This is a genomic window from Methylobacillus sp. DLP286 (assembly GCF_056636515.1).
The window spans coordinates 286,238-397,612 of sequence record NZ_CM153145.1 but is presented as its reverse complement, the minus strand read 5'-3'; the positions used below and the strand labels follow the sequence as shown (position 1 = coordinate 397,612).

Genomic DNA, 111,375 nt, shown 5'->3' with positions numbered 1-111,375 from the left:
AACATGCTATTCATTATCCTGTCCGTGGGTATCGCTTTTAGCCAAGAGGCAGAAGCTCATGGCCTTGCCGATATCCAGCCTTTGCCTTGGGTATGGACATTCGAGCCGTGGGTGCTTGCGTGCCTGCTGGCAAGCGCCTACGGTTACGGAAAAGGTGTTTTACGGCTGTGGCGCAAGGCCGGCATCGGCCATGGCGTCAGCCGCAGCCAGGCTGCCTGCTTTTCTTTCGGCTGGCTGGCCTTGGGCGTGGCGCTCTGCTCCCCGATCGATACGCTCAGCGGCTGGCTGTTTTCCGCGCATATGCTGCAGCATGAAATCCTCATGATTATTGCCGCCCCGCTGATAGTGGCGGGCCGCCCGCTCGGCGCATGGGCTTGGGCCTTGCCCGAGTCCTGCCGCCATCGGCTGCATTTTGCAACGCATATGCGCTGGCTCCGCCTCGGCTGGCGGGGGCTGACAGCCCCTTTGTCCGCCTGGTGGCTACATGCCTTGGCGCTCTGGCTATGGCATATCCCCGCGCTGTTCCAGGCGGCGCTCCGCAATGAAGGCATCCATGTGCTGCAACATGCCAGTTTCTTTCTATCCGCACTGTTGTTCTGGTGGGCAGTGATCAATGGGATGCATACTGCCCAGCGCGGATGGAGCATGTTGCTGGTATTTACCACCATGCTGCATACCGCAGCGCTTGGCACCCTGCTAACGCTCTCCACGGCGATATGGTATTCGGCCTATCTAAGGCCGACGACGGCATTGGGTTTGGACCTATTGGAAGATCAACAGCTTGGAGGCCTGATCATGTGGGTTCCAGCAAGCTTGGCTTATTTGCTGGTGGCGCTCTTTATCAGCTTGCGGTGGCTGCTTCCCCAGCCCGGAACCGACCGGTAGGCCGGATTGCCGCTTTATTTGTAAAACACTTTTGTCGACTAACTTTTTGGGACTCTTTCATGAATATCTCGCAAGCGCAAACCGTCCTATCGCCAGAATTGATTGAGGCATATCAGGATGCCGACTATGTGGTGAACCATGAGCAACAGGCCTTCGTAATGCGAATCGGCCTTGGCAGCCCGGAAATGAACATAATCCTAGAGCAGCATGCGGATACCGCCGCGGCCATCATTTCCGCGTTCAACCCGCTCAGCAAGCCAGCGGATGAGGCCATCAACATCCAAAACACCGAGAAACTGGGCAAGGAGCTCAGGAGCCGTCATCTTGAATTCAGGAAAGGCTTGGCAAGATCAAGGTCCAACCAGTGGCCTGAGGAAAATTTCGCAGTGATCGGCATAACCCTGGATTCTGCAATGGAGCTAGGCAGGCAGTATCACCAGAACGCCATTGTGTTTTACGAGAAATCCGGCATCGCACAATTAATTCTTCTGCGATAGAAAACTGCCCGCTATTGAAGCTTTTTTATTAAGAGCCCAAACATACCGATGCTTCCAGATAAAGCTGGTACTCGAATTGCGATATGCGTTTTGCGCGAAACAGCCAAGCAGCCGGTCCGTTGCGGAAATCTGACAAACCTATCAGCCAATGACGGATGAAGTGGTAAGCGCGAACGGCATAAAGTGGAATCACGTTGCTTTTAACCAATGATCCTCGCTCCAGATGAATTACATTTTCAGCAACGTACCGTCTGGACAAGGACCCAAAGGAGATAAACCATGGCAAATACTACACAAAACAAACAAGGCGGTACCCATGAGCAGCACGTCAAGGCTGGCAGCCAAAGCCACAAAAACCAGCCGCAGTCGGCAGGCAGCAATACCCGCGGCGGTAGCCGGGAGCAGCATGCCAAGGCAGGTAGCCAAAGCCATAAAAACCGCTAAGCAAGTGTAGGCATACATCAGCGAATGGGTCCACCCTTTGCTGATGCTCGCATGCAAAAGGAAAGCCCGCGATACGCGGGTTTTCTACTAAGAGGTTCATATGGACGCCGATAATATCCTTTCCCAGATCGTCTCCTCCAACCTGAGAATGCAAGACTTGTTGATCAGTGCATTGGAAGTAGTGCCAACGAATTGCGACCTGCATGAGAAAATTCATGAAGCAGTACAAGGCAACATAGCCTTGGTAGATAGCCTGTCGAAAGATCCTGAATAATCAAGGCAGTGCTAATAATGCCGTGTTTGAAAACTACACTCCAGACGCGGCCGCGCCGTGCTTAATTGACGCCCGGTTGTTGTGCATCCTTGCCTGATTCACGAAATCATCCCAGGGGCGATCTTTTTCAAGCGGGCGGGAACGCCGTTACTTAATGTAGTTTTCAACGCATCGACCATTCCCACGTCGGCCAATTTCACCTCTATAAGGAATTTCTGGCCACTAGCGGTTTCCATGGATCGGAAACCTACCGAGTGGAAGTCGCCAAATACTGCATCATGGAAGTTTGTGGGATATTTTCAGATGTTTCGACCACAGAGTATTTCCCTGAGGAATAGGCTTTTAAAGTAAACAGCCTTTTAGCGTTATCCGTGGCGATCACTATCCATTTCATGGAGAAACTCCATCTGATCCATTGCAAAATTTGATCAAAAGATTTGATCAATCAATTTAATGGCATATTGACGAGCCTGAAGTTTTGCCTCTTCCCAAGATGACAGGGGCTTAACCCAAGGATGATGCTCTATGCGGTCAATCAAGACGGAATAAGTGAACCCTGCATCAACAAAATTAGACCCTTTGATTTGCACATCGAAATCTTTGTACTTAAATGACTCTATCATTTTAGCCCCTATTATTGACTTTCTACGACCGAATTTAAGCAGCTCTCCTGAAAAATACATATCAGCGGACATCTATGTCGTTTGTCAGCAAAACCCTAGCAACTTGTAAGAATTAATAACTTAAAAATAAGCGCCATAATCTTGTTTATAAATTGACAATCTCAAAAAACCCCAGGAATTAAGCAGCATAAAAAAGGTCTTATTTGTTCAACAAATGACACTGCAAGGAAATCATCATGCCGACAGATAATCTTGAACTTAACAACAATACCGACCGGGTCCGCAATGCTACGTCCGATACCGTCAACGATGAGATTGACCGTCAAACCGATCGCAATATTGAAACGTTTTCCGCGCTCAGCGAAGAGGAAATAAAAGCGCGTATCCAGCAATTGGATAAGGAGTGGGATATTGAGAGGGTATTGGAAGTGAATGCCTCTACCCTATCCCTCGCAGGGTTGGCGCTTGGGGTATTCGTCAATAAGAGATGGCTTCTGTTGCCTGCCGGTGTATTAACTTTTTTGTTGCAGCATGGCCTTCAGGGGTGGTGCCCTCCACTGCCCATCTTGCGAAGGCTGGGAGTTCGAACCAGAAGCGAAATCGATCGGGAAAAGTACGCCCTGCTTGAATCGATCAGAGGCGCTCGATAAGAGGTGCTTGAACTAAATTAGTTTTAAGCCTGTCGCCATCAAAAGGATGAACAATACGACTACTGCGATGACAAACCAAAAGAAAAAATCGGGCTCCTTCATAATCAATAAATAATGCTTTGATAGGGTCTATACGCCTTTCAAATAGCATGAATTATTCGTGCTCAATGGCTGATCAGCCCAATCTCTTATTGTCCGTATATAAGCGAGCCTCGCCGGAAAGCTAGCTCGACCTGAGCCAATCAGCGGGATAATAATAGGAATATTGCTGCAAAGCCTCTATAGGATGAGGCTGATTTTCTTGCAGGAGAATTCTGACAGGCTGAGCCGGCAGCCCGTTACAAGAACGCACGCTGGCTCGCAAGACTCTAGGCCAGCTTACCGGCAAGAGAGTTGAAAGCAAGCCTTAGTGTTTTGGCTTTGATAAAGTTTGCTTTACAGTAGGCTTACAGCACCAAAAAATTGTATGTCAGCCAAGACATGGCAATAAACAAGATCGTAATTTCAGTCAGGCTAAATTTGAACATGATGCTTTTCCTTGTCGTCATGGTTAAGAGCATCATACCGCCGGCTGCCCAATGACTTGAAGGAGATGGCGTCCGATTTGCATGTCAGTCGTTTCTGAGTCATTACAGTCATGTTCGTGTTGCTTTTTATATATGCGAATTACATAACATCCATACGATTCTGTAGCGGTGCATAGTGGCCAGATTGAGAAATCCGGTAAAGACAGCCCTTCAAAGTATGATCAATCAGGATGGCCCCTCATACTCTCCTCTTTAATTTTTGCGTTACCGGCGTTATCAACTTCCAACAGCGGCACAATGCTTCCGCCTCCTCTTGTTCTGCTAAGCAATTCCTCTGCTTCAATCAGACGCTTTCTTACAGTACCCCTCACCTCACCGTGCTAGCTTGCCCTTTTTGAACCGGAGGTCGCCATGTCCAGCACTCGTTGCCAAAAATGCGGTAAGCAGACCGGTGCACTGAGCCTGTGGTGCCCATCTTGCGGATATAAAAAGGAAAGGCAAATAAAATGGTTTTGGGTGCTGGCGATTATATTGTCCACGCTGCTGTTTTTCGCCTATAAGAAAGCGCACACCTTTTCCGGCATGGCAATCCAGTATGACGACTCGGCAATCGCTGCATGTTGGGAAGACTACAACAGCAAGGCGCATGAAGACCCGATGAAGTCCTCAATCAAGATGTTCTGCAACAAGCTCGAAAACAGGAAAGCGGCATAAGCCAAGACTTGGCAATACTGAATACGCTTTATTTCTAGCGGCGCACCTACACGATCAGTTTGCCTTCGTAGACATAGATGGAGCGCGGCTCCAACTCCAACTCTTCCCCTTGCTGGTTGGGAATCGGCTTGAGCGGCGTATCCAGCAACAGCTTCCAATCATAACTATCGCAGTAGGGAATACGGGCAGGCACTGTCACATGCGAAGCATTGATCATGACCAATATCGCACGCCCTGTTTTGTCAGGAGGCACGAACTTGACTGTCATGGCTTTATTGCACGGATCATTCCAGTCCTCGTTGCTCATGGGTTCCCCGTTGACGTTGAACCAGGCCACGTCTGAGTTGCCATGCTCGTTCAGCTTGCCCGTGACAAATTCGGCACGCGAAATGGCGCTGTGCTTTTTGCGCAGTTGCGCCAGCTCCCCGACGAAATCGATCAAGGCGTCGTCGGCATTGTCCCAATTCACCCAGCCGATCTCGTTATCCTGGCAATAGGTATTGTTGTTGCCTTGCTGGCTATTGTTGAGCTCATCGCCCGCCAGCAACATGGGAATGCCTTGCGATAAAAACAGCGTAGTGAGGAAATTACGCTTTTGCTGGGCGCGAAGCGCCAATATCTCTTCCTGGTCGGTGTCCCCCTCGTGACCGCAGTTCCAGCTGTGGTTGTCATTGGCGCCGTCCTGGTTGTCCTCGCCATTCGCCTCGTTGTGCTTTTCGTTATAGGAAACGAGGTCGTGCAGGGTAAAACCGTCGTGCGCCGTGATGAAGTTCACACTGGACCATGGCCGCCGATGCTGGTCGTTGAACAAATCGCTCGAAGCGGCGAAACGGCTCGCAAAGCGGGACAACATGCTCTCCTTGCCCGCCCAGAAATCGCGGGTGACATCGCGATAGTCGCCGTTCCACTCGGAGAAGCCGGGCGGGAACGAGCCAAGCTGGAAGCCTCCCGGACCGACATCCCAAGGCTCGGCAATAAGCTTGCAGCGGGTCAATATCGGGTCTTGCAACATGGCATGGAACAATGCATGGTCCCGGCTGAAGCCGTTGTCGTTTCTGCCCAGTGTCAATGCCAGGTCGAAACGGAAGCCGTCGATACCGTAGACGGAAGCCCAAAGCCGCAGGCTGTCCATGATCATCTGCATCACTTTGGGATGAGAGGTGTTGAGCGCATTGCCACAGCCGGTGAGGTTGTCGTAATAGCGCGGATTGCCTGGCAGTTCCCTGTAATAACTCAGGTTGTCTATACCCTTCCAGCACAAGGTCGGGCCCAGGTGGTTGCCTTCGCAGGTATGGTTGTAGACCACGTCGAGTATCACCTCTATCCCGGCGTCGTGCAGGGCATCTACCGTCTTGGCGATCTCCTCAAGCGCGCCCGAGCCCAGGTAGGACGGCTCGGGAGCGAAATACGCCAAGGTGTTGTAGCCCCAGTAATTGGACAGGTTGCGGTCGAGGAGATGGCGGTCCTGCGCGAACGCATGAATAGGCATCAATTCGATGGCGGTGACGCCTATGCGCTGCAAATGGCTGATGATGGCGGAATCGCTGAGGGCGGCGAATGTCCCGCGGATATCGCCCGGGATGAGCGGGTGCTGCATCGTCAGGCCGCGCACATGGGCTTCGTATATGACGGTCTTGGGCCAGCGGATATCGGGCTTGGGAGACTTGACCAGGACATCGGGCTTGACCACGATGGCCTTGGGCATGAACTTGGCACTGTCGCGCTCGTCCATATGCAGGTCGGCATCCGGATCGTCGCTGATGGTGTAGCCAAACAGCGCATTGTCCCACTGGATCTCGCCTGAGAGTTTGCGTGCATAAGGATCAAGCAACAGCTTGTTGTGATTGAAGCGCAAACCTTCTGCCGGCGCCCAAACGCCATCTACCCTGTAGCCGTAGAGCTGCCCCGGTTTTACGCCCTCCAGGTAGCCATGCCAGACGCCATTCGTGCATTCCCGGAGGTTGATACGTTCGGTTTCCGATTCGCCATGCTCATCAAACAGGCACAACGTGACGCTGGCAGCATTATCGGAAAACAATGCGAAGTTTGTGCCCTTGCCATCGAAATAGGCACCACGAGGATAAGGTCTGCCTTCTTTGAGATTGCTCATGACATCATGGCCGGATTAATATAGCTCGACTGTAATAGGAGCAACTTAATACTGCCTATCGGAGGCTAGGCCGCAGCCATGTAGGAAATGATTACTTAATTTCCTTGGAAATCTCTATCGAGCCCTATAAGCGCTGCCCGTAAAAATGCCCGGACATGCCGGGCACTTGATGAACCGCATTGGAAATGCACAGGCATTCCAATAGTTCATTATTTTATATCAAGCACTATTCAGGCTTGATGTTGCTGGCTTGCTTGCCTTTAGGACCATCCGTCACGTCAAAGCTGACGCGCTGGTTTTCTGTCAGGCTCTTGTAGCCGCCTTCGTTCACAATAGCGGAGAAATGCGCAAACAAATCGCTGCCGCCTTCATCCGGCGTAATGAACCCAAAGCCCTTGCTATCGTTAAACCACTTAACTACACCTGTTGCCATAATTTATTCCATTCATTTCATTGTGGGGAAGGCGCCCCAAAAGTTTGTATTTCAAATTCTGTAAAAAAATCAAAGTTCAAACACCTTAGATTAGGTTTTACGTGCTTATTCCCGGTATGTCAATCAATAGTTGATGAATACATGTGAAATTCTCATTCACTGTTAAGATCGCGCGCAAAATAATATAGATCAGCACCGCCCGTCAGGACGATGGATTCACCATCCGCCTGACTTGGCACACCAGGCCTGCAATGGTCCTGGCATCTTCATCATGTTGAAGGGATTGGAATTCGCTGGTGCCTGTCGTCTGGCTCAACAACTTGCCTTTAGCGTCGAACGACGCCGTCGCAAGCGTGCGGTATGTCTGCTTGCTACAATCGAACTCCAGCTTCATCTGCTTGGCAACGGCCTGCTTGCCATATACCTCACGCTTGGCAAGTATTGAAGAATAAGCCCCTTTCTCGTCATAAGAATCCAGGTCCACCGACAACTCGGCCCCAGCTTTCTTGACCAACGACTCCCATTCCGTGGCCAGGGCGCTGGTTGGAGACAGGAACAAGGCTGCAGATAACAAGATGTATGGATACATATGCGTTAACTCCTGACAGTGAGCACGATGTTGCTATACATAAACGACCATGCATATCAGTCAAATGACGCATATAAAATAAAAAAGCGAACCCGAAGATTCGCTTTTTCTGGCGGAGCGGACGGGGCTCGAACCCGCGACCCCCGGCGTGACAGGCCGGTATTCTAACCAACTGAACTACCGCTCCATAACTCTGCACCAGGTTGTCACGCCTGATGGCTTTCCTGCTTTTTTCACCAGGCAAGGATGGTGGGTGATGACGGGGTCGAACCGCCGACATTCGCCTTGTAAGGGCGACGCTCTACCAACTGAGCTAATCACCCGTGCCTGACTGAGGAGCGGCATTCTACAGCATTTTTTTGATTTGGGAAGAGGCCGAATTAATTTTTTTGCACAAACCCCAACCTCAGTAAACAGGGGCTCAATCATTTCGCCCCGGCGCGTTATACTGATGTCATTCTATTTCAATTACTTGCCAGGCCGCTTGCCTGTATAGGCCGCCTTGCTTGCATACTCTTCCGGAGAAAACATGCTGAAAATTTTTTCTATCGTTATCGTGTTGGGCTTGGCGGCCCTCCTCATCTTCCGTTCCGCCCATGCCGCGCCCGTTCCCAAACCGGGATCGCCGGCGCCCAGCTTCACACTGCCGGATGCCAAGAAAGCACAGCACAGGCTCACGGATTATGCCGGCCAATGGCTGGTGCTGTACTTTTACCCCAAGGACGATACCCCGGGCTGCACCAAAGAAGCGTGCAGCTTCAGGGACGACCTGTTTCAATTGGAAAAACTCGGCGCAAAGGTGGTCGGCATCAGCGTAGACGACTCGGATTCGCATGCCAAGTTCGCCGAGAAATACAGCCTGCCCTTTCCCCTGCTCTCCGATGTGGACGGCAAAGTGGCGGACAGTTACGGCGCGTTGACCAACCTGGGCATCATCAAGATTGCAAAGCGCTATACCTTCCTGATCGACCCCAAGGGGAATATAGCCAAGACCTACCTGAGCGTGGACACTTCCCGCCATTCCCAAGAGATCATAGACGACCTGAAACAGCTCAAGACAACGCAGTGACAATAAAAAATGCCGGGCTATCCCGGCATTTTTATTGCGTATTTCCTAGCCTATGCCGACGCCTTTTCATTGAAGTGGCGATTGACTTCAGTCACATCGAAGGCGGCCCAGGCCTGGATCGCATTCTCCAGCTCGGCACGGCTCATTTCCCCGACTTGCGCATCCACCACGATCTGGTCGCGGATCGGCATCACTGCAGGAATCTGCTTCACGTTGAAATAATTGCTGATTTCCGGGTCCTCATCGACATTGACCATGGCGAACACCACATCAGGATGCGCCTCGGATGCAGCTTCGAAGACAGGCGTGAATGACACGCAGGGCTCGCACCACGGCGCCCAGAAATCGACGATCACAAACGCATTACTTTCTATCGCTTGCTTGAAGTTACTCTTGTTCAAATGCTGCACGGCCATGATCACTCCTCGGTTCTATCTCATCATTATCGTTACTTGGCGACTCTCATCGCCGCACCAGTCTAGAGGCAGGCAACCGTGCTTGCAATGTCAAAAACTCCCGCCATTGCCAGAGTGTTTTGACCAATCGATAGACCATACCTCGTTTCATGTCGATGCCATAAAAGGCCGTACAATGAAAAACCAGCTGGATCGGCTAAATAAAAGGCTTCCAAAGCCGTTATTGACTGAAGCGCCGAGATCCGTACGCAAAAAAGTATTAACTATCTTGAAATGCAATGTTAAAGTACTTTCTTAAGAAATATTAAAAGCGATTTATTGATAAACCTAAAATCAATCTTTAATGGCACAAGGCCCCTCACGCTATAACGCCGTCCACGCGGCTCGCACATCGAATAAAGTTCGGCACAATACTTATTACTCAAGCCGACAATAAGTGACTGGCCTACTATGCAAGACACCTAATGGGGAACGTTTAGAGAATGTGCAGTGCAGCAGGAGCCCAAATTGTTCTGAATAATGCCACAATCAGCGCATTACCTTCCGTTCCGCAAATCCTGACCAAGCTACTGGAAACGCTGCAGGACGAGAACTCTGGCCTGGAGCAACTGGCCAACCTGATTGAAATGGACGTCGTCATCAGCGCACGCGTGCTGGAGGTCGCCAATTCGGCGGCCTACCGCCGCGACCGCCATGCCGTGCTTTCGATCCGCAGCGGCATCATCATCCTCGGCTGGGACATGGTCAAGATGCTGACGCTCAGCATCATCTGCCAACGCATGTTCAACGACTACTATGAACAGAGCAACCAGGACATCGAGCATTATTGGTACCACTCCCTGCGTTGCGCCGTGATAGCCAAATCGCTTGCCACGCGCACCGGAGCCGCCTCCGCCGACGAAGCCTATGTCGCCGGGCTGCTGCACAACATCGGCAGGCTTGGCCTGCTCGCAGGATTCAAGAACAAATACCCGCCATTCTTCGCGATCGACGACTCATTGCCCGGCTACCTGGAAAGCGAGGTCGCCCATTTCGGCATCGACCATTGCGAACTCGGCGCCTGGATCATCCGCAACTGGAACATCAAATCCTTCCTTGAAGACGCGGTGGCGTACCATCATCTCCCTGCTGCGCAGGTGGAACACACGCCTGCCCTGGTCAAGATCGTCTACCTTGCCAACCTGCTGCTGACCGAACGCAGGTCGGAACGCCAATCGGCGCTGATCCTCGCCAACAAATGGTTCCAGCTCGACAGTACAGTCATCAACGACATCATGAGCCAGGGAATCTCCCAGGTGCACATCCTTTCCGACTCGCTTGGCATCAATATCGGCAATGCCCATACCAGCCAGCACAACTGGGACAAGCAGGAGCCGGACATCGAGGCTTTGGTACAGGCCCTAGGCAAGAACTTCAGCCCGACCCACGCTTCCTCATCCTCCAGCAAGAACAAGCTGGTCAAAGGCGTGATGGACACCGCCCTGATCAACCACCTCGAGTCCACCTGCGGCCAGGCAGAACAGCAAGACGGCTTTTTTGAGCTATTGTCCAAACTCTCCAAGCTGCTGTGCAATGCGCGGGAGGTGCTGTTGTTCGTGCCAGACGAGGCCAGGCAGCATCTCTCCGGCAAAGCCATTTCAGCCGACCAGGACTGGATCGAAAGCTTCCACCTTCCCATCAAGCCCGCCACCAGCATCATCACCGCGGCCTGGATCAAGAGGTCGCATTGCCATAGCTTCCAGGCTTTTGACGGGTTCAAGCCGTCGCTGCCGGACCAACAGATCATGCGGCTGTGCGGAGTGGGCGGCATCCTTTGCTTCCCGATGTTTGCAAAAGACACAATCGTCGGCGTCATGGTATTCGCGCTGGACCAGGCGGAATTCTTGATTGCAAAACAACAGCTGAATGTGCAATCCGCCCTAGCAAGAATCGTCGCTTCCCGCCTGGCGCCAGACCAAAATCCGGCAGAACCCGAGCTTGAGGCCGCCGTGCATGAGGAGCGCCTCAAGCGCTTCGTGCATGAAACCAGCACGCCTCTATCCACGATCAAGAACTACCTCGCCATCCTCGAGCAAAAGATGCTGCTGAACGGCATGCCCAATCGCGACATCGCGATCGTGAACGAAGAAATCGACCGGGTCGGCTCGCTAATCGGCAACCTCTACTCCAAGGAGCAGGATCATATTGCCGCCAGCACGGATATCAACGAATTGATCCAGGACATCGTCGCCCTGCATCGCCAGACCTACCTGCAGCCCGCTGGGGTAGAAGTTGCGCTGAACCTGCACCCCGGCCTGCCCAAGATTACGACCATCCCCTACCAATTACGGCAAGTGCTCGTCAACCTGATCCGCAATGCGGCGGAAGCCATGCACAACGGCGGCAAGCTCAGCATTTCCACCTTCGTGGAAAACCAGTCAGGCTCGGGCCAAGGCATCCTGATCCAGGTCAGCGACACCGGGCCCGGCATTCCCGAAAGCGTGCTCAGCAAGCTGTTCACGCCCGTAGAGACCACCAAGGGTGGGAAACACAGCGGCATCGGGCTGTCCATCAGCCACGATCTCGTCAAAGGGTTGTGCGGCAGCATTGCCTGCCGCACCTCCAGCGCGGGAACCAGCTTTGATATCCGCCTGCCCATCCAAGCCAGCCCGCAACCTGAGCTGATCAAATAAGGCAAACCCGATGGCCGCTTCCACCCCTTCGCAAGTCGTGAACAAACTGATGTCTAGGCCCAATGTATTGATTGTCGACGACAATGAGCGCCTGGCGCAAAGCCTGCAGCAATTGCTGCAATTACACGGTTACAACGCCGAAATGTGCTCATCTGGCGAGGACGCGCTGCAACTGGTCATGGACATCAAGTTCGACCTCATGCTGCTCGACCTCTCCATGCCCGATATGAACGGCTTCGACGTCCTGACCGAGCTCGCTACCCACACGGCCCCTCCTCCCGTCATTGTCATCAGCGGCACGAAAACCCTCAACGCCGCCATCGAAGCCATGCGCCTGGGAGCTTACGATTTCCTGCGCAAGCCATACCAGCCGGAAGAATTGCTGCATACGATTGAAAACGCGATCGAGAAATCGCGCCTGGAAACCCAGAATCGCAGCATCCACGCCAGGCTCGAGGAATCCGAAAACCTCTACCGCTACCTGGTCAACAGCTCGCCCGACATCATCTACACCCTGGATGACAGCGGACGCTTCACCTTCATCAACCACCGGGTAGAAACCCTGCTCGGCTACAGGCGCGAATCCCTGATCGGCAAGCACTACACGGAAATCATCTATAGCGATGATTTCGACCGCGCCTCCTATGCCTTCAATGAGCGCCGTACCGGCAACCGCGCCACACGCAACATCGAGCTGCGCTTGAAATGCAAGGACCGCGAAACTGAAGTGCGGCATTTTGAAATCAACTTCATCACCGTCGTCCTCAATGCGACCGGCACCTACGCCGGCACCCATGAGTCAGGCACCCCCTTCAGCGGCACCTATGGCGTCGCGCGCGACATCAGCGACCGCAAGAAGGTGGAAGAAGTCATCACCCGCCAGGCCTATCACGACACCCTGACAGGCCTGCCCAACCGCGCCCTGTTCAAGGACCGGCTCAATGTGGCCCTGAACCACGCCAAGCGCAACCAGCAGCAACTCGCTATCATGTTCCTTGACCTCGACCGCTTCAAATGGGTCAACGACACGTTGGGCCACTTTTACGGAGACGAGCTGCTCAAGCACGTTGCGCAACGCCTTTCAGGCTGTTTGCGCGCGCAGGACACCCTGGCGCGCATGGGCGGCGACGAGTTCACCCTGCTTTTGCATGACTTGCAGCAGCCCGACGACGCCAGCCTGGTCGCAGCCAAGATTGTGGAGGAACTCAAGCGCCCGTTCCTGCTGGACGAACGCGAAATCTTCATCTCGTCCAGCATCGGCATTGCGCTATACCCGGACCATGGCGACTCTATCGAAACACTGATCAAGAGCGCGGACATCGCCATGTACCACGTCAAGTGGCGTGGCAAGAACGGCTATCAATACTACGAAGCCAGCATGAACGCCATGTTCCACAAAAAGCTTTCCATGGAAAACGAGCTCAGGCGCGCGATCGAGAAAAAGCAAATCATCCTGCACTATCAGCCCCAGGTGGACGTGGAAACCCGCAAGATCATCGGCCTCGAAGCCCTGGCGCGCTGGCACCACCCCGAGCTCGGCATCATATCGCCCACGGAATTCATTCCCTTGGCCGAAGAAACCGGCCTCATCTTCTCGCTCAGCGAGATGCTGCTGGCAGAAGCCTGCCAGCAGATGCAGTCATGGGAGGAAGCAGGCTTGTTGAGCTTCAGGCTCGCCATCAACATCTCGCCCCAGCTGGTGGAGGAGGAAAACTTCGTCGCCAAAACGCTCAACTACATCCAGGCCCAGCACCTCAAACCGGAATTCTTCGAAATCGAGATCACCGAAAACCTGTTGGTCAGGGACCTCGAGAACACCGTCGCAAAACTCAAGGCGCTGGGCAAGCAAGGCATCAAAATCGCCTTGGATGATTTCGGCACCTGTTACTCCTCCCTCTCCTACCTCAGGCAATTCCCCATCCACAATATCAAGATCGATAAATCCTTCGTCGGCGACATCAACACCCATAACGAAAGCGTGCCCATCATCACGGCCATCTCGGGAATCGCCAAAGGCTTCAAACTGGACCTGATCGCAGAAGGCGTGGAAACCTTGCAGCAAATGAGAACCCTGCACAGGATGGGATGCAGCAAAATGCAGGGCTATCTGTTCAGCAAACCCCTGCCCGCTCAAAACATCACCAAATTGCTCAAGCACCAAGCCAACCTGTTCCAGAAGAACGGCGAGCCCAATGAGGCTTTGATCACCCAGCACTAATAAACATCAGCGATTTGGCCCTCGCTCCAGTTAGGAGAAATAAGCATACGGGGTGAGAAGCTCTTTGGTGGTTGCAAACCCAAGCTACCATTCAACTTTTCTTGGTTCCCAGATATGCAAAACGCGCCTTCAAGGCGCGTTTTGGCAACAAGGGCGAGGCCCTGATCAGGAATGGATATAATGGCCCTTATTGGATTCCCAGTCCTCAGCGAACCGACGGGAATCCTCATCGCTGCGGGAGCGGACGCCTATCAGTATCCCGCCCCTGTTCACGCCTTCCTCATATTCTTTGAGCCTGTCCTCAGGAATGGCCCAGCCCACCAAGGCTCCTACGATCCCTGCGGAGACGCCACCCGCGCCGGCGCCAGCCACTGCGGCCGCCAGGGGGCCAGCAATCACCAAGCCGAGCCCAGGCAGCGCCAACACTGTCCCGGTAGCGGCGATTGCGCCCGCAATCGCGCCGACAGAGGCGCCGATAGCCCCTCCTACCGCAGCGCCTTCAGCTGACTTGTTGCCTACCTCGGTAACAAGGGTCGTATCCTTGCCATAAAATCGTTCACGGGTCTCTTCCGACATGACAACATCGATCTCATCAGGCCGGTAACCAGCATTTGTAGCACTTAGATATGCGCGCTCGGCGCTATCCTTATCCTTGAATAATCCAGTTACAGTTCTTGTCATGGTATCTCCTAGATTTATATTTTGTTGATAAAACCCAGCGACATCACTATGAACCATTCGCGCCAAGGATGATGTACGAGAGAAGCTTGAAAAAGGGTAGGAGCTTAAGGAGGCGTGCGTAGGCGAAATGCACATCGCACAGTCTGGCTGGACCTGCGGATTATTCATGGATGAGATTGAGCTTGCCTATACCGGCAATGCGCCTTGATTGCATCACGGCATCTGGAGTACGACTATATTGTTAAATTCCGACATATCAATCAGACACCTTCTTATTAGTGCAATCATTTCAAAGTGATACGTTTCCCCTCTTCATTATCCAAGTGGGAGACCAGAATGAAAACACTGCCTTACGCATTAGCCAAGCCCTGCCTGATATTTGGGCTTGTATCATTGGTATACGCATCGTCCGGGATTGCCGCTGATCTATCCATGGCCGATAAGCACTTCATAGAAAATGCGGCTCAAGCGGACAAGGCGGAAATCGCAGCTAGTGAACTTGCCAAGACCAAGTCCAAGAATCCGGAAGTGCTCAAGTTTGCCAACACCATGATTACCGATCATAAGAAGGCATACAGCGAATTGAGCGACCTTGCCAAGCAGAAAGGCGTTGAAATCCCAACAGAACCAAGCCTAGTACAAAAAGGAAAGGCCAAATTGCTGGAAAGCAAAGACGGCAAGGATTTCGATGAAGCTTATGCAGAGGAAATAGGCGTGGCCGCACATGAAGATGCAGTCAAGCTGTTTGATGAAACCTCGAAAGAAGCGGACGATGCCGACGTCAAGAAATTGGCGTCCAAGACCTTGCCCACCCTGCAGCATCACTTAGCGGAAGCGCGAAACCTGCAGCGCAAGGTAAAGAAATAATCGAATAGCCTCACTCTGTATTAGGAAAGCAGGGTTCGCCCTGCTTTCCGTACATCCTTTCCGAGGTAGCGCGCCGGTAGGCCAATGATAGCCTGAAGAGACCATTGCTGAGCATGAGCAATGGAAACACCGCTCTCCATAGGGAAGCAATTAATTGAAAGCACTCACCATCTCGATTATTGCCATAATAATGCTTTTGCTGGTTAAGTGACGCACTTGGCCTCATGCTTTGAAAACGGCCCTACCTTATGACAGTACAATATCGAGTAATTGTGGAACAACTCCTTAAAACCCCAAGTACGTGGGGCGGCCCCAAATCAGCTTACTGGCCTTTGTTTTTCACGCCTTGGAGTGAAGATGCGCAGTATCATATCCTTGACGGTTTAAGACAGCATTTTCGCGAGCCTGAGTATCGGGTAGTCATTGAGGCATTATCTGAGTTACCGCAGGCTGATTCTGAGAAATCATCAAAATATGAGAATGGATTTTGAATGCTGTTTTTTAATGATGGAATTCGTAGTGCGAACTGATCTTGCCCCAATGTTTTCTTTCCCATAATCTCCTGCGGGAGATCGCTGACCGCTTCAAGACAATAGGCTGCTTTAAAAGCGTTAAACTTATTTGCATCAAATATAAATGGGTAAGTCCTGTTACCCAAAGTTATCTCATAACTCCTTGTTTGAAAGGAAATAAACAAAAACCCCGGAATCACTGGGATTACCGGGGTTTGTGTACCGCTTTGAATTGCGCTGAATTAGTATTTGGTGGAGCCGGGGGGAATCGAACCCCCGTCCGCAAGCCCTCCACAGACAGTTCTACATACTTAGCTGTGTTGTTTGATTTAACCTGATGCCCACCAACGAGCAAGCGAACAGCAGGCGAGTTACCTTGGATTTAATGTTGTATTAAGTAACCCAATACAACACGATCCTCTCTAAATGACGCTGCTGCGGTTACCCGCCCGGCCGAGAGGCCTTCCGGTGCAGCGTCCAGCCGGGATTAAGCGGCTAGAGCGTAAGTTTCGTCGTTTGCGACTATACTTGTTCTAGTTTATTTACGAGGTGACTAGGCCTCGGTATGCCCTGCGCTGCTTTGCAACCCACGTCGAAACCTGGTCGGCCCCTGATGGTTTAAAGCTATCGTATGACTCCCCTTGAGAATGAAAGTTCTCACGAGAGCCGGGATTATAACCTTTCTTCAGATTTCCCGCGCGCGTTTGTCATGTCTTGACGTTTGCCAAATGGGGATTGATATTGGATTATCAAGTAGCCAGGGGCTTTGTAGAGGAGTTGCTGATCGGCTCAACCATGAACCGGGAGCAATGTCTGGGGAGAAGCCATTAATATCCCGCCTGAGCCAACCAGCGCTACCAAGCATAAACGTGACTCTCACTGGCAAACATCGGCTTTTGTCTTACATTGTCCTTCAGGGAACACTGAAGACAGGTTTTGTCGCTTTGCCCGCTTAGTCAACCGGTCAACTGGTCTATCGAAGCCAACAAGGGCCATCCATCATGCAACCAGGAATATTCCAAGGGCGGATCAGAAATGATCACATAGACACGTTCTTCATTGTGCTCTTTAATAATCAACGCCTGGATCGCATGCCCCTGGGGAACCTCAAACCAGAGTGGAGCGTTGTCTTCGTCCTTTTCCATAAAGGCATGCACAGCCAGGCTCACGATCTCTGTGTCTAACTGTTTCCATTCACCTGCATCAAGCAACTCCTTGCGAGCCCATCCTCCTTGCAGGAACTCAGCAAGCTCGGGAGCGGTTTCCTCGTCACGCTTGCCCCACTTCAACCATTCGATTAGGCCCAACTTACGCTGTACGGGCAGATAAGCTTGGGGATCGGGAAAGTAAATCTCTAAATCCTCGCCCTTGGGATTGATGTATTTTACGCCGCCGGGCATAGGCTCACTCTGCGTAGGACATTAATTGGTAAAACACGAATAGCCCCACGCCATTGATCATTAACAGAATGAGCACCCAAATGCTAATTTCGGCGACTTCTTGTCGACTCAGCATACCAACCTCCTACGTAACGACTTAAGGTCAAGTGAGGTAAAACTGATACATCCAACAAATGACACCCATCAACAACGTCCCAATAAAAGCCAATCCCAGCGCAATCCAAGGTTCAAGCTCTGGTCGCATAGTGTCTCCCTTTAGGTTTTCCATTGTTTATCCTTAACTTGTTGAATCATTTTAAGAAGGATCATATAGAGGGAATTTCATTTTCACTATCGGGCGTTGTCTTACATTCTGGCACGCAAAAATCTCTTGGCCGCTTACCGCTATTGAAAAAGAATATGGCATCAATCAATGAAACTGTGAAACGCCAATGAAATGCTGGACGGCACCTTGGCGCATATTGATTGTCGTATGGTTTTACCCCTTACACGAGAGGTCTAAAGATGAGCACACCAGACAAGCGCCGTTTGAGTTCTCTGCAACGGACCCTATTAGGCTTGTTCATTGCAGTGCTGGCCGGCATAGGCATTTATCGCGTTATCGGACCGGAACCACCACTGCCTGAGCCGGCCCGTACCGAACTCGAGACGCAGGCACGCGTTATAGAGCAGCGTGCTGCCGAGGATCAGGCTGATGGAGACAACAACCCCAGCAAATGGATGACAGTTCCATTGGCAGAAGAGCCTGTTGAACCAGAACCGCCGCGGGAGCAACATTGATAAAAGAGGTATTCCGATCCGAAAAGAAATATCTCTACTCTTCAACCGTCAATAATGAGGCCGGCAACTCCATCTGCCGCACTGGTATTTTAAGGCTCTGCTACGAAATAAAAAACCTGTTTTCATCTGTTTTTGAACAGCAGGTTTTTTTATTTTTGGATTTCCTGGCAAGGTCACTTTACCGGTATCGACAAAGAGTAGAACAGGCACAGCCCCAGCCCGCTGAATACGGATAAAAGAATGATAAAAATCAGGATGTTCGACAGGTTCTTCCGAGTCATCGTATCCAATCTCCTCAATAGCTTATAGCTTGGGTTCCCAGCATCCGATGAGGCGCATGGCGTGGAAACCTCCATCTCCGGCCTATCCATAAGGAATAACAATCCGCTTAAGCAATACTATCTTCGGAGCCGTATCGTCACTATCGGACATAGTCCGACATTCCCTTACAGTGGAACAGCTTGAGACAAGCTTGAGGCCGATGTCTACGGAAGAGAACTGCGTATTCGCTCATCAATGATTGTTTGATCAGCCTAACCCCTTGCGTATTGATGCAGTAATTTCATCCACGAAGAGCCTGGTTTTTGTCGGAATGAGCCGCCCTGGCGGCATGACGGCATAAATCCCGCCTTCCCCCGCTCCCTCCCATCCAGGCAGGACTTCGGTCAATGCTCCTTCACGTATTGCTGCAGCAGCTAACCAATCCGCAGTGAGTATGATACCGGCGCCTTGGATAGCAGCCAGGAGCAAGGCTTCTGAGTTATCGGTCACCAGCGGCCCTTCTGGGCGGATCGTCTTTCGTTGAGCGCCGTTCTTCAACCTCCATTCAGGCCAGGTCGACAGGCTGGTGAAACCCAGGCAAGGATAATGCGCCAAATCTTCAGGGCCGGCAGGGAGCCCATGCTCTGCGATGAATTTGGGAGCGGCAAGCAGCACGTAGCGGAATGGCGCAATTTTCTTCGCAGTCAGCGAACTGCTGCTTAAGGAAGAGCCCAGCCTGATCGCGATGTCGTAGCCTTCGGCCACGAGGTCTACCAGGCGGTCGGTGAACCTGACGTCTACCTTGATCCGTGGGTGTTGTGCGATGAAGCCTGGAATAAGCGGAGCTATCCATTGCTTGCCGAATGTGAGCGGCAGCGATATGCGCAGCAGCCCCTGCGGGCTGGAGGCGAAACTGCTGGCTTCAAGGCTGGCGGCATCCAGTTCATCGATAATGGTGCGTATGCGCGGGTAGTAGAAATTGCCCACCTCAGTCAATACCACCCGCCGGGTGGTGCGGGTCAACAGCCGCACGCCGAGGCGGCTTTCCAGCTGGCTCACCCTGCGGGACAGGATGGTGGCATCCCTCCCAATGCGCTTGGCGGCAGCGGAAAAACTACTGGTTTCCGCCACTGCCATAAAGGCGACAAGCTCATCCAGGGAGACACGGCTTAGCAATTCATGCATTTTCTGCAGTTTTCATTTGCTGAAACCATCCATTATCCATTGATTCCACATCTATACAATATCCCTTCAATTTGACATGGAGATGGAGATGAAAACTTTCTTAAGCATTGGCACAGGCCCTGGAATCGGGTTTGAAACCGCAGCGCGTTTTGCCCGGGAAGGCTACCGCGTAGTGCTCAGCGCCCGCAATGCGGACAAGCTTGATGCGCTGGCCAAGGCATTGCGGGAAGCGAATCACCAGGTGGAGGTGCGCACAGTCGACGCCAGCAACCCGGCAAGTGTAATCGCCTTGGTCGATGAGATTGAGAATACCCTTGGGGCCATAGACGTTCTGCACTACAACGCGGCCAATCTTCGCCAGGCAACAGTGGAACAACAGCCTGCCGACAGCTTCGTCAGCGACCTGGCCGTCAACATTGGCGGCGCGCTTGCCGCGGTTCAGGCCATCAAGCCCAGGCAGGAAAATCGAGGGGAAGGCACCATCCTGATTACGGGCGGCGGTTTTGCGCTATATCCGAGCCCGGACTATTTATCCCTGAGCATCGGCAAGGCCGGTACACGCACCATCGCACTGGGGCTGTTCGAGTCGGCCAAGCAGAAGAATGTGCATATTGCCACTGTCACGGTCGCCACCTTCGTCTCGCCAGAGTCGAAAGAGGCAAAAGACATTGCGGAACAATTCTGGCAATTGCATTCGCAACCGCAAGCTTCCTGGACAGCCGAGGTGATGTATCCCGCGTAAGCCCCGAGCGACGTTCTTCATTAAACGCCCGCGCCCTGCGGGCTTTTTTATCAATACTACCGCCACATTCACTGCGGGCTACAGGCTGATCCAATGCCCCTCCGTGACAATTTGCCGCATTCATAAAGCCGGCCCGAAGCCCTATCATTTAAACAATGCCTGGAACATGGTTTTTGCCGCAGGGCATTGCATCAAGGTTTTTCCAACAATATCTGGAGAAAGTGACATATGAAAAAATTCCTATGCGCAGGGTTAATGGCACATGCCCTATTCTGTATATCTGCAAACGCAGCGGATGCCGGCGCAGCGCAAGCATTGGCAAAAAAGAGCGGCTGTTTTGCCTGCCATAACGTGGATAAAAAAGTTCTGGGCCCGTCCTACAAGGAAGTCGCGGCAAAATACAAACACGACAAAGGTGCCGAGGCCAAGCTGGTCGCCAAGGTCAAGGCCGGCGGCAGCGGCAACTGGGGCGACATGCCGATGCCGCCCAATGCCCACGTCAAGGATGAAGATATCAAGACCATCGTCCAGTGGATACTGACTTTATAACCAGACGGCTCCATGCCTGAATCCCTTATCAAATCTGTGGGAATGAGTAGCTGACGCCGCAGGGCATCAGCTACTGCATTGCGATCATCAGGCGGCCGTTCTGGACAATAGGACGCCATGCGCGCAATAATTTATCCATGAAACCCGCCATATTCGATATATCCGCAGCCGGCATGCGCAACACAACATCCAATACAGCCTGCATCTTGCTAAAGGTATTGGCTGGCGCACTGCTTACTTTCAACGCGCATGCCGAAACGCTGACCGGCAAGGTCATCCATATTGCGGACGGCGACACTCTTACCATCATGGTGAACAATACCCAGCACAAGATCAGGTTGCTGGGCATAGACGCCCCCGAAAAAAACCAGGCGTACGGCAAGCAATCGCGCGTGGCGCTCAACCGCGCCATCAATGGCAAACAGGTCACCGTGGACTGGAACAAGCGGGACGATTATGGCCGGATTGTCGGCAAGGTGGTCTACAACGGGCAGGATATCAACCTGCAGCAAATCCAGAAAGGCATGGCCTGGCACTACAAGTATTTCGAGCGGGAACAGGAGCCCGAAGACCGCTCAAGCTACGCCCAGGCAGAATACCAGGCCAAGCGCGACAAGCAGGGATTATGGCAGGACGCCAAACCGGTTCCCCCTTGGGAATACCGGCGCGCCAAGCCATGATGAGCAATTATTGCGCAAGCGCCTCTTCGTAATCACGCAGGTACTTGGTTGAAAGCTGCTGTTTTTCCTGCTGGTTGAGGATCTTGCCCGCCATCTGGAAAAACTTGTGTTCCTCCTCCTCCAGATGATGCAGCACCTTGTGCTGCAACTCCTTGGCATGCACCAGCCATGCCGGGGAGGAAAGTTCGGTCTCGTTCAGCAATTCCAGGATTTCGTCGATCTCGTGATGTTCCGCGATCCCATGCCGGGAAGGGTCAATACCGTTGTCGTCCATCATGATGGGACGGTAGAAATGCCGCTCCTCCGCCCTCTCGTGGGCCTCGATTTCGAGCTGGACGTCCAGGAATAATTGCTTGCGCTCGGGCGTGTCCCCGCTGGTATTGACCAATTGCGCGAGCAGGTCGCGCTGGCGCTCATGGCTTTGCCGCAAGGCTTCGAAGATGTTCATTGTCGTGTCCCCGGTAAATGTACCAGCCACACCATACCAGGGAGCTGAACCATGGACAGTCAGCGCATCGCCATGATGCGTGTCAGATGATTCCGAGATACAGCCGGTCAGGAACCGGCCTGGGTCTTGACGTATTTCTTCATCAGCGAGCTTTGCTCGCGCTTCCAATCTTTTTCCTTCTCGCTGTGGCGCTTGTCGTATTGCTTCTTGCCCTTGGCCAGGCCGATCTGCACTTTGATGCGACCGCGGGTGTAATGCATGTCCAGCGGCACCAGGGTATAGCCGGCGCGCTCGACCTTGCCGATCAGCTTGGCGATCTGCTCGGAATGCAGCAGCAATTTGCGCGTACGGATCGCATCGGGACGCACGTGGGTGGACGCGGAGCCCAACGGCGTCACATGGCAACCGATCAGGTAGATCTCGCCGCGCTGGATGATGACGTAGGCTTCCTTGAGCTGGATGCGGTTTTCACGGATCGCCTTCACTTCCCAGCCTTCCAGCACAATCCCGGCTTCGTATTTTTCCTCGATGAAATAATCGTGAAACGCTTTTTTGTTCTGAGCGATACTCATGGTGTTTGCTGCTTCAATGTGAGGCCGGTGCCCGGGCGTTTTCCCGCCTGGCTTGATATGCGATGGCAGGTCAATTCACGCCATTTTGCTAGCAACCGGAAAATATGACTTAAAATTGGCATTTTACTCTAGATCGCAACACGAATGGCACAGGTTGAAAAAACAGTCCTGGTCGGGCATTCCGCAGAGCGCATGTTTAATCTGGTGGACGATGTGGAATTCTATCCGCGCTTTCTGCCCTGGTGCGGCGGCGTGGACCTGCACCGCCGGGACGAAGCCGTGACCGAGGCCACGCTTCATATCGACTACCACGGCCTCAAGCAGAACTTCACCACGGAAAACCACAAGGTGTTTCCCACCAGCATGGAAATCCGCCTCAAGAGCGGCCCGTTCAAGCACCTCGAAGGATTCTGGCATTTCATCCCGCTGGCAGACGATGCGTGCAAGGTGCAATTCAAGCTGCAATATGAATTCTCGAGCATCATACTGGAAAAACTGATCGCCCCGGTCTTCAGCCATATCGCCAACACCTTCGTCGAAGCCTTCGTGCAGCGGGCAGAAAGCGACAACAAGACGCCATGAGCGCCAAGCTTGCCATCGAGGTCGCCTATGCGTTGCCGGCCAAGCAGCTGATACTGAAGCTGGAAGTGGAGCCCGGCACAACGGCAATCGAGGCCGTAAGGCAATCCGGCATTGCCGGGCACTTTTCCGGACTGGATATCGAAACAAGCAAGCTAGGCATATTTGGCAAGGTGGCGGCGGCCAATACCGTGCTGCAGGCGCAGGATCGAGTGGAGATATACCGGCCGCTGCAGGCAGACCCGAAACTGGCGAGACGCAACCGCGCCAAGCAAAACGCCGCCGCCAGCAAAGTGCGGCGCAAGGCCCCGCCTGTTGCGGTCAGGACGCGTTGAGCGCCCGCGCTCTGGCCATTCATTGGGCATGCCCTACAGAGCACGGGGCATGCTAGATAGCGGACTGTTTAGCTACTCTTCATCCGAGCAATATTGCTTCACTTCCTTGGTGGCCTCTTCCAGGCCGCGCTGTATATCCTCATCCCCCAAGTATTCGCGTTCGCCTTCGGGCGTCATCTTGTAAATCCGCCCGCCCACCTTGAAATTCTGGTAATTCGCCCTGGCGTTCTGGCAATTTGTTTTCCTAGCCTCGTCTTCCGCCCTTTTCTTTTCGTCATTGCGCCGTTCCTGCTCAGCCTCTGCCTGGCGGCGCAAGGCGGCGGCATTGCGCGCAGCCTGGGACTCGGCATTGCCCGAGGGAGTAGCGGCTGTTTTAGGCGCGGACCTGACGTTGTCCACCAGCTCGTAAGGCACATTGCCAGGTGGGGGCGAATCGGAGTACAGCGTGACGCCGTTCTTGTCTTTCCATTTGTATACTTGGGCATGTGCCATCCATGGCAATACCATGATCATGCCGAATGCCAGCCATCGAGCTTTACTCATGAACCCCCCGAATCATCGAAATCCCGCCCACACAGTAAGCAGCTTCATCCCTGCCGTCAATTGAAAAACTCGGCCCCCAAATCATTATCGGCAAAATGTCGGGGAGATTTACCATGACGGCACTACCCGGTATAATTGCCTTTTGCCGGAAAGATATTTTATGCGTCTGTTGCAACAAGCGCTTACCTTCGACGATGTTTTACTGGTACCTGCACACTCCAACGTGCTGCCCCGCGAAGTAAGCCTCGCTACCAAGCTTACCCGTTCCATCACTCTCAACATTCCCTTGATCTCCGCCGCCATGGATACCGTGACGGAAGCGCCGCTGGCGATCGCGCTGGCCCAGGAAGGCGGCATGGGGATCGTGCATAAGAACATGACCATTGCCGACCAGGCAGCGCACGTTTCACGCGTGAAGCGCTTCGAGTCCGGCGTCGTGATCGACCCGGTCACCATCCAGCCCAACCTCACCGTACGCGATGTACTGGCGCTGACCCGCCAGCACAAGATTTCGGGCCTGCCGGTCGTGGACGGCAACAAGGTAGTCGGCATCGTCACCAACCGCGACCTGCGTTTCGAGAACAATCTCGACCAGGCCATTTCCAACATCATGACCCCGCGCGAACGCCTGGTGACGGTGCGTGAAGGCGCCAGCCTGGAAGAAGCCACCGCGCTTCTCCACAAACACCGCCTGGAGCGCGTGCTGGTGGTCAACGACGCGTTCGAGCTCAAGGGCCTGATCACCGTCAAGGACATCCAGAAATCCAGCGACCACCCCAATGCCTGCAAGGACGAAAAGGGCCGCCTGCGCGTCGGCGCCGCCGTCGGCGTCGGTGACGGCACCGAGGACCGCGTTGCCGCATTGGCAGAGGCCGGCGTGGACGTCATCGTGGTGGACACCGCCCACGGCCACTCCCAGGGCGTGCTGGACCGCGTCAACTGGGTCAAGAAGAATTTCCCGCAAGTGCAAGTGATCGGCGGCAACATCGCCACCGCCAGCGCAGCCAAGGCATTGGTCGATGCCGGTGCCGACGGCGTCAAGGTCGGCATCGGCCCCGGCTCCATCTGCACCACCCGCATCGTGGCCGGCGTCGGCGTGCCGCAAATCAGCGCGGTAAGCAACGTGGAAGAAGCCTTGCGCGGCACTGGCGTGCCCTTCATCGCCGATGGCGGCATCCGCTTCTCCGGCGACATTTCCAAGGCGATTGCGGCAGGCGCCTATTCCGTCATGCTGGGCGGCATGTTCGCCGGCACCGAGGAAGCACCTGGCGAAATCGAGCTGTTCCAGGGCCGTTCCTACAAGTCCTACCGCGGCATGGGCTCCATCGGCGCGATGGAAAAAGGCTCCAGCGACCGTTACTTCCAGGACAACAACGGCAACGCCGACAAGCTGGTGCCCGAAGGTATCGAAGGCCGCGTGCCGTACAAGGGCAGCGTGCTCGCGGTGATCCACCAGTTGATGGGCGGCCTACGCGCCTCCATGGGCTATGTCGGCTGCAGCACCATCGAGGAAATGCGCACCCGTGCCGAGTTCGTGCAGATCACGGCGGCAGGCATGCGTGAATCCCACGTGCATGACGTGCAGATCACCAAAGAAGCCCCTAACTACCGCGTCGACTAACCAGCGAGAAGCCATGGCAACCGAAAAGACCGCATCCATCCCTGCTTATGCCATTCTTGGCGTGCTGCTGTTCGCAGGTTTGTGCGGTCTCGGCTATCAGCTTGCGCATAGCGCGCTGCAAATCAAGCAGCTCGAGCGCACGGTGGAAGTCAAAGGCCTGTCCGAACGTGAAGTCAAGGCCGATATCGCGATCTGGCCGATTACGTTCAGTGTCGCGGACAACGACCTCAGCGCCTTGTACCAGAACATCCAGCAAAAAAACGCCAGCGTGCTCGCATTCCTGAAGAGCAACGGCTTCGATGCTGAGGAGGCAAGCGTCTCCGTGCCTTCCGTCGTGGACAAGCAGGCGCGCGAATACGGCGACGCCGGCGCCAATGCCAGGTACCGCTACACCGCCAGCTCCACCATCACGGTGTACTCCGCCCAGGTCGACAAGGTGCGGGACACCATGATCAAGGTCGCCGAACTGGGCCAGCAAGGCATCCCGATTGCGGGCGACAGCTACAATACGCAATTCATCTACAGCAAGCTGAACGAGATCAAGCCCGCCATGATAGAAGAAGCCACCAAGAGCGCGCGCGAATCCGCCAACAAGTTCGCCAAGGATTCCGACAGCACGCTGGGCAAGATCAAGCGCGCCAATCAGGGCACGTTCAGCATAGAGAACCGCGACGCCGGCACCGCGCATATCAAGAAAGTCCGTGTGGTGTCCACGGTAGAGTATTACCTTTCCGACTGATGCCATGCGAGCTGATGTTACTTGGCCGGTCACCCTTCAACCTTATTCCCAGCGCTTGAGCTTCCATGCAACAAAAAATTCTGATTCTCGATTTCGGCTCCCAATACACCCAACTGATCGCCCGCCGCGTGCGCGAAGCCAATGTTTACTGTGAGTTGCATTCGTGGGATGTCAGCGATGACTTCATCCGCGACTTCAACCCTGCTGGCGTCATCCTGTCAGGCGGCCCCAACTCCGTCTACGAGGATGAAACCCCGCGTGCCCCGCAAAGCGTATTCGAGCTGGGCGTGCCCGTATTGGGCATCTGCTACGGCATGCAGACCATGGCGGCACAGCTCGGCGGCTCAGTGGAAAATGCCGCCAAGCGCGAGTTCGGCTATGCCGAGCTCCGCGCCCAGGGACACTCCGCCCTGCTCAAGGACATCCAGGACAAAAGCAACGCCGAGGGCCACGGCCTGCTGGACGTCTGGATGAGCCACGGCGACAAGGTCACGGCCTTGCCCGAAGGCTTCAAGATCATTGCCAGCAATAGCTCTACTCCGATTGCCGGGATGGCGGATGAAAGCCGCCGTTTCTATGCAGTGCAGTTCCACCCCGAAGTCACCCATACCAAACAAGGCAAGGCCCTGCTCAGCCGCTTCGTGCACGGCATCTGCGGCTGCGACCAGAGCTGGAACATGCCTGACTACGTGGAAACCGCCGTGCAGCGTATCCGCGAAGAGGTCGGCAGCGACGAAGTCATCCTTGGCCTTTCCGGCGGCGTAGATTCCTCCGTTGCCGCAGCATTGATCCACCGCGCGATCGGCGACCAGCTGACCTGCGTCTTCGTCGACAACGGCCTGCTGCGCCTCAACGAGGCCGAGCAGGTCATGGAAACCTTCGGCAACAACCTCGGCGTCAAGGTGATCCACGTCGACGCCAGCGCCAAATTCCTCGGCGACCTGGCGGGCGTCAACGACCCGGAAGCCAAGCGCAAGATCATCGGCCGCGAATTCGTGGAAGTATTCCAGGCGGAATCCGCCAAGCTGCCCAACGCCAAATGGCTGGCGCAGGGCACCATCTACCCGGACGTGATCGAGTCCGCCGGCGCCAAGACCAAGAAGGCCCACACCATTAAGAGCCACCACAACGTGGGCGGCCTGCCCGACACCCTGAAGCTGCAATTGCTCGAACCATTGCGCGAACTGTTCAAGGACGAAGTCCGCGAGCTCGGCATTGCCCTCGGCCTGCCGCACGAGATGGTCTACCGCCACCCCTTCCCCGGCCCCGGCCTCGGCGTGCGCATCCTGGGCGAGGTCAAGCGCGAATACGCAGACCTGCTGCGCCAGGCTGACCATATCTTCATCGAGGAGCTACGCAACAACAAGGATGCAGATGGTAAATCATGGTACGACAAGACCTCGCAGGCCTTTGCCGTGTTCCTGCCGGTCAAATCGGTGGGCGTGATGGGCGACGGCCGCACCTATGACTATGTAGTTGCCCTGCGCGCCGTGGTCACCACCGACTTCATGACCGCGCACTGGGCCGAACTGCCCTACGATCTGTTGGGCAAGGTATCCAACCGCATCATCAACGAAGTACGCGGCATCAACCGCGTGGTATACGATATCTCCGGCAAGCCTCCAGCAACGATTGAGTGGGAATAAGTGTAAACAACTACACTCCAGCTCCACTGTGTTTGATTTCAGCTTGTACTAACGGTGCTAGACATGCTGTAGGAGAATGAGTCGGTCTGCTTTTCAAAAGCATTTATACCTGAAGATACCGCTACAATTGTGAATAACGGAGCATTGAGTCGTTATGGTGATAAATCTGGAGAACTGAGATGATTGTTACTCGCTTAAAGCTTACCAACTGGCGTAACTTCCGCGCTGTGGACATTGAGCTATGGCCTCGCACCTATGTAATTGGCGCCAATGCTTCGGGAAAATCTAATCTTCTCGATGTCTTTCGGTTTCTCCGCGCTGTTGCTCAAACCGAAGGTGGAGGTTTGCAAAAAGCCATTAAAGAACGCGGTAGCATGAGCAAATTGCGTAGCCTGCACGCACGTACAAATCCTGAGGTGGGTATTGAAATCGAGATTGCCGAATCCACGGCTCCTGACTCAATCCGCTGGGTTTATGTGCTAGCGTTCAAGTCCGAAGGAAAGGGAGCGCAACGCGTTCTCATCTCACGAGAGTCTGTCATCAAGAATGGAGAAACCATTCTGTCTCGTCCTAATCAAGAAGACAAACAAGATATTGTCAGGTTGACACAGACTCACCTTGAACAAATCAACAACAACTATAAGTTCAGAGAATTAGCCGAATTTCTTTCTTCTACGACCTATCTACATCTAGTGCCACAACTGCTCAAGTTCGGCGATGAAATCAGCGGTCGTATGATTGAAAATGATCCATTTGGTCAAGGATTGTTACAGCGAATAGCAAGTGAATCAGGCAAGACACGCGATGCACGCCTCAGGCGTATTGGCGAAGCATTGAAAGTGGCTGTGCCGCAGTTCTCAGAATTGCGATTTAAACAAGATGACATTAGCGGAAGACCACACCTAGAAGCACGTTTCCAGCATTGGCGCGAGCATGGATCCTGGCAACGCGAGGAACAATTTTCTGATGGTACTTTACGTCTAATTGGCTTACTTTGGGCTCTGCAAGAAGGTGATGGCTTACTGCTGTTAGAAGAGCCAGAACTATCCCTCAATGATGCTATCGTCGAATACATTCCGCTCATGATTGATCGAGTGTTGCGTAGCCGCAAAAAAGCAATGAGGCAAGTTATCAGCACGACCCATAGTGATAACCTGATTGGTGAGGTAAGAGATCCAAACTCGGTCATCATACTTGCTCCTGGAGAAAATGGAACCAAGATACGCCCTCCCAACGAAGAAGAACGTCAAGCCATGGAGCTTGGCCTAAATGCGGCTGAAGTACTACTGCCGAAAACTCGTCCCGATCGTATCGATCAGATGGGGCTATTCTAATGTCTAGAGTTTTTGTTATCGGTGAGGATGTGCTGTGCTGCACATTAGGCACCAAGCTTGTCGAGCAAGTGCTTAAGTGGGAGTTGGCCCAGCCAGCGATCGATACCAAAGGCATTACCAACTTACGAAAAAACTTAGCTCGCTATACTCAAATTGCAAATTTATTCCCTGTCCTTTGCATTGCTGATACTGACGGTCGTTGCGTTCTTGATGCGCATAAGCAAGCTGCGCCAACAGGTGTGCCCGCACAATTCCATTTGCGGTTTGCTATCCCAGAAATTGAAAGTTGGCTCATGGCTGACAAACACGCATTGGCTGAATTCCTTCAAGTATCGGAAACAATCATCCCCGATAACCCAGATGAAATTCAAGATGCGAAACGCGTAATACTCAATGTGGTCTTCCGTTCTAAGCAACGCCACCTTCGTCAGGAAATGATCTCCACCAATGACCGTAGCAAACCAGGCACGGGTTACAACGTACACTTACGTGACTTTGCAGCACACTGTTGGCGACCCTTGATAGCATTAGAACGATCGCCCAGTCTTGCGCGCACGGTAAACCGCCTCAACGAAATGAAGATAGCCAAATAAAACAATTAAATAACTCTTACCCCTTAATAACTTAACAAAGAAAGATGATGAGCACAAAACCCATTATCCTCACGGGCGACCGCCCGACTGGCCCGCTGCATCTCGGGCATTTCGTTGGCAGCCTGCGCAACCGCGTGCATTATCAGCATGAATACAAGCAGTACATCATGCTCGCCGACGCCCAGGCGCTCACCGACAATATGGATGATATCGACAAGGTGCACCGCAACGTGATCGAGGTGGCCCTGGATTACCTGGCGGTCGGCATCGATCCCAAGCTATCCACCATCTTCATCCAATCGCAGGTGCCCGAGCTCACCGAGCTTGCCTTCTACTACCTCAACCTGGTGACGGTCGCCCGGCTCGAACGCAACCCGACGGTGAAGGAAGAAATCCGCCTGCGCGATTTCGAGCGCGACATCCCCGCTGGCTTCCTCACCTATCCCGTAAGCCAGGCTGCCGACATCACCGCCTTCAAGGCAACGCTGGTGCCGGTGGGTGAAGACCAGATCCCGATGATCGAGCAGACCAACGAAATCGTGCGCCGCTTCAACCGCCAGTACAAGAATCCGGCCACCAAGCAGGAAATCCTGGTGGAAACCAAGGCCCTGGTGCCGGAAATCGGCCGTTTGCCAGGCATCGACGGCAAAGCGAAAATGAGCAAGTCCCTGGGCAACGTCATCAACCTCGGCGCCAGCGCGGACGAGGTCAGCAAGGCGGTGAAGAAAGTCTACACCGACCCGCTGCACCTCAAGATCGAAGACCCGGGCCACGTGGAAGGCAACATCGCCTTCACCTACCTGGATGCGTTCGACACCGACAAGGCTGCAGTAGCCGAACTGAAAGCGCACTATACCCGCGGCGGCCTGGCCGACAGCATCGTGAAAAAGCGCCTGGAAGCCGTACTGCAGGAACTGCTGGAACCGATCCGTACCCGCCGTGCCGAGCTGGCTGAAGACAAGGGCTACATCCTGCAATTGCTGCGTGAAGGTACGGAGCAAGCGCGCGAAGTCGCCGCCAAGACCATGGACGAGGTGAAGGCCGCACTGGGTTTGAATTATTTCTGAATATCACATTTCGGTAGTATGGATGGCTCGGCCCACCGAGCTTCACACCAACGCGACCTGCCGGTCGCGTTTTTTATTTTCTGCTTTCCCGGCTTGTAAACATTATGTACTGATGCATATTCATGACATTGTGTTTCCCCGCCCCATCATTTTCGCCATTAAAAATAAACCTTCTGTTCCACGTCAGGAATAAGGCGCTGCGCCTCACTCTACTTGAGTTATAATTCAACGTTTTATAGGTCACGCTATGAGCCGTGGATTTGTAAAAGAGGATGACCTGGAGCATGCCGGCACGGATCTGCCGGAACGCCCGATCAGCCCGCATCCCAATTATGTCACCCCGCATGGCCTCAAGCAGTTACAGCAGCAAGCCAGCGAGTTGGAGCAGGAACGGCTGCCGCTCGCACAGCGCAAGGAGGACCCTGTGGCGCAACAACGGCTGGCCATGATAGACCGCGACCTGCGCTATCTTCAGGCCAGGCTGGAATCGGCCATCCTGGTTGACCCTGCCGCGCAGCCGGCAGATACCGTCCTCTTCGGCGCGACGGTGGATGTCGAGGACGAGGAAGGCGAACCCCATTCGTTCATGATTGTGGGCGAGGATGAAACCGACATTGCCACAAACCGCGTCAGCTGGGTATCGCCGCTAGCCAAGGCGCTGATCGGGCAGAAAGTCGGCGACAGCGTGGTCTGGCATCGCCCGGCGGGCGACCTGGAACTGGAAATTATTGCAATCCACTATTGAGGAATTCGCTACCATGAATGTGATTGAGGCGATTGAAAGCCGCCGCTCGGTAAAAGCCTATGACGCCAGCCATGTGATGCCAGAGGCGGAGATAGAGAAATTGATGTCGCTCGCCGTGCTCTCGCCGACGGCATTCAATATCCAGAACTGGCGCTTCGTGCTGGTGCAGGACCCTGAGCTACGCAAGCAAGTGCGCGCCGCTAGTTGGGACCAGGCTCAAGTCACAGATGCCTCGTTGCTGGTGGTGCTGACGGCGGACCTGAAAGCCTGGGAAAAAGATCCGCACCGCTATTGGCGCAATGCGGAACAGCCCGTGCAGGACTACTTGGTCAACGCCATCGACAACTACTACCGCGGCAAGGAGCAGGTGCAACGCGACGAGGGTATGCGCTCCTGCGGCATGGCGGCCGCCACGCTGATGCTCGCTGCCAAGGAGCTGGGCTATGACTCCTGCCCGATGGATGGCTTTGATTTCGACGCGGTCGCCAAGCTGCTCAACCTGCCTGCCGACCATATCCCGGCGATGTTTGTCGCCATTGGCAAGGGCATCCAGCCCCCTCGCCCGCGCGGCGGCCAGCTGGCACTGGATGAAGTCGTCATCCGCAACAAGTTTTAATTCATTGATCGATAGTTTTACTTTAGGAATACAACCGACGTGTTAATCGCAAACAATATCACCATGCAGTTCGGTGCCAAGCCCTTGTTCGAGAATGTCTCGGTCAAGTTCGGCGACAACAATCGCTACGGCCTGATCGGCGCCAACGGCTGCGGCAAGTCCACCTTCATGAAAATCCTGGCAGGCGTGCTGGAGCCGACCGCCGGCAATGTCGCGCTCGACGTGAACGAGCGCATGGCGTTCCTGCGCCAGGACCAGTTTGCCTATGAAGACCAGCGCGTGCTGGACGTGGTGATGATGGGGCACGAGGAAATGTGGAAGGCCAATGTAGAGAAGAACGAAATCTACATGAACCCGGAAGCCACCGAAGACGACTACATGAAAGCCGCCGAGCTGGAAACCGTGTTCGCCGAATACGACGGCTACACCGCCGAGGCGCGCGCGGGCGAACTGCTGCTGGGCGTGGGCATTCCCACCGACCAGCACAACGGCCTCATGAGTTCCGTGGCGCCGGGCTGGAAGCTGCGCGTGCTGCTCGCGCAGGCGCTGTTCGCCAACCCTGACGTCTTGCTGCTGGACGAACCGACCAACAACCTGGACATCAACACCATCCGCTGGCTGGAGGACGTGCTCAACAACCGCGACTGCACCATGATCATCATCTCGCACGACCGGCACTTCCTGAACCAGGTCTGTACGCATACCTGCGACATGGATTACGGCACGCTCAAGGTCTACCCGGGCAATTACGACGACTACATGGAGGCCTCCACCGCCGCGCGTGCCCAGGCCGCCAAGGACAACGCCCGCGCCAAGGAAAAGGTGGCCGAGCTGCAGGATTTCGTGCGCCGCTTCTCCGCCAACAAGTCCAAGGCCAAGCAGGCCACCAGCCGCCTGAAGATGATCGACAAGATCAAGATCGAGGAATTCAAGCCTTCCAGCCGCCAGTACCCGTTCATCCGCTTCGAGTTCGACGACAGGGAAAAACTGCACCGCCAGGCCGTGGAAATCGAGAAGCTCAGCCATGGCTACGACAAATCCTTGTTCAACGATTTCAACCTCATGGTGGAAGCCGGAGAGCGCATCGCCATCATCGGCGAGAACGGCGTGGGCAAGACCACCCTACTGCGCTGCATCGCGGGCGACATCCAGCCCAACCACGGCAGCGTCAAGTGGGCGGAAAAAGCCAAGATCGGCTACTACGCGCAGGATCACGAATACGAGTTCGAGAACGGCGAATCATTGTTCGACTGGATGACATTGCATACCCAGCCCGGCGACGACGATCAGTCCGTACGCAGCATGCTGGGGCGCTTGCTGTTTTCCGGCGAGGACACCAAGAAATCGGTCAAAGTGCTTTCCGGCGGCGAGAAAGGCCGCATGCTCTACGGCAAGCTGATGCTGGCCCGCACCAACGTGCTGTTGATGGATGAACCGACCAACCACATGGATATGGAGTCCATCGAGGCGCTCAATACCGCGCTGGACAAGTACAAGGGCACGCTGATTTTCGTCAGCCATGACCGCGAGTTCGTCAGCTCCCTCGCCACGCGTATTCTGGAAGTGAAATCGGACGGCATTGTCGACTTCCTCGGCAATTACGAGGATTACCTGGCAAGCCAGGGCGTCGAGTAAGCCCTGCTCGATAAAAAAGGATGGCAGATGCCATCCTTTTTTATTCATGCCTTGCCGGCGTACCGGTCTTGGTATTGCTTCGCGATGCGCCAGAACTCATCCTTGACCGACATGAAGGCATCGACGATATCCGGGTCGAAATGCTTGCCGCGCCCTTCGAGGATGATCTGTACCGCCACTTCATGATCGAACGCCTTTTTGTACACCCGTTCGCTGATCAAGGCATCATAGACGTCGGCAATCGCCATCAAGCGGGCGGAGACCGGGATGTCCTCCCCGCGCAAGCCGTCGGGATAGCCTGAGCCGTCCCAGTGCTCGTGATGCCACATGGCGATCTCGCGGGCATACTGCAGGAAATTGTTGTCGCGGCCGATCACCTTCTCCGCCTCGATCAAGGCATTGGCGCCCAGCCTCGCATGCCTCTTCATCACCTCGTACTCTTCCTCGGTCAGCGGGCCGGGCTTGAGCAATATGCGGTCCGGGATACCCACCTTGCCGATATCGTGCAGGGGCGCGGATTTGTATATCAGGTCGATCACCGGAGTAGTCAATTGCGCGGCAAATCGCGGATGCTCGCGCAGTTTTTCCGCCAGCAGGCGCACGTAGTTCTGCGTGCGGCGGATATGGTTGCCGGTTTCGTTGTCGCGCGCTTCCACAAGGGAAGCCAGCGCGAAGATGGTCGCATTCTGGATCAAGGCGATCTCGCGCGTGCGCTGCTCGACCTGGTATTCAAGGAACCGGCGCTGGTCCTTGAGGAACAAATGCGTCTGGATACGCGCCAATACGATCGGCGGACTGATCGGCTTCACGATGTAGTCGACCGCCCCGACGTCGAACCCGCGCTGCTCGTCCTCCATATGGATCTTGGCGGTGAGGAAAATGACCGGGATGCTCTCCGTGACCGGGTTGGCCTTGAGCTGGCGGCAAACTTCGTAGCCGTCTATGTCCGGCATCATGATGTCCAGCAGGATCAGGTCGGGCTGAGGCAGCATCTGCGCTATATTCAATCCATCGACGCCGCTGGTGGAGACCTTGACCCGGTAGAACTCCTTCAGCAGGGCATTAATGACCGACAGGTTTTCCGGTGTGTCGTCAATGACCAGGATCGTTTGCTTGCTGTTTGTATCCGATATCTTGTCCATCGCCGCTTGTCCTTAGGATAGGTTCTCATGTGAAGCCGTTGCCAATAACGGCTTCACCACGAGCAAAGCCGCATCGAATTGGTAGAAGCCTACAAGCCCCACCAGCTTGTCATATTGTTGCGCTGTCAGCATGGCTCTCAGCGCCTGGGCCTGGTCTGCAAGAAAATCCTGCACGCTGGCATCCCTCGCTTCGAGGTATTGGGTCAATCGCAACAACAATACCTGGCCTTCCTGCTGCGTGACATGAACAGATGATGACCCAGCGCCGGCTGCCTGCTGGCCCAATACGCGCGCCACGGCGGCAACCGCACTGGCAAGGTCCGATTCAAGCCGCGCCAGGGCCGGCCCGGTATCAGCATTTTCCACCAAGGCCTGCTCAAGCCCGGCCGCCGCATCAGACAATGCCTGCGCCCCCAGGTTGGCCGCCACGCCCTTCAGCGTATGGGCCAGCCTGACGGCATCGGGCCGGCGCTCCTCCTGCAAGGCGTTTCTTATCTGATCAGGCATGCCCTGCTGGCTCTGGATGAACTGCCGCAACAGTCTGCGATACAGCTCCTGGTTTCCCGCGACGCGTCGCAACGCTTCCGGGACATTGAACCCTTCAATTTCCAATTCGGCATATCCTCCTATGGCTTGTGCTGCGTCTCCCGGCGCAGCCTCGTGGCCGACATGAATACAGGCAAGGGCCTGATACAGCATATCCGGATTGATGGGCTTGGTGATGTGGGCCGCCATGCCGAGCTCGATGCAGCGCTGGCGCTCCTCGACGGTGGCATGTGCCGTCATCGCCAGCACCGGCAAGTGATCGAACGCGGGATTGGCGCGGATACGGCGTGTCGCCTCATAGCCGTCCATCACCGGCATCTGCAGGTCCATCAGTATCGCATCGTAATGCGCGCCTTGCTCGTTCAGCTTGTCCAGCGCCTCCTGCCCATGCTCGGCAATCTGCACTATCGCCCCTACGGCCTGCAACAGTTCGGAAGCGATCTGCTGGTTGATTTCGTTATCCTCGACCACCAGCAGCCGCATGCCGCTGAGATCGTAATTCGGGCTCTGCGACACATACGACCAGTTTTCCACGGATGCGCTGTAAATGCCCACCAAAGTATCAACCAGGGTGGACTGGCTGACCGGCTTGACCAGGAAGCCCTCCAGCTTCAGGTCATCGCACTCCTTGCGGATTTCCTCGCGACCATACGCGGTCACCATGATGATGGCGGGTATTTTGCCCAAGCTGGCATCGTGCTTGATCAGGCGCGCCGCCTCGAGACCGCTCAACCCCGGCATCTTCCAATCCATCAATACCAGGTCCACCGGCAATACATGCTGCATGTCCCGTACCGTCGCCACGGCCTCCATTCCGGAATTGGCATGGCTGATCTTGCACGGCAGGAAGCCGAGCTGGCTGGCAAGGATACTCCTCGCCGTGAGGTTGTCATCCACCACCAGCACGTGCAGGTCGTTGAGCTCGTTGGTCAGGGTATAAGGCCGGGCCGGATGCCCATTGCCGAACCATGCGGTAAACGTGAACGTAGAGCCCTGCCCGGGGACGCTGGTCACCCAGATATCCCCTTGCATCATGCCCACCAGCCGCTTGCAGATGGTCAGCCCCAGCCCTGTGCCGCCGTATTTGCGCGTAGTGGAGCCGTCGGCCTGAACGAACGGCTGGAACAGGCGCGAACAGGTTTCATCGTCCATGCCGATGCCGGAATCGATCACGAGGAACTGCAACTTGATCTGCTGATCGTTGGAATCCAGCAATTGGCAGCGGATGATGACTTCGCCCTCGTGGGTAAACTTGATGGCGTTGCTGACCAGGTTGAGCAATATCTGCCCCAGCCTCAAGGGGTCGCCGACCAGGTTACTTGGCACATCATCGGCAACGTCGAACAGAAGCTCGAGCCCTGCCTCGGTGGCGGTATACGCCAAGGTATTGGTCACGCTGCTCAGCACCTGGTCCAGCGAGAATTCCACTTGCTCGAGATCCATCCGCCCCGACTCAATCTTGCTGAAATCCAGGATGTCGTTGATGACGGACAACAGGGAAATGCCCGCGCTGTGAATCTTGGTCACGTAATCGCGCTGCTTGGCGTCGAGCTCGGTTTTCAGCGCCAAATGGGCAAGCCCGATCACGGCGTTCATCGGCGTACGGATTTCATGGCTCATGTTGGCCAGGAACATGGATTTGGCAAGCGTCGCCTCTTCCGCCATATCACGCGCCAGGTGCAACTGCTCTTCGGCCGCACGCTTTTCCGTGACATCCTCGAACTGCCAGACACTGTGGTGTTCGGGGTCGTCGATGTCCACCGCGTGGCCGAAGATGCGGCACCAGAACTTGCTTCCATCCTTGCGGGTAAACTGGTGCTCGCCGGTATAAGTCTCGCCTCGGCGCAATACCTCATAGCCCTTGCCTACCGCAGCGAAGTCCTCGTCGTTGCTGAACCATTCCCGGGTGGAATGGCCCAACAGCTCGCCGCTCTGGTATCCCAGCATGGTTTCGAACTTGCGGTTGCATTGCACCACGCGGCGGTTCTTCAGCTCGATGATGCCCAGCGGGGCGGAATCAAACAATGCCTTCTGCTGGTCGATCGCCACGCTGAGCGCCTGCTGCGCCTCGCGCTGGGCGGTGATATCGACGATGGACCCCACCATCCCGCCAACAGAGCCGTCCGGCAACTTGAACCCGCTCACCCAGTACAGCACCTGGTGCATCTTGCCATCGGCAAACCGCAGGGACAGCGCCTTATGCACGGTGGCGCCGGTGGATATCACATGCTCGTCCTCCTCCTGGTAGGCCATGCGGTCTTCGTATGGCAAGTACTCCATCTCCAGCACGGTCTTGCCTATCATGCGGTCGCGGGACACGCCGAACTCATGCTCATAGGCGCGGTTGCAGCCCAGGAAGCGGCTGTCGCTGCCCTTGAAGAACAAGGGGCTGGGAATATTATCGATCAACTGCTGCAGGAAGAGGCTTTGCGACCTGACCTCTTGCTCGATCCGCCTGCGCTCGGTCACGTCTTCGACGAAACCGTTGTACACCAGCTCCCCCAGCATCGTATGCCTAGGAACGGCACGCGCACGAAGCCAGCGCGTATCGGGCCCTACTTGCAGCCTGAATTCTCCGTCCCATACCTGCTTGTTGTCCTTGGCCCGGCGCAGAGCAGCCAACAGTTCCAACCTTTGCTCCGGTACCACGTGGAGGAACGCGTTCTGCCAATCCGCCAGTATCCTTTCCTCCGGCACATCGAGTAGTTGGCAGGCGCTGGCATTGACGAAGGTGAAGCGTGCTGGCGTACCGTTGCCCGCATGCATCTGGAAAACGCCCACAGGCAGATTGCCGGTCAGGCTATCCAACTGCTCCTCGGACAGCTTGACCGCGCGCTGCTCACCCAGCATGCGATAAAGCAAGCCCGCAAGCAGTGCGGAAATCAACATGCCCAATACGACGATCGCCAGTATCGACCCGGCATGCTGATAAGACAGGCTGGCATGGGGATGCACGACCAGCGTACCGGAAAAATCGGCAATGCTGAAAGGCAGGCTGACATCCCATATTTCAGGCTCATAGGGCTGTTGAGAATCCAATTGGCGCAAAGGACTACCAGGAGCCACCACCTGCAATATGGGAAGCCTCATGCCTGCCCGGTCCAGCAGGATGACGTCCATATCCAGTTTCGCCGCTTGCTGCTCCAAGGTATGCAGCAACTGCTGGATAGACAAACGCCCGGCCACATAACCGGCAAGATGCTCAATATCCCGTTCATCACCAGCAAACACTGGCACCATGACCATGAATTGATTCGCATCCATGATGGACATCACCACGCTGTGCTTATTGGCAATGCCCTGCTCTAGCGTCTTGAAGTCCGGCGTGCCGATCAATGTATCCACCCCCAGCAAGGAAGGGTTTGCCGTTTCCTCGAAAGCCATTTCGCTATAAAAGATGGGGAAATACTCGTCACGTGCGCGGGCTGGGATAAACGCGTCACTGCCGGCGTCCTGCTCCAGCAAACGGAAGCCGGTCAGTCCGTCTCTAGCTGCGGCCTCGACCAGGCCCGGCACATCGGCAGCCTTGACCCTTGGCCGCCACTGCAGTTCTTTCAGCAAATGACTATGATGGATTGCGTTAACCGAAAATTCGGTAAACTCGGCGCGGCTGACGGATTCGCTCGCATTGAACAGCCATCCCGTGGCCTGTACAAAATCTACGGCATGCTGTATCTCGGATTGGATGGAGTGGTGCAGTTCCTGCCCGGCCGCCCTCGCCAACTCGAACTGGCGCGACTGCAAGCTACTGTTATAGAACTGGGCGCGGGCGATGATCGCAGTAACCACCATGCCGAGAATGAACACGCCCAGTGCCAACGGCCAGCCATGCTTTTTCTTTCCCATAAGCACTTTCGTCAAGTGTAATTGTTATGAAGTACGCGAGATGCAGCCTGGCTGCCAGTATCTCGTTACCTCTTCGACAATGCTTCTATTGGTGCTTAAACACTACGTGGATGGACACCCCCAATATCCATGCCTGGTCAGGATCGGCTGGAAACAAGAGCTGCGGCCGTATCGTGACGAAAACAAGTATCCACGCGCAACACCAGCCACAATGGCTAAGCCGCTGTTACATGGCAATACTTTATATGATTCAATGGAGTGACAGCAAGGATTAAGAGCCTGTTCAGAATCTTTTCATGAGTGCGTTGCCCGGCTACACTGCTGGGACAACCCACGAGAACATGCTCCAAAACGGGCCTGTTCCGCGCTGCAATCCTTGGCGGGGCAATGCGCATCACCTGCGGAATGCGCCCTGACCGGACACGTTTTAGAATCATGCGTACCCATGAAAAGACGGTGAACAAGCGCTAAGAAAAATGCCGGCTGGCGAACACGCTCAGGCCGCATGCGACGCTGCCATGCATGTTGCCGGAAACGAACGGCACGGCATCGCCCACCACTTCCCGGATCACCTGCTGGATGACGGGAGAGACGGCGGAACCGCCGGTCAGGTAAATCTTGTCGAGCCTAGACTCACTCGCCTGCCGTGCATCGTCGATCACCTGCCGGATTTTTTCTGTAGAACGTGTAATGGCCTCGCGGAAATCCTCGCGTGCCACCTGCACATCTAAACCATCTTCGACATACTCCAGCCCAAGCGTGTGCCGTTGGGTAGTCGACAATTCAATTTTTGCTAGCTCTGCACTGCGCACCAGATGACTGCTGAGCTTATCCTGCCATACCTTGTAAAGCCGTTCGCGCGCAGTATCCGCCTTGGCATGCACCGGCATCTCGAAGCGCGAATAGAATGCCTGCTGGCTGGGAATACTGTTTACGGCAATCGCGTCAAACGCCTTGTTGTGCAGCTCGTCCGTGCCGCGCCCGAACAGCGGCATGATGCTATGCCAGCCGAGGTTGACGTCCAGGTCCACCCCGCCGATGCGGTTGCCGGAATATGCCAGCAGATCGTCACTGCGCTCGCGCTTGTCCCGGTAGGATGGCCCGACCTTCACCACCGAGCAATCCGTGGTGCCGCCACCCACGTCCACCACCAGCAGCACTTCGTCCTGGTCGAGCCCCTGCTCATAATCCAGCGCCGCAGCCAGCGGTTCATACATGAAGACAATCTCTTCCAGCCCTGCCTCGGCGGCGGCATGTTCCATGATCGCCAATGCCTGCTTATCGCCCTGCTCGCCGCGGATGCCGTGATAGCGGATCGGCCTGCCGATGACTGCCTGGCGCAGATCCTTCCCGTAAAAAGCCCTGGCCTGCTCCAAGATGTGCGTCATCATCTTGGCAATGACCACCTCGAAAAAATCCATCTGGTCCTTATTGAGGTCGCTCCCCAAAAACACCTTGGGCGACTTCATGAACAAGCCATCGCCCGGGTTGCGGATATAGGCATCAATCGCCTCGGAACCATACAACAAGCCCTGCGCGTTGCCCAACTGCTGGCGTATGCTGCGCGACTCCATATCCTCGTTGAGCTCATGCTCCGGGAACGCCCGATAGATCGCCGAAGGCAGGTAAACGCTATCCTGCTCCAGTTTGGCCTGAACGACCTTTCCGTCTTTCACGACTCCCAGCGACGAATTGGAAGTCCCGTAATCTATTCCACAATGCATGATCACTACCCATGAGCGCCCGAAAGGCATGGCCGAAAAGTACGGCATTATACGCGCTCACCTGATGGAGGCAGCGAAAGAGGCTTCACAGGGTTTCGTATTGGATATTTGATGTGGAAACTCGCAACGACGTGATTGATGAGCCCGATACATCATTGCATCGATGGCCGTGATACACTCCGCAGCTACAGCATCGAACCATCTGCTGCATTCTTTCAAGTTATCCCGACATGAACCCAACCTTCAAGCATCAGCTGCTCCAAGGCATCCTCTGCATGTGTGGCGCCATTTTTCTGTTTGCAGGCAGCGACGCGCTTTCTAAATACTTGGTAGGCTTCTATGCAGTCGTTATGATCATCTGGATACGCTACGTCATCCACAGCAGTCTCATGCTGGCCGTCTTGTTCCCGCGCTCCGGCTTCGCCATTTTCAAAACCCGCAATCCAGGCTTGCAGCTGCTGCGCGGCTTATGCATGGTAGGCACCAACATGTTCTTCATTTCCGCCTTGCGTTACATTCCCCTGGCGGAAGGCACCGCGATCGTCTACCTGACCCCGTTGATCGTCACCATGCTGTCCGGTCCATTACTGGGCGAGCGGGTCAGGCCGCTGCAATGGTTTGCCGTATCGCTTGGCTTTATAGGCGTGCTCGTGATTTTACGGCCTGGCGGCGCACTGTTCACCCCCGTCAGCCTGCTTGCCGTAGGCGCGGCATTCACCTTCAGCCTGTATCAGATCATCACGCGCAAGCTCAACGCTACCGACAGCTCCGCCACGACCAACTTGCTCAGCGGCCTGATAGGCAGCGCCGCCCTGACATTCATTGCGCCTTTCTTCTGGCAAACCCCCAGCGCACACCATGCCATCCTGTTGCTTGCACTGGGGGTTTCCGCCCTACTGAGCCACCTGCTGATGACAGAGGCATACCATCATGCCAACCCCGCGACGCTGGCCCCCTTCACCTATGGACAATTGATATTCGCCGGACTGATCGGCTACCTGATCTTCGGCCACGTGCCGGACCTATATAGTTTTATTGGCATCGCCATCATCTGCACCAGCGGCATACTGGTGCTATCGCAGAAATCCAGGACGGCAGCCTAACAGGACTTAAGTAGAGACTTCTTTTCTCCAACAGGCTTGTAGACGATGAGTTTTACTTAGAAAGGTCCGTAAGCTATAATCCGCGCTCCCGGAGAGGTGGCAGAGCTGGTTGAATGTACCTGACTCGAAATCAGGCATACGTGAAAGCGTATCGAGGGTTCGAATCCCTCCCTCTCCGCCATCCGTAATTCTATCTCTGCAATCCCAATCCAATCCCTTGCGTTTCGTTTGATTCCTCACCTCTAGTCCGATCAGACTATTTAGTCCATTCGCACTATTGAGGAGGAACGAGAGATCAGTGAATATCTGTTCCACAGGCTGACAATAAATTCAATAGAAGCTTGACCTTAGTTGTCCATACTTAAATTTTTTAGGGGTTTATCATGTTAGCTACTACATTCAAGAAAAGTGCCGTTGCACTTGCTTTCGGCCTGACATCACTGGCTGCAACCAGCGCGTTTGCTGCTGATCCAATCATTCTTCCAGTTACCGATGGTACTATTCACTTCGGTAATGATTTTGCATCTGGTGTGTCTTTTACAGACATATTTCAATTCACTCTTACCAGCCCAACAGATGTTTCCGGAACTGCGAGCTCCACTTATTTATCAATTGGCAGCTTGGTATATCAAGGCGTTGATTTGACCAGTGTTGTGCTGGCTGGTGAGAATGCAAGCCCAACTCAATTGGCACTAGACCTCGGCGGTGCTACTTCCACCACCGAAACCTGGACCTTCTCCCTTGCCAACTTGTCTGCAGGAACGTATACCCTCACCATTTCCGGTGTGGCTGGTATCACTTCCACCGAATTTGCCAAAGCCTCCTACGGCGGTAATATCACCTTCACCGCTGCGGTTCCTGAGCCATCTACCTATGGCATGCTGGCACTGGGTCTTGGTTTGGTTGGTTTTGCTGCTCGCAGCCGCAAGAACGCAAGCAAGTTCGCCTAATCAGCAATCAAGTTTTCTTCAAGGCTGCGGCTTCCGCAGCCTTTTTGTTTATTTATCTCTAACCCATTGTTAAATAAAATAAATACAAGTATTTTCATTTGCGGGCAAGAACTAAAAGATGCTCAGACTGGACAAAGACAGCAATCTTTAGGAAACTTGACCGGATGCGTTCACTGGTTATCTTTTTATTAGCGCTGTTGCTGATGGGCTGTAAGGAAGCGCCCAAACCGCTGGCAGACCCTCGCACCACCAAGGAAATCATTGTGGTCACCCACAATGGACCAAGTACGTACTACTACAGCGGCAATAATCAATATGCCGGGCTTGAGCACGATCTGGTGCGAAACTTCGTACGTGAGCTCGGTCCTGAGTACAGTGTCAAATTCCTCGTCGTCAATAATATCTCGCAGGTGATTCCCGCACTGCTCAAGCACAAGGCGCATTTTGCGGCTGCTGACCTCAGCATTACGCATACGCGCGAGCATTTGGTCAGGTTCACCCTGCCCTACCAGAAAGTGCAGCAGCAAATTGTCTTTAACAGCGAGCTGACAAAAGCGCCAAAAAATATCAAGGAACTGTTAGGCCGACAAATTACCGTCTCCTCCGGCACCAGCTACTCGGAACGCCTGCAACGCTTGAAGGAGCACGAGCCCCAACTCAGCTGGACGGAAACCCCCAATGCGAATTCCGACGAGCTGATGACCCAAGTCGCCGAAGGCGAGCTGGATTTCACCGTGGCAGACGGGCACTTGATTGCACTGGTACAGAACTATTATCCCAACCTTGGTGCAAGCCTGACACTGGGAAAGCCCGAGCAAGTGGCCTGGGCCTTTCCGAAAACCGGCGACAAATGGCTGTATGAAAAGGCCAATGCGTTTTTTACGCGCATCAGCCAGGACGGCACGCTGCGCAACCTGATCGACCGCTACTATGGCCATGCCGACCGCCTCAAGCCGATTGACGTCACCACCTTCATGCAGCGTTCCGAAACCTTGCTGCCTCAATACAGACGCTTGTTCCATGAAGCCCAGGAGCTGACCGGGCTGGATTGGCGACTGGTGGCCGCGATTGCATATCAGGAATCGCACTGGGACAGGTTCAACACCTCGCCCACCAATGTACGGGGCATGATGATGCTGACAGAGGACACCGCCGACAGGCTGGGCGTCACCGACCGGTTGGATGCGCGCCAGAGCATTATTGCCGGGGCACGGTATGTGCTTATGCTCAAGGACCTAATCCCGGACAGCGTACATGAGCCGGACCGGACTTGGATGGCGCTTGCGGCCTACAACATCGGTTATGCCCACCTGCAGGATGCGCGCATCCTGGCAAAACGGTTGAAGCTCAATCCTGACCGGTGGGTGGACGTAAAAAAGGCCTTGCCGTTGCTGAGCAAGGAAGAACACTTTTCAACGCTCAAATATGGTTTTGCACGCGGTGGAGCTCCTGTCGTGTTTGTGGAGTCCGTGCGTACCTACCACAAGATACTGGCGCGGCGTGAGCCCCGGCATACGCCCATCTTCCCGAGTTTCGAGGTGGCAAGCTTGAACGGCTTCGGCAATACGCTTAGCCAAGAATAAGTAGCAGAATCAAGCTTTATCCTGCCCTTGGCTCTGCCGGGATCGTTATAAAATAGGGCTGAAACAGTTCTATTCAATCAAAACATGACGCAGCCATTGGCTTCAGTCATGTCTCTACCATAGAGAAAATTTACGATTATGCACGCCGCCGCCTTCATACAGGACTTGGCTGTCATCATGCTGGTGGCAGGCATGGTCACGATTATCTTCCACCGCATGAAACAGCCGGTGGTGCTGGGCTACATCCTTGCCGGGCTGATATTGGGCCCGCACACCCCGCCCTTCTCCATGGTGCACGACAACCATACGATCGAGATCCTGGCCGAACTAGGCATCGTGTTCCTGATGTTTTCGCTGGGGCTTGAGTTCAGCCTGCGCAAGCTGCGAGCGGTAGGCGCCACTGCCGTGGTGGCGGCGCTGGTGGAAATCGTCGTGATGGTCTGGCTGGGCTACGAGATAGGCAGCTATTTTGGCTGGAAATCCATGGATTCGATCTTCCTGGGCGCCATGCTGGCGATTTCGTCGACCACCATCATCGTCAAGGCGCTCGACGAGCTCAACATGAAGCACGAGCGCTTCGCCCAGATGATCTTCGGCGTGCTGATCGTCGAGGATATCCTCGGTATCGGCATTATTGCGCTACTTTCCGGCATTGCAGCCACCGGGCAGGTATCCACCCTGGATGCCGCCGTCACCATTTCCAATCTCACCTTGTTCATGGTGGTTGCGCTTGTGCTCGGCATTATCCTTGTGCCCAAGCTGCTCGAATACGTCGCCAGCTTCAAGCGCGACGAAATGCTGCTGATCACCATCCTCGGCTTGTGTTTCGGCTTCTGCCTGCTGGTGATCAAGCTGGACTACAGCGTGGCGCTCGGCGCATTCATGATCGGCGCCATCATGGCGGAATCGCGCCGCATCCGGGTGATCGAGCGGCTGATCATGCCGATCCGCGACATGTTCAGCGCGATCTTCTTCGTCGCCATCGGCCTGATGCTTGACCCCGCCATCATTATCGAATATGCCGACCCCGTGATCGTGGTCATCCTGGTGATCATCTTCGGCAAGATTTTCGCCTGCACCCTGGGCGCCATGGCCGCTGGCAACGACGGACGCACTTCCTTGCGCGTGGGCATGGGCTTGTCGCAAATCGGCGAGTTCTCGTTCATCATCGCCTCCTTGGGCCTGACGCTCGGCGTCACCAGCTCGTTCCTCTATCCGATCGCCGTGGCCGCCTCCGTCATTACCACGCTCACCACGCCTTACCTCATCAAGGCCGCCGACCCGCTGTCCAGCACCCTGGCCCGCAACATGCCGGCCAGGATTTCACAATTCTTCCGGCTGTACAGCGACTGGCTGGCCTCCAATAACCATGCCCCGGACAGCGACGGCGCCATCCTCGCCGGCATTTACCGCAAGCTGCTGCTGCAAGTGTTCGTCAACCTGTGCATGGTCAGCGCGCTGTTCCTGGGAGCTGTCTGGCTAGTCAATGTGCACCTGGTCAGCCTGCCGTCTCCCATGCGCGACATCATGTGGCAGCAAGCTCTCACCTGGGGTTCGGCATTGCTGCTGGCAGCGCCTTTCCTGATCGCGGCCTTCAGGAAGCTGCAATCCCTCGGCCTGCTGCTTGCCGACCATACCACGCAAGGCATGACGGGAAACGATTGTGGCCGCGTGCAGCGCTTTATCGCCAAGGCGGTGAACGTGCTGGCTGTCGTTGGCATGGCATTGCTGATCCTGGCGTTGAGCCATCGCATCATGCCGCCGCTGGATGTTTGGGTTGTGGTGCTGCTGATCGTCGCAGGACTGGTCGCCTTGCTCTGGCGCTGGTTCGTGATACTGCACTACCGCATGCAGATTGCCCTGATCGAAACGTTGAGCCAGGAAAAGGAAGAACATTGATGCCGCAGCGAGCGATTGCTCGCTGCGGCATCAGTTGACGGAGACTTGCTTATTTCTAGGCGTTGATGACTTCCAGCCCGCCCATGTAAGGGCGCAGCGCCTCAGGCACCACCACGCTGCCGTCGGCCTGCTGGTTGTTCTCCAGCACGGCCACCAGGGTACGGCCCACTGCCAGGCCTGAACCGTTCAAGGTATGCAGCAACTCGGGCTTGCCGCCTTCATTGCGGAAACGCGCCTGCAGGCGGCGCGCCTGGAACGCCTCGCAGTTGGATACCGAGGAGATTTCGCGATAGGTATTCTGCGCAGGCAGCCAGACTTCCAGGTCATAGGTCTTGGCCGCGCCGAAGCCCATGTCGCCGGTGCACAGCAGCACGACACGGTATGGCAATCCCAACGCCTGCAGCACATGCTCGGCATGGCCGACCATCTCTTCCAGCGCTTCGTAGCTGAGCTCGGGATGGGTGATCTGCACCATTTCCACCTTGTCGAACTGGTGCTGGCGTATCATGCCGCGCGTATCGCGGCCGTAAGAACCTGCCTCGGAACGGAAGCATGGGGTATGCGCCGTCAGCTTGATCGGCAGGCTGTCCAGCGCCACGATTTCGTCGCGCACGGTGTTGGTCAGCGTCACCTCGGAAGTCGGGATCAGGTAAAACGCTTCGTTGCTGTCGCCTTCCTGCCCGCCCTTCTGCGCGGCGAACAGGTCCGCCTCGAACTTGGGCAACTGGCCGGTGCCGCGCAGGGTGTCGGCGTTGACGATGTAGGGCGTATAGCATTCGGTATAACCGTGCCTTTCCGTCTGCGTATCCAGCATGAACTGCGCCAGCGCGCGGTGCAGGCGGGCGATCTGCCCGCGCATGAGGGTGAATCGCGCGCCGGCCAGCTTGGCGCCGGTGTCGAAATCCAGGCCCAGCGGCGTGCCGATGTCGGTATGATCCTTGATCTGGAAGTCAAAACTGCGCGGCGTCCCTACACGGCGTACCTCGACGTTGTCCTCTTCCGACTTGCCGGCAGGCACGCTTTCATGCGGCAGGTTTGGCACGTTCAACAGGAGTTGCTGCAGCTCGGCCTGAATAACTGCCAATCGTTCCTCATCTTCCTTCAACTGGGCGCCCAGGCCGGCGATTTCCGCCATGATGGGGGCGACATCCTCGCCCTTGGACTTGGCGATGCCGATCTGCTTGGAAGTGGCATTGCGCTTGGCCTGCAAATCCTGCGTACGCGTCTGAACGGTCTTACGCTCGTTCTCAAGTGCTGTAAAAGCATCGGTATCAAAAGCAAAGCCTCGGCTGGCAAGGCGCGCCACGACGTTATCGAGGTCATTGCGTAACTGCTGGATGTCTAACATGAAAATTCCTGGGTTTGATTTCAAGTGTGCATAGGCACGTTGAGTTATTTTTTCCGCTTCTTGGCACGGGCACCCTCGTCAAGCGCCCTCAAGTGCGCCATTTTCTCGGCAATTTTACCTTCAAGCCCGCGCGGCGTGGGCACATAAAACTGCATCGCCTCAAGGTCGTCGGGGAAGTAGTCCTCGCCGGCGGCATAAGCCCCCGGCTCGTTGTGCGCGTAACGGTATTCCTTGCCGTAGTCCAATGCCTTCATGAGCTTGGTCGGCGCATTGCGCAGATGCAAGGGCACAGGGCGCGACTTGTCGCTGGCGACAAAAGCCTTGGCCTGGTTGTAGGCCATGTAGGCCGCATTGCTCTTGGCCGCCACCGCCAGGTAGATCACGGCATTGGACAATGCCAGCTCCCCCTCCGGCGACCCCAGGCGTTCGTAAATCTGGCAGGCTTCCAGCGCCATGGTCTGCGCGCGAGGGTCGGCAATGCCGATATCCTCGACTGCCATGCGCACGATGCGGCGGCCCAGGTAAAGCGGATCGGCCCCGCCGTCAATCATGCGCAGGAACCAGTACAGGGCCGCATCAGGGTTGGAGCCGCGCACGGATTTATGCAGGGCGGATATCTGGTCGTAGAAAGCCTCGCCGCCCTTGTCGAACCGGCGCAGCTTGCTCGCCATGGTCGACTGCAAGAATTCGGCATTGATCTCCGATACGCCGGCCGCAATCGCCGCATTGAACAAGCCTTCGGCAAAATTGAGCAGCCGCCTGGCGTCGCCGTCCGCATAGCCGAGCACCTGCTCCACGACATCCGGCGTCAAAGGGATATCCAGCTGCATTTCCTGCTTGCCGCGCTCGAGCAACTGTTTCAATTCGTCCTCGGACAAGGCGTTAAGAACGAACACCTGCGCCCGGCTCAACAGGGCGCTGTTGACCTCGAACGAAGGGTTTTCCGTGGTGGCGCCGATGAAGGTGATCAGGCCGCTTTCCACGAACGGCAGGAAAGCGTCCTGCTGGCCCTTGTTGAAGCGGTGCACTTCATCGACGAACAGGATGGTGCGGCGGCCGCGTTGCTGCAAGGTATGCTCGGCGCGCTCCACGGCCTCGCGGATGTCCTTGATCCCGGCCAGCACGGCGGACAAGGGAATGAACTCGGCATCCGCGGTATTGGCAATCAGCCTGGCCAGCGTGGTCTTACCCACGCCCGGCGGCCCCCACAGTATCATCGACGGCAGCTTGCCCGAGGTGAAAGCCAAGCGCAAAGGCTTACCTTCGCCCAACAGGTGCTTTTGCCCTACCACTTCATCCAGTGACTTAGGGCGCAGGCGCTCTGCCAGCGGGGCTTGGGGAGCAACGGGTTCGAATAGTCCGGTCAAAGCAGTGCCTGTTGTTGTTGATGATTCATGCGAAGAAATACCACGTGACAGTAGACCTGGGAGCATCAAAAAGCCCTATTCTACCGCCCGTATGGTTTAGAAACTACAGAGATTAGGGAGCAGTAAGCCCCCCCTGTAACTGCAAGTTCTGCCGGTTCACCAAAGTAATCAATTTAAATAAATCCTGCACAGAAAAGTTAATACCGGCATTTCCAAGCCCTTCACCACTCAGTTGCCCTTGATTCACCGTCAAGGTACAACCCGTGATGCACGCGCTGCCCGTCATGGCACCATCACTGAAAGTAAAACTTCCATCGGCATTCAATCGGCCATCAGCCGCTCGTGACGTAACGAGATTCATCCAACCACTAATGTCCACACTGAAACTTGCCTCCGACCTGCCAAAATTCACATCCAACTTGCCTTCTGCCATAAGAGGTACTGAAAATCCTAGCAAACGTCCATTAACCTCATTGCTGCCGCTCCAAGAGCCTGTCATATTCTCCTTGATGGCATTGCCAACTTGTGCGGCAATGTCATCCCCGCTTCCTCCTGGCAGTGGCGGTAACAATGGCGTCGGTGACTCGATTTCATTTTCGTTCAAGGCCAGGCAATTAGACATAGCGCAAGGCACCCCCTGATCGCTCCTGATATCGGCGTTGGCAAACCCTTTTTGACTGGCATCCGATGCATGTTTCTCTTCCAGGGTATCCTGGAAAGTACCCTGTTGCGGGCCGGCGGCGACCAGTACCGGCAAGACCTCGGAGTAGCCCGGACGGCTGCCTGCGTTGGATACTTCCCCTGCCTGCCCCCTGTATAGCACGAGGTTGCCCACGTCGTTTTGCATGAATACCGCGCCGTCGCCCACCTTGACCAGCAGCTTTTGCGCATCGTCGAGCGAGGCGGTGAATTCGGTGCCGCGTATGCCGATGGTGGCAACCGGCGTATCCATGCGGTAATTCGGCTTGTTGGCATGGCCAATCACCCCGGTAATGGCACGCAAGCCTCCCTTTACCAGGCGGAAGATGCCGCGCTCGCTACCGTCTTCCCGGCCGTTGTAGTGATATTCCTCGACCTTGAAGCTGGTATTGGGCTGCAGGGAAATGTAACCGCCGTCGATAAACTTAACCTGCATGCGGCCATCGGCAGTGAGCAGGGTTTCCCCCTCATCGAACTGGCTGCCCTTGCTGGCCTCGCGCACATTGCCCGAGCTGTCCACAATGCTCGCCGCGCCATGCACAAACTCCACCTTGCCCGCAGCGGCCGTGGCGACACTGGCATTCGCCGCAGTAGCCAGCGCGAGCAGTGCAATCCTGATTGTCGTCGCGATCTGCATCAATAGCCTCCATTACCAGTTGAACTCACGGCGGACGCTGACGGACACCATGTAGCGGTCAAAGTCGTTGAGATCAATGTTCGACTCGTTTCTAATATAAGTCAGTTGCGGTTTTATGACCCAATTGTACCCAGGCAGATAGCGCAAGCCCAGGCTTAAGTCCCACTGCCTGTCGATCCTGTCCTTCAAGAACAACGGCTCTTGTTCGTCATGCGTCCTGTATTCGTATCCCAGGGTGGTGAACGCCACCAGCTTAGGCTTTAGCGTCAATTGCCCGCCACCGCGGATGCCGTAGAGCCGATTGCTGAGAAAATCCCACCGCCTGTCCCGCGTCTCCTCCCGGCCCGCATATCCGCTGATAAATAGCAGCGGCGTCAGGTCGCCATCGAACACATGCGCCCAGCCGCCCCCTGCCACATAGCGGTCCGCGTCCCGAATATCGTTATCAGGATATTCAAGGCGGGATAGTTGCGCAAACAGATTAACCTGGTTCTTGTTATTGATATCACGCTGCCATTGGGCATTAATGCCATGGGTGCGACGATAGATCTGTTTATCCAAGCTCAGGTGAGTGGCCTGCGCCGCCACGGTGTAAGTATCGCGATATTTACGGTAGCTGAGTCCGGCATTGGCATCAAGCATACCGATCTCGAATTCATTCTCGTGATTGTTCAACCGCTGCGAAGCATTGATGCCGGCAAAAAAAGTGAGCCGGTCTGCCAATGGGGTGCGGAGCGAGACGCCGCCGGCCAGGTTCATGTAATTATCGCTAGTCTCACGGGATGCCCGGTCAAGGTCAATGATGATCTGCCCGCCGAACAAGGGAACCGCCACTGAAGAAACCCCGGTGGCGCTGTTCACATTGGAATCATGGCCCAGCGTGCCTTCAAGATACGCCGAGAACGTCGTCGCCAGCCCCTGGGCCTTGTCGATCGCGCTCATATAGCGATTGATCACCCGGGCCATGTCTTCCGGCGGCTGCCGGTCGAGCACGTTCCTGAATTCGGCGCGGGCGGCTTCTTGTTCGCCCAAAAGGAAATACGCGCGGGCGATCTGCGCCCTGGCGTTGGCGTTATCCGGCTGCACCGCAAGCACGCGCTCGAGAGCAAACACGCCGCGCGTCACATGCCCGCTGTCAATCGCGGCCAGCCCGAACAGCATGTCATACGCCGGGTCGCCCGAATGCTCGGACTCCACCGGCTCCAGCAAGGCGTAGGCGGCAGCATAGTCGCGGCCCGCTATCAGACTGCCTGCCTTGTCGAGCAAGTCAGCATCCTGCGCGCAAGCCGCAGCTCCGCCCATCAACAGCAAGGCCGCCCCCACCATGCCGTGGAAAGCGGCCCTGTACAATACAGCCTTGCTGCCCGCCATACATTGCTTGAATACGGCCACTTACTCGCCCACCACATCGGCCCCCGCAGGTACCACAAACTTGAATTGGCTGTTGGCGATAGAGGGATTGCGCTGCAACTTGCTGAACTGGATGCTGGTGGTATGCCCGAAGCTGTCGTGCAGCTCCATCTTCTGCAATTCGTCGCCCTTGAAGCCGAGCAATACCTTGTCGAAGCCGCTCTCTTCCGCCTTGGGCACCGCCTGCGCCCACTCCAGGCCGTCGGACCGGCTGACAGTGGTCAAGGTGAAATTGCGCTCGGCATCCTGCGCACCGGCCAGCAGAGAGGCCGGGCTGGAGCCGATCGCCTTGCCCATCGCCCGCACGGTCACCTGGTTGAGGTCGGGATCGTAGAGCCAGACCCTCTCGCCGTCGCCCACGATCTGCTGCACATAGGGCTTGTCGTAATCCCACCTGAACTTGCCGGGACGCTGCAACTGCATATTGCCTGCGACTTCCTGCACCTTGTTGCCCTGCGCGTCGGTGACGACCTGGTGGAAATGCGCGCGCATGGCGCTGGTGGACTTGAAAAACGCCTTGAGCGACTCGACACCATCAGCTTGTGCTATCAATGGCATCATCATTAACAACGCTGCTACAACCCTCATTTGCTCAATCTTTCGTGCTTATTCATGGTTATTGGGCGCAATCACTTCCCGGTTGCCATTGCTCTGCATGGCAGACACCAGCCCGGCCCGCTCCATTTCCTCGATCAGGCGCGCAGCGCGGTTGTAGCCGATGCGCAACTGCCGCTGGACAGATGAAATGGACGCGCGGCGCGACTTGAGCACGATGGCGACGGCCTCGTCGTAGAGCGGGTCTGCCTCGCCGCCGCTCTCGCCGAGTTCACCTGCCTCGCCGCCATCCTCGCTGCCGCCGGTGAGGATGCCCTCGATGTAATTCGGCTCGCCTTGTTGTTTGAGGTATTCCACCACGCGGTGCACTTCCTGGTCGGAAACAAAGGCGCCATGCACGCGCTGCGGATCGCTGGTGCCGGGCGGCTGGTAGAGCATATCGCCCTGGCCCAGCAGCGCTTCCGCGCCCATCTGGTCGAGGATGGTGCGCGAGTCTATCTTGCTCGAGACCTGGAACGCCACGCGGGTCGGGATATTGGCCTTGATCAGGCCGGTGATGACATCCACCGACGGACGCTGGGTCGCCACCACGAGATGGATGCCGCAGGCGCGGGCCTTCTGGGCGAGACGCGCGATCGGCTCTTCCACCTTCTTGCCGACCACCATCATGAGGTCGGCCAATTCGTCGATCACCACGACGATCAATGGCAGTTCTTCCAGCGGTTCGGGTTCGTCCGGCGTCAGGCTGAACGGGTGCGGAATCGACTTACCTTCTTTTTCCGCATCGCGGATCTTCTGGTTGTAGCCAGCAAGGTTGCGCACGCCGAGCATGGACATCAGCTTGTAGCGCCGCTCCATTTCCGCCACGCTCCAGTTGAGCGCATTGCCCGCCTGGCGCATGTCGGTGATCACCGGGGCCAGCAGATGCGGAATCGCGTCGTACACGGACAGTTCCAGCATCTTGGGGTCGATCAGGATCAGGCGCACCTTGCTGGGTTCCGCCTTGTAGACCAGGCTCAGGATCATGGCGTTGATCGCCACCGATTTGCCCGAGCCGGTGGTACCCGCGACCAGCACGTGGGGCATCTTGGCAAGGTCGGCCACTACGGGCTTGCCGGAAATATCCTTGCCCATGGCGATCGCCAATGGCGAACTCACGTCGGCATACACCTGAGAGCCGAGAATCTCGGAAAGATAGACGATCTGGCGCTTGGGGTTGGGGATTTCCAGGCCCATGTAGGTCTTGCCCGGGATGGTCTCCACCACGCGCACGCTGATGACAGACAAGGCCCGCGCCAAGTCCTTGGAGAGGTTGGCGACCTGGCTGCCCTTGACCCCTGCCGCCGGGTCGATTTCATAGCGCGTAATCACCGGGCCGGGCAATGCGGTCACCACCTTGACTTCGATGCCGAAATCCATGAGCTTGCGCTCAATCAGGCGCGAAGTGAATTCGAGGGTCTCGGCAGACTGCACTTCCACCACGCCGCTGGGTTCATCCAGCAGATGCAAGGGCGGCAGAGGAGAATCCGGCAATGCCTCGAACAACGGCGTCTGCTTCTCGCGCTGCACCCGCTCGCTTTTCGCGATCTCGAACGTAGGCGGCACCTCGATCTGTACAGGCTGGCGGTCCTCGGTGCGCTTGCGCTCATTGCCCACGAACTCGTTGCGCTGCTGCTCGGCGGCCTTGCCCACTTTCCTGTCCTGGTAATCCTGCCAGCGCTCGATAACGTAGTGATAGCTGAACTCCAGCCCGGCGCCGAATTTTTCCGCAATCGCGATCCACGACCAGCCCGTGAACAGGCTAAAGCCCACCGCAAGCAGCAACAGCAGCACCAGTGTTGAACCCGCGAAGCCCAGTATCGCCTGCAGGCCGGCATCCACCAGTGAACCCAGCATACCGCCGGCGGCTAGCGGCAATTCCACCGTCATGGCGTAAAAATGCCCTGCCTCCAATGCAGCCGAGGACAGCAGCAACATGGCGAACCCGGCCAGGTTTAGCCAGATCAATGGCTTGCGCTCGGCATCGACGACTTCAAGGCGCAGGTATACCAGCCACATGGCGTAAAACGCCAGCACCACCCACCACCAGGCGGAAAAACCAAACAGGTACAGCAGGATATCGGACAGCCAGGCGCCCAGCGCACCGCCTGCGTTCTGCGTCACGTCGCCGTCGCTGGTACTGTGCGACCAGGAAGGGTCGGTGCTGCGGTAAGTGAATAAGATTAAGGCGAGATAAAGGCCGACGACGACCAACACAAGCCACCAGGCTTCCTTGACGATGCCAGGGGTGGCTTCAGGTTCGGCTTGACGACGGCTATTGAGCGGCGTGCTTTTTTTCTGGAAAAACAAGATGATTCAGTACCCGGCACAAAATTAAGCTGTCCCGATTATATCAGCATCAACCCTGTTTCGCTCCGGCATGCTGCTCAGCAGCATGAAGCGGCAAATACATGATGGCCGGAGCGCGCCCCAGCCATTTCCACTCGTGCTATCGAACCGCTTCAGACACAATCGCAAAACGCATCGATGTTCCTGACCAGCGCGCCTTGATTGCCTGCGCGGCTGATACGGTCGAATGCCGCTTCTTTTTCTGCGACATTTTCTGCGGGAACATATTGAGCGTGGTTGAAACGCGGAACAACTTGCTCAGGATGCAGAACTTCGTCCGCATGTCCTGAAGGGGAACGAACTTCTAGTACCAACATATGCTGCTTCCTTTTCCTTTTGGGAGGTGAATCGACTCGACAGGAATTGTGTTCCCGTCACGCAGTTGGATGACATCCTTGTCAGATAGTTCCTACTTCGCCGTTTTACCCATGTTCATATCGCCTGCCGGCTCTTTTGATGGGGCCGCGGCAATTAACCCAGGCTATCATTCCTATAAACATAATCAATTTGCACTCCCCTGTAGCGACGCCTAAACTAGCGAAACTAAGCATTGCCATAATGGTCTGGTAACAAGCAGGCTTAAGCTCATCCGCAAAGATTCCGCATGCATTGATTGCGGATGGTACTTCACCTCAAATAAAGGAGAATAAGATGGTAGATATTGGCATCAGTGAAAAAGACCGCAAGAAAATCGCTGAAGGGCTTGCGCGTTTCCTTGCAGATACTTACACGCTGTACCTCAAGACCCATTACTTCCACTGGAACGTGACCGGCCCGCAATTCCGCACCTTGCACCTGATGTTCGAGGAGCAATACAACGAGCTGTGGACCGCAGTCGACCAGATCGCTGAACGCATCCGCTCCCTGGACTTCCCCGCTCCCGGCACTTACAAGGAATTCAGCAAGCTCACCTCCATCGAGGAGACCGACGGCGTCCCGCATGCCCAGGACATGATCAAGGCGCTGGTCGCCGGCCACGAGGCCGTGGTGCGCACTGCGCGCTCGGTATTCCCGACCGCGGAAAAGGCAGCTGACGAAGCAACGGCCGACCTGCTGACGCAGCGCCTGCAAATCCATGAAAAAACCGCATGGATGTTGCGCAGCCTGCTGGAAAAACCCTAATATTCCGACCTTTCGAACATCGCACCTTTAGAAATATTGCATTAGGAGTACTCACTGTATGGCAACAAAACATGCTCGCTTGCTGATCCTGGGTTCCGGCCCGGCAGGCTATTCTGCCGCCGTGTATGCGGCACGTGCCAACTTGAAGCCCGTGCTGATTACCGGCATCGCCCAGGGCGGCCAGCTCATGACCACCACCGAGGTGGACAACTGGCCAGCCGACGCCGACGGCGTACAAGGCCCGGAGTTGATGGCACGCTTCCAGAAGCATGCGGAGCGCTTCAACACGGAGATGATCTTCGATCATATCCACACCGCCCATCTCGCCGAGAAGCCGATCCGGCTGGTCGGCGATTCCGGTGAATACACCTGCGATGCATTGATCATTGCGACCGGCGCTTCCGCCAAGTACCTTGGCCTGCCTTCGGAAGAAGCTTTCGCCGGCAAGGGCGTGTCCGCCTGCGCCACCTGCGACGGCTTCTTCTACCGCAACCAGGAAGTCGCCGTGATCGGCGGCGGCAACACCGCAGTGGAAGAAGCGCTTTATCTTGCCAACATTGCCAGCAAGGTCACCCTGGTGCACAGGCGCGACAAGTTCAAGGCCGAGGCCATCCTGGTGGACAAGCTCATGGAGCGCGTCAAGGAAGGCCGTATCGTGCTGGAAACCTTCCAGACCCTTGATGAAGTATTGGGCGACGACTCCGGCGTCACCGGCGTCCGCCTCAAGGACGTCAACAGCGGCTCGACCAAGGAGATCGCGCTCAAGGGCGTGTTCATCGCGATCGGCCACAAGCCGAACACCGACATCTTCGAGGGCCAGTTGGACATGGAGGGCGGCTATATCGTCACCAAGGCCGGACGCGAAGGCAACTTCACTGCCACCAGCGTGCCCGGCGTATTCGCTGCCGGCGATGTGCAGGACCACATCTACCGCCAGGCAGTAACCAGCGCCGGTACAGGCTGCATGGCGGCGCTCGATGCCGAGCGCTACCTGGACCAATTGTCCTAAACCACACTCCCGCAGGGCCTCCCTGCGGGCCTCTTTTTCGGTTAGCAGCAGATGGCAGAACAAGACGACAAGGACGATGAAAGCAGGCTGTTCCTTGATGCAGTCAAGGATGTGCGCCCGCTCAAGCCATCCCGGCTATACCATCAGTCGCCTTCTCCCAAGCCCATTCCGCGCCAGTTCCTGCGCGACGAGCGCCAGGCCCTGGCCGATTCCTTGAGCGACGGCTACATTCCCGCCCACGAGCTCGAAAGCGGCGAAGAGCTGCTCTACCTGCGCGATGGGCATTCCCCCGACATCCTGAGCAAGCTGCGCCGCGGCCATTGGGTGGTGCAGGCCGCGATAGACCTGCATGGCATGGTCAGCGACGAAGCGCGCGTCTATGTTGCCGAATTCCTTGCCCACTGCAGGAAGCGCGGCATCCGCTGCGTGCGCATCATCCATGGCAAGGGCCTGAGCTCGCGCAACCGCGAGCCCGTGCTCAAGCACAAATTACGCAACTGGCTGATGCAGAAGGATGAAGTCATCGCCTATGCCCAGGCTCGGCAGCAGGATGGCGGCAGCGGCGCCGTCATCGTCCTGCTCAAGGCATAAGCATATATCCGTTATACCGGCTCAATCCGAGCCTGCTAAATCACACGAAATGACGAAGGGCTCCGGGGGCATCCATGCAAATCGCCCGGCATTGAAACATGCGGAAAACCCCAGTTCAGAGCAGTTTTGTGAAAGCAACCGGATGCCCCCGCAGCGCTTTAAATCTGGTAGCGCTGGATCAGGCATACCGCCTGCGCCGCAATGCCCTCGCCGCGCCCGGTGAAACCCAGCTTTTCGCTGGTGGTGGCCTTCACGTTGACGCAGTCCGCCGGGATACCGCAGTCCTCCGCGATATGCTGTACCATTTGCGCGATGTGGGGCGCCATTTTGGGCGCTTCCGCGATAATCGTAGCATCAATGTTCACGACGCTGTAATGCCTGGCCTTGAGCAAGGCTACGACATGGCGCAACAAGGCCCGGGAATTTGCTCCCTTGAAGCGCTCGTCGGTATCGGGGAAATGCTTGCCGATATCGCCCAATGCCGCAGCCCCCAGCAAGGCGTCGCTGACGGCGTGCAGCAGCACATCGGCATCCGAGTGCCCTTTCAAGCCCTTCGCAAACGGGATGTCCACCCCGCCGATGATGCAAGGCCGCCCTTCCACCAGTTGATGCACGTCAAATCCGTTTCCCACTCTGATCATGATGTTTTCTGCTCCTTGGCATCTGCAAGCAGAATCGCTTCTGCCAGTTGTAAATCCTGCGGATAGGTAATCTTGAGGTTCCTGAGTTCGCCGGGCACCAGCTTGGGACTGTAGCCGAGCGCCTCGACCGCCTGGGCTTCATCGGTCGGGGCGCCGCCCACCTGGCGCAACGCCTGTTTCAACAAGGCGTAACGGAACATCTGCGGCGTTTGCGCCTGCCACAAGCCTTCCCTTGGCTCCGTATTGGCGACGCGTTGCCCGGCATCGGCCCGTTTGAGCGTATCGGCGAGCGGGATCGCGAGCAGTCCGCCCACCGCGTCATCCTGCAAACTATCCAGCAACCGGTCCAGCATCGCCATGCTCAATCCGGGTCGTGCTGCGTCATGCACCAATATCCAGTCGTCATCCGCCGCTTGGGATGCAATCGCTTCCAGTCCGCTCAGCACCGTGGCTGCACGGGTTGCGCCGCCCAGCGCATGGACGGACACCTTTGCGTCAAGGCCGGCAGCGCTATATTCGCACCATAAGCGATCATCCGGAGCAATCACGACATGAACAGCGCTAATGCGGGAAGCAGCGGAAAAAAGGGATAAGGCATGATGAATGAGCGGCTTGCCGTTCAACGGCAAATATTGCTTGGGCAATTCGGACCCCATGCGGCTGCCTGTGCCGGCTGCCGGGATCAGGACATGAAATTTCGGCATGGGCAGCATTCTAGCACGGGCAAACGCCAGCACAGCCTTAGCTTCGGGCAGCTGACAAAACTATGCAAGGCCTTCCGCCCCAGGGAATACGAGTACTATATACAAGGCTAAACTACAATCTTTATTAACTGCCCTTACTTGCAGGGCACAGGTTCCGGACGCAGCAACAGCCAGACTGCCACGGTCGCCATAGTCAGGGTCACGCCCCATTTCACCCACAAGGGTGCCGGCGAGAACCATAACCCGGTTGCGCTGCACGACATCATGAATACCGCAAGATATTTCGCCTTGCGCGACACTGCGCCGCGCTCGCGCCAGTCGCGGATGTGATGGCCATACTTGGGGTGATTGAGCAGGTAATGCTCAAGCTGCGGCCATCCATGCCCGCCCGCCCATGCCGCCAGCAACACGAACGGCACTGTGGGCATGATCGGCAGGAACGCCCCGATCACGCCGAGAATCAGCGCAATTACGGCTAGTAAGCGCCACAACAATATCTTGGTCTGCCTGAGCATCAATACGTCTCGTCACTATAAGCTCGCAAGATACCATGTTCATGCCCCAATCGCCCAGGCAGAGCGCTGAATCAGGGGTGGGCGCTATTTCCAAGGACAAGGTTTAGCCGCGCTTATTCATCCTGTCCCGCAGCCAGGTTGGGTGTAGCCGCGATCTTGTGGATGGAAAGGTCGGCGCCGTCATACTCCTGCTCGGCATCCAGCCGCAGCCCAACCAGCAGTTTCAATACGCCGTAAACCACGAAACCGCCTGCCAGTGCAATGACCAGGCCCAATCCCGTGCCCAGCAGTTGCGACACCAGGCTGACACCGCCCATGCCGCCCAGCGCTGTTGCGCCGAAGATGCCAGCGGCAATGCCGCCCCAAGCGCCGCAAATGCCATGCAGGGGCCAGACGCCAAGCACGTCGTCAATCTTCCAGCGGTTCTGCGTCAAGGTAAAAGTCCAGACGAACACCGCGCCTGCCACTAGTCCTATCACCAGCGCGCCCAAGGGATTGACCACGTCCGAGCCCGCGCAAATCGCCACTAGGCCTGCCAACGGGCCGTTATGCACGAAGCCGGGGTCGTTCTTGCCCGCAAGCAATGCCGCGAGCGTGCCGCCGACCATGGCCATCAATGAATTGAGCGCCACCAGGCCCGTTACCGCATCCACGGTCTGGGCCGACATGACGTTGAAGCCGAACCAGCCGACCGTGAGTATCCAGGCGCCCAGCGCCAGGAAAGGAATGCTGGACGGCGGAAAGGCATGCAGCCTGCCATCCTTGCTGTAGCGGCCGATGCGAGGGCCAAGGAGCAATACGGCCGCCAGCGCGATCCATCCGCCCATCGCATGGACGACGACAGAGCCGGCAAAATCGTGGTAGGGAGCGCCGAAAGCCGCTTCCAGCCAATCCTGGAAACCGAAATGGCCGTTCCAGGCGATACCTTCAAAAAAGGGGTATACCACGCCGACGATGACAAAGGTCGCGGCAATCTGGGGATTGAATTTGGCCCGCTCGGCAATGCCGCCGGAAATGATGGCGGGGATGGCGGCGGCAAACGTCAGCAGGAAAAAGAACTTCACCAGCTCATATCCACGTTGCGCAGCAAGCGCCTCCGCCCCTTGCAGAAAACCCACGCCGTAGGCCACTCCATACCCGATGAAAAAATAGGCGATGGTGGATACCGAGAAATCCACCATAATCTTGACCAGGGCGTTGACCTGGTTCTTGCGGCGCACGGTACCCACCTCCAGGAAGGCAAACCCCGCATGCATGGCGAGCACCATAATGGCGCCCAGCAATATGAAAAACACGTCATTTCCCGACTGTGTTGAGTCCATGTCATCTCCTCCGTTTATTTTTATCGCGGGAAATACTTAGCAAAAACCGCGCCATTCAACATTTCATTGTTTTTAAAAGGTTTTATAAAACTTCATAGACATAAACGCACCAAATATGAACTGCCTATTGTGCATTGCACCAATGACGTGCAAATACAGCAGGAGCTTTGACACTTACCCTGAAATTCTGCACCATGAATTCAACACCAACTAAAAACGCCACCCAGGAAACCTGCCATGTTTGAATCCGCCGAGCTCGGCCACAGCATCGACGACGACCTCTACAAAAAGGAAGTGCCCGCCTTGCGCGAGGCGCTGCTAGACCTGCAGTTCGACCTGGCGGAATCCAAGGCCTTCCCCGTCCTGATCTTGATCGGCGGCGTGGATGGAGCGGGCAAGGGGGAAACCGCCAACCTGCTCAACGAGTGGATGGACCCGCGCCTGATCCATACTTGCGCCTTCGGCCCTGCCACGGAAGATGAGGCGGAGCGGCCCCGCATGTGGCGCTTCTGGCGCGAGCTGCCGCCCAAGGGCAAGATCGGGATTTTCTTCGGTTCATGGTATACCGCGCCCATTCTGGAAAACCTGTCGGCCGGAAAACTCCGCAAGAAGCTCGACAGCCATCTCAGCGACATTGTGCGCTTCGAGCGCATGCTCACTGACGAAGGCGCGCTCGTCATCAAGCTCTGGTTCCACCTCTCCAAAAAACAGCAGAAAACCCGCATTGCCGAGCTGGAAGCCAACCCCAAGACCCGTTGGCGCGTCACGGAGCAGGATAAGCAGCATCTCAAGCACTATGACGAATTCCGTACGCTCACCGGGCATATCCTCCGCGAGACCAGCACCGCCAACGCGCCCTGGCTGGTCATCGAAGGCTTCAACGCCAATTACCGCAGCCTGACCACGGGCAAATATCTGTTGGAGACCATACGCAACCGCCTGGACAGCAAGGCTCCCCCTCCGCGCAAGGCGGCAGCCCCCGCGCTAGCATTAACGGCGACGGACGGCCTAAATGTGCTGAACACACTGGACCTGGAAAAATCCCTGGACAAGGACGATTACGAAGAACGCTTGGAGGAGTACCAAGGCAAGCTCAACCTGCTCACCCGCCATGAAAAATTCCAGCAGCTTTCGGTAATCATCGCGTTCGAGGGCGTCGACGCTGCCGGCAAGGGCGGCGCCATCCGCCGCGTCACCCAGGCCATGGACGCCCGCACTTACAGCGTCGTCCCGATCTCGGCGCCTTCGGACGAGGAAAACGCACAGCCCTACCTGTGGCGCTTCTGGCGCCAGTTGCCCAGGCGCGGGCGCGTCACGATATTCGACCGCACCTGGTACGGCCGCGTGCTGGTGGAGCGGGTGGAAGGATTTTGCAGCACGCAGGACTGGATGCGCGCCTATGCGGAAATCAACGACTTCGAGGAGCAATTGGTCAGCCACGACATCGTGCTAGTGAAATTCTGGCTGCATATCGACCAGGAAGAACAGTTGACGCGCTTCAAAGCCAGAGAAAACACTGCGTTCAAACGCTACAAGATCACGAAGGAAGACTGGCGCAACCGCGAGAAGTGGGACGATTACCAGCGCGCCGTCTGCGACATGATAGACCGCACCAGCACGGAGCAGGCGCCTTGGACCCTGGTCGAATCCAACGACAAGAAATATGCCCGCATCAAGATACTCAAGACCATTTGCGAACAGCTGGAGCGCAAGCTCGACGCATTGAAATAAGCAGCGAGGCGCATGCGAAAACACGGTCGCCGGAAAAGCACAGCTAGGCGCCCCGCTCAGGCGAGATTGTCCGCCCGCTCGATCTGGATATGGCTGACCGCGTCCGGGTCGCCGATCCAGAAATAATAGAATTCGCGCACCACGGCAAGAAACAACCGTTGGGTGGGCTTCATGGTGAAAATGCCGACCGTAGCGTTCACCGCCTGGCGATACACCTTGTGATCGCGTTCCGGCGCATCCCGCAGCTTGAGCAACAGCAGCTTGACCAGCCGCATCCGGGTATCGACCAATGCCTGGTCCGCCCCCTCCTGGCGCAATGCATGGCTATAGGCCTTGAGCGGCCAGGTGTCGGCCACGCCGAACTTCTCGCTGTCCAGGCGCTGCCACAGTGTCTTGAGATCCTGCTCGACAGGCTGCCATTTGGTCGGGTTGAGCTCGAATTCCTGACCGGCGTTCAAGGCCGCAATCGCCTTGATGTCGTGATTCCAGAAATGGTAATACTCGCGCACCACGGAAAGGAAGAACGGCCATTGCTCGCGCTCTACTTCGGTCAGCAGGTGCTCGACGGCTTCACGGTAGATCAGGCCATCCGCCGGTTGCCCCGCAATGGCGGGTACCAGCGCAAGAAGCCAGTGCTCCCGCTGCATCAGTCCCTCATTGTCGACTCCCTTGTTCTTGAGCAGCTTGAGATAGGCATTCATGGCCTCGCGTTCGCGGATATCGTTCATGGACTTGGTACAACTCGCTTGCGGTCAATTCAGAAAACAGTTTCCAATGGAAACGCCATGGCAGTGTAAGCATATTAGCGGCATCCGCCAAATTAAATTTAGGCTCTTGAGTGTAAGAATCCATGACCCCATATAAGCTACATGCGTGCTTCATTTCCCGGATGCGGCTTGCGTAGCGGCTAGCAAACCTCTCCCGGCGTTGTTGCCCCGCTTTGCCATGCTGCTCGTACTGCCTGCGCAGCACGCCGAGCCAGGAACGCTTCGCCGAGGTTTGTTAGCCGCCCTGAGCAATGAAGACAACGCAACCGGAGCCGGACATAATGACAGCGGCGTTTGACCTCATTTAATATGGCGTCTGCCCATCGGCTATTTACGGCCCTTTTAACCCGCATCCCGGATTGGATTTGGCATGAATCAGGAACAGGCTCTGGCCTATATGCACACGCTGCTACGCTCCATGCTGGAGAAGAAGGCGTCCGACTTGTTCATCTCCGCGGACTTTCCGCCAGCGATGAAGATAGACGGCAAGATGACGCCGGTCACCCAGCAGAAACTGAGCGGCGAGCACACCAAGGCCTTCGCCTACGCGCTTATGAGCGAAAAGCAGCGGTTGGAGTTCGAGCAGAGCAAGGAATGCAATTTCGCCATCTGGCCCAAGGAGATCGGCCGCTTCCGCGTCAATGTCTTCATCCAGCAGGAAAAGGTTGGCATGGTGCTGCGCACCATCACCACGCAGATTCCGCGCTTCGATGACCTCGGCCTGCCACCCGTACTCAAGGAAGTCATCTCGGCCAAGCGCGGCCTGGTAATCCTCGTCGGCGGCACCGGCTCGGGCAAGTCCACCACACTCGCGGCATTGATCGACTACCGCAACGAAAACAGCCACGGGCATATCATTACCGTGGAAGACCCGGTGGAATACGTGCATGCGAGCAAGAACTGCCTGATCACGCACCGCGAGGTCGGGCGCGACACCAACGATTGGTTCAGCGCGCTCAAGAATACCTTGCGGCAGGCACCCGACGTCATCCTCATCGGTGAAATCCGCGACCGCGAAACCATGGAGTTCGCCCTCGCCTTTGCCGAGACCGGTCACTTGTGCATGGCGACCCTGCACGCCAACAGCGCCAACCAGGCCATAGACCGCATCATCAATTTCTTCCCGGAAGAGAGGCATGCGCAGCTGCACATGGACCTCTCGCTCAACCTGCGCGGCTTCATCTCGCAGCGCCTGGTGCCGAAGAAAGGCGGCGGACGCTGCGCCGCGATTGAGATCCTGCTCAATTCGCCCTTGGTCGCCGACCTCATCCTCAAGGGCGAAACCAATATGATCAAGGACGCGATGGCGAAATCGGTCGAGCTAGGCATGCAGACTTTCGACCAGGCCCTGTTTGCACTATGCGAGGAAGGCCGCATCACGGAAGAGGACGCACTGCGCAACGCCGATTCCTACAACGAGCTGCGCCTGCGCTTCAAGCTGCACGGCAAGCATGCCGCCGCAGAAGACAACAGCGCGCGCATCGACACGCTCTCGCTGCATGAAGACGAACCCGAAGAAGAACCCGACCCACTGAAGCCATAATGGAACTCTATTTGCTCATCATCGCCGTCATCGCCGCCTGGTACTGGATAGACAGCATCTCCAGCCGCGAACAAGCCATTGCCTGCGGACGGGAGCTGGCAGAACGCTGGAACCTGCAACTGCTCGACGAAACCGTTTCCTGCAGCAAGGTCTGGTTCGGCCGAAACAGCCGCGGACGCATGCAATTGCGGCGCACCTATCAATTCGAGGTCAGCGCGCGTGGCAGCGACCGCCTTTCCTGCGAGCTGGTCATGCTGGGCCGCCACCTGCAAAGCTGGCATATCCCGCCCTACCTGCAACCTGTGCCGTCCAACCCCCTTTACTAGGGCCCGCTGCGGTGGCACAGACCCCCAAGGCCAGGGGCCGCTTCGCCCCCTCTCCCACCGGACCGCTGCATATTGGTTCCCTGATTGCCGCGGTCGCAAGCTACCTGGATGCGCGCAGCAGGCAAGGCGAGTGGCTGGTGCGCATCGAGGACCTGGACCTGCCCAGGCAAATGCCGGGCGGCGCCGGCTTGATCCTGCGCACATTGGAGGAATACGGCTTTGAATGGGATGGCGAGGTGGTGTACCAAAGCCAGCGCGATGCGTATTACCAGGATGCCTTGCAGCAGCTGGCCTCACGCGGCCTGCTCTATCCGTGCGGATGCTCGCGCAAGGAGATTGCAGATTCCGCCGTACATGGCACTGACGGCCTGGTGTATCCGGGCACCTGCCGTCACGGCTTGGCTCCCGGCAAAAGCGCCCGCGCATGGCGCATCAAGGCGGACGACCGCCCCATCAGCTTCCATGATGCGGTGCAGGGGAAAATCAGCCAGGTGCTATCGCGCGATATCGGGGATTTCGTCCTCAAGCGTGCCGACGGCCTGTTTGCCTATCAGCTCGCGGTAGTGGTGGACGACGAGATGCAAGGCATCACGCATGTCGTACGCGGCGCCGACCTATTGGACTCCACGCCGAGACAGATTTTCCTGCAGCGGGCGCTGGGTTTCGCCACTCCTTCCTACCTGCACGTGCCCGTCGCAGCCAACGCCGCAGGGGAAAAGCTCAGCAAGCAGACGCTGGCACAAGCATTGGACAGCCGTAATAAAACAGAGGATTTATGGCAAGTATTGGCATTTTTGCAGCAATCACCCCCTGATGAGTTGCGTAGAGATTCTTGTGCCGGTATATGGCGATGGGCCATGCAACATTGGCAGCCAAGCCGGATCCCACGCCGGCGGGCCATCCCGACGCAGAATCAACAGCCTCAGCACTAACAGCGCGCAATATCCCGGCAGCACGGTGGTATCATTACCGTCAACAGCAATATTCATCACCTCTTGAGATTCCATGCAAATCAGTGACCAACTGCACCGCTTCCTGTTTGAAAGTACTTCCGTGCGCGGCAATATCGTCCACCTGGACGAAAGTTTCAGCCAGGCATTGCAACACCATGATTTCCCTTCCGTCTTGAGCCAGGCGCTGGGCGAGCTCATGGCTGCGAGCGTCTTGCTGGCCGCCACGCTCAAGCTGCAAGGCGGCGCATTGGTGCTACAGGTGCAGGGCAAGGGCCCCTTGAAGCTGTTGGTGGTGGAATGCACTTCGGATCTCGGCATACGCGCCACGGCAAAATGGTCGGAAGAACTCGGCGGGATGAGCTTCAGCGAGATGGTCAGCGACGGTCATTTCGTCATCACGCTGGATCCGCGCGACGGCGGCCAGGCTTACCAGGGCATTGTGCCGGTCGAGGGCAGCAGCATCGCCGAAATACTGCAGAACTACATGCAGCGCTCGGAGCAGATCGATACCCGCATGTGGCTCGCCTGCAACGGCAAGAGCGCAGCAGGCATGCTGGTGCAGAAACTGCCCGACCAGCCCGATAATGCCGACCCCGATGCCTGGAACCGCATCACCATGCTGGCGGATACGGTGCAGGACGAAGAACTGCTCGACCTCGCCGCCGTGTCATTGATCAAGCGCCTGTTCAATGAAGAAGACGTGCGGCTGTTCAAGGAACAAGCCATCAAATTTCATTGCAGCTGTTCGCGCGAGAGCGTGGGCAACATGCTGCGCATGCTGGGGGAAGAAGAAGTCGCCGACATCCTGGCCGAGCAACACACCATTGATATCAATTGCGACTTCTGCAACGCGGAATATCATTTCGACCAGGTGGACGCCGAGCAACTATTCACCGCGGAAATCGTCCTGCCCGGCAACAACGTCCGCCACTAGCCGGGCTATCCTAACTATGCGCCGCCTTCTGGCGGCTGCGCTCAAACAGGCATACCGCAGTTGCCGCCGCGGCGTTCAGCGACTCCACCTGCCCGGCCATGGGAATGCTCACCTGGCGGCTGGCGGCGGCAATCAGCGCCTCGCTCAAGCCAGCCCCCTCATTACCGATCACGAACGCCGTCGGCTGTTGCAAATCCATGCCGTAGAGCGGCTCCCCCACCAGCGTAGTCGCCAGCGTCTGTCCGGCAAATGCCTGCGCCGCCTGGGCCAGATCGGCGCGCTCGACAATCGGCAATACGAACTGCGCCCCCTGTCCGCCGCGCAAGGCCTTGGGCGACCAGGCATCCGTACATCCCAGGGACAAGTAGACTCCCTCGACCCCGGCCGCGGCTGCGGAACGCAGCATGCTGCCCAGGTTGCCAGGGTCCTGGATATCCTCCAGCATCAGGAGGAAATCCGGCTGCTCGGGCAGCGGCAACTGCGGAATATCCACCAGCGCAAGAATCCCTGTCGGCGTCGCCACAGGCGACAGTTCGGCGAACATCAAGGTCGTGAACATCACCGTCGGCACATCGGAAAGCTCCTGTAACAGGCCGACCACCTCGTTGGTGGATTCGCCCTCGGCAATCACCAGCAGTTTCGGCATGCCGAAACGCTCGATATAGGCCGTGAGCAAATGCGCCCCGTCCAGCAGGGTTTCATTGTTCTTGCGCCGCTCCCGCGCATTGTCGGCCAGTTTCTTCAATTGCTTGAACAGGCTGTTATCGCGGGAAGTGATATGTTTAAATGTCATGAAAAATCGCACGGGACTTGAGATGCAGAGCATTTTACCCGAACAGCAAGTTAAAGCCCGTGCAAAAACGCCAGCGTAACCCGGAGGAGAAACCCGATGAACGACAAACAGCTAGTCGCCATCCAGGCGGCAAGCCATGTTCAAGATGGCATGGTAGTGGGCCTGGGCACAGGCTCCACAGCCAATTACTTTATCGAGGAGCTCGCGCGCCGCCACCGCGAGGAAGGCCTGCGTATCACCGCAGCCGCCAGCTCGGTAGCCAGCGCCATCAAGGCGCAGGAGCAAGGCTTGCCCTTGGTAGCGCTGGAACATCTCAGCAAGCTCGACCTCTACGTGGACGGCGCCGATGAAGTCACCACCAACCTTGCCCTGCTCAAGGGGCGCGGCTACGACCTCGTGCGCGAAAAACTGCTGGCCCGCGCCAGCGAGCGCTTCATCGTGCTGGTCGACAAAAGCAAGCTGGTGGGCCACCTGGGCGAGAAACTCCCCATCCCGGTAGAAGTCATCCCATTTGCCTGGCAACTGGTCCAGGCCTCATTGCAACAACTCGGCGTCGCAAGCAGCCTGCGACAAAATGCCGCCAAGGACGGCTGGGCCATCACCTCGCACGGTAGCCTGGTGCTGGAGCTTGCGCTGCCGAAAACCTTCAAGAGCGATGAGCTCAACCAGCTGCTCAACGACGTCCCGGGCATAGTCGAGCATGGCGTGTTCGAGGAGCTTGCCGATGCCGTATTCGTGGCCGACAACGGCCAGGTGGAAGAAATCTGGAAGAGGCCTGGAAAGATTTAAATGAGAACCGAATTCATCCTTGAAGCCATCGCCGCGGTCAATGAGGCCGTGCTCAACAGCGAGGCCGAGCTGGAGTCGCTCGACCGCGAGATCGGCGACGGCGACCATTTCATCAACCTCAAGCGCGGCTGCGCCGCCCTGCTCGCCATGCGTGAAGAGCTCGCGCCGCTAGCGCCTGCCGACGCGTTGCAACGCATCGGCATGAAATTGCTTTCCACCATAGGCGGCGCCTCCGGCCCGCTGATCGCGACCTTCTTCATGACCATGGCCAAGGTGGAAAAAGCCGGCGACATCAGCAGCCTGGCTGAAATCGCCGCCGCCTTCCATGCAAGCGTCGAAGCCATCAAGCAGCGCGGCAAGGCCGATGCAGGCGAGAAAACCATGCTGGATACCCTGATCCCGGTAGCGGACACTTTCAGCCGCCTCACAGCAGCGGACGCCGACCCGGTCCAGGTATTCGACGCAATCCAGCAGGCCGCCGAACAAGGCATGCTGTCCACCAAGGACATGATCGCCACCAAGGGCCGCGCCGCCTTCCTTGGAGAACGCGCCATCGGCCATATCGATCCCGGCGCGCGCAGCAGCCAGATCATCATCCACACCATTACCGAACTGGCAAAACAGCACCAGGCTGCCAAAGAGCCTGTTCATCATCTTTTCACCGGGCACGTTGCCCCGGCAGAGTAGGCGATGCAAGGCGCAAACCGCAGACGGGCTTATTGCTCAGCGAGGATTTGCAACGCAGCAGCGGCTGCGCTGCCGGGGCAACCCGAAGGGCATGGCCCCAACACACGCCCGCTCCGCGTTGTAGTCCTTGGCAAGGCAATGAGCATTACCTGCGGACTGCGCCTTGATCGGACGCGTGTTGAGGCCATGCGTGCCTGATGAAAAGATGATGAACAGGCTCTAAGCCAGCGCAAAGGAGGAGAAAAAAACATGAAAAAATTCATCAATAACGTCGACGACATCCTCACCGAAAGCCTGAGCGGCTTTGCCGCGGCGCATGCGGATATCATCAGCCTCAACCTGGAACCGCACTTCCTTACCCGCAGACAGAAAGCGGAAAACAAGGTCGCCATTATCTCAGGCGGCGGCTCGGGCCACGAGCCGCTGCACAGCGGCTATATTGGTTACGGCATGCTGGATGCCGCCTGTCCCGGCCATGTGTTCACCTCCCCCTCGCCCGACCAGATGCTGGCAGCGGCCGAAGCCGTGCATGCCGGTAAGGGCGTGCTGTTCATCGTCAAGAACTATGCCGGCGACGTGATGAACTTCGAGATGGCGGCCGAGATGCTGCCGTTCGAGAACGCCACCGTGCTCACCAGCGACGATGTCGCGGTGGAGAACTCTACCTATACCACCGGCCGCCGCGGCGTGGCAGGCACCGTGATCGTCGAGAAGGTCGTGGGCAGCCTGGCCGAGACCGGAGCCGACCTCGCCGCCTGCAAGGCGCTCGGCGACAAGGTCAACCGCCGCACCGCCTCGATGGGCGTCGCCCTCACCAGCTGTACGGTGCCCGCAGCGGGCCGGCCGACCTTCGATATTGGCGAAACCGAACTGGAAATAGGCGTCGGCATCCACGGCGAGCCTGGACGCAGGCGCGAAGCGATGCGCAACGCCAACGCCATCGTCGCAGACCTGGTCGCCGCCATCCTCGAAGACCTCAAGCCGACGCCGGGCAGCGAAGTGCTGCTATTGATCAACGGCTTCGCCGCAACCCCGCTCATGGAGCTGTACCTGCTCTACAACAGCGTAGCCAAACTGCTGCAAGCGCATGGCCTGGTCATCAGCCGCTCACTGGTGGGCAACTACACCACAGCCCTCGACATGGCGGGCGCCTCCATCACCGTCACTCTGCTTGATGACGAAATTAGGCAACACTGGGATAGCCCGGTGCATACTGCCGCGTTGCGCTGGCAGTGCTGAAAAACCATTGCCTGAAAATACCAATGCCGCATTCAGCGGCATTGGTATTTTGGATTGACCATTGTTCATTTAATAAACATCACGGCTAGAAAGTGATCACCACAGAGGCAGAACTTCGAATCGCCTCACCGTGATAGACAGCTTCGATATTGTTGCCATCTGGATCTAGGACAAAAGCAGCGTAGTAGCCGGGATGATAAACACGCTCCCCGGGGGCACCATTGTCCTTGCCGCCATGCGCAAGCGCGGCCTTGTAAAAGTTATCGACCATCGCTCGATCCTGCGCTTGAAACGCTAGATGATGGCGACCAGTCAAGGCTCCCAGCGCTGCTGGGCTATCAACAGACGTTACAAACAGTTCATCAGCCCAGAAATAACCGTCACCAGTGCCACCCAGTGGTACATTGAGAGCAGCAAGGACAGCGGCATAAAAGGCTTGGCTGGCAGAAAGGTCTTGCACTACCAACTGAATATGATCGATCAAGCGGCCTCGATGCAGTTCTTGCGTTTCCATAAAGTATTCCTAGTGATGACTTGAAACTCTCGCTACTCCACATACCGCCTGAATTAACCCGACGGCAAAAGTTGAGCTTTTGGTGATCGATTTAACTGATAGTTAGGTTTCACGGTTTATAAACGATGGGTTCACAAGAAGAATAACAAGCCAGACCAAAAAGCGAATTATTCTTTCGATAGCGATTAGGCACAATCCAAAAACGATAATTTTGGCAGGATCTATAGGACTTGCAAAAGCTTCAATCCCTGCGGATCGTGTAAACCAAAAAGCGAGAGTAATGGCCACACCGAAAATTGGGGCTTGCAGCCACCATTTGTTTCCAATTTTTGGAATCGAGATATCGAACATGAAAGCAATCTAACTATATTTTAGATGGACAGATGGTATTGAAGCATGGCGACCTAAGTCAATCACCATGCCAATACTTTAATACCATAGGATTGATATCAGCAATTTAGCTCGCCTAAAATTTTGCAGATAATCAGATCATGCTGTATCGCATATAGTAGCTACACTTACGCATAAAAAAATCATATCAAAGCAGCCTCGTCCCCTTAGGCACCAACTTATCCGGCACGCACAAAGCTACCGCGCCATTCTCATCATGAAATCCGGTAACTAGGCATTGCGACTGTATCGGGCCGATTTGCTTCGCAGGAAAATTCACCACCGCCACCACCTGCTTTCCGATCAAGTCATCCGGCTGATAGTGCACGGTGATCTGGGCGCTGGATTTCAGCACACCGATCTCCGGGCCGAAATCGACATGCAATATGTAGGCGGGCTTGCGGGCTGCCGCGAATATCTCGGCGGAAACCACTTCGCCCACGCGCAACTCCACCTTGAGAAAATCCTCGAAGCTGATGTCGTTCATGGCTCAGGCCTTCTTCACGAACTCCGATTTCAGCTTCATCGCGCCGATGCCGTCGATCTTGCAGTCGATGTTGTGGTCGCTATCCACCAGGCGGATGTTCTTGACCTTGGTGCCTACCTTGACCACCAGCGAAGAGCCCTTGACCTTGAGGTCCTTGATCACGGTAATCGTGTCGCCGTCCTGCAGCAGGTTGCCGTTGGCGTCCTTGACGATGAAATCGCTGCCTGCCGCCTCTTCGCTGTCGGTTGTCCACTCATGCGCGCATTCCGGGCAGATGAATAGGCCGCCATCCTGATAGGTATAGCTGGAACTGCATTGGGGACAATTAGGTAATTCGCTCATTTTGACTCGCTTCTAAATTAAACAAAGAAGTTGCATGGCAAGCCTCGGCACATCATCGGCTGCCGATTAACCAATATTGCAACGTGGTTATTATACACCCCCTACCCTGGTAGCCATGATCAGCCTGGAACTATGCACGATTCTCATGCCGACACCGCCAAGAGAACATCCCTGGCGAAATGCTTTACTCATCGCTATCGGCATATGTCAGCCGGCAATAGTAAGGCGGGTTCTTCTCGTTCTTGAGGAACGCACAGCCGCGCTTGATCTCGTCAATGACCAAGCCGCCGCTATTCGCCGCATTGCAGGGCGGATGCGTCGCGGGGCTGACGTTCCTGCACCATTTCACCAGCATCTCGGCTTGGCGCTTGCCCGCCTCCGCGGTACAGCTTTTCTCCCCGGCATTGGCTGGAAGCACTTGAAAAAAAGCAATTAGCATGAACAAGGCGACGTAGGGCTTCATATGGGGTCCTCGCATAAGAGTGGATAACTTCAAGGCTGGGCATGTAGCGGCATCGGTCAGCATATTTTAATGCTCCCTGCCTGCAAAGGCTGCGCACTTTCCTTGGTTGCTTCGCTTGATTCCAGGCTGCCGCCTCCCGGGTGTTATACTTGTCCCACTATTGTCGACACCACGCCAGCCCATGCCCAACCGCATTGCAAGATTATGTTTGTGCGCCCTGTTCCTCAGTCCCTTGCCCGCGCTTGCCATCGACCAGATCAAGCCGGGCCAGTGGGAAACCTCCGTAACGATACAAGGCCTGCCCGCCATTGCATCTGAGCAACTGGAACAGTTGCGGCAATTCGGCATCGAGCTGCCGGTAGGCGGCAATGCGATCGTGACGCAGCAATGCATTACGCCTGAGCAGGCCAAGCTGAAGCAGCCGCTGCTGCCGCAGACGGAAGACGGCTGCAGCGTGCGCAACTACCAGCACAACGGCGACAACGTGACCGGGGACGTCAGCTGCAACGGCGCGATCAAGGGCAACGGCCGCTTCGACATGACCTTGCTCAGCGACAGCGCTTTCCAGGGCAGCATTTCCATGCAGGGCACTGCGCAGGGCCTGCCCGTGAACCAGAACTCATCCATCAGCGGCAAATGGGTCAAGCCCGCCTGCGATGCCGATCTTCCTACTTATCAGCCCTAATTCTTTATTCCAACCTTATGCAACTTGAACGTATCCTGCATTCGCAGGGCTTTGGCTCCCGCAAGATTTGCCGCTCGTTGATCCGCCACGGCGAGGTCACGGTGAACGGCGAGGTGTGCGATTTCCCCTTTTCCGAGTTTGATCCCGAGAACCTCAATTTCACCGTGCGCGGCGAAGCATGGCAATTCCGCGCACAAGCCTACCTGATGCTGAACAAGCCGGCGCACTATGAATGCTCGCACAAGCCGCAGCACCACCCGAGCATTTTCAGCCTGCTGCCCGCGCCGCTGCTGGAACGCGGCGTGCAGAGCATAGGCAGGCTGGACGAGGACACGACGGGACTGCTGCTGCTCTCCGATGACGGGCAGTTCATCCACCGCATGGGCTCGCCCAAGTGGAAAGTGCCCAAGGTCTACGAAGTCACCACCAAGCATCCTTTGGATGAAACGCAAATCGCCTCGCTGCTGGGCGGCGTGCACTTGCTGGACGAACCGGCGCCGGTTGCCGCGCTGGCTGCAGAAGTGGTCGGCGGCCATGTGCTGCACCTGACGCTGGCAGAAGGGAAATACCACCAGGTCAAGCGCATGCTGGCCGCGGTGAGCAACCGGGTCGAGGCATTGAAGCGCATCCGCATCGGCGGCCTTGCCTTGCCGGACGACCTGGCACCGGGGGAATGGCGCTGGCTGGATGCGGACATGCTGGAAGCAGTATCGCCAGTCCGCCAGGCATAGCGGTCTCGCAATATATATCTAAAAAACTCTCATCATTCATTGCCCAGCTTATGGGGTTTTGCCGTATAATCTGCTTTCCCTGCGCTACATCCAATCCGCGCAGCGGTCCTGAATCCTAACAGATACCTTCCTGCTGTCTGCCTAGATTGGAGTTATGTCATCGTAACAGGCCGACAAAAACACCCTTGAATAATGGAGTTTCAGCTTGTCTTCCGACGTAAGCATTGCGCTTTCCAACATACAATTTTCCGATCTCGGCCTGGCAGAACCCATTCTGCGCGCCATTGCCGATACCGGCTACACCAACCCGACCCCGATCCAGGCCCAGGCCATTCCCCTGGTGCTGAACGGCGGCGACCTCTTGGCAGGCGCCCAGACGGGCACAGGCAAGACAGCGGGCTTTACCCTGCCCTTGCTGCACCTGCTGCATTCCAAACCGGTCAAGGTAAAGGCAGGCCAGCCGCGCTGCCTGATCCTGACGCCGACGCGCGAGCTTGCCGCCCAGGTGGAAGAATCGGTACAAACCTATGGCAAACACCTGAAATTGAAATCCATGGTGATGTTCGGCGGCGTAGGCATCAACCCGCAGATCGAGCGCCTGAAAAAACCGCTGGACATCCTGGTCGCCACGCCCGGCCGCCTGCTCGACCACGCGGCGCAGAAAACGATAGACCTGTCCGCGATCGAGATCCTGGTGCTGGATGAGGCGGACCGCATGCTGGACATGGGCTTCATCCGCGACATCAAGCGCGTATTGGCCCTGCTGCCCAAGCAACGCCAGAACTTGCTGTTCTCGGCCACTTTCTCCGACGAAATCAAGGAACTGGCCGACGGCCTGCTGCACAACCCAGGCTACGTGGAAGTGGCGCGGCGCAACACGGCTTCGGAGCTGGTCGAGCAGGCCGTGCACTTGGTCAGCCAGGGACACAAGCGCGAACTGGTCGCGCACCTGATCCGCCACCATGACTGGAAGCAGGTGCTGATATTCACCCGCACCAAGCACGGCGCCAACCGCCTCGCGGAAAAACTCAGCAAGGACGGCATCGCCGCTGCCGCGATTCACGGCAACAAGAGCCAATCCGCCCGCACCAAGGCGCTGGCCGAGTTCAAGGACGGCACCCTGCCGGTGCTGGTGGCGACCGATATTGCCGCACGCGGCCTCGACATCGACCAATTGCCGCAGGTGGTGAATTTCGAATTGCCGAACGTGCCGGAAGACTACGTACACCGCATTGGCCGTACCGGCCGTGCCGGATGCACGGGCGCTGCCGTCTCCCTGGTCGACAACGAGGAAGTCAAACTGCTCAAGGGGATCGAACGCCTGATCAAGCGCGAGATTCCGCGCCTGGATATCCCTGGTGACTTTGCGCCCAGCGAACAGCCTGCCGCAGAAAGCCGCCCGCCAAGACAACAGCAGCCTGCACAAACCCGCCAGGCGAGGAACAACCGTCCGCAAGGCCAGCAGCGCGAGCGCGGCGATGCCGCTGGCAATAGCGCTAAACCTCGCCAGGGCAGAAACAACCAAGCCAAAGCGCAACCCCGGCCACAGCACGCACAAAACCAGCAGCCACCAGCCCAAGGGCAACGCAACAAGCCCCGCGGACAGGCAGAGCAAGCCAACAAGAAGCCGGAAAAGCTACTGTCCGAAGCCGCACGCCACCAGGCCATGCCGCAGGTGGGGTTGTTCGTGCCGCCGCAGCCGCCCAAGCGCCAATTCCACAACAACCCTGGGCAGCGTCCCAACCGGGGCCGCCGCTAGAGCCTAGCCAGCATGCAGGCGAACACTGCCGCCCAGCAGTTGCTGGAGCAAACCTTCGGCTACAGCGCCTTCCGCGGCGAGCAGGAAGCCATCGTCAACCATGTGGCTGACGGCGGCGATGCGCTGGTGCTCATGCCGACCGGCGGCGGCAAGTCGCTCTGCTACCAGATTCCCGCCCTCTTGCGGCAAGGCGTCGGCATTGTCGTTTCCCCGCTCATCGCCCTGATGCAGGACCAGGTGGATGCCTTGCGCCAGCTTGGCATCCAAGCCGCCTTCCTCAATTCCAGCCTGGACGGCGATAGCGCGCGCAACGTCTACCAGGCGTTGATGCGCGGCGAGATGAAAGTGTTGTATGTCGCGCCCGAGCGGCTGATGACGCCAAACTTCCTCAGCACCTTGCACGAAATCCAGCAACGCTTCGGCATCGCCCTGTTCGCGATCGACGAGGCGCATTGCGTGTCGCAATGGGGGCACGACTTCCGGCCCGAATACCGCCAACTCACGGTGCTGCACCAGGAGTTTCCCGAGGTGCCGCGCATCGCGCTCACCGCTACCGCCGATACGCCGACCCGCAACGAGATCGTCGAGCGCCTGGGCCTGGAAAGCGCGCGGCAATTCGTTTCCAGCTTCGACCGCCCCAACATCCGCTACCGCGTGGCATTGAAAAACAACGCCCGCAAGCAGTTGCTCAGTTTCCTCGAATCCGAACACCCCAACGACGCAGGCATCATCTATTGTCTGTCGCGGCGCAAGGTGGAGGAAACGGCGGCCTGGCTCAAGGAGCAAGGCTGGGATGCGCTGCCCTACCATGCCGGGCTGGATGCAAGCCTGCGCCAGGCCAACCAGCAGCGCTTCCTGCGCGAGGAAGGCATCATTATGGTCGCGACCGTGGCCTTCGGCATGGGCATAGACAAGCCCAACGTGCGCTTCGTCGTCCACCTCGACCTGCCCAAGAGCATGGAGGGCTATTACCAGGAAACTGGCCGCGCCGGACGCGACGGCCTGGATGCGGACGCATGGATGGTGTATGGCCTGGGCGACTTGGTCAACATGCGCCAATTGCTGGACAACAGCGACACGCCGGAGGAAAGAAAGCGCCTGGAACGCCAGAAGCTGGACGCCCTGCTCGGCTATTGCGAATCCACCGCCTGCCGCCACCAGGCTATCTTGCGCTATTTCGGCGAGCAGCATCCGGGCAATTGCGGGCAATGCGACAACTGCCTCAACCCGGTGGACACCTGGAACGGCACCGAGGCCGCGCGAATGGCGCTTTCATGCGTATACCGCAGCGGCCAGCGCTTCGGCGCGGGCCACCTCATCGACATCCTGCTGGGCAAGACGACGGAACAGATCAAGCGCTTCAACCACCATTCGCTGACCACCTTCGGCATCGGCAAGGCCCTGAGCCAGGCGCAATGGAGCAGCGTGTTCCGCCAGCTGGTGGCGGCCGGGCTGCTTTCCACCGACATGGAAGGCTACGGCGGATTGAGACTTACAGAAGAAGCCAGGCCGTTGCTGCGCGGGGAAACGGAAATCTGGCTGCGCAGCGATCCGCCTGTCACGCGCACAGCAAGCAAGGCCGAACGCGCCAGCCGCAGCCGCGAAGCCTACATGGAAGTGCAGGACGACCCGCTCTGGCTCGCGCTCAAGGCCAAGCGGCTGGAGCTCGCCCGCGAGCAGGAAGTGCCGCCGTATGTCATTTTCCACGACAGCACCCTGCTGGAAATCCTCAACCAGAAACCCGGCAGCCTAACGGAAATGGGCCGCATCAGCGGCATAGGCGCCGCCAAGCTGGCGCATTACGGCGACGCGTTCCTGGAGGTATTGGAAGAATATGCAAACTAACGCAAAGGCCTGCCGCCATGCAGATCTGGGTTGATGCGGACGCCTGTCCGGTAGCGGTTAAGGAAATCCTGTTCCGCGCTGCGGACCGCACCGGCATCATGGTCACGCTGGTCGCCAACAAACTGCTGCGTGTGCCGCCCTCGCCCCATATCCGCGCCTTGCAGGTGCCAGGCGGGTTCGATGTGGCAGACAAGGAGATCGTGCAAAAACTTCAGCCGGGCGACCTTGTCATTACCGCGGACATTCCGCTTGCGGCGGAAGTGATCGCCAAGGAGGGCCACGCGCTCAACCCGCGCGGGGAAATGTACGACATGGGCAGCATAGGCGAGCGGCTTGCCATGCGGCACTTCATGGAGGATCTGCGCAGCAGTGGCGTGGAACTGGGCGGCCCCGCCTCGTTCAGCCAGGCAGACCGACAGGCGTTTGCGGCTGCGCTGGACCGCTTCATTGCGCGGCGGGCGCCAGGGAAATAGAAGGACTGAATGAAGGGAACATGATGACAATGAAAAGCGTATTTTGCCTGATGCTCGCATGCTGCCTATTGGCTTGTACCGGCACCGGCACGCCCCAGGGCTTGCAGCCCATCACCCATTTCAAGCCCGACCAATACCTGGGCACCTGGTACGAGATCGCGCGCCTGGACCATTCGTTCGAGCGAGGCTTGCAACAGGTCACCGCGACCTATAGCAAACGCGAGGACGGCGGCCTGAAAGTGATCAACCGCGGATACGACCCGGAAAAGCAGGCCTGGAAAGAGGCGGAAGGCAAAGCCTATTTTGTCGACAGCCCGGATACCGGCAAATTGAAGGTATCTTTCTTCGGCCCGTTCTACGGCGCCTACAACATCCTAGTGCTGGACCACGTCAATTACAATTTCTCGCTGGTAGCGGGGCCCAATCACGAATATCTCTGGATACTCTCGCGCACGCCGGAGCTGTCCTACCCGGTCAAGGCGGAACTGATTGCCAGGGCCCAGCACTTTGGCTTCGACACAAGCAAACTGATTTTCGTCGAGCATGGCGCACAGCCCGGCATGAAGCTGCCGCACCAGGACACCATGCGCCGCTAGCGGTAGAAAGTAAAAAAGCCTGTGGTTGTCCACAGGATTTTTTATATGGCTACTTGCTCGCTTAGCCCTTGACGATCAGGTTGTTCTTGACCGACTTCACTCCTTCAACCGCCTTGGCGACTTCGCCGGCTTTCTGGATCTGGGCCTTGCTGTTGACGAAACCGCTCAACTGCACCACGCCCTTGTAGGTTTCCACGCTGACTTGCAGGCCCTTGAAGCCTTCCTCCTTCAGGATGTTCGCCTTGACCTTGGCAGTGATGGTGCTGTCATCCACTACTCGGCCCACTTCTTTTTTCTGCTGGGCGGTTTTGTAGTTGCTGTACTCTTCCTGGCTCAGCTTGGCGTCCTTGTTCTTGTCGGCGGCATTGAAATGCTCCTTGGTGTAGAAGCTGTCGCGGCTGGCCTCGGTATAGTTCAAGTGGCCGTCGTTATTGGTGTCCAGTTCATGGAACTGCTTTACGTCCGGGCTCTGGTTGAGCTCGTCGGAAATGGATACCGCCCACGCACCGCTTGCGGCGGTTCCCAGCAATACGCTGATGGCGGCGGAAATGATATTGGTCTTGATGGAACGATGCATATTGCTCTCCTCTGTAGGTAGGACGGTAAATCGTGGAACATGCATGCATGGTAATGTCATCCGACATCCCTCACCGTCAGCGCGCCGCTGCAAATCGTGTCAGAGACAGCTGACAACCGGGCTCCGGATTCGCCTTTCCAAATTCGCCTTTTATGTATGCGTGGGTTACAGTCACACCCTCAACGATCAACCTTGCCGGTCGTCACAACGACAGATTGGATCAAGAGAAGGAAATTGCATGAGATTTAATACCATACGCTTGCTGCGCGGATTGTCGATTGGGGTAATGAGCACGAGCGCCTGCTGGACATATGCCGAGGTCGAGGAAGATAGCCGCTTCTGGTTCAACCTGACCATGGAAGGCAAGCTGGCGAAGGAAAGCCGCATCGGCTGGTACGCGGAGTTGCAGCCGCGCTTGAAGGAGGAAGGGCGGCTGCACGACCAGACCATCATCCGGCCGGCCGTCAATTACTGGGTTTCAGACCGCGCAAGCATCTGGCTTGGCTATGCCGACGTCAGGACGCACACGGCGCAAGGCTCCAACCACGAGCAGCGCTGGTGGCAGCAATTCATGTACACCTTTCCCCCGACCTCGAACGGCATCGTCATCACCAGCCGCACGCGGCTGGAACAACGCAATTTCGATACCGGGCACGACACAGGCCACCGCGTGCGCCAATTGGTGCGCGCCATCAAGAAGATCGAGGGGAAGGAATCGCTGAGCTGGCTGTTATGGGATGAACTGTTCGTCAGCACCCGCAGCACCGACTGGGGAGCCATGAGCGGTTTCGACCAGAACCGCGCGTTTGCCGGAGTGGCCTGGCAGGCGGCGCAAAATGCCCGGCTCGAGATCGGCTATGTCAACCAATATGTCCGCGGACATGAGTTCGACCGCATGAACCACGTCCTTTCCACATCGCTGTTCCTGCGTTTCTAGCTAAAAGCCCTTAAACCTGCTCTTAAAGCTTGGTCGGGATGATCGCCACCAGGTGGAATCCCTGGTTGGGCGCGCTGGTGATATCCACGCGCCCGCCGATCGCCATGATGCGGTTGCGGATGCCGGAAAGGCCGTGGGTGCTGGCGGCGGCCTTATCCAGGTCAGCCCCCACGCCATTGTCCTCGATCTCCAGCTTGAGGTAATCCAGCGCATCCACCATATGCACCGACACTTTGGTGGCGTAGGCATACTTGCTTGCGTTATTCAGGCTCTCCTGCACCACGCGATAGGCGATCAGGCCCAGCGTTTCGGGCAGCTCGATCTGCTCATTCGGCAGGATGAGGTCCAGCTTCCAGTCGTTGCGTTCCGCCATATCCTCGATCAGGGACTTCAATGCCGGCCAGAAGCCGATGGTGGTGATGATGGAAGGATGCAGGTTCTGCACCACCTGCCGCTTGAACTGGATGCCCTGGTTCAGGTAGCGCATGGTCTTATCGAGCTTTTCCACGATCTCCGGGTCCTGGTCCTTCACGCGGCGTATCGTCCAGGAAATATCCATCTTGGTGGCCGTGAGGATGGAGCCCAGCTCGTCATGCAGGTCGCGCGCCAGCTTTTGCCGCGCGCGCTCCACGTCGGACTGGTAATCCAGCGCCAGCGTCTTCATCATATAAGAGTTGCTGCGGATGCGCTCCTCGTAAGCTGCGCAGTCGCGCGCCAGCTGCTGGCGCAAATGGTCGCGGCTGTTCATTTCCTGCACGAGTTGACGGATCACCATGATCACGAGCAGGAGGAGGATCAACGCCGTGCCGATCAAGGCAATCCGGGTGATGACGATGGTCTGTTCGCGCTTCTTCACCAGCTGCGATTGAGCTTCGTGCTGCTGATCGAGCAGTATCTGGGAATATTGCATAAACCTCGCCATTTCGATGACGCCCTGATCCAGCTTGATCACCTGCATCGCCTCTTCCGCCTTGCCGGACTGCACCAGGGAAATGGCCAGCTTCATTTCCGCATTTTTGGCTTCCAGGGTCGAGTTCAAGGCAATCAGCCAATTTTGCTCCTGCTTGCCGCGCATGACGACCGTCTGGCCGTTGAACAAGCCTTCAATCTTGCGGATATGGCGGCGCGAGGCCTCGATTTCCTGATTGAAGGTGGTGACCAGTTCCTGGCGCTGGGTCAGCAGGTATCCGCGCTGCGCGCTCTCGGCCAGATTGAGGCTGGTACGCAATTGCTGCAGCACATTGATATTGCGCTGCACTTGGTCTATCTGGGCGTTTTGCTGCTCAAGCTCGACCAGCCAGGCGTCAGTGAACATGACGGAAACCAATGCCAGGATCATGGAGGCAAACAGAATAGCCAGCACCCTTCCGCCAAGCCGCCTGATCAAGCTTTCGCCCCATCCGGTTATTTTGTTGCCGATGGCTTTGATATTCATGGTATTCCAAACATCGTGTAAGTCTTTTCTGACAAGCGATTCAGTGGCTGTCTGCTAATTCCGGGCCGATCAAAAGCCTACAGTGTAAACCGTACACCGAACAACCAAGGAGAAAAATAATGTTGCATTATTCCGTGATATTTTTCGTGATCGCGCTGATTGCAGCTTTTTTCGGCTTTAGCGGTATTGCGGCAGGTGCGGCAGAAATTGCCAAGATCCTGTTCTTCGTTTTCCTGATCATCACCATCGTGTCGCTGGTTGCCGGCATTTTCCATAAACGCTGACCAACCGCTCGATATCCACCAGGAAAATAGTCCAGACTCACCGAAATCCCCCCATAGACAGTATTGGAGCACGACATGTTCAACAGCAACACACAATCCGAGATTAAAGACCAAGCCTCCGAGTTGGCGGGAACCGCCCAGGAAGCCTTGAGCGATAGCGCCAAGGCCGGCAAGGCCTCCGTTCGCAAGCTGGGGCGCAAACTGGAAAGCAAGGCCCGCGACAGCAAGAAAGAAGCGATCGCATTGCTGGAAAGCCTCAAGGACGTGCTGGACCCGGATGCGCACGGCAGCGCTACGGAGCATGTCATACAGCAGCTCACGGAAAACTTCTCGGACTGGTCCGAGTCGCTGGACAAGGAATTGTCTCAGGCTCTGAAGAGCAGCCGCATCCAGTCACGCAAATGGCTGCATAAGCGCTCGTTGCTCACATTGTCGCTTGCCGTGGGAGCTGGCGTCCTGGTCGGATATGCCTTGAGCAAGGACGATTGATGCATTGTCCATGTCGACCTCATGGCATGGTCTTGAAGATGGCTTGCGGATACCGGCAAGCCATCTTAGTATCCATATAGATAAAGAATGACCAACCAATAATAAGGATCGTCAGCACACATGAAAAAGATATTATTAGTTGATGACCACAATATTGTCCGACAGGGATTGCGCAACCTCATCGAGCTGGAATCCGACCTCGAGGTAGCCGGCGAAGCCGCGTCCGGGCTGGAAGCCATCAAGCTGGTCAGAAGTAACCAGTATGATGCCATCGTCATGGACATCGCCATGCCCGACAAGAATGGCGTGGACACCCTGCACGACTTGCGCCATGTCGCACCCGAACTACCGGTATTGATCTTGAGCGGCTACGGCGAGGAGCAATATGCGCTCAACCTCATGCGCAGCGGCTGCAAGGGCTATTTGTCCAAGGATGCCGATTCGGACGAGATCATCAAGGCGATCCGCACCGTCGCCAACGGCAAGCGCTACATTTCGGCGGAACTGGCCGAGCTCATGACCAACGAGCTGAGCAACCCCTCGGAAAAGCTTCTCCACGAAACCCTCTCCGACCGTGAGTTCCAGGTATTCTTCAAGCTCGCGAGCGGGCTGAGCGCCACTGAAATCGGTGAGGAACTCTGCATCAGCGTGAAAACTGTCAGCACCTACCGTACCCGCATCATGGAGAAAATGAGCTTGAAGACGAACGCGGACCTCACCTACTACGCCATCAAGAACCAGCTGATATCATAAGCATGGCTGCCGTCAACGTAAGAAGATGTAGGATTAAGGCGGATGGCTCCCCCCCCTGCTGCCCGATAGAATTCACAAGCAATGATTTTTGAGCCTATGAATACGATCATGAAAGAAAGTCCCAGTGGTGTGGAACCGGGTACTAGAGCAATGAAAGTGTTGCTCGTCGAGGATTCGCGGCTTTTGCGCGAAACGATCATGGACATCTTGTCCGACTGTAGGGGCTTGTCCTTCGAAGGGGTCGCGCTGAGCCAGGATGAAGCCATTGCGCAGCTTTATGAGCAGCCCTATGACTTGCTGCTGGTGGATATCGAGCTGGCCCAAGGCAATGGCTTCGAAGTGATCAAGGCCACGCAGCGGCCGGACTTCCCCTTCCCGCGCCCGGCCTACCTGATCCTCACCAACCATGCCTATCCGCAATACCGCCAAATGGCGAATGAATTGGGCGTAGACCACTTTTTTGACAAGTCCATGGACTTCGACCTTGCCATCGAGACGATAGAAGCCCAGGCAGCGCGATTTACCGCATAAGCCACCGTTACAATCTGTGATGGTGTTTATTGATGAATCTGGGCCTTTTGAGGCAAAGGGGCACACAGTAAGCTAGCAGTCTTGCGTTTCAGGCACCGTTTACCAAGCGTGCCTGCAGGTTGGTTATCAAGGAGTCAGAACACCGCCATGCCAGACATCTCAGCGCTCGACCTAGCGCGCATCCAGTTTGCCTTCACCGTCTCGTTCCATATCATCTTCCCGGCAATCACCATCGGCCTTGCCAGCTACCTGTTCGTGCTCGAGGCCATGTGGCTCAAAACCGGACGAGAGGTGTACAAGGACCTGTACCACTACTGGCTCAAGATATTCGGCGTCAATTTCGGCATGGGCGTAGTGTCGGGGCTGGTCATGGCCTACCAGTTCGGGACCAACTGGAGCGGCTTCTCCGCCTTTGCCGGCAGCGTCACCGGGCCCTTGCTTACCTACGAGGTGCTCACCGCCTTCTTCCTTGAGGCCGGATTTCTCGGGGTGATGATGTTCGGGTGGAGCCGGGTCGGGCCAGGACTTCACTTGCTTTCAACTGCGATGGTGGCATTGGGCACATTGATTTCAGCCACGTGGATTCTGGCATCCAATAGCTGGATGCAGACCCCGCAAGGCTTCGAGATCGCGAACGGCATCGTGGTGCCGGTCGATTGGTGGGCCATCATTTTCAATCCATCCTTCCCTTACCGCCTGGTGCATATGGGAATTGCCGCCTTCCTGGCAACCGCCTTGATGGTGGGTGCCGCCGGGGCCTGGCACCTGTTAAGGGGGCAAAAGACTGAAGCGACGCGCACCATGCTGTCGATGGCGATGTGGATGCTGGTCGGCGTTGCCCCGCTGCAGGCGGTAGTCGGCGATTTCCACGGCCTGAATACGCTCAAGCACCAGCCTGCCAAACTGGCTGCCATCGAAGGACACTGGGAGCATCATGAAGGCGGCGTGCCCTTGTTGCTGTTCGGCCTGCCGGACATGGAGGCGGAAACCACGCACTTTTCTGTTGGCATCCCGCACTTGGGCAGCCTGATCCTCACGCACAGCTGGGATGGCCGGGTGCCGGCGCTCAAGGATTTTCCTCCTGAAGACCGCCCCAATGCCAGCATCATCTTCTGGTCTTTCCGCGTCATGGTCGGGCTGGGAATAATGATGATCGCGCTGGGCCTATGGAGCGTATGGCTGCGTTACCGCGGCAGCTTGTATACTCACAGGGGTTTCCTGCGCATGGCATTGTGGATGGGCCCTGCCGGCGTGATTGCCATCCTGGCGGGCTGGTTCACCACGGAAATAGGACGCCAGCCCTGGGTGGTTTATGGCATCATGCGTACCGCTGATGCGGTTTCCAACCATGATATATCTTCCCTTGCGGGTTCGTTGGCCTTGTTTGTCGCAGTCTACTTTTTTGTGTTCGGCATTGGGATCAGCTACTTGATGCATCTTATGCGCCTGCCCGTTCGGCACGGGTCGCCGGAACCCGAAGGCGGTCCGGGCCAGCCAAGGCAGCCTATGCGTCCGCTGTCTGCCCCCGACGCCTCTTTCTCGCTAGAATCGCAATCGCATAACGCTAAGGAATCGTAGTAGATGGATTTTGATTTACCAATGATATGGCTGGCGGTGATCCTGTTCGCCATCGCAATGTACGTGATCATGGACGGGTTCGACCTCGGGATCGGCATCCTCTTCCCGTTCGTCAAGGACAAGCATGACCGCGACGTGATGATGAACACCGTGGCTCCCGTCTGGGACGGCAACGAAACCTGGCTGGTGCTGGGCGGCGCCGGCCTCATGGCGGCCTTCCCGCTGGCGTACGCGGTGGTGCTGAGCGCCCTGTACCAGCCGATTATCCTGATGCTGCTGGGGCTGATTTTCCGCGGCGTGGCGTTCGAGTTCCGCTTCAAGGCGCCCGAGCGCGAGCAGGCGTTCTGGGACAAGGCCTTTATCGGCGGCTCCGTCACTGCGGCATTCTTCCAGGGGGTGACGCTAGGCGCCTATATCAACGGCATCGTGCTGAGCGGCAACGCATTCTCCGGCGGCGCATTTGACTGGATCAGCCCGTTCTCGCTATTTACCGGGCTAGGCGTGATGGTCGCCTATGCCATGCTGGGCAGCACCTGGCTCATCATGAAGACCGAAGACAAGCTGCAGCAACGCATGCTGCAAGTCACCCGTCCGCTGGTAGGGCTGGTCGTGATAGCGCTGGCGGGCGTGAGCATCTGGACGCCGCTCGCTCACCCGAGTATCGCCGAGCGCTGGTTCAGCCTGCCCAACTTCTACTTCCTCTCCTTCGTGCCCGTGCTGGTCGCCATCAGCCTGTATTCCCTCATGCGCGAACTCAAGTCGGGCTATGACCGCCAGCCCTTCATCGCCGCCTTGATCATTGTGCTGCTGGGCTTGTTTGGCCTGGCGATCAGCATCTGGCCGCAGATCATCCCGCCGCACGTGACGATCTGGGAAGCCGCGGCGCCCCCCGCCAGCCTCAAGTTCGCGCTGGTCGGCACGCTGGCCATCATCCCCGTCATCCTAGTCTACACGATCTGGTCATACCGCGTCTTCAAGGGCAAGGTGCGGCACGGCGATGGCTACCACTGACCAGGATAAGGCGCGCCCAGCCTGGATCAAGCGCCTGCTCTGGCTCGCCTTGATCTGGGCGGCCAGCGTCACTGCAATGCTGGCTGCCGCATTTCTCATGCGGCTTTTCATGCAGGCGATCGGCCTGCATTCCTGAACGGCGGTACTTCCCGGCCTGGTTTGACAGCCGTGCCGGGACGTGAAAGAATCAATCCATGTCTGTCGCTGGCGGTATTCTCAGCCAGCGCTCACGTGATGGGGACGGCCCCATCATGCTCCACGATCCCGGGACGGCCCGAGCTGCATGAAAGGGTTGCATATGTCCTGGATATACCTGTTACTGGCCGGTGTGTTTGAAATCGGCTTCACCACCTGCCTGAAATTTTCCGAGAGCTTCAGCAAGCCTTTGCCTTCGATCGGCTTCCTGGTGTTCACGATCCTGAGCTTCTTCATGCTCACCAAGGCGCTGGAAGGCATCCCGCTGGGAACCGCCTATGCCATCTGGACCGGCATCGGCGCCTGCGGCACCGCCGTCATCGGCATCTGGCTGTTCGGCGATCCGGCCGGCACATTGCGCATCATGTTCCTGCTGCTGTTGATCGGCTCCATTATCGGCCTGAAGCTCGTATCGTAACGGTGTTGCAATGAGGAGGAAGGCAGGATCAGTCATCCTGCCACTCTCTCAAGACCGAGGCATCCACGGGCGCCGGCCCGACATGGCGCAGGTAATCGTCCTGCAACAAGCGCATGCGCAAGGCATCCCGGTAAGAGCCGTTGGAAAAGAACTCTTCCTTCAAATGCCCTTCCACCTCGAAGCCGCAGGTTTCATAAATATGGATCGCCGCCTGGTTGTCCGTGTCCACGACCAAGTACACCTTGTGCAGGTTCAACACGCGGAAGGCATAGCCCACCGCAATGCGCGTCGCCGACTTGGCAAGGCCGCGGCCCTGATAATCGGGCGCGATGATGATCTGGAACTCCGCGCGCCGGTGGATGTAGTTGATCTCCACCAGCTCGACCAGCCCTGCCAGCTCGCCGTTTTCCAGCTCGATAATGAAGCGCCGCTCGTTCTGGTCGTGAATGTGCCTGTCGTACAGGGCGACCAGCTCGTCATAAGCTTCGTAAGGCTCCTCGAACCAATAGCGCATGATGGTATCGTTATTGTTGAGCTTGTGTACGAAATGCAGGTCGTTGCGCTCCAGCGGGCGCAAGTTGATGCGGTCGGGCATCGCCATAATCAATCCATATGCATTATGTGGGATAGCTTGATTATAGCGCGCCTGGAATGTGAACAAGCGCTAGACAAAATGCCAAGCAAGCGCAGAGCTAATGAGGCATTGGCTATTTGACGGGAGACACGTTAAAACCTGAGCGGCTGAGCAAATCGATGACGCCGCCCTCTCCAGGCAAATGCGCAGCGCCGACAGCCACGAATACCGGCTGCCGGTCTGCGGCAGCGGCAATGCGCTCCGCCATGCGCACGTTGCGCTCGTCCAGCAACTTGACACGCAGCTTTTCCCATAGCCCGGCAGGCAGGTCATCCGCCGTCAGCTCGGAATCCAGCGCGGCCACTTTATCCAGATTGCCGGAAAGATAAGCCTGTATCAGCAGTTCGAAGTCTTTTTCCTTTTGCTCCTGGCTGCGCTTGAGCACGCTGCGCAATATCAGCAATTGCTCTTCCAGGCTGATGCTTTCCAGCGCGGAAAAATGCTCCTGCGGCGTTTCCAGCGCCTCGACGGCCTTGCCTGCGCGTTGCGCCTGCAGGTAAAGCTGCACATCCAGGGTATAGGGAGACTGCGATACGGGCAGGTCGAACACCATGGACAGCAGCCACGGCTTCATGCGCAACGCCATGTCGCGCGGCAGGCCGTGAAAATCGGCAGCGGCATAGACCTGCTCCAGCTCCGCCTCGGTCAGCATTTGAGCCAGGCTGCCCTGCATATAGTAAGGCGAGACGTCATTGGAGGGCAGCACCTCCATCATGAACGATTGCGCAGACTCAAGCGCCGTATTGACGGGCTCTGCCAAGGTCGTCACCCTGGGATCGTCCACATGGATGGTGCCGAACAGGTAGCTGACAGTGCCGTTGCCCGCCTGCACCTTCCACAGCATGCCGTCGCCAGCCGCCATGGCGACGGCGGACCACAGGCAGCAGGCGGAAAAAAAGCCCCGCAAGAGCAAACTTGTGAGGCTTAAGAAAGTACGCATCCCCGTCATGCAGCTTTACGGACGGCCAGGCTTCCTGGCAGGCCTGCCGGAATGCGAAGCGGCAGGCCGCTTGCCGGCGACAGGCGCGCGGCCCGCCGGGCGTGGCGCAGCTGCTGCAGGCTTGGCCGCGCGGCGGCTGCCGTTGGCCTTGGCCTGCTCCTTGGGCAAGATCGGCTGCCAAGCGGGCACCAAATGCTTCTTGCCGTTGCCGATCAGGTCTTCTCGGCCCATTTTCTTCAATGCCTCGCGCAGCATCGGCCAATTGTTGGGGTCGTGATAGCGGATGAAGGCCTTGTGCAGACGGCGCACGCCGCCCGCCCTGGGGATCGGCACGTCTTCGCTGTCGTGCGTCACCTTGCGCAAGGGGTTCTTGCCCGAATGGTACATGGCGGTCGCCATCGCCATCGGCGTCGGGGTGAAGGTCTGCACCTGGTCGAGCTTGAAATCGTATTTCTTCAGCCACAAGGCCAGGTTGAGCATGTCCTCATCGGTAGTGCCCGGGTGCGCCGCGATGAAGTAGGGAATCAGGTATTGCTCTTTGCCCGCCTCGCGCGAGAACCTTTCGAACATTTCCTTGAATTCGTCGTAGGCGGTCATCGCCGGCTTCATCATCTTGCTGAGCACGTTCTCCTCGGAATGCTCGGGCGCAATCTTGAGATAGCCGCCGACGTGGTGCTGCACCAGTTCCTTTACGTATTCCGGCGATTTCACGGCGAGGTCGTAACGCAGGCCGGAACCGATCTGGATGCGCTTGATGCCGGGGATCGCCCTCGCCTTGCGGTAAAGCTGAATCAGGTGCGAATGGTCGGTATTGAGGTTCTCGCAGATGCCCGGGAACACGCAGGAAAGCTTGCGGCAACTCTTCTCTATGGTCTCGCTCTTGCAGGCGAGGCGGTACATGTTCGCCGTCGGCCCGCCGAGGTCGGAGATGGTGCCGGTGAACCCTTCCACCTTGTCGCGCACTTCCTCGAGCTCCTTGAGGATGGAGGCCTCCGAGCGGCTCTGGATGATGCGGCCCTCGTGCTCTGTAATCGAGCAGAACGTGCATCCGCCGAAACAGCCGCGCATGATATTGACCGAGAAACGGATCATCTCCCAGGCCGGGATACGCTCTCCCTTGTATGCCGGATGCGGCGTGCGCGCGTACGTAAGGTCGTAGACATAGTCCATTTCCTTGGTCGTCAGCGGGATCGGCGGCGGATTCAGCCAGACTTCGCGGTCGCCGTGCCGTTGCACCAATACGCGCGCATTGCCGGGGTTGGCCTCGAGGTGCAGCACGCGCGAGGCGTGGGCATACAGCACCGGGTCCTGGGAAACTTCCTCGAAGGCAGGCAGGCGGATGAACTGCCTGCTGCGCTCTGCCTTGGGCTTATTCGGCTTGCGCACGATGGTGATGGCCTGCACGCCCGGCTCCAGGCCCTTGTTGGCCGCAGCGGCGGCTGTGGATGCGCAGGACTCGCCGGTTTGCTCCATTGCCGGTTCCATCGCATAGGGGTCCACCGGCTTGTCTATCTTGCCCGGGCGGTCCAGAGCGGTGGAGGACACTTCCTCCCAGCCTTCAGGCACGTGCTTGCGCAGGAAGGCGGTGCCGCGTATATCGGTAATCTCGCTGACGGTTTCTCCCTTGGCGATGCGGTGGCTGATCTCGACCAATGCACGCTCGGCGTTGCCATAGATCAGGATATCCGCCTTGGAATCGACCAGCACCGAACGGCGCACCTTGTCGGACCAGTAGTCGTAGTGCGCAATCCGGCGCAACGAGGCCTCGATGCTGCCGATCACCAGCGGCACTCCAGGAAAGGCTTCGCGGCAACGCTGCGAATATACCAGGACGGCGCGGTCAGGCCGTTTGCCGGCTATCGCGCCAGGGGTGTACGCGTCGTCGGAGCGGATCTTGCGATCCGCCGTGTAGTGGTTGACCATGGAATCCATGTTGCCGGCCGTAATGCCGAAATACAGGTTGGGCTTGCCCAACGCGCGGAACGGATCGGCAGAATGCCAGTCTGGCTGGGCAATGATGCCGACACGAAAGCCCTGGGCCTCCAGCAAGCGGCCCACCAAGGCCATGCCGAAACTGGGGTGGTCGATATAGGCGTCGCCCGTGACCAGGATAATGTCGCAACTATCCCAGCCCAATTTATCCATTTCTTCGCGCGTCATGGGTAAAATGGGGGCGGTGCCGAAGCGCTTGGCCCAGTATGGCCGATAAGCGCTCAGTAAACGTGGTGATTCCGGTCGTAATTCCATAGCGTCCGCATTTTACCTTGGAATACCTACACCATGATGAAAACACGCTAAAAATTTATAAATTCAACTGATAAATCAGGCAATTAATTCAATGACAACCAGTTTCATGCGCTTGACGGCGCGGCAAGCGGGCCGGGGAGCGGCAACCTTGTTATTCACGCTGGCGATGCCGGCCCACGCCACCAACGGGTTCAACCTGATAGGTTTCGGGGCGGAATCGCTGCTCATGGGCGGCGCCGATGTGGCGGTGGCGCGCGACAGCTCCGCCATCAACACCAATCCTGCCGGGCTCGCCCAGGTCCAGGGCAAGGCGTTCGACGGTTTTGGCAGCGTGTTGCGCACATTGGACTTATCGCATGCGGATCAACACGGCAGCGACGTGCATGCCTCCAACCGTTACACGCCCTTGGCGGGAGGCGGTTATGTGCAATCCCTGGAAAGCCTGCCATGTACGGCCGGAGTCGGCACCTTCGTGCAGGGAGGCGCCGGCGGCGTATTCCGCCACATCAATACATCACAGAACGGCCAGGATAATTTCTCTGCCAAGTTCGGGATTGCCAAGATTGGTGTCGGCATAGGCTGCCAGGTGACTGAGCGGCTATCGCTGGGAACCACCGTAGGGTTAACCTACGCCAGTATCCAACAGTCGCTTTATCGCGACTCCCCCGGCATTGGCGGCATCAAGCTGGAGGATGCCGACGGCATACGCCCCAACTTCAAGATCGGCCTGCAGTACAAACTCAGCCCCACATTGACCCTTGGTGCGGCTTACACGGAAAAAACCAAGCTGCCCCTCACCGGAGGGTCGTTCTCGCTCAATGCCGGGACCCAGACATTCCATTACGACGACGCCAAGCTGGACGGTTTTGCCACACCGAGGGAAGTGGCGGTCGGCCTGGCATGGAAGCCCGATGCCGATTGGTTGCTCGCCTTTAAGCTCAACTGGATCAACTGGTCCGAGGCGCTGAAGTCCACCACGCTGACCGCCCGCAATCCGGACAGCGCATTCGCGCCCTCCCGAATCACAAGCAGCAACCGCATGGATTGGCATGACCAGGTGGTATTGGCGCTGGGACTCGCCCACGAACTGAATGACAAGACCACGCTCTATGCCGGATACAACTACGGGCGCAATCCCATGCCCAGGGCGTCCACCACGCCGTTCATCGCGGGCATACTCGAGCACCACTACACCTTTGGCGCCGCCTACAAGTTCAGTCCCGAATGGACGTTCACCGGCGGTCTGGAGTACTCCCCGGTGGTGAAGGTCAACTACAACAATAGAGAGCTGCCATTCGGCGATGCCCAGCTGCGGAACGAGGCCCTGTTCCTGCACTTCATGCTGAGCCGCCGCTGGCAATAGGCATCAGGCGCGTTTGCCGCGCCCAATGCCGGGGCCTTACTTCTGCTCCAGCTCGATGCTGGAGTCGAAACCGAACACCTTGCCCGCCCAGATGAACACCACCCATACCAGCACCCCGAACGGCAGGTAGCCGAAGAAGCCGAGCAACGGCATTTCCGCAAAAATGTGGATCACGTCGACATAGGGAATGTTGTAGATCCAGTAGTTGGGATTGGTCTGTAATTCGGGCAACGGATGCGCGCTGCCGTAGTTCCATACTTCCCAGAAGAAACCGTTGAACAGCGAAGCCAGCGCCACCAGGATCATCGGGGTCCAGTTGCCCTGGGCCAGCGCGCTGACCGGGTTCCAGATATTGAGGCGCATGAGTATGCCCGCCACCACTGCGAACGGTCCGATCCATACTACCCAGAACAATGGGTAAGGCAGGAAGGTCATGAGGAAAATCAGCGCAAACCCGCCCCAGATCAACAGCCAGGCAGGCAATGCCAGCTTCGGGCCCTGGCTATAGCGGCTAGCCAGTTTTGGACAGGTCTTGAGCAATGTGTACCATTCAAAGATAGCGGGCCACACGGTGGTGTAGGCGATGAGGAACAAGGCCACGATCAGGCCGTGCGACAAGCCGGGAATGTGCGTATTGGGGTAATACCAGTTCCCCAGCACGAAATAGTCGTAATACTCGAAGAACAGCCAGCCGAATACCGATACCAGCGCGCTGATGGCGAAGGTTTTCGGCTTGCTGGACAGCAGCGAGACGCCATTGTTGCGCCGGTAGGTCCAGCCATCCAGCACAAGGATGAAACCCCACCACATCGGGCTGAAGGCATAATAGACCAGGTTGCCGAATGGCGTGACGCGCGCCCACATCAGCCACCAGAAGAACAGGGTGAATGCCGCGCCTATCCAGAACCAGAGCGGGAACGGCTTTTTAGCCGGCTTAGGTGAGGGCTGAACCGGCTTGAAGCCGAACCAGCCCGGGAACAGCAGGAAAATGCCGAAGGCGGTTTCCACCAGGGCAATGACGATGAATATCGTCAGGTTGAACCCCGGCACAGGTTGGTCGTAATCCGGCGGGAATACGCCGAACCCCGGCGGCAGATGGGTATCGGGATAGGCGAACCATGCAGCGATCAATGGCAGTGCCAGACAGACCAGCACGGGCCAAAGCAAAGGCCATTTCTTCATTTTTTATCCTCCTTGTGATCAAACGATTGTCGTTGTTTTTCTCGGATGTTGCTCGGCACTACGCTGGCGCTCGCGCTTCTGCGCATACATGCGCGTGTCCGCCAGATACTTGAGCATGTTGCTGTCACGGCTTTCCATGGCATGGGCGATGCCGTAACTCATGCCCGCAAACTCGAACCCCTGCTTCCGCAGCATATCGATAGACCTCGCCAGGCATGCCTCCAGCTTTTGCACATTGCCTTGCGGACTGGTAATCGCAAACTCATCCCCGCCGATCCGATGCAGGACGCCCAATTCGCCGAGCGCCTCATTCACCGTGTAGGCAAAAGAACGCAGCAGTTCGTCGCCGCGTTTGTGGCCGTAGTTGTCGTTGTAGAACTTGAGGCCGTCGATATCAATGAAGACCAGCACGCCGTCGACCGGCAGCGCGGACAACTCCTGGTCCAGCGCGTAACGGTTGGGCAGCTCGGTCAGGGCATCGGTATGGGCGATCTTCAGGTGCCGTTTCGACAGCGTCAGGGCATGCTCCTTTTCATAATTGAGCAAGGCAAACTGGCGCGCCAACACCAGGGCCAGCAGCACCATTTCGACCGTCACCGCCAGCATCCCCAGGTGCTCTATATAGAAAGTCTGCGACCCGCTCACGCGCGTATTGGTGATGGAATACGCGCCAATCACGAAAAAGGCCGAAATCGCGCCCAGGTAGTACTTCGCAATCAGGTTTCCCCGCCATGCCTTCCTGATCCCCGCCGTCAATCCATACAGCATGATCATGCCGACCCCGACCCGCGCGAGCTCCAGCGAAATATTGGGCCAGATCAGGGCTGCTGGAATGAACAGTGCGAGCAGGAAAATAATGCCGTGCCCCAGCCGGCACAGCTTGGAATCGGAATACCTGCGCAGCTCGAGCAGGTAGATCACGAAATAGACGTAGGCGATATTGGAGCACAGGATGGGAAAACTGATCAGGTAAAACCAATGCACGCCGAACAGGTCGGGCAGGATCAACAATGCCGTGCCGTTATAGAAAATGTTGCCCAGGATGAACAGGGCGTACATGCGGTCCGTTGCCTGCTTGCGGATATAGCCCAGGGCGGCGTAGTAGATCGCGAGGATCAGCATGGCGCCGTACGACACCAGTACGACGGCGTTGCCGAACTTGATCGACTGCTGGTATTCCGGGAGCGTGGCGATGTAGGGCTGCGGATGGGCAAGGAAAAACGGCGCGCTGACCTCGCTCACCAGTTCGTAGCGCCCTGCCGGCAGCATGATGTCGCGCCCATGGCGCAGCATGTAGGGGTTGGCGACGCGGGATTGTATTCCGCCTTTGAGCTCCGCCACCTGCTCCCCCGCGGCATTATAGATATGGTGGGTAAAATGGCCGATGACGCTGGAGCTGTCGAAATCGATGACGTAATGCCCAGTCTTCGCCAGGTCGAATGCAGCCTTGTAGATGAAATACCCGCCGGTTTTGGCGGGGCTGGCGACAGGTTTCAATCGGTCCTGTTCGTGCCATGCCTCTTTCGAGCCGTCATGCTCGACGGCTTCATACCACGTGCCGCTCCCTGCCAACGGTTGGGCGTGTGCCAATAGCACTTGGCACGCCAACAGGCATGATAACAGCCAGCGCATAGTCCAGCGCTTGATCGGCATGGCTTTCACCATCAATGGCATGAACGCAACCATTCCCTCCCCTGAATGAAGCTGTATGAACCGGCCGACCCGAAGGCCTCCATGCTTGGCTGAGCATTCTACAATGCTGCCGCCGACCCCAGCATAAAAAGTTTTACCGGGCCTTGCCGATCCATACGCATGAACTGAGCGTTTGAGACGGGCGCCTGGGCGGCGGCCGCACTTGCATCATTCAGCTAATTTTTATTAAGTATCGAATACCGGATATCCGATTCCGGCATTGAATCACACCCTAAAAGCGCTATCCCCCCCATGAAGCAGTTCAAGCAATGGAACTCAAGCAATTAATGTTCCACAATACCCGGTCAATCGCCATCACCCCCTGAACGCGCCATTCCTGCAGGCCGCCAGCGCCGCAACATCAAGGCGTTGGTGACCACGCTGGCCGAGCTCAACGCCATCGCCGCACCGGCCACCACGGGGTTCAGCAAGCCCATGGCCGCCAGCGGGATCCCCACCAGGTTGTAAATGAACGCCCAGAACAGGTTCTGCCGTATCTTGCTGTAAGTTCGGCGCGAAATCGCGATCGTATCCGCCACCAGCAATGGGCTGCTACGCATCAAGGTGACGGCTGCGGTATGCATCGCGACATCCGTCCCGCTGGACATGGCAAAGCCAATATCCGCCGCAGCCAGCGCCGGCGCGTCATTGATGCCATCCCCGACCATGGCCACCACCCTGTCCCGTTGGCGCAAACCCGTCACGACTGATGCCTTGGTATCAGGCAACTGCTCTGCGTACACCTCGTCAAGCTCCAGTTGCCGGCTGATGCGCTCCGCGCTGGCCGGGTTGTCGCCAGTCAAGAGCAACACCCTGATGCCGAGCGCGTGTAGATGCTGTATCGACGCCGCAGCCTCGGACTTGAGCTCATCGCCGAATGCCATGAGGCCAAGCAGCTCAGGCTGCCCGACGTCGTTATCCGCAGCGAGCCAGGAAATGGTGTACCCGTGTTCCTTCAGCGACGCAAGCTCGGCTTGCATGCCTTCCATCGATACGCCCGCCTGCTGCATGGCACGCTGGTTGCCCAGCCAGACGCGACGGCCATCGACCTTCGCCATCAGGCCGCTGCCCGGCAATGCCACGGCATCTGTCGCAGTGGCAGCCTCGATCCCTGCGGCTTGTGCATGCTCCAGTACCGCCACGGCCAACGGATGGTGGCTGCCCCGTTCCAGTGCAGCCGCCAGCCTGAGCAATTGAAGCTCCCGCCCCGGCATGCTGGCCACCTTGGCTACACGAGGCTTGCCCACCGTCAGCGTGCCGGTCTTGTCGAATGCCACCGTATCGATCCTATGCGCCAGCTCCAGCGCATCCGCATCCTTGATGAGGATGCCGTAACGCGCCGCGACGCCGGTCCCGGCCATGATGGCAGTAGGCGTCGCCAGCCCGAGCGCGCAAGGACAGGCAATCACCAGCACCGCCACCGCATTGAGCACCGCCTGCTCCCACTGCCCGTCGTGCCATACCCACCCCGCCAACGTCAGCGCGGCAATCAGCAAGACCAGCGGCACGAATACGGCGCTCACCTTGTCGACCAAGCGCTGAATGGCCGGCTTGGCGATCTGCGCATCCTCCACCATGCGGATGATGCGGGAAAGGGTCGTCTCTGCGCCGATCGCCGTCGTCTCCACCAGCAACACGCCGTCCAGGTTCACGGCGCCGCCTGTCACCTTGCCCCCCACGCCTTTCTTGACCGGCACGCTTTCGCCGGTGAGCATGGATTCATCAAGATGGCTGCCCCCTTCGCGTATCTCCCCGTCCACAGGCACCCGCTCGCCCGGACGCACCAGCACCATGTCGCCTACCATGACTTCGGCCAATGGCACATCCTGCTCGAGGCCGTTGCGGCGGATGCGCGCAGTATCCGGGCGCAGCGACTGCAATGCGCGTATCGCCTCGGTAGTCTGGCGCTTGGCCCGGCTTTCCAGCCACTTGCCCAGCAGGACCAGGGTGATCACGGCGCTGCTGGCCTCGAAATACAGGTGCGCGGAGTGCTGCCAGAGCAGGTACACGGAAAGCCCGTAAGCTGCGGAAGTCCCGATAGCAACCAGCAAGTCCATGTTGCCCGAAAGATTGATCGCGGCCTTCCATCCCGCACGGTAAAACCGGGCGCCCAGCCAGAACTGCACCGGCGTTGCCAGCAGCCACTGCACCCAGCCGGGCAGCATCCAGTGCTGTCCCAGCAGCATTCCCACCATCGGCAGCACCAGCGGCAAGGTCAGCAAGGCGGCGATGCCGACCTTCCAGCCGCCCTGTATATCCTCGACAGGTGCAATGGGGGCGTCCGGCCTGATCAGGCGGGCCTGGTAGCCCAGTTTGGACACCGCCTGCTCGACCTGTTGCGCCAGATCGGCGCCAACCGCTTCCACATGCGCTTTTTCGGTTGCCAGGTTGACATTCGCCAGCTGCACGCCCGGCAGCTTGTTCAAGGATTTCTCGATGCGCCCGGCACAAGCCGCGCAAGTCATGCCGGTAATGGCGAAATCCAGTTTTTCCAATGGTGGCTGCTTTGTCATCGCGGCAACTTCCTTATCATATCAATCTTGCACGGGCCTCTCACAAGACGAAGGCTTGACTTTACCATGCGGGAAAGGCGCATACTGTTGCGCCTGTATCCAACCAATTCTCAATATTCAATCTGGAGCTTTTCATGCATACATTCAAGGTCAACGACATGAGCTGCAATCATTGCGTACAGGCGATCACCCAGGCTGCGCAAGCGGTCGACCCGCAGGCAAAAGTCACGGTGGACCTCGCGGAAAAGGCCGTGCATATAGACAGCAACGCCGATATCGCCCGCTTTCGCGATGCGATCAGCGAAGCCGGCTACACGCCTGAATAGCGGCCGCATCAACCCGGAGGGCATGACGCTAATGCCCTTCATGTCCGCCCGGCTTCCTGATATGCAAGGTATGCCCCTCGCCGCTTGCAGCGGGCGCCCTGCTCACCGGCACCCCGCTGGCGTCGACTTCGTGCGCCACAGTGCCGGGGGGATTCGGGTAATCTCCCGGATCGCTGTAATCTCCGGCCTTCAACCCCGCACGCACCTTGACCGCAGTAAACATGCCTCCCATGTGCATGTCCCCGAACTGGCCCTTGCCGCTCATCATCGGCAGGGTATTTTCCGGCAACGGCATGTCCATCTCGCCCATTTCCGCCATGCCGCTTTCCCCCATGGGCATGTAGTCCGGCAGCAACTGCGTGATCTTGTCGACCAGCCCTTTCTGCTCGACGCCTATCATGGTCGGCACCTGGTGGCCCATGGCGTTCATGGTATGGTGGCTCTTGTGGCAATGGAAAGCCCAGTCCCCCGGCGCGTCGGCGACAAACTCGACCGCGCGCATCTGGCCGACGGCGATATCGGCGGTCACTTCCGGCCAGCGCGCCGCAGGCGGGACCCAGCCGCCGTCAGTCCCCGTCACGGTAAACTCGTGCCCGTGCAGGTGGATAGGATGGTTGGTCATGCTGAGGTTGCCGACGCGTATGCGCACCCGCTCATTCAGCCCGGCCACCATGGGGGCTATACCCGGGAACACACGGCTGTTGAAAGTCCAGAGATTGTGCTCCAGCATGGTCGCCACCTTGGGCGTGTAACTGCCGGGGTCAATGTCATAGGCGTTGATGAGGAAGACATAGTCCCGGTCCACGCGCATGAAATCGGGGTTTTTAGGGTGCGTGACCCAGAACCCCATCATGCCCATGGCCATCTGTACCATTTCGTCGGCGTGCGGATGGTACATAAAGGTGCCGGCACGTTTGGCCTCGAACTCATAGACAAAGGTCTTGCCGGCCGGGATTGCCGGTTGCGTGAGGCCGCTCACGCCGTCCATGCCGTTGGGCAGACGCTGCCCGTGCCAGTGGACGCTGGTTGCCTCCGGCAGGCGATTGGTAACGTAGATGCGCACACGATCCCCCTCCACCACCTCGATCGTCGGCCCAGGGCTCTGGCCGTTGTAACCCCACAGATGCGCCTGCATGCCGGGCGCGATCTCCCGCACCACGGGTTCCGCCACCAGGTGGAACTCCTTGACGCCATCGCGCATGCGCCACGGCAGGCTCCAGCCATTCAAGGTCACCACCGGGTGAAAAGGCCTGCCGTTGCCAGGCGCGCGGGGCACCTGGGTTTCCGCGCCGCCCATGCTGGCAATTTCCGGCAAGGCCGCCATCGCCACCTTGCTGACCGTGCCCGCAGCTACGGCAGCCGCTCCGAGCCTGAAAAAATCACGGCGATTCAACATCATTCTCCCCTTCCATTCTCATCCAGGGATGCCACGGGCCCCATGGTCGCCATCGTCAGCCCGGCGTCCGCCAGCCAGAAATCACGCACGGCATTGATATACCGGCTCACGCTGCCGACCTGCTCCCGCGCGTCCGCAAGCAATTCGAAGGCGCTGAGCAGCATACCGTTGTAGCGCAGCTGGTGCTCTTGCAGGATGCGCTTGCGCAGCGGCACGATCTCGTCCTGGACATGGCGCGCCATTTCGTAGCGCACGCGGTACCGTGCATAGGCGGCCCGCACCTCGGTTTCCGCATCGATAGCCGTCTGCGCCGTACGCTCGAGCGCCTGCGTATAGATTGCCTCGGCGCGCTTCACGCGCGCGCTGCCCCAGTCGAACAGCGGCAGTTCGAAGCCCAGGGTGACGCCCTTCTTGTAGGCCTCGCCGCGCCGGCCCTCCAGCACGCGTGCCGGGCCTATATCCAGCACATTGATCAGGCGCGTGGTCTTGCTCAGGCCGAGCTGCTTGGCGAGCGCATCCACTTCGGCACGCATCGCCAGCAAGTCCAGCCTCTGCAGGAAAGCCTGCTGCTGCACCTGCAGGAGGTCCTCCTCCTTGGCCGGTAGATCAGGCAGGCGCGGCGGCAGCGTAAATTGCTCGCTGTTTCCCAGCCCGATCGCACGCGACAACCGCTCGCGCGTCATGCGCTGGCGTTCGCGCGCCGCCGCGTACTCCAGCGCGGCATCGGCATAAAAGCTTTGCTCGCGCGCCTGGTCCAGCTTGCTCCAGTTGCCTTGCTGGTGCATGCGCCGCGCCAGCTCGGCCGCCGCTTCCGCCGCCTGCATCACCTGCGCGGCATACAGCGACGATTGTTCCGCCGCGACAGCCGCAACCCAGGCCTGCCGGGTTGCCTGCGCCAAGGCCAGCACCTGCAGGCTGACCTCGCGCTTGGCCTGTTCGAAGCGTTGCTGCTCCACGGCCTTGGCCTGCGGCATCGTCAGCAGGGAAAACAGGTTGAAGGTGAACGACTGTTCTATCTTGTAGTCGCCGTCATGGCGCGTGTACAGCATGGAAAAACGCGGATTGGGCAACCGCCCGGCCTGCACAAGGTCTGCTTCGGCAATACCGAGTTCGGCAAATCCGGCTTTCAGGCCCTGGTTGTTCAACAAGGCCAGTTGCACGGCTTCCTCGATTCCCAGCGGCTTGGCGAGCAATTCCTCCGTCCGCTGCCGTGAAGACGCCTCTCCGGCACTATCCAAGACCACGTCCTGTTTCAGGCGTTGGGCAACCGTGGAGCGTACATCGTCCATGCCGCCGTCGCGGCTGAACGTGGCGCAGCCGGCGAGCAGGCCAGTGACAATGGCAAGAGCGACGACGGGAAGGCAGGACACATATTGCCCAGGCAACAACTTGGCCATGATCATTCCCCATGCATGTGATGGTGGCCGTCATGCTGCCCGTCCCCATGCTGCCCATCATCATGCTGCGTGTCATGTTGATGCTGCTCATGGCCGGCATGGTCGTGGTGCATATCGTGTCCGGCATGCGGCTGCAGCGGGGCGGCTGCGGCGCCCCGCTCGAATTTTTGGTATTGCCCGAGGACCGGCTCATGGCGCAAGGCCGGACTCGGCTCGGTTTCAGCCTCTGCTGCCGCCACGGGCAGGACAAGGCACAGGCAGCCTAAAGCTGACAAGGCTATATTGAATCGCATGATGCTCTCCATTCATGATGTGGGCCTGATTGATGCAAGCAGGCCGTTAAAACCTAGCCGCAGGAATAGCGGCCATGACGAAATCAGATGGAGAGCGGGATCGGCGGGCGCTGCCATTGCGCCAAGGCAGGCGGGAAATAAATCAGGCTTGGCGCGATATCCACCTGGCGAGGCGGCAAATCGGGCGTAGACATGCGGATGGAAATAGGCAATACGCTGAAGCATGACAGGCAATCATGGCAGTTCCTGCAATTGTCGCCATGCTGCTCATCATGCTGATACGCGCCGTCATCATGCTGCGCATGATCGTGGGTAGCTTGATGCTGATGCGCCGCTGGCTGCGCTGTCGCAGGGGAAACGGCAGGCAGATGCAGGCTGCTGCTGGCCGCCACGGTATCCGCGAGGAACATGGTCAGCAGCAACAGGATGATGGTGCGATAAAGGCGCATGGAAGAAAAATAGCACAATCAGGACATGCAGCAAAGCCGCAACTGCATTATGCTAATGCCCATCTTGACGATATCGCCACAATCCATCCCTCGTTAACCCCTATGAGCCATCAATACTACCGCTTGCCTGGCGGCCTGGTGCGGGCATTGCAGGCGAATACGCCCTTTCCTCCCTTGGAGGCTGCATTGCAGGAGCCCAACGGGTTGATCGCCATTGGCGGCGAACTGACTGCCGAACGCCTGCTCAGCGCATATCGCCAGGGCATATTCCCCTGGTTCGGCGAAGGAGAACCCATACTGTGGTGGAGCCCGGACCCGCGCATGGTGCTGTTCCCCACTGAGTTGAAAATATCCAGGTCGCTGGCCAAGCGGCTCAAACGCCGGGATTATGAAGTCCGCTTCAACACGGCATTCAGCGAAGTGATCGCTGCATGCGCCGCCACCCCGCGCGCAGGCCAGGACGGCACCTGGATCACCGAAGGCATCATGGAGGCCTATACCGCGCTGCACCGGCTGGGCTACGCCTATAGTGCCGAGACCTGGATGGACGGCAAACTGGCAGGAGGCTTGTACGGCGTCAGCCTGGGCAGGATGTTCTATGGGGAGTCCATGTTCCACCATGCCACTGACGCCTCCAAGCTCGCATTCGTGCATATGGTGCAACGCCTCCAGGCTTTGGGTTGCGGCATGATCGATTGCCAGATGAAAACCCAGCACCTGGCCTCATTGGGCGCACGCGAGATTCCACGTGCAGAATTTTCACAACGGCTGCATGAATTGGTACACTACCCTACATGACATTGCCCGGCGAACAGCACCTGCATAAAATCCAGTTCTACGCTACCACGGCGTATTCCTGCGGTTACCTTGCAGATAAACCAGCGCAATCGCTGATTGCCACACCGCACCACCTGATTGACGCCCATGCCTACAGCGGCCTGATACAGCTTGGTTTCCGCCGCAGCGGCAAGTTTGCCTACCGTCCCCATTGCGAGACTTGCCACGCCTGCATCCCCGTCAGGCTGCCGGTCGCGGATTTCCAGCCCAGCCGCAGCCAGCGCCGGGCCTGGAAACAGCACCAGAACCTGTCCGTCGCCCTCATGGAACTGACTTTCTCGGAAGAACACTTCGCCCTCTATTCCGCCTACCAGGTCGCCCGGCACGAAGGCGGCTCCGGCGATCCGGAAACCGCGGAGCAATACCGCAACTTCCTGGTACAGAGCAATGTGGAAAGCCTGATGGTGGAATTCCGTGAAGACGGCGTACTGAAAATGGTCAGCGTCGTGGACATCGTGCGTGACGGCGTTTCCGCGGTCTATACCTTCTATGAAGCTGCCGACAAACACGCGAGCTATGGGACTTACAACATCCTGTGGCTGCTTGAATGGTGCGAAAGCCTCAACCTGCCTTACCTTTATCTGGGCTACTGGATCAAGGAAAGCCGCAAGATGGCCTACAAGCAAAACTTCCTGCCCCAGGAAGGCCTGATCGACGGCGAATGGCGCCCGATCCATGCAGAACAGCCCCATATCGAACAGTCTGAACAACAAAAATAATACTTCCTGCAGTGAACCAATTCCGCTTTCGCCACTCCTAGCAATTACTCCTTGTCATCTCCTGCAACCGGCGTTTTGTGCTTATCTGCCTTCGCACAAAACGTCTTGGTTGCTTTTCCCCATCCAGCCGACGACGGCCGGCATGTTACAATTGCGCTTTTAATTCCGCGCTGCATCCCCATCTTGAAAAAACTGCTTGTTTTCGGCATTGGCCTGATTGGCGGCTCGCTTGCCCTTGCGCTCAAGGCAGCCAATGCAGGCTGGCATGTGACTGGCGTAGGTCGCGCAGGCGACAGCCTGCAGGAAGCCCTCGCCCTTGGCATCATCGATGAAGCCGCCAGCGATATCGCCACAGCGCTCAAGGATGCGGATGTGGTCATGATTGCGACGCCGGTGGCCCAGATTGCCCCCATCCTGCAGCGTATTGCGCCGTATCTCGAAGACAAGACCGTCGTCACCGACGCTGGCAGCACCAAGGCCGATATCGCCGAACAATCACGCCATATCCTCGGCAAGGCGGCATCGCGCTTCGTGCCCGGCCACCCGATCGCAGGCGCGGAGAAAAGCGGGCCCTCTGCCGCGCAAGCCACGCTGTACCAGAACAAGAACGTGGTTCTCACCCCGGGCGAGCATACCGACCCGGCAGCAGTCCAGGCGGTTCGCGCGCTCTGGGCCAGCACCGGCGCCGTCGTGCGCGAAATGAGCCCTAGCGGGCATGACACCGTGTTTGCCGCGGTCAGCCACCTGCCGCACCTGCTGGCCTTTGCCCTGGTGGACGAATTGGCCGCCCGCCCGGATGCGGACCAGTTCTTCGAGTTCGCAGCCAGCGGCTTCCGCGACTTCACCCGTATTGCGGGCAGCTCGCCGGAAATGTGGCGCGACATCAGCCTCGCCAACCGCACCGCCCTGCTGCAGGAGCTGGACCGCTACCAGGCAACCCTTGCCGATCTGCGCCATACCCTGGAACAAGGCAATGCAGCCGGCCTGCAAGCCATCTTCGAACGTGCCAGCCATGCCCGCAATGCCTGGGCCGGGCGCAACACATCCGCATCATGGAAGAATTAAGCATGGAAACCCTCACCCTGCCTGCCGCACGCCACGCCCACGGCACAGTCAAGCTGCCAGGCTCGAAAAGCATCTCCAACCGTACATTGCTGCTTGCAGCGCTCGCGCAAGGCAATACCGAGATTCACGAGCTGCTGGCATCTGACGATACGCAACGCATGCTCGAAGCCCTGCACACGCTCGGCGTCAAGCTGGAGCAGACCGGCACTCACCAATGGCAGGTGGAGGGAACGGGAGGACAACTTCCGGTCAAGCAGGCCAAATTGTTCCTCGGCAATGCCGGCACCGCCTTCCGCCCATTGACGGCGGCCTTGGCCTTGTCGCAAGGGGAATACGAACTGTCGGGCATCGCGCGCATGCACGAGCGTCCGATCGGCGACCTGGTGGATACGCTCAATGCTGCTGGCGCCGCCATCGAGTATCTGCAAAACCCAGGCTTCCCTCCCTTGCATATCCGCCCGGCACAACTGGACACCAGCCAGGCGCTACGCGTGCGCGGCGACGTCTCCAGCCAATTCCTGACCGCCCTGTTGATGGCCTTGCCGCTCACGGGCCGGGAAGCCCGCATTGAGGTCGTCGGCGAACTGATTTCCAAACCTTATATTGAAATCACGCTCAACCTCATGCGCAGGTTCGGCGTCGAAGTGCTGCGCGACGGCTGGAACGCGTTCACCATCCCTGCCGGCAGCACATACAAGAGCCCGGGCGTTGTCCAGGTCGAGGGAGACGCCTCCTCCGCCTCCTACTTCCTGGCAGCGGGAGTAATAGGCCACGGCCCCGTCAAGGTGGAAGGCGTAGGCCGCAACAGCATCCAGGGCGACGTGCGCTTTATAGAAGCGCTTGAGTTGATGGGGGCCGCCGTCAGCACCGGGGACAACTGGATCGAAGTCCGTTCGACGCCCGGCAAGCTCAGGGCCCTAGACCTTGACTGCAACCACATCCCGGATGCGGCGATGACGCTGGCCATCCTGGCGCTGTTTGCCCACGGCCCGAGCACCTTGCGCAATATCGCGAGCTGGCGCGTCAAGGAAACCGACCGTCTCACCGCCATGGCGACAGAGCTGCGCAAGGTCGGAGCGATTGTCGAGGAAGGCAGCGACTATCTGCGCATCACGCCTCCTCCGGAACTAGTTCCCAACGCACAAATCGACACCTATGACGACCACCGCATGGCGATGTGCTTCTCGCTGGTCGCCCTCGGCGGCGTGCCTATCGTGATCAACGATCCGAATTGCGTCGCCAAGACCTTTCCTGATTATTTCGAGCGCTTTGCCATGCTGCTGCAAGCGTAAAACAAGATTGCTTCCGTATTTCCAATGACCGATATACCAACATCCGCCGTTCCCGTCATCGCCATCGATGGCCCATCCGCCTCGGGCAAGGGCACCGTTGCTCAGCGCGTGGCGCAAACCCTGGGCTATCACTACCTTGATTCGGGAGCCATTTACCGCATTGCCGCCCTTGCAGCACTCAGGCGCGGCATCAGCTGGCAGAATGAAGCCGCGCTGGCAGACATGGCCTCAGACCTGGACATCAGCTTTTCCGATGGGGAAATCTACTTGGACGGCGAAACCATCACTGAAGCCGTACGCACCGAACAAATCAGCCGCGGCGCCTCGGAAGTCGCCGTCCACCCGGCATTGCGCCGTGCGCTGCTCGACCTGCAGCAAAGCTTCCGCAAGGCGCCCGGCCTGGTCGCGGATGGACGCGACATGGCGACCGTGGTCTTCCCTGACGCCCAAACCAAGATATTCCTCACTGCCAGTGCCGAGGTCAGGGCGGAGAGACGCTATAAACAGTTGATAGAAAAAGGAATCCATGCTAATCTCGCGGAAATCTTGCAGGATTTGCAAACCCGCGATGCAAGGGACAGCCAACGAGCCGTTGCGCCATTGCAAAAAAGCGAGAACGCGAGGTTGCTGGAAACCAGCGACCTTAGCATAGATCAGGCGGTCGATGCGATACTGGATTACAGCCGCGCTGACACTGGAAATCAAGTTTTGTAGTAGTACGAGTGCCGTGAATCTCACCGGTTCATGGTTTTTTTAATTTGACCCGCTGCACGGCGGGATTATCTGGATATTTTTTTAATGGCTAACCTTTCAACCACAACCTCCTCCATGGAAAGCTTCGCAGCCCTGTTCGAGGAAAGCCTGGCTCGCCAGGAAATGCGCTCCGGTGAAGTGATCACCGCCGAAGTTGTCTCCGTCGATGACGACTTCGTTATTGTCAACGCCGGCTTGAAGTCGGAAAGCGTGATCCCCGCTTCCGAGTTCCGCAACGACCGCGGCGAACTCGAAGTGAATGCAGGCGACTTCGTCAAGGTCTGCATCGAATCCCTGGAAGATGGTTATGGTTCCACCAAGCTGTCGCGCGAAAAGGCCAAGCGCCTCGCGGCATGGCAAGACCTCGAAGAGGCAATGAACGAATCCCGCATCATCAAGGGCATGGTCAATGGCCGCGTCAAGGGTGGCTTGACCGTCATGGTCAACAGCATCCGCGCGTTCCTGCCAGGCTCCCTGGTTGACCTGCGCCCTGTCAAGGACACCACTCCTTTTGAAAACAAGGAATGGGACTTCAAGGTTATCAAGCTCGACCGCAAGCGTAACAACGTTGTGGTTTCCCGCCGCGCCGTGCTGGAAGAAACCATGGGCGCCGACCGCGAAGCACTGCTCGAATCCCTGAAGGAAGGCGCAGTGGTCAAGGGTATCGTCAAGAACATCACCGACTACGGTGCGTTCGTTGATCTCGGCGGTATCGACGGCCTGTTGCACATTACCGACCTCGCATGGCGCCGCGTCAAGCACCCATCCGAAGTGCTGACCGTAGGTGAAGAAGTCGAAGCCAAGATCCTCAAGTTCGACCAAGAGAAGAACCGCGTTTCCCTGGGCATCAAGCAACTGGGCGACGATCCATGGGTTGCTTTGGGCCGCCGCTACCCAGTCGGCACACGCCTGTTCGGCAAGGTGACCAACCTGACCGACTACGGCGCATTCGTTGAAATCGAGCCAGGCATCGAAGGCCTGGTGCACGTTTCCGAAATGGACTGGACCAACAAGAACGTTCACCCTGCCAAGATCGCTCAACTGGGCGACGAAGTAGAAGTGATGATCCTGGAAATCGACGAAGACCGTCGTCGTCTGTCCCTGGGCATGAAGCAATGCCAGGCCAACCCATGGGATGACTTTGCTGCTTCCCACAAGAAGGGCGACAAGGTCAGCGGCCAGATCAAGTCCATCACCGATTTCGGCGTATTCATCGGCTTGCCTGGTGGCATCGACGGCCTGGTGCACCTCTCCGACCTATCCTGGAACCAGCCTGGCGAAGAAGCGATCCGCAACTTCAAGAAGGGTGACGAGCTCGAAGCTGTTGTGCTGAGCATCGACGTTGAGAAAGAGCGTATCTCCCTGGGCGTCAAGCAGCTCGACAGCGACCCGTTCAGCGCCTACACCGCACTGAATGACAAGGGCGCCATCGTCAAGGGCACCGTCAAGTCCATCGAAGCCAAGGGCGCCGTGATTGCTCTGGACAACGAAGTTGAAGGTTACCTGCGTGCTTCCGAAGTTTCCCGCGATAAGGTAGACGACATTTCTACCGTACTCAAGGAAGGCGAAGAAATCGAAGCCCGCATCACCAACATCGACCGCAAGAACCGCTCCATTGCCTTGTCCATCAAGGCGAAGGACCTTGCCGATGAAGCTGATGCGTTGCAGAAGTTCAGCAATGATGCCGGCTCTGCAGGCACCACCAACCTTGGTGCATTGCTGAAGGCCAAGCTTGACGGCAAAAACAACGAGTAAGGTCATAGCGTCATGACCAAATCGGAGTTGATTGCCAACCTGGCTGCGCGCTTTCCGCAACTGGTCGTCAAGGATGCAGAACTTTCCGTCAAGGCGATTCTTGACTCCATGACGGATAATCTTGCTTCTGGTGAACGCATTGAAATCCGTGGTTTCGGCAGCTTCAGCCTGAACTACCGTCCACCGCGGCTGGGGCGCAACCCCAAGACTGGCGAAAAGGTGCAGGTGCCCGAGAAGCATGTGCCTCACTTCAAGGCAGGCAAAGAGTTGCGTGAGCGTGTAGACGGCAACAGCGATTAAGCACGCAGACTGCTGTGCTAGGAAAAGCGGTAGCATTCAGGTGCTACCGCTTTTTTATTTTTTTACATCAAATCCTGCACGCCTTGGCGATGCTTGGGTAAAATCGGGGCATGCGCACCTTATATACGATACTTGGCGTCTTGCTGTTCATCCTGCTGCTTGGATTTGCCTTCAAGAACGCAGAGCCCGTCGAGCTTGCCTATTACCTGGGCTATTCTTGGAAAGCTCCGCTTTCCCTCATGCTTCTGATCACATTCTTCAGCGGCATCATTGCCGGCGTCATTGCCTGTCTGGGATCGCTGATCGGCCAGCGCCGCAAGCTGCTGGCACTGGAAAAAGAAATCAAGAACCTGAAGATGAACAAATAACAAGCGTATGACTTGTGATGCCATCTCTAGCTGAATGCCTGTCATGTTGATTACAGGCCTGGAAACCGATCATGGAATTTGAATACTGGTGGCTACTCGCCCTCCCCCTTTTTTTCACGCTTGGCTGGCTGGCCGCACGCGTGGATATCAATCAACTGCTGACCGAATCCACCGCCTTGCCCGCAGCTTATTTCAAGGGCTTGAACTTCCTTATCAGCGACCAGCATGACAAGGCGATAGAAGCCTTCATCGAAGCCGTGCAAGCCAATGCCGACTCCATGGAGCTGCATTTCGCGCTGGGCAGCCTGTTCCGCCGCCGTGGCGAGGTAGACCGTGCCATTCACCTGCACCTCAACCTGCTGGAGCGCAAGGAGCTGCCGGACCAGCAGAAGCAGGCTGTCATGGCGGAGCTCGCGCAAGATTACCTCAAGGCCGGCCTGTTCGACCGCGCCGAAGAGCTATTTAGCTCATTGCACGACAGCCGCTACAAGCAGACCGCATTACGCGCGCTGCTGGAAATCTATATCCGCGAGCGCGAATGGCACCATGCCATCAAAAGCGCCATAGAGCTCGAACGCCTGTCCGGCATTTCCTTCCGTAAGGAAGTGGCGCAATTCCACTGTGAAATCGCGATGAAGGCCATTCTTGAACATGATGCACATAGCGCGCGCCATGAGTTGGAAACGGCAATTGAAGCCGACAAGCGCTGTGTCCGCGCCAACATCATGCTGGGCGATCTCGAGGCCGGCACCGGCAACCACAAACAGGCCATCTCCTTCTGGAAGCGCGTGGAGTTCCAGCGTCCCGAATATCTCGGGCTCGTCGCCCCCAAACTGCTCAACAGCTACAAGGCGTTGAACAGCCTGGATGAGGGCATCGCCCTGCTCAAGGGTTATTTGCAGACATACAAGCTTCCCGCCATCCTCAACCTGGTCTATGAAACCACCTTGAGCGAAGAAGGGGCGGCCAGCGCCGAAGAACTTGCGCGGGAGGAACTGCGCCGCAAACCCAGCCTGCAGACCCTGGATCAGTTCCTGCGTGCGCAATCGCTGTTGGAAGGTGCCAACCAGCAGGATGCCTTGCTGATGCAGCAGACCGTACGTTACGCCATTGGCAACCGCAGCGCGCATTACTGCGACCAATGCGGCTTCCGCGCGCGCAACTTCCATTGGCAATGCCCGGCATGCAATGCCTGGGAATCCCTCTCACCCGAAACCAAAGAATCCGCCGTATGACCGACCCCAAGATTATCGTCGCCCTTGACTACGCCGATGCTGCAAGCGCCCTCGGGCTGGCCCGGCAACTCGACCCTACCCTGTGCCGGCTCAAGGTAGGCAAGGAGCTGTTCACGGCTGCCGGCCCGCAACTGGTGGAAGAGCTGGTCAAGCGCGGCTTTGGCGTGTTCCTCGACCTCAAGTTCCACGACATTCCCAACACGGTTGCCAAGGCTTGCGAAGCGGCAAGCAAACTCGGCATATGGATGCTCAACGTGCATGCTTCAGGCGGCAGCCAGATGATGCAGGCAGCACGCGAGGGCGTTGCCCGCAGCGGCCATTCGCCATTACTGATTGCAGTCACCGTCTTGACCAGTATGAACCAGCAAGGACTGACAGAACTGGGAATTGCTACCCCGCTTGAACAGCATGTGCTACGCCTGGCAGCACTCGCGCAGCAAGCAGGCCTGGACGGCGTTGTCTGCTCCGCCCAGGAAGCCCCTGTGCTGCGCCGGACACTGGGCAATGACTTCTGCCTGGTGACGCCCGGCATCCGCCCTGCCGATGCCGCCATCGACGACCAGTCCCGCGTGGTCACTCCTGCCGATGCACTTGCACTGGGCTCCAATTATCTGGTGATAGGCCGTCCCATCACCAAGGCTGTCGACCCGTTGGCCGTCCTGCATCATATCCGGGAATCAATCCTGGAAAAATAAGGAAAATCGCTTACAAAAAAACTATACTTTCCTCCAATAGCTCATGCTCAACATGTGGCATATGATGGCTTTTCCCTGGAACAACAGGGTCTTACCAACATTTTAGAGGAGAGCATCATGAAGTCTTTGTTGTTTGCAGTCCTGATCTTGTTTGGGTTGACGTTCAATGCCATGGCCGCGGTTGACCTCAATACCGCCTCTGCGGTGGAACTGGAATCGGTAAAAGGCATCGGCCCGGCAAAAGCCCAGGCGATTGTCGATTACCGCAAGGCTAACGGCAATTTCAAGTCGGTTGACGACTTGGGCAACGTGAAAGG

The 111,375-nt window shown here is 57.3% G+C and carries 114 protein-coding genes, 3 tRNA genes and 1 other RNA gene (2 of these 118 only partly in view); 72 read left to right on the top strand and 46 right to left on the bottom strand.

Translation table 11 applies throughout. The features are described 5' to 3' along the window. The 5 genes from ACWXTG_RS01905 to ACWXTG_RS01885 all read left to right on the top strand — a co-directional run. Position 1: a 1-nt sliver of a hypothetical protein gene (locus ACWXTG_RS01905; RefSeq protein WP_480220499.1), read on the top strand. 167 nt of this gene lie to the left of the window's left edge; a 1-nt sliver of its 168-nt coding sequence is all that appears in the window; its start codon lies beyond the left edge, outside the window; its stop codon straddles the left edge of the window (only 1 of its three bases is visible, at position 1). A 2-nt stretch (positions 2-3) separates the two neighbouring features. After that, positions 4-885, top strand: coding sequence for a cytochrome c oxidase assembly protein (locus ACWXTG_RS01900; protein WP_480220498.1), 882 nt, complete (start codon positions 4-6; stop codon positions 883-885). Then, on the top strand, positions 798-1,382 hold the full coding sequence (locus ACWXTG_RS01895; protein WP_480220497.1) for a DUF3293 domain-containing protein: 585 nt from the start codon (positions 798-800) through the stop codon (positions 1,380-1,382). Before ACWXTG_RS01900 ends, ACWXTG_RS01895 begins: the two co-directional genes overlap by 88 nt. Before the next feature lie 279 nt (positions 1,383-1,661). After that, positions 1,662-1,826: a hypothetical protein gene (locus ACWXTG_RS01890; protein ID WP_309564966.1), complete on the top strand. Its 165-nt coding sequence runs from the start codon at positions 1,662-1,664 to the stop codon at positions 1,824-1,826. 100 nt (positions 1,827-1,926) lie between these two features. After that, on the top strand, positions 1,927-2,100 hold the full coding sequence (locus tag ACWXTG_RS01885) for a hypothetical protein (protein ID WP_480220496.1): 174 nt from the start codon (positions 1,927-1,929) through the stop codon (positions 2,098-2,100). A 428-nt stretch (positions 2,101-2,528) separates the two neighbouring features. On the opposite strand, the gene ACWXTG_RS01880 is transcribed toward ACWXTG_RS01885, so the two are convergent. Continuing rightward, entirely contained in the window at positions 2,529-2,795 is a 267-nt protein-coding gene (locus tag ACWXTG_RS01880) for a hypothetical protein (RefSeq protein WP_480220495.1), read from the bottom strand. A 164-nt stretch (positions 2,796-2,959) separates the two neighbouring features. On the opposite strand from ACWXTG_RS01880, the gene ACWXTG_RS01875 reads away from it, so the two are divergent. Both ACWXTG_RS01875 and ACWXTG_RS01870 read left to right on the top strand, forming a co-directional pair. Further along, complete coding sequence (locus ACWXTG_RS01875) at positions 2,960-3,373, top strand: YgaP family membrane protein (protein WP_309564964.1); 414 nt, start codon at positions 2,960-2,962, stop codon at positions 3,371-3,373. A gap of 938 nt (positions 3,374-4,311) precedes the next feature. After that, positions 4,312-4,614 (top strand): hypothetical protein, encoded by a 303-nt coding sequence (locus ACWXTG_RS01870; protein ID WP_309564963.1) that lies wholly within the window; start codon positions 4,312-4,314, stop codon positions 4,612-4,614. A 46-nt stretch (positions 4,615-4,660) separates the two neighbouring features. Here the strand turns inward: ACWXTG_RS01870 and glgX are convergent, their stop codons facing one another. From glgX to ACWXTG_RS01845, 5 genes are all read right to left on the bottom strand, one after another. Then, positions 4,661-6,724 (bottom strand): glycogen debranching protein GlgX, encoded by a 2,064-nt coding sequence (glgX, locus tag ACWXTG_RS01865; protein ID WP_480220494.1) that lies wholly within the window; start codon positions 6,722-6,724, stop codon positions 4,661-4,663. Between the two features lie 226 nt (positions 6,725-6,950). After that, the gene (locus tag ACWXTG_RS01860) at positions 6,951-7,157 is read right to left on the bottom strand and encodes a cold-shock protein (RefSeq protein WP_309564961.1); all 207 of its coding nucleotides are present in this window, start codon (positions 7,155-7,157) and stop codon (positions 6,951-6,953) included. Between the two features lie 202 nt (positions 7,158-7,359). Beyond that, on the bottom strand, positions 7,360-7,746 hold the full coding sequence (locus tag ACWXTG_RS01855) for a surface-adhesin E family protein (RefSeq protein WP_309564960.1): 387 nt from the start codon (positions 7,744-7,746) through the stop codon (positions 7,360-7,362). A gap of 110 nt (positions 7,747-7,856) precedes the next feature. Beyond that, positions 7,857-7,933, bottom strand: a tRNA-Asp gene (locus ACWXTG_RS01850). 60 nt (positions 7,934-7,993) lie between these two features. Continuing rightward, positions 7,994-8,069, bottom strand: a tRNA-Val gene (locus tag ACWXTG_RS01845). 206 nt (positions 8,070-8,275) lie between these two features. On the opposite strand from ACWXTG_RS01845, the gene ACWXTG_RS01840 reads away from it, so the two are divergent. Beyond that, complete coding sequence (locus ACWXTG_RS01840; RefSeq protein WP_480220493.1) at positions 8,276-8,815, top strand: peroxiredoxin; 540 nt, start codon at positions 8,276-8,278, stop codon at positions 8,813-8,815. A gap of 50 nt (positions 8,816-8,865) precedes the next feature. Here the strand turns inward: ACWXTG_RS01840 and ACWXTG_RS01835 are convergent, their stop codons facing one another. After that, entirely contained in the window at positions 8,866-9,231 is a 366-nt protein-coding gene (locus ACWXTG_RS01835) for a thioredoxin family protein (protein ID WP_309564958.1), read from the bottom strand. A 482-nt stretch (positions 9,232-9,713) separates the two neighbouring features. Here ACWXTG_RS01835 and ACWXTG_RS01830 point away from each other — a divergent pair, with 482 nt between their 5' ends. Continuing rightward, positions 9,714-11,903, top strand: a complete 2,190-nt coding sequence (locus ACWXTG_RS01830) for an HDOD domain-containing protein (RefSeq protein ID WP_480220492.1) — start codon at positions 9,714-9,716, stop codon at positions 11,901-11,903. Positions 11,904-11,913: 10 nt separating this feature from the next. Continuing rightward, positions 11,914-14,121, top strand: a complete 2,208-nt coding sequence (locus ACWXTG_RS01825; protein WP_309564956.1) for an EAL domain-containing protein — start codon at positions 11,914-11,916, stop codon at positions 14,119-14,121. A gap of 165 nt (positions 14,122-14,286) precedes the next feature. Here ACWXTG_RS01825 and ACWXTG_RS01820 read toward each other — a convergent pair whose 3' ends face one another. Beyond that, positions 14,287-14,802 (bottom strand): hypothetical protein, encoded by a 516-nt coding sequence (locus ACWXTG_RS01820; RefSeq protein WP_407996003.1) that lies wholly within the window; start codon positions 14,800-14,802, stop codon positions 14,287-14,289. A gap of 432 nt (positions 14,803-15,234) precedes the next feature. Here ACWXTG_RS01820 and ACWXTG_RS01815 point away from each other — a divergent pair, with 432 nt between their 5' ends. Continuing rightward, entirely contained in the window at positions 15,235-15,669 is a 435-nt protein-coding gene (locus ACWXTG_RS01815) for a DUF4142 domain-containing protein (RefSeq protein ID WP_480220491.1), read from the top strand. Between the two features lie 248 nt (positions 15,670-15,917). Next, positions 15,918-16,160: a hypothetical protein gene (locus ACWXTG_RS01810; protein ID WP_407994148.1), complete on the top strand. Its 243-nt coding sequence runs from the start codon at positions 15,918-15,920 to the stop codon at positions 16,158-16,160. Positions 16,161-16,431: 271 nt separating this feature from the next. Here the strand turns inward: ACWXTG_RS01810 and ssrA are convergent. Both ssrA and ACWXTG_RS01800 read right to left on the bottom strand, forming a co-directional pair. Further along, positions 16,432-16,792: a transfer-messenger RNA gene (gene ssrA / locus ACWXTG_RS01805) on the bottom strand. A gap of 345 nt (positions 16,793-17,137) precedes the next feature. Continuing rightward, positions 17,138-17,581, bottom strand: a complete 444-nt coding sequence (locus ACWXTG_RS01800; protein ID WP_480220490.1) for a hypothetical protein — start codon at positions 17,579-17,581, stop codon at positions 17,138-17,140. A 504-nt stretch (positions 17,582-18,085) separates the two neighbouring features. Between ACWXTG_RS01800 and ACWXTG_RS01795 the strand changes: the two genes are divergently transcribed. After that, the gene (locus ACWXTG_RS01795; RefSeq protein WP_480220489.1) at positions 18,086-18,361 is read left to right on the top strand and encodes a hypothetical protein; all 276 of its coding nucleotides are present in this window, start codon (positions 18,086-18,088) and stop codon (positions 18,359-18,361) included. Positions 18,362-18,889: 528 nt separating this feature from the next. Here the strand turns inward: ACWXTG_RS01795 and ACWXTG_RS01790 are convergent. Continuing rightward, positions 18,890-19,807, bottom strand: coding sequence for a LysR family transcriptional regulator (locus tag ACWXTG_RS01790; protein ID WP_480220488.1), 918 nt, complete (start codon positions 19,805-19,807; stop codon positions 18,890-18,892). An 88-nt stretch (positions 19,808-19,895) separates the two neighbouring features. On the opposite strand from ACWXTG_RS01790, the gene ACWXTG_RS01785 reads away from it, so the two are divergent. The 3 genes from ACWXTG_RS01785 (at position 19,896) to ACWXTG_RS01775 (ending at position 21,778) form a co-directional block, all read left to right on the top strand. Further along, entirely contained in the window at positions 19,896-20,549 is a 654-nt protein-coding gene (locus tag ACWXTG_RS01785; protein WP_407996001.1) for an SDR family NAD(P)-dependent oxidoreductase, read from the top strand. 228 nt (positions 20,550-20,777) lie between these two features. Continuing rightward, entirely contained in the window at positions 20,778-21,098 is a 321-nt protein-coding gene (locus tag ACWXTG_RS01780) for a c-type cytochrome (RefSeq protein WP_480220487.1), read from the top strand. A 137-nt stretch (positions 21,099-21,235) separates the two neighbouring features. Continuing rightward, positions 21,236-21,778: a thermonuclease family protein gene (locus tag ACWXTG_RS01775; protein WP_480220486.1), complete on the top strand. Its 543-nt coding sequence runs from the start codon at positions 21,236-21,238 to the stop codon at positions 21,776-21,778. A gap of 7 nt (positions 21,779-21,785) precedes the next feature. Here ACWXTG_RS01775 and ACWXTG_RS01770 read toward each other — a convergent pair whose 3' ends face one another. Both ACWXTG_RS01770 and smpB read right to left on the bottom strand, forming a co-directional pair. Then, a complete protein-coding gene (locus ACWXTG_RS01770; protein ID WP_309564947.1) occupies positions 21,786-22,226 on the bottom strand; it encodes a hemerythrin domain-containing protein in 441 nt (146 codons plus the stop codon). A 107-nt stretch (positions 22,227-22,333) separates the two neighbouring features. Beyond that, positions 22,334-22,798, bottom strand: coding sequence for an SsrA-binding protein SmpB (gene smpB, locus ACWXTG_RS01765; protein ID WP_309564946.1), 465 nt, complete (start codon positions 22,796-22,798; stop codon positions 22,334-22,336). Between the two features lie 144 nt (positions 22,799-22,942). Here smpB and ACWXTG_RS01760 point away from each other — a divergent pair, with 144 nt between their 5' ends. Continuing rightward, positions 22,943-23,380: a type II toxin-antitoxin system RatA family toxin gene (locus ACWXTG_RS01760; RefSeq protein ID WP_480220485.1), complete on the top strand. Its 438-nt coding sequence runs from the start codon at positions 22,943-22,945 to the stop codon at positions 23,378-23,380. Then, positions 23,377-23,712: an RnfH family protein gene (locus ACWXTG_RS01755; protein ID WP_480220484.1), complete on the top strand. Its 336-nt coding sequence runs from the start codon at positions 23,377-23,379 to the stop codon at positions 23,710-23,712. Before ACWXTG_RS01760 ends, ACWXTG_RS01755 begins: the two co-directional genes overlap by 4 nt. Before the next feature lie 72 nt (positions 23,713-23,784). On the opposite strand, the gene ACWXTG_RS01750 is transcribed toward ACWXTG_RS01755, so the two are convergent. Continuing rightward, positions 23,785-24,255 (bottom strand): DUF4124 domain-containing protein, encoded by a 471-nt coding sequence (locus ACWXTG_RS01750; RefSeq protein ID WP_309564943.1) that lies wholly within the window; start codon positions 24,253-24,255, stop codon positions 23,785-23,787. Between the two features lie 160 nt (positions 24,256-24,415). On the opposite strand from ACWXTG_RS01750, the gene guaB reads away from it, so the two are divergent. The 9 genes from guaB (at position 24,416) to ACWXTG_RS01705 (ending at position 34,251) form a co-directional block, all read left to right on the top strand. Further along, the gene (gene guaB, locus ACWXTG_RS01745) at positions 24,416-25,876 is read left to right on the top strand and encodes an IMP dehydrogenase (RefSeq protein ID WP_309564942.1); all 1,461 of its coding nucleotides are present in this window, start codon (positions 24,416-24,418) and stop codon (positions 25,874-25,876) included. 13 nt (positions 25,877-25,889) lie between these two features. Next, entirely contained in the window at positions 25,890-26,615 is a 726-nt protein-coding gene (locus ACWXTG_RS01740) for an SIMPL domain-containing protein (protein ID WP_480220483.1), read from the top strand. Positions 26,616-26,680: 65 nt separating this feature from the next. Further along, on the top strand, positions 26,681-28,261 hold the full coding sequence (gene guaA / locus ACWXTG_RS01735) for a glutamine-hydrolyzing GMP synthase (protein ID WP_480220482.1): 1,581 nt from the start codon (positions 26,681-26,683) through the stop codon (positions 28,259-28,261). A gap of 179 nt (positions 28,262-28,440) precedes the next feature. Further along, positions 28,441-29,595, top strand: coding sequence for an AAA family ATPase (locus ACWXTG_RS01730; RefSeq protein ID WP_457136087.1), 1,155 nt, complete (start codon positions 28,441-28,443; stop codon positions 29,593-29,595). Next, positions 29,595-30,188, top strand: coding sequence for a hypothetical protein (locus ACWXTG_RS01725; protein ID WP_457136088.1), 594 nt, complete (start codon positions 29,595-29,597; stop codon positions 30,186-30,188). Before ACWXTG_RS01730 ends, ACWXTG_RS01725 begins: the two co-directional genes overlap by 1 nt. 44 nt (positions 30,189-30,232) lie before the next feature. Then, positions 30,233-31,255, top strand: coding sequence for a tryptophan--tRNA ligase (gene trpS, locus ACWXTG_RS01720; protein ID WP_480220481.1), 1,023 nt, complete (start codon positions 30,233-30,235; stop codon positions 31,253-31,255). Between the two features lie 247 nt (positions 31,256-31,502). After that, entirely contained in the window at positions 31,503-32,000 is a 498-nt protein-coding gene (locus tag ACWXTG_RS01715; RefSeq protein ID WP_480220480.1) for a GreA/GreB family elongation factor, read from the top strand. A gap of 13 nt (positions 32,001-32,013) precedes the next feature. Continuing rightward, positions 32,014-32,616: a nitroreductase family protein gene (locus tag ACWXTG_RS01710; RefSeq protein WP_480220479.1), complete on the top strand. Its 603-nt coding sequence runs from the start codon at positions 32,014-32,016 to the stop codon at positions 32,614-32,616. Positions 32,617-32,655: 39 nt separating this feature from the next. Beyond that, complete coding sequence (locus tag ACWXTG_RS01705) at positions 32,656-34,251, top strand: ABC-F family ATPase (RefSeq protein ID WP_480220478.1); 1,596 nt, start codon at positions 32,656-32,658, stop codon at positions 34,249-34,251. Positions 34,252-34,295: 44 nt separating this feature from the next. Here ACWXTG_RS01705 and ACWXTG_RS01700 read toward each other — a convergent pair whose 3' ends face one another. From ACWXTG_RS01700 to yegD, 3 genes are all read right to left on the bottom strand, one after another. Continuing rightward, positions 34,296-35,393 (bottom strand): two-component system response regulator, encoded by a 1,098-nt coding sequence (locus tag ACWXTG_RS01700; RefSeq protein WP_309564931.1) that lies wholly within the window; start codon positions 35,391-35,393, stop codon positions 34,296-34,298. 12 nt (positions 35,394-35,405) lie between these two features. After that, entirely contained in the window at positions 35,406-39,785 is a 4,380-nt protein-coding gene (locus tag ACWXTG_RS01695) for a response regulator (protein WP_480220477.1), read from the bottom strand. A gap of 467 nt (positions 39,786-40,252) precedes the next feature. Beyond that, entirely contained in the window at positions 40,253-41,557 is a 1,305-nt protein-coding gene (gene yegD, locus ACWXTG_RS01690) for a molecular chaperone (RefSeq protein WP_480220476.1), read from the bottom strand. Between the two features lie 182 nt (positions 41,558-41,739). On the opposite strand from yegD, the gene ACWXTG_RS01685 reads away from it, so the two are divergent. The 5 genes from ACWXTG_RS01685 to ACWXTG_RS01665 all read left to right on the top strand — a co-directional run bounded on the left by ACWXTG_RS01685 (position 41,740) and on the right by ACWXTG_RS01665 (position 47,044). Next, positions 41,740-42,612: a DMT family transporter gene (locus ACWXTG_RS01685; RefSeq protein ID WP_480220475.1), complete on the top strand. Its 873-nt coding sequence runs from the start codon at positions 41,740-41,742 to the stop codon at positions 42,610-42,612. A gap of 90 nt (positions 42,613-42,702) precedes the next feature. Then, positions 42,703-42,793: transfer RNA gene (locus tag ACWXTG_RS01680), tRNA-Ser, on the top strand. Between the two features lie 202 nt (positions 42,794-42,995). Next, positions 42,996-43,562: an FxDxF family PEP-CTERM protein gene (locus ACWXTG_RS01675; RefSeq protein WP_309564927.1), complete on the top strand. Its 567-nt coding sequence runs from the start codon at positions 42,996-42,998 to the stop codon at positions 43,560-43,562. Between the two features lie 164 nt (positions 43,563-43,726). Further along, positions 43,727-45,145: a membrane-bound lytic murein transglycosylase MltF gene (mltF, locus tag ACWXTG_RS01670; protein WP_480220474.1), complete on the top strand. Its 1,419-nt coding sequence runs from the start codon at positions 43,727-43,729 to the stop codon at positions 45,143-45,145. 138 nt (positions 45,146-45,283) lie between these two features. Further along, positions 45,284-47,044, top strand: a complete 1,761-nt coding sequence (locus ACWXTG_RS01665; RefSeq protein WP_480220473.1) for a cation:proton antiporter — start codon at positions 45,284-45,286, stop codon at positions 47,042-47,044. Positions 47,045-47,099: 55 nt separating this feature from the next. Here ACWXTG_RS01665 and serS read toward each other — a convergent pair whose 3' ends face one another. The 7 genes from serS to ACWXTG_RS01630 form a co-directional block, all read right to left on the bottom strand. Beyond that, positions 47,100-48,392: a serine--tRNA ligase gene (gene serS, locus ACWXTG_RS01660; protein ID WP_480220472.1), complete on the bottom strand. Its 1,293-nt coding sequence runs from the start codon at positions 48,390-48,392 to the stop codon at positions 47,100-47,102. A gap of 44 nt (positions 48,393-48,436) precedes the next feature. Next, positions 48,437-49,759 (bottom strand): replication-associated recombination protein A, encoded by a 1,323-nt coding sequence (locus tag ACWXTG_RS01655; protein WP_480220471.1) that lies wholly within the window; start codon positions 49,757-49,759, stop codon positions 48,437-48,439. Positions 49,760-49,871: 112 nt separating this feature from the next. Next, entirely contained in the window at positions 49,872-51,095 is a 1,224-nt protein-coding gene (locus tag ACWXTG_RS01650) for a FecR family protein (RefSeq protein ID WP_480220470.1), read from the bottom strand. 12 nt (positions 51,096-51,107) lie between these two features. After that, positions 51,108-52,487, bottom strand: coding sequence for a surface lipoprotein assembly modifier (locus ACWXTG_RS01645; RefSeq protein WP_480220469.1), 1,380 nt, complete (start codon positions 52,485-52,487; stop codon positions 51,108-51,110). After that, positions 52,488-53,093, bottom strand: coding sequence for an outer membrane lipoprotein periplasmic chaperone LolA (gene lolA, locus ACWXTG_RS01640; RefSeq protein WP_480220468.1), 606 nt, complete (start codon positions 53,091-53,093; stop codon positions 52,488-52,490). A gap of 18 nt (positions 53,094-53,111) precedes the next feature. After that, the gene (locus tag ACWXTG_RS01635; protein ID WP_309564919.1) at positions 53,112-55,409 is read right to left on the bottom strand and encodes a DNA translocase FtsK; all 2,298 of its coding nucleotides are present in this window, start codon (positions 55,407-55,409) and stop codon (positions 53,112-53,114) included. 152 nt (positions 55,410-55,561) lie between these two features. Next, positions 55,562-55,765, bottom strand: a complete 204-nt coding sequence (locus ACWXTG_RS01630; protein ID WP_480220467.1) for a hypothetical protein — start codon at positions 55,763-55,765, stop codon at positions 55,562-55,564. A 334-nt stretch (positions 55,766-56,099) separates the two neighbouring features. Between ACWXTG_RS01630 and ACWXTG_RS01625 the strand changes: the two genes are divergently transcribed. Genes ACWXTG_RS01625 through ACWXTG_RS01615 form a run of 3 tightly spaced genes read left to right on the top strand, consistent with a single transcriptional unit; the run spans position 56,100 to position 58,170 of the window. Next, on the top strand, positions 56,100-56,570 hold the full coding sequence (locus ACWXTG_RS01625; protein ID WP_309564917.1) for a Dps family protein: 471 nt from the start codon (positions 56,100-56,102) through the stop codon (positions 56,568-56,570). Positions 56,571-56,628: 58 nt separating this feature from the next. Further along, positions 56,629-57,579 (top strand): thioredoxin-disulfide reductase, encoded by a 951-nt coding sequence (trxB, locus tag ACWXTG_RS01620; RefSeq protein WP_309564916.1) that lies wholly within the window; start codon positions 56,629-56,631, stop codon positions 57,577-57,579. A gap of 51 nt (positions 57,580-57,630) precedes the next feature. Continuing rightward, positions 57,631-58,170, top strand: coding sequence for a Smr/MutS family protein (locus tag ACWXTG_RS01615; protein WP_480220466.1), 540 nt, complete (start codon positions 57,631-57,633; stop codon positions 58,168-58,170). A gap of 158 nt (positions 58,171-58,328) precedes the next feature. On the opposite strand, the gene ispF is transcribed toward ACWXTG_RS01615, so the two are convergent. The 4 genes from ispF to ACWXTG_RS01595 all read right to left on the bottom strand — a co-directional run bounded on the left by ispF (position 58,329) and on the right by ACWXTG_RS01595 (position 61,352). Further along, positions 58,329-58,811 (bottom strand): 2-C-methyl-D-erythritol 2,4-cyclodiphosphate synthase, encoded by a 483-nt coding sequence (gene ispF / locus ACWXTG_RS01610; RefSeq protein ID WP_309564914.1) that lies wholly within the window; start codon positions 58,809-58,811, stop codon positions 58,329-58,331. Further along, complete coding sequence (ispD, locus tag ACWXTG_RS01605) at positions 58,808-59,515, bottom strand: 2-C-methyl-D-erythritol 4-phosphate cytidylyltransferase (RefSeq protein WP_480220465.1); 708 nt, start codon at positions 59,513-59,515, stop codon at positions 58,808-58,810. Before ispD ends, ispF begins: the two co-directional genes overlap by 4 nt. A 134-nt stretch (positions 59,516-59,649) precedes the next feature. Further along, a complete protein-coding gene (locus ACWXTG_RS01600; RefSeq protein ID WP_480220464.1) occupies positions 59,650-60,030 on the bottom strand; it encodes a YbaN family protein in 381 nt (126 codons plus the stop codon). Between the two features lie 113 nt (positions 60,031-60,143). Continuing rightward, positions 60,144-61,352: an ammonium transporter gene (locus tag ACWXTG_RS01595; protein ID WP_480220463.1), complete on the bottom strand. Its 1,209-nt coding sequence runs from the start codon at positions 61,350-61,352 to the stop codon at positions 60,144-60,146. Positions 61,353-61,589: 237 nt separating this feature from the next. Between ACWXTG_RS01595 and pap the strand changes: the two genes are divergently transcribed. Next, positions 61,590-63,083, top strand: coding sequence for a polyphosphate:AMP phosphotransferase (gene pap, locus ACWXTG_RS01590; protein ID WP_480220462.1), 1,494 nt, complete (start codon positions 61,590-61,592; stop codon positions 63,081-63,083). Between the two features lie 56 nt (positions 63,084-63,139). Here pap and ACWXTG_RS01585 read toward each other — a convergent pair whose 3' ends face one another. Then, complete coding sequence (locus ACWXTG_RS01585) at positions 63,140-63,811, bottom strand: hypothetical protein (RefSeq protein WP_480220461.1); 672 nt, start codon at positions 63,809-63,811, stop codon at positions 63,140-63,142. 409 nt (positions 63,812-64,220) lie between these two features. Here ACWXTG_RS01585 and ACWXTG_RS01580 point away from each other — a divergent pair, with 409 nt between their 5' ends. The 4 genes from ACWXTG_RS01580 to hslO all read left to right on the top strand — a co-directional run bounded on the left by ACWXTG_RS01580 (position 64,221) and on the right by hslO (position 67,606). Then, positions 64,221-65,393, top strand: coding sequence for a PilT/PilU family type 4a pilus ATPase (locus ACWXTG_RS01580; protein ID WP_480220460.1), 1,173 nt, complete (start codon positions 64,221-64,223; stop codon positions 65,391-65,393). Then, positions 65,393-65,719: a DUF3301 domain-containing protein gene (locus ACWXTG_RS01575; protein ID WP_309564907.1), complete on the top strand. Its 327-nt coding sequence runs from the start codon at positions 65,393-65,395 to the stop codon at positions 65,717-65,719. The genes ACWXTG_RS01580 and ACWXTG_RS01575 overlap by 1 nt, the downstream gene beginning before the upstream one ends. Positions 65,720-65,730: 11 nt before the next feature. Continuing rightward, positions 65,731-66,651: a tRNA glutamyl-Q(34) synthetase GluQRS gene (gene gluQRS / locus ACWXTG_RS01570; RefSeq protein WP_480220459.1), complete on the top strand. Its 921-nt coding sequence runs from the start codon at positions 65,731-65,733 to the stop codon at positions 66,649-66,651. Positions 66,652-66,724: 73 nt separating this feature from the next. Further along, positions 66,725-67,606, top strand: a complete 882-nt coding sequence (hslO, locus tag ACWXTG_RS01565) for an Hsp33 family molecular chaperone HslO (protein WP_480220458.1) — start codon at positions 66,725-66,727, stop codon at positions 67,604-67,606. A gap of 10 nt (positions 67,607-67,616) precedes the next feature. Here hslO and ACWXTG_RS01560 read toward each other — a convergent pair whose 3' ends face one another. After that, positions 67,617-68,399, bottom strand: a complete 783-nt coding sequence (locus tag ACWXTG_RS01560; RefSeq protein ID WP_480220457.1) for a TrmH family RNA methyltransferase — start codon at positions 68,397-68,399, stop codon at positions 67,617-67,619. Positions 68,400-68,495: 96 nt separating this feature from the next. On the opposite strand from ACWXTG_RS01560, the gene rpiA reads away from it, so the two are divergent. The 3 genes from rpiA to dhaK all read left to right on the top strand — a co-directional run bounded on the left by rpiA (position 68,496) and on the right by dhaK (position 71,114). Then, complete coding sequence (rpiA, locus tag ACWXTG_RS01555) at positions 68,496-69,188, top strand: ribose-5-phosphate isomerase RpiA (RefSeq protein WP_480220456.1); 693 nt, start codon at positions 68,496-68,498, stop codon at positions 69,186-69,188. Then, entirely contained in the window at positions 69,189-69,875 is a 687-nt protein-coding gene (dhaL, locus tag ACWXTG_RS01550; RefSeq protein WP_480220455.1) for a dihydroxyacetone kinase subunit DhaL, read from the top strand. Between the two features lie 249 nt (positions 69,876-70,124). Next, positions 70,125-71,114, top strand: a complete 990-nt coding sequence (gene dhaK / locus ACWXTG_RS01545; protein ID WP_480220454.1) for a dihydroxyacetone kinase subunit DhaK — start codon at positions 70,125-70,127, stop codon at positions 71,112-71,114. Positions 71,115-71,199: 85 nt separating this feature from the next. On the opposite strand, the gene ACWXTG_RS01540 is transcribed toward dhaK, so the two are convergent. The 5 genes from ACWXTG_RS01540 to ACWXTG_RS01520 all read right to left on the bottom strand — a co-directional run bounded on the left by ACWXTG_RS01540 (position 71,200) and on the right by ACWXTG_RS01520 (position 73,310). Continuing rightward, positions 71,200-71,628: a VOC family protein gene (locus ACWXTG_RS01540; RefSeq protein ID WP_480220453.1), complete on the bottom strand. Its 429-nt coding sequence runs from the start codon at positions 71,626-71,628 to the stop codon at positions 71,200-71,202. Positions 71,629-71,730: 102 nt separating this feature from the next. Further along, complete coding sequence (locus ACWXTG_RS01535; RefSeq protein WP_407994189.1) at positions 71,731-71,979, bottom strand: hypothetical protein; 249 nt, start codon at positions 71,977-71,979, stop codon at positions 71,731-71,733. Between the two features lie 187 nt (positions 71,980-72,166). After that, entirely contained in the window at positions 72,167-72,505 is a 339-nt protein-coding gene (locus ACWXTG_RS01530) for a tRNA-binding protein (RefSeq protein WP_480220452.1), read from the bottom strand. Positions 72,506-72,508: 3 nt separating this feature from the next. Continuing rightward, positions 72,509-72,847: a zinc ribbon domain-containing protein YjdM gene (locus tag ACWXTG_RS01525; RefSeq protein WP_407995958.1), complete on the bottom strand. Its 339-nt coding sequence runs from the start codon at positions 72,845-72,847 to the stop codon at positions 72,509-72,511. Between the two features lie 184 nt (positions 72,848-73,031). Next, positions 73,032-73,310 carry a hypothetical protein gene (locus ACWXTG_RS01520; protein WP_480220451.1) on the bottom strand — a complete coding sequence of 93 codons (279 nt, stop codon included), beginning with the start codon at positions 73,308-73,310 and terminating at the stop codon, positions 73,032-73,034. 181 nt (positions 73,311-73,491) lie between these two features. Here ACWXTG_RS01520 and ACWXTG_RS01515 point away from each other — a divergent pair, with 181 nt between their 5' ends. From ACWXTG_RS01515 to ACWXTG_RS01490, 6 genes are all read left to right on the top strand, one after another. Further along, positions 73,492-73,995 carry a DUF3617 domain-containing protein gene (locus ACWXTG_RS01515; protein WP_407995956.1) on the top strand — a complete coding sequence of 168 codons (504 nt, stop codon included), beginning with the start codon at positions 73,492-73,494 and terminating at the stop codon, positions 73,993-73,995. Positions 73,996-74,012: 17 nt separating this feature from the next. Then, positions 74,013-74,726, top strand: coding sequence for a pseudouridine synthase (locus tag ACWXTG_RS01510; RefSeq protein ID WP_407995955.1), 714 nt, complete (start codon positions 74,013-74,015; stop codon positions 74,724-74,726). A gap of 205 nt (positions 74,727-74,931) precedes the next feature. Beyond that, on the top strand, positions 74,932-76,485 hold the full coding sequence (locus ACWXTG_RS01505; RefSeq protein WP_309564893.1) for a DEAD/DEAH box helicase: 1,554 nt from the start codon (positions 74,932-74,934) through the stop codon (positions 76,483-76,485). A gap of 12 nt (positions 76,486-76,497) precedes the next feature. Further along, positions 76,498-78,330 carry a DNA helicase RecQ gene (gene recQ, locus ACWXTG_RS01500; protein WP_480220450.1) on the top strand — a complete coding sequence of 611 codons (1,833 nt, stop codon included), beginning with the start codon at positions 76,498-76,500 and terminating at the stop codon, positions 78,328-78,330. A gap of 17 nt (positions 78,331-78,347) precedes the next feature. Then, positions 78,348-78,803 (top strand): YaiI/YqxD family protein, encoded by a 456-nt coding sequence (locus ACWXTG_RS01495; RefSeq protein ID WP_480220449.1) that lies wholly within the window; start codon positions 78,348-78,350, stop codon positions 78,801-78,803. Between the two features lie 29 nt (positions 78,804-78,832). Beyond that, the gene (locus ACWXTG_RS01490; protein WP_480221255.1) at positions 78,833-79,399 is read left to right on the top strand and encodes a lipocalin family protein; all 567 of its coding nucleotides are present in this window, start codon (positions 78,833-78,835) and stop codon (positions 79,397-79,399) included. Between the two features lie 61 nt (positions 79,400-79,460). Here ACWXTG_RS01490 and ACWXTG_RS01485 read toward each other — a convergent pair whose 3' ends face one another. Further along, positions 79,461-79,976, bottom strand: a complete 516-nt coding sequence (locus ACWXTG_RS01485; protein WP_309564890.1) for a BON domain-containing protein — start codon at positions 79,974-79,976, stop codon at positions 79,461-79,463. Positions 79,977-80,214: 238 nt separating this feature from the next. Between ACWXTG_RS01485 and ACWXTG_RS01480 the strand changes: the two genes are divergently transcribed. Beyond that, complete coding sequence (locus tag ACWXTG_RS01480) at positions 80,215-80,913, top strand: DUF2490 domain-containing protein (RefSeq protein ID WP_480220448.1); 699 nt, start codon at positions 80,215-80,217, stop codon at positions 80,911-80,913. Positions 80,914-80,935: 22 nt separating this feature from the next. On the opposite strand, the gene ACWXTG_RS01475 is transcribed toward ACWXTG_RS01480, so the two are convergent. Then, a complete protein-coding gene (locus ACWXTG_RS01475) occupies positions 80,936-82,348 on the bottom strand; it encodes a sensor histidine kinase (protein ID WP_480220447.1) in 1,413 nt (470 codons plus the stop codon). A 119-nt stretch (positions 82,349-82,467) separates the two neighbouring features. Here ACWXTG_RS01475 and ACWXTG_RS01470 point away from each other — a divergent pair, with 119 nt between their 5' ends. The 8 genes from ACWXTG_RS01470 to ACWXTG_RS01435 all read left to right on the top strand — a co-directional run bounded on the left by ACWXTG_RS01470 (position 82,468) and on the right by ACWXTG_RS01435 (position 87,607). After that, positions 82,468-82,632: a DUF1328 domain-containing protein gene (locus ACWXTG_RS01470; protein WP_048811867.1), complete on the top strand. Its 165-nt coding sequence runs from the start codon at positions 82,468-82,470 to the stop codon at positions 82,630-82,632. 75 nt (positions 82,633-82,707) lie between these two features. After that, positions 82,708-83,121 carry a hypothetical protein gene (locus ACWXTG_RS01465; protein ID WP_480220446.1) on the top strand — a complete coding sequence of 138 codons (414 nt, stop codon included), beginning with the start codon at positions 82,708-82,710 and terminating at the stop codon, positions 83,119-83,121. Positions 83,122-83,241: 120 nt separating this feature from the next. Further along, the gene (locus ACWXTG_RS01460) at positions 83,242-83,874 is read left to right on the top strand and encodes a response regulator (RefSeq protein WP_309564886.1); all 633 of its coding nucleotides are present in this window, start codon (positions 83,242-83,244) and stop codon (positions 83,872-83,874) included. Between the two features lie 150 nt (positions 83,875-84,024). After that, positions 84,025-84,405, top strand: coding sequence for a response regulator (locus ACWXTG_RS01455; RefSeq protein WP_309564885.1), 381 nt, complete (start codon positions 84,025-84,027; stop codon positions 84,403-84,405). Between the two features lie 147 nt (positions 84,406-84,552). Beyond that, entirely contained in the window at positions 84,553-85,983 is a 1,431-nt protein-coding gene (locus ACWXTG_RS01450; protein WP_480220445.1) for a cytochrome ubiquinol oxidase subunit I, read from the top strand. A 3-nt stretch (positions 85,984-85,986) separates the two neighbouring features. Beyond that, on the top strand, positions 85,987-86,994 hold the full coding sequence (cydB, locus tag ACWXTG_RS01445; RefSeq protein WP_309564883.1) for a cytochrome d ubiquinol oxidase subunit II: 1,008 nt from the start codon (positions 85,987-85,989) through the stop codon (positions 86,992-86,994). Next, entirely contained in the window at positions 86,981-87,130 is a 150-nt protein-coding gene (locus tag ACWXTG_RS01440) for a DUF2474 domain-containing protein (RefSeq protein WP_309564882.1), read from the top strand. The genes cydB and ACWXTG_RS01440 overlap by 14 nt, the downstream gene beginning before the upstream one ends. Before the next feature lie 162 nt (positions 87,131-87,292). Continuing rightward, positions 87,293-87,607, top strand: coding sequence for a DMT family transporter (locus ACWXTG_RS01435; RefSeq protein WP_309564881.1), 315 nt, complete (start codon positions 87,293-87,295; stop codon positions 87,605-87,607). A 28-nt stretch (positions 87,608-87,635) separates the two neighbouring features. On the opposite strand, the gene speG is transcribed toward ACWXTG_RS01435, so the two are convergent. The 3 genes from speG to ACWXTG_RS01420 all read right to left on the bottom strand — a co-directional run bounded on the left by speG (position 87,636) and on the right by ACWXTG_RS01420 (position 91,428). After that, positions 87,636-88,208, bottom strand: a complete 573-nt coding sequence (gene speG, locus ACWXTG_RS01430) for a spermidine N1-acetyltransferase (RefSeq protein WP_407995946.1) — start codon at positions 88,206-88,208, stop codon at positions 87,636-87,638. Between the two features lie 106 nt (positions 88,209-88,314). Next, entirely contained in the window at positions 88,315-89,181 is an 867-nt protein-coding gene (locus ACWXTG_RS01425; RefSeq protein WP_480220444.1) for a TraB/GumN family protein, read from the bottom strand. Positions 89,182-89,196: 15 nt separating this feature from the next. Further along, positions 89,197-91,428, bottom strand: coding sequence for a YgiQ family radical SAM protein (locus tag ACWXTG_RS01420; RefSeq protein ID WP_480220443.1), 2,232 nt, complete (start codon positions 91,426-91,428; stop codon positions 89,197-89,199). Positions 91,429-91,519: 91 nt separating this feature from the next. Here ACWXTG_RS01420 and ACWXTG_RS01415 point away from each other — a divergent pair, with 91 nt between their 5' ends. Beyond that, positions 91,520-92,791: an OmpP1/FadL family transporter gene (locus ACWXTG_RS01415; RefSeq protein ID WP_309564877.1), complete on the top strand. Its 1,272-nt coding sequence runs from the start codon at positions 91,520-91,522 to the stop codon at positions 92,789-92,791. A gap of 36 nt (positions 92,792-92,827) precedes the next feature. Here ACWXTG_RS01415 and ACWXTG_RS01410 read toward each other — a convergent pair whose 3' ends face one another. The 3 genes from ACWXTG_RS01410 to ACWXTG_RS01400 form a co-directional block, all read right to left on the bottom strand. Beyond that, positions 92,828-93,973 (bottom strand): mechanosensitive ion channel protein MscS, encoded by a 1,146-nt coding sequence (locus tag ACWXTG_RS01410; RefSeq protein ID WP_480220442.1) that lies wholly within the window; start codon positions 93,971-93,973, stop codon positions 92,828-92,830. Between the two features lie 18 nt (positions 93,974-93,991). Continuing rightward, positions 93,992-95,659 carry a GGDEF domain-containing protein gene (locus ACWXTG_RS01405; RefSeq protein WP_480220441.1) on the bottom strand — a complete coding sequence of 556 codons (1,668 nt, stop codon included), beginning with the start codon at positions 95,657-95,659 and terminating at the stop codon, positions 93,992-93,994. Positions 95,660-95,970: 311 nt separating this feature from the next. Continuing rightward, positions 95,971-98,178 carry a heavy metal translocating P-type ATPase gene (locus tag ACWXTG_RS01400; RefSeq protein WP_480220440.1) on the bottom strand — a complete coding sequence of 736 codons (2,208 nt, stop codon included), beginning with the start codon at positions 98,176-98,178 and terminating at the stop codon, positions 95,971-95,973. 134 nt (positions 98,179-98,312) lie between these two features. On the opposite strand from ACWXTG_RS01400, the gene ACWXTG_RS01395 reads away from it, so the two are divergent. Next, positions 98,313-98,504, top strand: coding sequence for a heavy-metal-associated domain-containing protein (locus ACWXTG_RS01395; RefSeq protein WP_480220439.1), 192 nt, complete (start codon positions 98,313-98,315; stop codon positions 98,502-98,504). Positions 98,505-98,532: 28 nt separating this feature from the next. Here the strand turns inward: ACWXTG_RS01395 and ACWXTG_RS01390 are convergent, their stop codons facing one another. Continuing rightward, on the bottom strand, positions 98,533-99,900 hold the full coding sequence (locus ACWXTG_RS01390; RefSeq protein WP_480221254.1) for a multicopper oxidase family protein: 1,368 nt from the start codon (positions 99,898-99,900) through the stop codon (positions 98,533-98,535). Beyond that, on the bottom strand, positions 99,900-101,297 hold the full coding sequence (locus ACWXTG_RS01385) for a TolC family protein (protein WP_480220438.1): 1,398 nt from the start codon (positions 101,295-101,297) through the stop codon (positions 99,900-99,902). Before ACWXTG_RS01385 ends, ACWXTG_RS01390 begins: the two co-directional genes overlap by 1 nt. 11 nt (positions 101,298-101,308) lie before the next feature. On the opposite strand from ACWXTG_RS01385, the gene ACWXTG_RS01380 reads away from it, so the two are divergent. Beyond that, on the top strand, positions 101,309-101,563 hold the full coding sequence (locus ACWXTG_RS01380; RefSeq protein WP_480220437.1) for a hypothetical protein: 255 nt from the start codon (positions 101,309-101,311) through the stop codon (positions 101,561-101,563). 110 nt (positions 101,564-101,673) lie between these two features. On the opposite strand, the gene ACWXTG_RS01375 is transcribed toward ACWXTG_RS01380, so the two are convergent. Continuing rightward, on the bottom strand, positions 101,674-102,039 hold the full coding sequence (locus ACWXTG_RS01375; RefSeq protein WP_287110454.1) for a hypothetical protein: 366 nt from the start codon (positions 102,037-102,039) through the stop codon (positions 101,674-101,676). Between the two features lie 102 nt (positions 102,040-102,141). Here ACWXTG_RS01375 and aat point away from each other — a divergent pair, with 102 nt between their 5' ends. The 11 genes from aat to ACWXTG_RS01320 form a co-directional block, all read left to right on the top strand. Continuing rightward, a complete protein-coding gene (gene aat / locus ACWXTG_RS01370) occupies positions 102,142-102,837 on the top strand; it encodes a leucyl/phenylalanyl-tRNA--protein transferase (RefSeq protein ID WP_480220436.1) in 696 nt (231 codons plus the stop codon). Further along, positions 102,834-103,595 carry an arginyltransferase gene (locus ACWXTG_RS01365; RefSeq protein ID WP_309564870.1) on the top strand — a complete coding sequence of 254 codons (762 nt, stop codon included), beginning with the start codon at positions 102,834-102,836 and terminating at the stop codon, positions 103,593-103,595. The genes aat and ACWXTG_RS01365 overlap by 4 nt, the downstream gene beginning before the upstream one ends. A 183-nt stretch (positions 103,596-103,778) precedes the next feature. After that, positions 103,779-104,660 (top strand): prephenate dehydrogenase, encoded by an 882-nt coding sequence (locus ACWXTG_RS01360; protein ID WP_480220435.1) that lies wholly within the window; start codon positions 103,779-103,781, stop codon positions 104,658-104,660. A gap of 2 nt (positions 104,661-104,662) precedes the next feature. Further along, a complete protein-coding gene (gene aroA / locus ACWXTG_RS01355; protein ID WP_480220434.1) occupies positions 104,663-105,952 on the top strand; it encodes a 3-phosphoshikimate 1-carboxyvinyltransferase in 1,290 nt (429 codons plus the stop codon). 24 nt (positions 105,953-105,976) lie between these two features. After that, on the top strand, positions 105,977-106,666 hold the full coding sequence (cmk, locus tag ACWXTG_RS01350; protein WP_480220433.1) for a (d)CMP kinase: 690 nt from the start codon (positions 105,977-105,979) through the stop codon (positions 106,664-106,666). 84 nt (positions 106,667-106,750) lie between these two features. Beyond that, a complete protein-coding gene (gene rpsA / locus ACWXTG_RS01345) occupies positions 106,751-108,460 on the top strand; it encodes a 30S ribosomal protein S1 (protein WP_309564866.1) in 1,710 nt (569 codons plus the stop codon). 12 nt (positions 108,461-108,472) lie between these two features. Then, positions 108,473-108,760 carry an integration host factor subunit beta gene (locus tag ACWXTG_RS01340; RefSeq protein WP_309564865.1) on the top strand — a complete coding sequence of 96 codons (288 nt, stop codon included), beginning with the start codon at positions 108,473-108,475 and terminating at the stop codon, positions 108,758-108,760. Between the two features lie 110 nt (positions 108,761-108,870). Then, complete coding sequence (locus ACWXTG_RS01335; protein WP_309564864.1) at positions 108,871-109,128, top strand: LapA family protein; 258 nt, start codon at positions 108,871-108,873, stop codon at positions 109,126-109,128. A gap of 71 nt (positions 109,129-109,199) precedes the next feature. Beyond that, positions 109,200-110,363, top strand: a complete 1,164-nt coding sequence (gene lapB, locus ACWXTG_RS01330) for a lipopolysaccharide assembly protein LapB (RefSeq protein ID WP_309564863.1) — start codon at positions 109,200-109,202, stop codon at positions 110,361-110,363. Next, entirely contained in the window at positions 110,360-111,058 is a 699-nt protein-coding gene (gene pyrF / locus ACWXTG_RS01325) for an orotidine-5'-phosphate decarboxylase (protein ID WP_480220432.1), read from the top strand. The genes lapB and pyrF overlap by 4 nt, the downstream gene beginning before the upstream one ends. A 117-nt stretch (positions 111,059-111,175) precedes the next feature. Continuing rightward, positions 111,176-111,375: the 5' portion of a ComEA family DNA-binding protein gene (locus ACWXTG_RS01320; RefSeq protein WP_309564861.1), read on the top strand. Its footprint extends 100 nt past the window's final position; the window shows 200 of its 300 coding nt (coding positions 1-200); its start codon is at positions 111,176-111,178; its stop codon lies off the right edge, out of view.

Excerpts from the sequence above, each read along its gene's own strand:
- ACWXTG_RS01900 (WP_480220498.1), top strand. The coding sequence starts at position 4 with ATGCTATTCATTATCCTGTCCGTGGGTATCGCTTTTAGCCAAGAGGCA.
- ACWXTG_RS01890 (WP_309564966.1), top strand. The coding sequence starts at position 1,662 with ATGGCAAATACTACACAAAACAAACAAGGCGGTACCCATGAGCAGCAC.
- ACWXTG_RS01885 (WP_480220496.1), top strand. The coding sequence starts at position 1,927 with ATGGACGCCGATAATATCCTTTCCCAGATCGTCTCCTCCAACCTGAGA.
- ACWXTG_RS01880 (WP_480220495.1), bottom strand. The coding sequence starts at position 2,795 with ATGTCCGCTGATATGTATTTTTCAGGAGAGCTGCTTAAATTCGGTCGT.
- ACWXTG_RS01875 (WP_309564964.1), top strand. The coding sequence starts at position 2,960 with ATGCCGACAGATAATCTTGAACTTAACAACAATACCGACCGGGTCCGC.
- ACWXTG_RS01870 (WP_309564963.1), top strand. The coding sequence starts at position 4,312 with ATGTCCAGCACTCGTTGCCAAAAATGCGGTAAGCAGACCGGTGCACTG.
- glgX (WP_480220494.1), bottom strand. The coding sequence starts at position 6,724 with ATGAGCAATCTCAAAGAAGGCAGACCTTATCCTCGTGGTGCCTATTTC.
- ACWXTG_RS01860 (WP_309564961.1), bottom strand. The coding sequence starts at position 7,157 with ATGGCAACAGGTGTAGTTAAGTGGTTTAACGATAGCAAGGGCTTTGGG.
- ACWXTG_RS01855 (WP_309564960.1), bottom strand. The coding sequence starts at position 7,746 with ATGTATCCATACATCTTGTTATCTGCAGCCTTGTTCCTGTCTCCAACC.
- ACWXTG_RS01840 (WP_480220493.1), top strand. The coding sequence starts at position 8,276 with ATGCTGAAAATTTTTTCTATCGTTATCGTGTTGGGCTTGGCGGCCCTC.
- ACWXTG_RS01835 (WP_309564958.1), bottom strand. The coding sequence starts at position 9,231 with ATGGCCGTGCAGCATTTGAACAAGAGTAACTTCAAGCAAGCGATAGAA.
- ACWXTG_RS01830 (WP_480220492.1), top strand. The coding sequence starts at position 9,714 with ATGTGCAGTGCAGCAGGAGCCCAAATTGTTCTGAATAATGCCACAATC.
- ACWXTG_RS01825 (WP_309564956.1), top strand. The coding sequence starts at position 11,914 with ATGGCCGCTTCCACCCCTTCGCAAGTCGTGAACAAACTGATGTCTAGG.
- ACWXTG_RS01820 (WP_407996003.1), bottom strand. The coding sequence starts at position 14,802 with ATGACAAGAACTGTAACTGGATTATTCAAGGATAAGGATAGCGCCGAG.
- ACWXTG_RS01815 (WP_480220491.1), top strand. The coding sequence starts at position 15,235 with ATGGCCGATAAGCACTTCATAGAAAATGCGGCTCAAGCGGACAAGGCG.
- ACWXTG_RS01810 (WP_407994148.1), top strand. The coding sequence starts at position 15,918 with ATGACAGTACAATATCGAGTAATTGTGGAACAACTCCTTAAAACCCCA.
- ACWXTG_RS01800 (WP_480220490.1), bottom strand. The coding sequence starts at position 17,581 with ATGCCCGGCGGCGTAAAATACATCAATCCCAAGGGCGAGGATTTAGAG.
- ACWXTG_RS01795 (WP_480220489.1), top strand. The coding sequence starts at position 18,086 with ATGAGCACACCAGACAAGCGCCGTTTGAGTTCTCTGCAACGGACCCTA.
- ACWXTG_RS01790 (WP_480220488.1), bottom strand. The coding sequence starts at position 19,807 with ATGCATGAATTGCTAAGCCGTGTCTCCCTGGATGAGCTTGTCGCCTTT.
- ACWXTG_RS01785 (WP_407996001.1), top strand. The coding sequence starts at position 19,896 with ATGAAAACTTTCTTAAGCATTGGCACAGGCCCTGGAATCGGGTTTGAA.
- ACWXTG_RS01780 (WP_480220487.1), top strand. The coding sequence starts at position 20,778 with ATGAAAAAATTCCTATGCGCAGGGTTAATGGCACATGCCCTATTCTGT.
- ACWXTG_RS01775 (WP_480220486.1), top strand. The coding sequence starts at position 21,236 with ATGAAACCCGCCATATTCGATATATCCGCAGCCGGCATGCGCAACACA.
- ACWXTG_RS01770 (WP_309564947.1), bottom strand. The coding sequence starts at position 22,226 with ATGAACATCTTCGAAGCCTTGCGGCAAAGCCATGAGCGCCAGCGCGAC.
- smpB (WP_309564946.1), bottom strand. The coding sequence starts at position 22,798 with ATGAGTATCGCTCAGAACAAAAAAGCGTTTCACGATTATTTCATCGAG.
- ACWXTG_RS01760 (WP_480220485.1), top strand. The coding sequence starts at position 22,943 with ATGGCACAGGTTGAAAAAACAGTCCTGGTCGGGCATTCCGCAGAGCGC.
- ACWXTG_RS01755 (WP_480220484.1), top strand. The coding sequence starts at position 23,377 with ATGAGCGCCAAGCTTGCCATCGAGGTCGCCTATGCGTTGCCGGCCAAG.
- ACWXTG_RS01750 (WP_309564943.1), bottom strand. The coding sequence starts at position 24,255 with ATGAGTAAAGCTCGATGGCTGGCATTCGGCATGATCATGGTATTGCCA.
- guaB (WP_309564942.1), top strand. The coding sequence starts at position 24,416 with ATGCGTCTGTTGCAACAAGCGCTTACCTTCGACGATGTTTTACTGGTA.
- ACWXTG_RS01740 (WP_480220483.1), top strand. The coding sequence starts at position 25,890 with ATGGCAACCGAAAAGACCGCATCCATCCCTGCTTATGCCATTCTTGGC.
- guaA (WP_480220482.1), top strand. The coding sequence starts at position 26,681 with ATGCAACAAAAAATTCTGATTCTCGATTTCGGCTCCCAATACACCCAA.
- ACWXTG_RS01730 (WP_457136087.1), top strand. The coding sequence starts at position 28,441 with ATGATTGTTACTCGCTTAAAGCTTACCAACTGGCGTAACTTCCGCGCT.
- ACWXTG_RS01725 (WP_457136088.1), top strand. The coding sequence starts at position 29,595 with ATGTCTAGAGTTTTTGTTATCGGTGAGGATGTGCTGTGCTGCACATTA.
- trpS (WP_480220481.1), top strand. The coding sequence starts at position 30,233 with ATGATGAGCACAAAACCCATTATCCTCACGGGCGACCGCCCGACTGGC.
- ACWXTG_RS01715 (WP_480220480.1), top strand. The coding sequence starts at position 31,503 with ATGAGCCGTGGATTTGTAAAAGAGGATGACCTGGAGCATGCCGGCACG.
- ACWXTG_RS01710 (WP_480220479.1), top strand. The coding sequence starts at position 32,014 with ATGAATGTGATTGAGGCGATTGAAAGCCGCCGCTCGGTAAAAGCCTAT.
- ACWXTG_RS01700 (WP_309564931.1), bottom strand. The coding sequence starts at position 35,393 with ATGGACAAGATATCGGATACAAACAGCAAGCAAACGATCCTGGTCATT.
- ACWXTG_RS01695 (WP_480220477.1), bottom strand. The coding sequence starts at position 39,785 with ATGGGAAAGAAAAAGCATGGCTGGCCGTTGGCACTGGGCGTGTTCATT.
- yegD (WP_480220476.1), bottom strand. The coding sequence starts at position 41,557 with ATGCCGTACTTTTCGGCCATGCCTTTCGGGCGCTCATGGGTAGTGATC.
- ACWXTG_RS01685 (WP_480220475.1), top strand. The coding sequence starts at position 41,740 with ATGAACCCAACCTTCAAGCATCAGCTGCTCCAAGGCATCCTCTGCATG.
- ACWXTG_RS01675 (WP_309564927.1), top strand. The coding sequence starts at position 42,996 with ATGTTAGCTACTACATTCAAGAAAAGTGCCGTTGCACTTGCTTTCGGC.
- mltF (WP_480220474.1), top strand. The coding sequence starts at position 43,727 with ATGCGTTCACTGGTTATCTTTTTATTAGCGCTGTTGCTGATGGGCTGT.
- ACWXTG_RS01665 (WP_480220473.1), top strand. The coding sequence starts at position 45,284 with ATGCACGCCGCCGCCTTCATACAGGACTTGGCTGTCATCATGCTGGTG.
- serS (WP_480220472.1), bottom strand. The coding sequence starts at position 48,392 with ATGTTAGACATCCAGCAGTTACGCAATGACCTCGATAACGTCGTGGCG.
- ACWXTG_RS01650 (WP_480220470.1), bottom strand. The coding sequence starts at position 51,095 with ATGCAGATCGCGACGACAATCAGGATTGCACTGCTCGCGCTGGCTACT.
- lolA (WP_480220468.1), bottom strand. The coding sequence starts at position 53,093 with ATGAGGGTTGTAGCAGCGTTGTTAATGATGATGCCATTGATAGCACAA.
- ACWXTG_RS01630 (WP_480220467.1), bottom strand. The coding sequence starts at position 55,765 with ATGTTGGTACTAGAAGTTCGTTCCCCTTCAGGACATGCGGACGAAGTT.
- ACWXTG_RS01625 (WP_309564917.1), top strand. The coding sequence starts at position 56,100 with ATGGTAGATATTGGCATCAGTGAAAAAGACCGCAAGAAAATCGCTGAA.
- trxB (WP_309564916.1), top strand. The coding sequence starts at position 56,629 with ATGGCAACAAAACATGCTCGCTTGCTGATCCTGGGTTCCGGCCCGGCA.
- ACWXTG_RS01615 (WP_480220466.1), top strand. The coding sequence starts at position 57,631 with ATGGCAGAACAAGACGACAAGGACGATGAAAGCAGGCTGTTCCTTGAT.
- ispF (WP_309564914.1), bottom strand. The coding sequence starts at position 58,811 with ATGATCAGAGTGGGAAACGGATTTGACGTGCATCAACTGGTGGAAGGG.
- ispD (WP_480220465.1), bottom strand. The coding sequence starts at position 59,515 with ATGCCGAAATTTCATGTCCTGATCCCGGCAGCCGGCACAGGCAGCCGC.
- ACWXTG_RS01600 (WP_480220464.1), bottom strand. The coding sequence starts at position 60,030 with ATGCTCAGGCAGACCAAGATATTGTTGTGGCGCTTACTAGCCGTAATT.
- ACWXTG_RS01595 (WP_480220463.1), bottom strand. The coding sequence starts at position 61,352 with ATGGACTCAACACAGTCGGGAAATGACGTGTTTTTCATATTGCTGGGC.
- pap (WP_480220462.1), top strand. The coding sequence starts at position 61,590 with ATGTTTGAATCCGCCGAGCTCGGCCACAGCATCGACGACGACCTCTAC.
- ACWXTG_RS01585 (WP_480220461.1), bottom strand. The coding sequence starts at position 63,811 with ATGAACGATATCCGCGAACGCGAGGCCATGAATGCCTATCTCAAGCTG.
- ACWXTG_RS01580 (WP_480220460.1), top strand. The coding sequence starts at position 64,221 with ATGAATCAGGAACAGGCTCTGGCCTATATGCACACGCTGCTACGCTCC.
- ACWXTG_RS01575 (WP_309564907.1), top strand. The coding sequence starts at position 65,393 with ATGGAACTCTATTTGCTCATCATCGCCGTCATCGCCGCCTGGTACTGG.
- hslO (WP_480220458.1), top strand. The coding sequence starts at position 66,725 with ATGCAAATCAGTGACCAACTGCACCGCTTCCTGTTTGAAAGTACTTCC.
- ACWXTG_RS01560 (WP_480220457.1), bottom strand. The coding sequence starts at position 68,399 with ATGACATTTAAACATATCACTTCCCGCGATAACAGCCTGTTCAAGCAA.
- rpiA (WP_480220456.1), top strand. The coding sequence starts at position 68,496 with ATGAACGACAAACAGCTAGTCGCCATCCAGGCGGCAAGCCATGTTCAA.
- dhaL (WP_480220455.1), top strand. The coding sequence starts at position 69,189 with ATGAGAACCGAATTCATCCTTGAAGCCATCGCCGCGGTCAATGAGGCC.
- dhaK (WP_480220454.1), top strand. The coding sequence starts at position 70,125 with ATGAAAAAATTCATCAATAACGTCGACGACATCCTCACCGAAAGCCTG.
- ACWXTG_RS01540 (WP_480220453.1), bottom strand. The coding sequence starts at position 71,628 with ATGGAAACGCAAGAACTGCATCGAGGCCGCTTGATCGATCATATTCAG.
- ACWXTG_RS01535 (WP_407994189.1), bottom strand. The coding sequence starts at position 71,979 with ATGTTCGATATCTCGATTCCAAAAATTGGAAACAAATGGTGGCTGCAA.
- ACWXTG_RS01530 (WP_480220452.1), bottom strand. The coding sequence starts at position 72,505 with ATGAACGACATCAGCTTCGAGGATTTTCTCAAGGTGGAGTTGCGCGTG.
- ACWXTG_RS01525 (WP_407995958.1), bottom strand. The coding sequence starts at position 72,847 with ATGAGCGAATTACCTAATTGTCCCCAATGCAGTTCCAGCTATACCTAT.
- ACWXTG_RS01520 (WP_480220451.1), bottom strand. The coding sequence starts at position 73,310 with ATGAAGCCCTACGTCGCCTTGTTCATGCTAATTGCTTTTTTTCAAGTG.
- ACWXTG_RS01515 (WP_407995956.1), top strand. The coding sequence starts at position 73,492 with ATGCCCAACCGCATTGCAAGATTATGTTTGTGCGCCCTGTTCCTCAGT.
- ACWXTG_RS01510 (WP_407995955.1), top strand. The coding sequence starts at position 74,013 with ATGCAACTTGAACGTATCCTGCATTCGCAGGGCTTTGGCTCCCGCAAG.
- recQ (WP_480220450.1), top strand. The coding sequence starts at position 76,498 with ATGCAGGCGAACACTGCCGCCCAGCAGTTGCTGGAGCAAACCTTCGGC.
- ACWXTG_RS01495 (WP_480220449.1), top strand. The coding sequence starts at position 78,348 with ATGCAGATCTGGGTTGATGCGGACGCCTGTCCGGTAGCGGTTAAGGAA.
- ACWXTG_RS01490 (WP_480221255.1), top strand. The coding sequence starts at position 78,833 with ATGAAAAGCGTATTTTGCCTGATGCTCGCATGCTGCCTATTGGCTTGT.
- ACWXTG_RS01485 (WP_309564890.1), bottom strand. The coding sequence starts at position 79,976 with ATGCATCGTTCCATCAAGACCAATATCATTTCCGCCGCCATCAGCGTA.
- ACWXTG_RS01480 (WP_480220448.1), top strand. The coding sequence starts at position 80,215 with ATGAGATTTAATACCATACGCTTGCTGCGCGGATTGTCGATTGGGGTA.
- ACWXTG_RS01475 (WP_480220447.1), bottom strand. The coding sequence starts at position 82,348 with ATGAATATCAAAGCCATCGGCAACAAAATAACCGGATGGGGCGAAAGC.
- ACWXTG_RS01470 (WP_048811867.1), top strand. The coding sequence starts at position 82,468 with ATGTTGCATTATTCCGTGATATTTTTCGTGATCGCGCTGATTGCAGCT.
- ACWXTG_RS01465 (WP_480220446.1), top strand. The coding sequence starts at position 82,708 with ATGTTCAACAGCAACACACAATCCGAGATTAAAGACCAAGCCTCCGAG.
- ACWXTG_RS01460 (WP_309564886.1), top strand. The coding sequence starts at position 83,242 with ATGAAAAAGATATTATTAGTTGATGACCACAATATTGTCCGACAGGGA.
- ACWXTG_RS01455 (WP_309564885.1), top strand. The coding sequence starts at position 84,025 with ATGAAAGTGTTGCTCGTCGAGGATTCGCGGCTTTTGCGCGAAACGATC.
- ACWXTG_RS01450 (WP_480220445.1), top strand. The coding sequence starts at position 84,553 with ATGCCAGACATCTCAGCGCTCGACCTAGCGCGCATCCAGTTTGCCTTC.
- cydB (WP_309564883.1), top strand. The coding sequence starts at position 85,987 with ATGGATTTTGATTTACCAATGATATGGCTGGCGGTGATCCTGTTCGCC.
- ACWXTG_RS01440 (WP_309564882.1), top strand. The coding sequence starts at position 86,981 with ATGGCTACCACTGACCAGGATAAGGCGCGCCCAGCCTGGATCAAGCGC.
- ACWXTG_RS01435 (WP_309564881.1), top strand. The coding sequence starts at position 87,293 with ATGTCCTGGATATACCTGTTACTGGCCGGTGTGTTTGAAATCGGCTTC.
- speG (WP_407995946.1), bottom strand. The coding sequence starts at position 88,208 with ATGGCGATGCCCGACCGCATCAACTTGCGCCCGCTGGAGCGCAACGAC.
- ACWXTG_RS01425 (WP_480220444.1), bottom strand. The coding sequence starts at position 89,181 with ATGCGTACTTTCTTAAGCCTCACAAGTTTGCTCTTGCGGGGCTTTTTT.
- ACWXTG_RS01420 (WP_480220443.1), bottom strand. The coding sequence starts at position 91,428 with ATGGAATTACGACCGGAATCACCACGTTTACTGAGCGCTTATCGGCCA.
- ACWXTG_RS01415 (WP_309564877.1), top strand. The coding sequence starts at position 91,520 with ATGACAACCAGTTTCATGCGCTTGACGGCGCGGCAAGCGGGCCGGGGA.
- ACWXTG_RS01410 (WP_480220442.1), bottom strand. The coding sequence starts at position 93,973 with ATGAAGAAATGGCCTTTGCTTTGGCCCGTGCTGGTCTGTCTGGCACTG.
- ACWXTG_RS01405 (WP_480220441.1), bottom strand. The coding sequence starts at position 95,659 with ATGGTTGCGTTCATGCCATTGATGGTGAAAGCCATGCCGATCAAGCGC.
- ACWXTG_RS01400 (WP_480220440.1), bottom strand. The coding sequence starts at position 98,178 with ATGACAAAGCAGCCACCATTGGAAAAACTGGATTTCGCCATTACCGGC.
- ACWXTG_RS01395 (WP_480220439.1), top strand. The coding sequence starts at position 98,313 with ATGCATACATTCAAGGTCAACGACATGAGCTGCAATCATTGCGTACAG.
- ACWXTG_RS01390 (WP_480221254.1), bottom strand. The coding sequence starts at position 99,900 with ATGTTGAATCGCCGTGATTTTTTCAGGCTCGGAGCGGCTGCCGTAGCT.
- ACWXTG_RS01385 (WP_480220438.1), bottom strand. The coding sequence starts at position 101,297 with ATGGCCAAGTTGTTGCCTGGGCAATATGTGTCCTGCCTTCCCGTCGTC.
- ACWXTG_RS01380 (WP_480220437.1), top strand. The coding sequence starts at position 101,309 with ATGCATGTGATGGTGGCCGTCATGCTGCCCGTCCCCATGCTGCCCATC.
- ACWXTG_RS01375 (WP_287110454.1), bottom strand. The coding sequence starts at position 102,039 with ATGCGCCTTTATCGCACCATCATCCTGTTGCTGCTGACCATGTTCCTC.
- aat (WP_480220436.1), top strand. The coding sequence starts at position 102,142 with ATGAGCCATCAATACTACCGCTTGCCTGGCGGCCTGGTGCGGGCATTG.
- ACWXTG_RS01365 (WP_309564870.1), top strand. The coding sequence starts at position 102,834 with ATGACATTGCCCGGCGAACAGCACCTGCATAAAATCCAGTTCTACGCT.
- aroA (WP_480220434.1), top strand. The coding sequence starts at position 104,663 with ATGGAAACCCTCACCCTGCCTGCCGCACGCCACGCCCACGGCACAGTC.
- cmk (WP_480220433.1), top strand. The coding sequence starts at position 105,977 with ATGACCGATATACCAACATCCGCCGTTCCCGTCATCGCCATCGATGGC.
- rpsA (WP_309564866.1), top strand. The coding sequence starts at position 106,751 with ATGGCTAACCTTTCAACCACAACCTCCTCCATGGAAAGCTTCGCAGCC.
- ACWXTG_RS01340 (WP_309564865.1), top strand. The coding sequence starts at position 108,473 with ATGACCAAATCGGAGTTGATTGCCAACCTGGCTGCGCGCTTTCCGCAA.
- ACWXTG_RS01335 (WP_309564864.1), top strand. The coding sequence starts at position 108,871 with ATGCGCACCTTATATACGATACTTGGCGTCTTGCTGTTCATCCTGCTG.
- lapB (WP_309564863.1), top strand. The coding sequence starts at position 109,200 with ATGGAATTTGAATACTGGTGGCTACTCGCCCTCCCCCTTTTTTTCACG.
- pyrF (WP_480220432.1), top strand. The coding sequence starts at position 110,360 with ATGACCGACCCCAAGATTATCGTCGCCCTTGACTACGCCGATGCTGCA.